This window comes from Geodermatophilus marinus (assembly GCF_003428645.1).
Lineage (GTDB): Bacteria > Actinomycetota > Actinomycetes > Mycobacteriales > Geodermatophilaceae > Geodermatophilus.
Map to the genome: position 1 here is coordinate 1 of NZ_QVQH01000019.1, position 86783 is coordinate 86783.

The 86783-nt window shown below is 75.5% G+C and carries 81 protein-coding genes, 3 tRNA genes and 2 pseudogenes; 28 read left to right on the forward strand and 58 right to left on the reverse strand.

Annotated features, from left to right (window positions below; genetic code table 11):
* Positions 1-452: 452 nt before the first annotated feature.
* Genes D0Z06_RS18000 through hrcA form a run of 3 tightly spaced genes read right to left on the reverse strand, consistent with a single transcriptional unit; the run spans position 453 to position 3388 of the window.
* Positions 453-1208, reverse strand: coding sequence for a 16S rRNA (uracil(1498)-N(3))-methyltransferase (locus D0Z06_RS18000; protein WP_199522396.1), 756 nt, complete (start codon positions 1206-1208; stop codon positions 453-455).
* 5 nt (positions 1209-1213) lie between these two features.
* Entirely contained in the window at positions 1214-2350 is a 1137-nt protein-coding gene (dnaJ, locus tag D0Z06_RS18005) for a molecular chaperone DnaJ (RefSeq protein WP_117378935.1), read from the reverse strand.
* 15 nt (positions 2351-2365) lie between these two features.
* Positions 2366-3388 (reverse strand): heat-inducible transcriptional repressor HrcA, encoded by a 1023-nt coding sequence (gene hrcA / locus D0Z06_RS18010; protein ID WP_117378936.1) that lies wholly within the window; start codon positions 3386-3388, stop codon positions 2366-2368.
* A gap of 252 nt (positions 3389-3640) precedes the next feature.
* Here hrcA and D0Z06_RS18015 point away from each other — a divergent pair, with 252 nt between their 5' ends.
* Entirely contained in the window at positions 3641-3958 is a 318-nt protein-coding gene (locus D0Z06_RS18015) for a type II toxin-antitoxin system VapB family antitoxin (protein WP_458339537.1), read from the forward strand.
* Positions 3959-4240: 282 nt separating this feature from the next.
* Here the strand turns inward: D0Z06_RS18015 and D0Z06_RS18020 are convergent, their stop codons facing one another.
* From D0Z06_RS18020 to hemW, 6 genes are all read right to left on the reverse strand, one after another.
* Entirely contained in the window at positions 4241-4846 is a 606-nt protein-coding gene (locus tag D0Z06_RS18020; protein ID WP_117378938.1) for a response regulator transcription factor, read from the reverse strand.
* Complete coding sequence (locus D0Z06_RS18025; protein WP_117378997.1) at positions 4843-5949, reverse strand: sensor histidine kinase; 1107 nt, start codon at positions 5947-5949, stop codon at positions 4843-4845. The genes D0Z06_RS18020 and D0Z06_RS18025 overlap by 4 nt, the downstream gene beginning before the upstream one ends.
* A 21-nt stretch (positions 5950-5970) precedes the next feature.
* The gene (locus tag D0Z06_RS18030; RefSeq protein WP_117378939.1) at positions 5971-6717 is read right to left on the reverse strand and encodes an ABC transporter permease; all 747 of its coding nucleotides are present in this window, start codon (positions 6715-6717) and stop codon (positions 5971-5973) included.
* Positions 6714-7631, reverse strand: a complete 918-nt coding sequence (locus D0Z06_RS18035) for an ABC transporter ATP-binding protein (protein ID WP_117378940.1) — start codon at positions 7629-7631, stop codon at positions 6714-6716. Before D0Z06_RS18035 ends, D0Z06_RS18030 begins: the two co-directional genes overlap by 4 nt.
* A 100-nt stretch (positions 7632-7731) precedes the next feature.
* On the reverse strand, positions 7732-9474 hold the full coding sequence (locus D0Z06_RS18040) for a SulP family inorganic anion transporter (RefSeq protein ID WP_199522397.1): 1743 nt from the start codon (positions 9472-9474) through the stop codon (positions 7732-7734).
* A gap of 100 nt (positions 9475-9574) precedes the next feature.
* Complete coding sequence (gene hemW, locus D0Z06_RS18045) at positions 9575-10795, reverse strand: radical SAM family heme chaperone HemW (protein ID WP_117378942.1); 1221 nt, start codon at positions 10793-10795, stop codon at positions 9575-9577.
* Positions 10796-10842: 47 nt separating this feature from the next.
* On the opposite strand from hemW, the gene D0Z06_RS18050 reads away from it, so the two are divergent.
* Both D0Z06_RS18050 and D0Z06_RS18055 read left to right on the forward strand, forming a co-directional pair.
* A complete protein-coding gene (locus D0Z06_RS18050) occupies positions 10843-11604 on the forward strand; it encodes an enoyl-CoA hydratase-related protein (RefSeq protein ID WP_117378943.1) in 762 nt (253 codons plus the stop codon).
* A 61-nt stretch (positions 11605-11665) separates the two neighbouring features.
* On the forward strand, positions 11666-12595 hold the full coding sequence (locus tag D0Z06_RS18055) for an NADP-dependent oxidoreductase (protein WP_158580026.1): 930 nt from the start codon (positions 11666-11668) through the stop codon (positions 12593-12595).
* A gap of 112 nt (positions 12596-12707) precedes the next feature.
* Here D0Z06_RS18055 and selB read toward each other — a convergent pair whose 3' ends face one another.
* The 3 genes from selB to D0Z06_RS25470 form a co-directional block, all read right to left on the reverse strand.
* Complete coding sequence (selB, locus tag D0Z06_RS18060; RefSeq protein WP_233517786.1) at positions 12708-14483, reverse strand: selenocysteine-specific translation elongation factor; 1776 nt, start codon at positions 14481-14483, stop codon at positions 12708-12710.
* Complete coding sequence (selA, locus tag D0Z06_RS18065) at positions 14480-15781, reverse strand: L-seryl-tRNA(Sec) selenium transferase (RefSeq protein WP_117378945.1); 1302 nt, start codon at positions 15779-15781, stop codon at positions 14480-14482. Before selA ends, selB begins: the two co-directional genes overlap by 4 nt.
* A gap of 50 nt (positions 15782-15831) precedes the next feature.
* A tRNA-OTHER gene (locus D0Z06_RS25470) sits at positions 15832-15927 on the reverse strand.
* A gap of 23 nt (positions 15928-15950) precedes the next feature.
* Here D0Z06_RS25470 and selD point away from each other — a divergent pair.
* Entirely contained in the window at positions 15951-16961 is a 1011-nt protein-coding gene (gene selD, locus D0Z06_RS18070; RefSeq protein WP_117378946.1) for a selenide, water dikinase SelD, read from the forward strand.
* Here selD and D0Z06_RS18075 read toward each other — a convergent pair.
* Positions 16942-17814 carry a class I SAM-dependent methyltransferase gene (locus D0Z06_RS18075; protein WP_117378947.1) on the reverse strand — a complete coding sequence of 291 codons (873 nt, stop codon included), beginning with the start codon at positions 17812-17814 and terminating at the stop codon, positions 16942-16944. The genes selD and D0Z06_RS18075 overlap by 20 nt on opposite strands.
* Positions 17815-17931: 117 nt before the next feature.
* On the opposite strand from D0Z06_RS18075, the gene D0Z06_RS18080 reads away from it, so the two are divergent.
* Genes D0Z06_RS18080 through D0Z06_RS18095 form a run of 4 tightly spaced genes read left to right on the forward strand, consistent with a single transcriptional unit; the run spans position 17932 to position 20196 of the window.
* The gene (locus D0Z06_RS18080; RefSeq protein ID WP_117378948.1) at positions 17932-18897 is read left to right on the forward strand and encodes a zinc-binding dehydrogenase; all 966 of its coding nucleotides are present in this window, start codon (positions 17932-17934) and stop codon (positions 18895-18897) included.
* Positions 18894-19361, forward strand: coding sequence for a YbaK/EbsC family protein (locus tag D0Z06_RS18085; RefSeq protein ID WP_199522398.1), 468 nt, complete (start codon positions 18894-18896; stop codon positions 19359-19361). Before D0Z06_RS18080 ends, D0Z06_RS18085 begins: the two co-directional genes overlap by 4 nt.
* A 58-nt stretch (positions 19362-19419) precedes the next feature.
* Positions 19420-19653, forward strand: coding sequence for an HTH domain-containing protein (locus D0Z06_RS18090; RefSeq protein ID WP_117378949.1), 234 nt, complete (start codon positions 19420-19422; stop codon positions 19651-19653).
* A gap of 3 nt (positions 19654-19656) precedes the next feature.
* Positions 19657-20196, forward strand: a complete 540-nt coding sequence (locus tag D0Z06_RS18095; RefSeq protein ID WP_117378950.1) for a Clp protease N-terminal domain-containing protein — start codon at positions 19657-19659, stop codon at positions 20194-20196.
* On the opposite strand, the gene D0Z06_RS18100 is transcribed toward D0Z06_RS18095, so the two are convergent.
* The 3 genes from D0Z06_RS18100 to lepA all read right to left on the reverse strand — a co-directional run bounded on the left by D0Z06_RS18100 (position 20174) and on the right by lepA (position 24575).
* The gene (locus D0Z06_RS18100) at positions 20174-21916 is read right to left on the reverse strand and encodes an MFS transporter (protein WP_117378951.1); all 1743 of its coding nucleotides are present in this window, start codon (positions 21914-21916) and stop codon (positions 20174-20176) included. The two genes, D0Z06_RS18095 and D0Z06_RS18100, sit on opposite strands and share 23 nt — an antisense overlap.
* A complete protein-coding gene (locus tag D0Z06_RS18105; protein WP_117378952.1) occupies positions 21885-22586 on the reverse strand; it encodes an LppX_LprAFG lipoprotein in 702 nt (233 codons plus the stop codon). Before D0Z06_RS18105 ends, D0Z06_RS18100 begins: the two co-directional genes overlap by 32 nt.
* A gap of 144 nt (positions 22587-22730) precedes the next feature.
* Entirely contained in the window at positions 22731-24575 is a 1845-nt protein-coding gene (lepA, locus tag D0Z06_RS18110; RefSeq protein ID WP_117378953.1) for a translation elongation factor 4, read from the reverse strand.
* Positions 24576-24776: 201 nt separating this feature from the next.
* Here lepA and rpsT point away from each other — a divergent pair, with 201 nt between their 5' ends.
* Complete coding sequence (gene rpsT / locus D0Z06_RS18115; RefSeq protein ID WP_117378954.1) at positions 24777-25037, forward strand: 30S ribosomal protein S20; 261 nt, start codon at positions 24777-24779, stop codon at positions 25035-25037.
* Positions 25038-25154: 117 nt separating this feature from the next.
* Here the strand turns inward: rpsT and holA are convergent, their stop codons facing one another.
* From holA to D0Z06_RS18160, 10 genes and pseudogenes are all read right to left on the reverse strand, one after another.
* On the reverse strand, positions 25155-26144 hold the full coding sequence (gene holA / locus D0Z06_RS26450) for a DNA polymerase III subunit delta (protein ID WP_233517787.1): 990 nt from the start codon (positions 26142-26144) through the stop codon (positions 25155-25157).
* Between the two features lie 268 nt (positions 26145-26412).
* Positions 26413-28587: pseudogene (locus D0Z06_RS26455) on the reverse strand (ComEC/Rec2 family competence protein); the annotation flags it as partial.
* The gene (locus D0Z06_RS18125; protein ID WP_117378955.1) at positions 28584-29483 is read right to left on the reverse strand and encodes a ComEA family DNA-binding protein; all 900 of its coding nucleotides are present in this window, start codon (positions 29481-29483) and stop codon (positions 28584-28586) included. The pseudogene D0Z06_RS26455 and the gene D0Z06_RS18125, both read right to left, overlap by 4 nt.
* A 123-nt stretch (positions 29484-29606) precedes the next feature.
* Positions 29607-30593 carry a DegV family protein gene (locus D0Z06_RS18130; protein ID WP_117378956.1) on the reverse strand — a complete coding sequence of 329 codons (987 nt, stop codon included), beginning with the start codon at positions 30591-30593 and terminating at the stop codon, positions 29607-29609.
* An 87-nt stretch (positions 30594-30680) separates the two neighbouring features.
* A complete protein-coding gene (locus tag D0Z06_RS18135; protein ID WP_117378957.1) occupies positions 30681-31409 on the reverse strand; it encodes a histidine phosphatase family protein in 729 nt (242 codons plus the stop codon).
* Positions 31406-31987, reverse strand: a complete 582-nt coding sequence (gene rsfS / locus D0Z06_RS26460; RefSeq protein WP_233517788.1) for a ribosome silencing factor — start codon at positions 31985-31987, stop codon at positions 31406-31408. Before rsfS ends, D0Z06_RS18135 begins: the two co-directional genes overlap by 4 nt.
* Entirely contained in the window at positions 31984-32718 is a 735-nt protein-coding gene (gene nadD / locus D0Z06_RS18145; protein ID WP_233517789.1) for a nicotinate-nucleotide adenylyltransferase, read from the reverse strand. Before nadD ends, rsfS begins: the two co-directional genes overlap by 4 nt.
* An 80-nt stretch (positions 32719-32798) precedes the next feature.
* Entirely contained in the window at positions 32799-34238 is a 1440-nt protein-coding gene (locus D0Z06_RS18150) for a vWA domain-containing protein (RefSeq protein ID WP_199522399.1), read from the reverse strand.
* Entirely contained in the window at positions 34238-35125 is an 888-nt protein-coding gene (locus D0Z06_RS18155; RefSeq protein WP_117378959.1) for an AAA family ATPase, read from the reverse strand. The genes D0Z06_RS18150 and D0Z06_RS18155 overlap by 1 nt, the downstream gene beginning before the upstream one ends.
* Positions 35126-35192: 67 nt before the next feature.
* The gene (locus tag D0Z06_RS18160) at positions 35193-36446 is read right to left on the reverse strand and encodes a glutamate-5-semialdehyde dehydrogenase (RefSeq protein ID WP_117379002.1); all 1254 of its coding nucleotides are present in this window, start codon (positions 36444-36446) and stop codon (positions 35193-35195) included.
* A 73-nt stretch (positions 36447-36519) separates the two neighbouring features.
* On the opposite strand from D0Z06_RS18160, the gene D0Z06_RS18165 reads away from it, so the two are divergent.
* From D0Z06_RS18165 to D0Z06_RS18180, 4 genes are read left to right on the forward strand one after another with little or no spacing between them, the layout of a single operon-like run.
* The gene (locus tag D0Z06_RS18165) at positions 36520-37473 is read left to right on the forward strand and encodes a metal ABC transporter substrate-binding protein (RefSeq protein ID WP_117378960.1); all 954 of its coding nucleotides are present in this window, start codon (positions 36520-36522) and stop codon (positions 37471-37473) included.
* A complete protein-coding gene (locus D0Z06_RS18170) occupies positions 37470-38276 on the forward strand; it encodes a metal ABC transporter ATP-binding protein (protein WP_199522400.1) in 807 nt (268 codons plus the stop codon). Before D0Z06_RS18165 ends, D0Z06_RS18170 begins: the two co-directional genes overlap by 4 nt.
* Position 38277: 1 nt before the next feature.
* Positions 38278-39288: a metal ABC transporter permease gene (locus D0Z06_RS18175; RefSeq protein ID WP_117378961.1), complete on the forward strand. Its 1011-nt coding sequence runs from the start codon at positions 38278-38280 to the stop codon at positions 39286-39288.
* Positions 39285-39692: a Fur family transcriptional regulator gene (locus D0Z06_RS18180; RefSeq protein ID WP_117378962.1), complete on the forward strand. Its 408-nt coding sequence runs from the start codon at positions 39285-39287 to the stop codon at positions 39690-39692. The genes D0Z06_RS18175 and D0Z06_RS18180 overlap by 4 nt, the downstream gene beginning before the upstream one ends.
* 7 nt (positions 39693-39699) lie before the next feature.
* Here D0Z06_RS18180 and D0Z06_RS18185 read toward each other — a convergent pair whose 3' ends face one another.
* Positions 39700-40137: a MarR family winged helix-turn-helix transcriptional regulator gene (locus D0Z06_RS18185; protein ID WP_233517790.1), complete on the reverse strand. Its 438-nt coding sequence runs from the start codon at positions 40135-40137 to the stop codon at positions 39700-39702.
* A gap of 66 nt (positions 40138-40203) precedes the next feature.
* Here D0Z06_RS18185 and D0Z06_RS18190 point away from each other — a divergent pair, with 66 nt between their 5' ends.
* Positions 40204-40740, forward strand: coding sequence for a maleylpyruvate isomerase family mycothiol-dependent enzyme (locus D0Z06_RS18190; RefSeq protein WP_199522401.1), 537 nt, complete (start codon positions 40204-40206; stop codon positions 40738-40740).
* A 112-nt stretch (positions 40741-40852) separates the two neighbouring features.
* Positions 40853-41158, forward strand: a complete 306-nt coding sequence (locus tag D0Z06_RS18195; RefSeq protein WP_117378963.1) for a hypothetical protein — start codon at positions 40853-40855, stop codon at positions 41156-41158.
* Positions 41159-41183: 25 nt separating this feature from the next.
* Here the strand turns inward: D0Z06_RS18195 and D0Z06_RS18200 are convergent, their stop codons facing one another.
* The 15 genes from D0Z06_RS18200 to D0Z06_RS18270 all read right to left on the reverse strand — a co-directional run bounded on the left by D0Z06_RS18200 (position 41184) and on the right by D0Z06_RS18270 (position 56552).
* Positions 41184-42359, reverse strand: a complete 1176-nt coding sequence (locus tag D0Z06_RS18200; protein WP_117378964.1) for an acyl-CoA dehydrogenase family protein — start codon at positions 42357-42359, stop codon at positions 41184-41186.
* A gap of 103 nt (positions 42360-42462) precedes the next feature.
* Positions 42463-42855, reverse strand: a complete 393-nt coding sequence (locus D0Z06_RS18205) for a type II toxin-antitoxin system VapC family toxin (protein WP_117378965.1) — start codon at positions 42853-42855, stop codon at positions 42463-42465.
* Positions 42852-43073 carry a type II toxin-antitoxin system Phd/YefM family antitoxin gene (locus tag D0Z06_RS18210; protein WP_117378966.1) on the reverse strand — a complete coding sequence of 74 codons (222 nt, stop codon included), beginning with the start codon at positions 43071-43073 and terminating at the stop codon, positions 42852-42854. Before D0Z06_RS18210 ends, D0Z06_RS18205 begins: the two co-directional genes overlap by 4 nt.
* 62 nt (positions 43074-43135) lie before the next feature.
* Positions 43136-43912: an isocitrate lyase/PEP mutase family protein gene (locus D0Z06_RS18215; RefSeq protein ID WP_117378967.1), complete on the reverse strand. Its 777-nt coding sequence runs from the start codon at positions 43910-43912 to the stop codon at positions 43136-43138.
* Positions 43913-43943: 31 nt separating this feature from the next.
* On the reverse strand, positions 43944-44429 hold the full coding sequence (def, locus tag D0Z06_RS18220; RefSeq protein WP_117378968.1) for a peptide deformylase: 486 nt from the start codon (positions 44427-44429) through the stop codon (positions 43944-43946).
* Between the two features lie 13 nt (positions 44430-44442).
* Positions 44443-45564, reverse strand: a complete 1122-nt coding sequence (proB, locus tag D0Z06_RS18225; RefSeq protein WP_117378969.1) for a glutamate 5-kinase — start codon at positions 45562-45564, stop codon at positions 44443-44445.
* Entirely contained in the window at positions 45561-47051 is a 1491-nt protein-coding gene (gene obgE / locus D0Z06_RS18230; RefSeq protein ID WP_117378970.1) for a GTPase ObgE, read from the reverse strand. The genes proB and obgE overlap by 4 nt, the downstream gene beginning before the upstream one ends.
* A gap of 93 nt (positions 47052-47144) precedes the next feature.
* Positions 47145-47402: a 50S ribosomal protein L27 gene (gene rpmA, locus D0Z06_RS18235; protein ID WP_117378971.1), complete on the reverse strand. Its 258-nt coding sequence runs from the start codon at positions 47400-47402 to the stop codon at positions 47145-47147.
* Between the two features lie 7 nt (positions 47403-47409).
* Positions 47410-47721: a 50S ribosomal protein L21 gene (rplU, locus tag D0Z06_RS18240; protein ID WP_089405053.1), complete on the reverse strand. Its 312-nt coding sequence runs from the start codon at positions 47719-47721 to the stop codon at positions 47410-47412.
* A 180-nt stretch (positions 47722-47901) separates the two neighbouring features.
* Positions 47902-51240, reverse strand: a complete 3339-nt coding sequence (locus D0Z06_RS18245) for a ribonuclease E/G (protein WP_304999764.1) — start codon at positions 51238-51240, stop codon at positions 47902-47904.
* A 303-nt stretch (positions 51241-51543) separates the two neighbouring features.
* Positions 51544-52311, reverse strand: coding sequence for a TIGR03936 family radical SAM-associated protein (locus D0Z06_RS18250; RefSeq protein ID WP_117378973.1), 768 nt, complete (start codon positions 52309-52311; stop codon positions 51544-51546).
* Positions 52311-54239: a TIGR03960 family B12-binding radical SAM protein gene (locus D0Z06_RS18255; protein WP_117378974.1), complete on the reverse strand. Its 1929-nt coding sequence runs from the start codon at positions 54237-54239 to the stop codon at positions 52311-52313. The genes D0Z06_RS18250 and D0Z06_RS18255 overlap by 1 nt, the downstream gene beginning before the upstream one ends.
* 104 nt (positions 54240-54343) lie before the next feature.
* A complete protein-coding gene (gene ndk / locus D0Z06_RS18260; protein ID WP_117378975.1) occupies positions 54344-54754 on the reverse strand; it encodes a nucleoside-diphosphate kinase in 411 nt (136 codons plus the stop codon).
* Positions 54755-54765: 11 nt separating this feature from the next.
* Entirely contained in the window at positions 54766-55176 is a 411-nt protein-coding gene (locus tag D0Z06_RS18265; RefSeq protein ID WP_117378976.1) for a DUF4233 domain-containing protein, read from the reverse strand.
* A complete protein-coding gene (locus D0Z06_RS18270) occupies positions 55173-56552 on the reverse strand; it encodes a bifunctional folylpolyglutamate synthase/dihydrofolate synthase (RefSeq protein ID WP_117378977.1) in 1380 nt (459 codons plus the stop codon). The genes D0Z06_RS18265 and D0Z06_RS18270 overlap by 4 nt, the downstream gene beginning before the upstream one ends.
* 42 nt (positions 56553-56594) lie before the next feature.
* On the opposite strand from D0Z06_RS18270, the gene valS reads away from it, so the two are divergent.
* The 3 genes from valS to D0Z06_RS18280 all read left to right on the forward strand — a co-directional run bounded on the left by valS (position 56595) and on the right by D0Z06_RS18280 (position 60278).
* Positions 56595-59180, forward strand: a complete 2586-nt coding sequence (gene valS / locus D0Z06_RS18275) for a valine--tRNA ligase (RefSeq protein WP_117378978.1) — start codon at positions 56595-56597, stop codon at positions 59178-59180.
* 187 nt (positions 59181-59367) lie between these two features.
* The gene (locus D0Z06_RS25475) at positions 59368-59574 is read left to right on the forward strand and encodes a hypothetical protein (protein ID WP_158580027.1); all 207 of its coding nucleotides are present in this window, start codon (positions 59368-59370) and stop codon (positions 59572-59574) included.
* A complete protein-coding gene (locus D0Z06_RS18280) occupies positions 59514-60278 on the forward strand; it encodes a DUF559 domain-containing protein (RefSeq protein ID WP_158580028.1) in 765 nt (254 codons plus the stop codon). The genes D0Z06_RS25475 and D0Z06_RS18280 overlap by 61 nt, the downstream gene beginning before the upstream one ends.
* A gap of 129 nt (positions 60279-60407) precedes the next feature.
* On the opposite strand, the gene clpX is transcribed toward D0Z06_RS18280, so the two are convergent.
* The 6 genes from clpX to D0Z06_RS18310 all read right to left on the reverse strand — a co-directional run bounded on the left by clpX (position 60408) and on the right by D0Z06_RS18310 (position 66941).
* On the reverse strand, positions 60408-61679 hold the full coding sequence (gene clpX, locus D0Z06_RS18285; protein ID WP_117378980.1) for an ATP-dependent Clp protease ATP-binding subunit ClpX: 1272 nt from the start codon (positions 61677-61679) through the stop codon (positions 60408-60410).
* A gap of 278 nt (positions 61680-61957) precedes the next feature.
* Positions 61958-62584 carry an ATP-dependent Clp protease proteolytic subunit gene (locus D0Z06_RS18290; protein WP_117378981.1) on the reverse strand — a complete coding sequence of 209 codons (627 nt, stop codon included), beginning with the start codon at positions 62582-62584 and terminating at the stop codon, positions 61958-61960.
* A 20-nt stretch (positions 62585-62604) separates the two neighbouring features.
* The gene (locus D0Z06_RS18295; protein WP_458339536.1) at positions 62605-63240 is read right to left on the reverse strand and encodes an ATP-dependent Clp protease proteolytic subunit; all 636 of its coding nucleotides are present in this window, start codon (positions 63238-63240) and stop codon (positions 62605-62607) included.
* Between the two features lie 303 nt (positions 63241-63543).
* On the reverse strand, positions 63544-65046 hold the full coding sequence (gene tig / locus D0Z06_RS18300) for a trigger factor (RefSeq protein ID WP_117378982.1): 1503 nt from the start codon (positions 65044-65046) through the stop codon (positions 63544-63546).
* A gap of 181 nt (positions 65047-65227) precedes the next feature.
* Positions 65228-65301: transfer RNA gene (locus D0Z06_RS18305), tRNA-Pro, on the reverse strand.
* 41 nt (positions 65302-65342) lie between these two features.
* Positions 65343-66941: an amidase gene (locus D0Z06_RS18310; protein WP_233517791.1), complete on the reverse strand. Its 1599-nt coding sequence runs from the start codon at positions 66939-66941 to the stop codon at positions 65343-65345.
* 70 nt (positions 66942-67011) lie between these two features.
* On the opposite strand from D0Z06_RS18310, the gene D0Z06_RS18315 reads away from it, so the two are divergent.
* Positions 67012-67085 (forward strand) — tRNA-Gly (locus tag D0Z06_RS18315).
* A gap of 20 nt (positions 67086-67105) precedes the next feature.
* On the opposite strand, the gene D0Z06_RS18320 is transcribed toward D0Z06_RS18315, so the two are convergent.
* Together D0Z06_RS18320 and D0Z06_RS18325 are read right to left on the reverse strand one after the other, a co-directional pair.
* A complete protein-coding gene (locus tag D0Z06_RS18320; protein WP_233517792.1) occupies positions 67106-67774 on the reverse strand; it encodes a response regulator in 669 nt (222 codons plus the stop codon).
* The gene (locus D0Z06_RS18325) at positions 67771-68928 is read right to left on the reverse strand and encodes a sensor histidine kinase (protein ID WP_199522403.1); all 1158 of its coding nucleotides are present in this window, start codon (positions 68926-68928) and stop codon (positions 67771-67773) included. Before D0Z06_RS18325 ends, D0Z06_RS18320 begins: the two co-directional genes overlap by 4 nt.
* A gap of 132 nt (positions 68929-69060) precedes the next feature.
* Between D0Z06_RS18325 and D0Z06_RS18330 the strand changes: the two genes are divergently transcribed.
* The 4 genes from D0Z06_RS18330 to bla all read left to right on the forward strand — a co-directional run bounded on the left by D0Z06_RS18330 (position 69061) and on the right by bla (position 72824).
* Entirely contained in the window at positions 69061-70005 is a 945-nt protein-coding gene (locus D0Z06_RS18330) for an ATP-binding cassette domain-containing protein (protein ID WP_117379008.1), read from the forward strand.
* Positions 70002-70793 carry an ABC transporter permease gene (locus tag D0Z06_RS18335; RefSeq protein ID WP_117378983.1) on the forward strand — a complete coding sequence of 264 codons (792 nt, stop codon included), beginning with the start codon at positions 70002-70004 and terminating at the stop codon, positions 70791-70793. The genes D0Z06_RS18330 and D0Z06_RS18335 overlap by 4 nt, the downstream gene beginning before the upstream one ends.
* Positions 70794-70822: 29 nt before the next feature.
* Positions 70823-71473: a hypothetical protein gene (locus tag D0Z06_RS18340; RefSeq protein ID WP_117378984.1), complete on the forward strand. Its 651-nt coding sequence runs from the start codon at positions 70823-70825 to the stop codon at positions 71471-71473.
* Positions 71474-71909: 436 nt separating this feature from the next.
* Positions 71910-72824 (forward strand): class A beta-lactamase, encoded by a 915-nt coding sequence (gene bla / locus D0Z06_RS18345; protein ID WP_370453373.1) that lies wholly within the window; start codon positions 71910-71912, stop codon positions 72822-72824.
* A 411-nt stretch (positions 72825-73235) separates the two neighbouring features.
* Here bla and D0Z06_RS18355 read toward each other — a convergent pair whose 3' ends face one another.
* Positions 73236-73901: a DUF6518 family protein gene (locus D0Z06_RS18355; RefSeq protein ID WP_255419356.1), complete on the reverse strand. Its 666-nt coding sequence runs from the start codon at positions 73899-73901 to the stop codon at positions 73236-73238.
* Positions 73902-74135: 234 nt separating this feature from the next.
* Here D0Z06_RS18355 and D0Z06_RS18360 point away from each other — a divergent pair, with 234 nt between their 5' ends.
* Positions 74136-75050, forward strand: coding sequence for an alpha/beta fold hydrolase (locus D0Z06_RS18360; protein WP_117378987.1), 915 nt, complete (start codon positions 74136-74138; stop codon positions 75048-75050).
* A gap of 82 nt (positions 75051-75132) precedes the next feature.
* Here D0Z06_RS18360 and D0Z06_RS18365 read toward each other — a convergent pair whose 3' ends face one another.
* Positions 75133-75585: an SRPBCC domain-containing protein gene (locus D0Z06_RS18365; protein WP_117378988.1), complete on the reverse strand. Its 453-nt coding sequence runs from the start codon at positions 75583-75585 to the stop codon at positions 75133-75135.
* Between the two features lie 270 nt (positions 75586-75855).
* Between D0Z06_RS18365 and D0Z06_RS18370 the strand changes: the two genes are divergently transcribed.
* Complete coding sequence (locus D0Z06_RS18370; RefSeq protein WP_117378989.1) at positions 75856-78591, forward strand: ATP-binding protein; 2736 nt, start codon at positions 75856-75858, stop codon at positions 78589-78591.
* Between the two features lie 5 nt (positions 78592-78596).
* Here the strand turns inward: D0Z06_RS18370 and D0Z06_RS18375 are convergent, their stop codons facing one another.
* From D0Z06_RS18375 to D0Z06_RS18395, 6 genes and pseudogenes are all read right to left on the reverse strand, one after another.
* Positions 78597-79004 (reverse strand): RidA family protein, encoded by a 408-nt coding sequence (locus D0Z06_RS18375; protein ID WP_117378990.1) that lies wholly within the window; start codon positions 79002-79004, stop codon positions 78597-78599.
* 16 nt (positions 79005-79020) lie between these two features.
* Positions 79021-79749, reverse strand: a complete 729-nt coding sequence (locus D0Z06_RS18380; protein WP_233517793.1) for an NAD(P)H-binding protein — start codon at positions 79747-79749, stop codon at positions 79021-79023.
* A gap of 616 nt (positions 79750-80365) precedes the next feature.
* Positions 80366-80515 carry a hypothetical protein gene (locus D0Z06_RS26465; protein WP_233517794.1) on the reverse strand — a complete coding sequence of 50 codons (150 nt, stop codon included), beginning with the start codon at positions 80513-80515 and terminating at the stop codon, positions 80366-80368.
* A gap of 17 nt (positions 80516-80532) precedes the next feature.
* Positions 80533-81015, reverse strand: a pseudogene (locus tag D0Z06_RS27195) (GOLPH3/VPS74 family protein); the annotation flags it as partial.
* A gap of 32 nt (positions 81016-81047) precedes the next feature.
* Complete coding sequence (locus D0Z06_RS18390; protein WP_117378991.1) at positions 81048-81767, reverse strand: ABC transporter permease; 720 nt, start codon at positions 81765-81767, stop codon at positions 81048-81050.
* A gap of 21 nt (positions 81768-81788) precedes the next feature.
* Positions 81789-82685 (reverse strand): ABC transporter ATP-binding protein, encoded by an 897-nt coding sequence (locus tag D0Z06_RS18395; RefSeq protein ID WP_117378992.1) that lies wholly within the window; start codon positions 82683-82685, stop codon positions 81789-81791.
* 158 nt (positions 82686-82843) lie between these two features.
* Between D0Z06_RS18395 and D0Z06_RS18400 the strand changes: the two genes are divergently transcribed.
* The 3 genes from D0Z06_RS18400 (at position 82844) to D0Z06_RS18410 (ending at position 86200) form a co-directional block, all read left to right on the forward strand.
* Complete coding sequence (locus tag D0Z06_RS18400) at positions 82844-84007, forward strand: sensor histidine kinase (protein ID WP_117378993.1); 1164 nt, start codon at positions 82844-82846, stop codon at positions 84005-84007.
* Positions 84004-84606 (forward strand): response regulator transcription factor, encoded by a 603-nt coding sequence (locus D0Z06_RS18405; protein ID WP_117378994.1) that lies wholly within the window; start codon positions 84004-84006, stop codon positions 84604-84606. The genes D0Z06_RS18400 and D0Z06_RS18405 overlap by 4 nt, the downstream gene beginning before the upstream one ends.
* Before the next feature lie 487 nt (positions 84607-85093).
* Positions 85094-86200, forward strand: a complete 1107-nt coding sequence (locus D0Z06_RS18410) for an ANTAR domain-containing protein (RefSeq protein ID WP_158580029.1) — start codon at positions 85094-85096, stop codon at positions 86198-86200.
* Positions 86201-86783: the final 583 nt, after the last annotated feature.

Here is an 86783-nt window from a genome sequence, read left to right on the forward strand (position 1 = left end):
TGGCGGACCAGGGCGATGGTGAGCAGCTCGGCGTCGCTGCAGGCCGGGGTCGGCCCCGGCCGGGCCGGGATGGTCACCTGCCCGGCGGCGATCGCATCGTCGATGAGCACGTAGACGTGGACGAACAAGTCCTCGGTGGGGAGCATGAGAGGCGCCTCTGCGGGCGAGGGGCTTCGACAACCACCACGCTCCGCAGAGGCGCCCTCATGTCAAGCCATCAGTTGCCGACGGCAACCCACATAACGCGCCTGAGGGATGGCCGCCCCTCCCCCCACACCTCGCACAAGGACCCCCCTGCCCCCCGCCGCTCGCGAGCTCACGGCGGGACCCTGGAGGGGAGCCGGCGGGCCCCTGAGGGATCGCCGAGCTCACCGTTGCCGGTCCTGGCTCACCACCGGTGGTGAGCCAGGACCGGCAACGACCAGGTCACCTGATCCCGGAGGGGCCCGCCGTCACCGCCAGCGCGTGCGGGCCGAGATCGCGGCCAGCGCGGCGGCACCGGCGGTCGAGGTGCGCAGCACCTCGGGGCCCAGGCGCACGGGCCGCGCGCCCGCGGCGGCCAGCGCGACGACCTCGCCGTCGGTGAGCCCGCCCTCGGGGCCGACGACGACCGCCACCGTGCCCCGGGCGGGCAGGTCGAGGCCGGCCAGCGGGTGGCGGGCCTGCTCGTGCAGGACCAGCGCGAGGTCGACGTCGGCCAGCACCCCGCACACCTCGCGGATGGTCATCGGCCCGGTGACCTCCGGGACGCGCGGGCGCCGGGCCTGCTTGCTGGCGGCGCGGGCGGCCGAGCGCCACCGCGCCAGACCCTTGTCGACGCGGTCGGCGCGCCAGCGGGTGATGCAGCGGGCCGCCGTCCAGGGCACCACGCGGTCGACGCCGAGCTCGGTGGCCAGCTCGACGGCCAGCGGGCCGCGGTCGCCTTTCGGCAGCGCCTGCACCAGGACGAGCTCCAGGGCCGGCGGGGGCACCTCGTGGCGGGCGGCGACCCCCACCCGCAGGCCGGCCGGGCCGGCGGCGGTCACCTCGCCCTCGACGAGGATGCCCCGGCCGTCCCCGACCCGGACCCGCTCGCCCGGTGTCAGCCGCAGGACGTCGACGGCGTGGCGCCCCTCGGCCCCGTCGACCAGCACCTCGGGGGCGTCGGGCAGCTCCTCGAGCAGGAACAGCGGCGCGCCGTCGAGCTCGGGCAGGGATCGGTCGGCCACGCCCGTCACTTGAACACGTCGCGGACGCGGGAGAACAGCCCGCCGTGCCCTTCCGGGTGGGCCGCGGCCGGGCGGTCCTCACCGCGCAGGGCGGCGAGCTCGCGCAGCAGCTTCTCCTGCTCGGCGTCCAGCCGGGTGGGGGTCTCGACCTCGACGTGCACCAGCAGGTTGCCCCGGCCGGTGGCGCGCAGCCGCGGCGCGCCCTGGGCCCGCAGCGTGAGCACGCTGCCGGACTGGGTGCCGGGCCGGATGTCGACCTCCTGCTCCCCGTCGAGCGTCTCGAGGGTGAGGGTGGTGCCCAGCGCGGCGGAGGTCATCGGCAGCGTGACCCGGCAGTGCAGGTCCTCGCCGTCGCGGGTGAAGACCGGGTGCGGGCGCTCGGCGATCTCCACGTACAGGTCGCCGGCCGGGCCGCCACCGGGGCCGACCTCGCCGTGGCCGGTGAGCCGGATCCGCATGCCGTCCTCGACGCCGGCGGGCACCTTGACCGGGATGGTGCGCCGGGCGCGGACCCGGCCGTCGCCCCCGCACTGCGCGCACGGCTCGGGGATGACCTGGCCGGTGCCCACGCAGGTCGGGCAGGTGCGCGAGGAGACGACCTGGCCCAGGAAGGAGCGCTGGACGCTCTGCACCTCGCCGCGGCCGGAGCACGTGGTGCAGGTGGTGGCGTGGGTGCCGGGCGCGGTGCCGGCACCGGTGCACGCGTCGCAGAGGACGGCGGTGTCGACGGTGATCTCCTTGGTGGCGCCGAAGACCGTCTCGTCGAGGTCGAGGTCGAGACGGATCAGCGCGTCGCCGCCGGCGCGGACCCTGCTGCGCGGGCCGCGGGCGGTGGCGGCGCCGCCGAAGAAGGCGTCCATGATGTCGCCGAGGCCGCCGAACCCGGCCCCGCCGAACGGGCTGCCCGCCCCGGCACCCGGCCCGTTGTCGAACGGGTCGCCGCCGAGGTCGACGATGCGCCGCTTCTCCGGGTCGGTCAGGGCCTGGTAGGCGCGGCTGACCTCCTGGAAGCGCTCCTTGGCGCCCGGGTCGGGGTTGACGTCCGGGTGCAGGTCACGCGCCAGCCGCCGGTAGGCCTTCTTGATCTCGGCGTCGGAGGCCCCGCGGGCCAGGCCCAGCACGCCGTAGTAGTCGGTTGCCATCGAGAAGTCTCAGCCTCAGCTCCCGGCCAGGATCTGGCCGACGTAGCGGGCCACGGCGCGCACCGCGGCCATGTTGCCTGGGTAGTCCATGCGGGTGGGACCGACGATGCCCAGCCCCCCGAGTGCCCGGTCCTCCGTGCCGTAACCCACGGAGACCACCGAGGCGCCCGTGAGGGCCTCGTGGGCGTTCTCCTCGCCGATGCGGACGAGGACCGCCCCGCCGGTGTCCACCTCCGAGATCAACCGCAGGACCACCACCTGTTCTTCCAACGCCTCCAGCAGCGGCCGCAGGCTGCCCGGGAAGTCGGTGAGCCCGCGGGCGAGGTTCGCGGTGCCGCCGATGACCAGCCGGTCCTCGCCCGGCTCGACGAGCGTCTCCACCAGCGCGGCGCTGACCGCGGCGACCAGGGGCCGCAGGTGCGGGGGCGCGGTGTCGAGCAGGTCGGGGACCTTGCCGGCCGCGTCGGTCAGCCTGGCCCCGGCGAAGGCGGTGTTCAGCAGGCTGCGCAGCTCGGCGACGTCGTCCCGGTCCAGCTCGGCCGAGCACTCGACCACCCGCTGCTCGACCCGCCCGGTGTCGGTGATGAGCACCACCAGCAGGCGGGTGGTGGCCACCTGCACCACCTCGAGGTGCCGGACGGCGCTGCGCGAGAGCGTCGGGTACTGGACGACGGCCACCTGGTGGGTCAGCTGCGCGAGCAGGCGGACGGTGCGGCCGAGGACGTCGTGCAGGTCGAGCGCGCCGTCGAGGAAGCGCTCGATGGCCCGCCGCTCGGCCGCCGACAGCGGTTTGACCGCCGACAGCCGGTCGACGAAGAGCCGGTAGCCCTTGTCGGTGGGCACCCGCCCGGCGCTGGTGTGCGGCTGGGTGATGTACCCCTGCTCCTCCAGCACGGCCATGTCGTTGCGGATGGTCGCCGGCGAGACCCCCAGGTCGTGCCGCTCGGCCAGGGCCTTGCTGCCCACCGGGTCGTTGGTCGAGACGAAGTCCTGGACGATGGCCCGCAGCACCTGCAGACGGCGGTCCTCGTGGGCCACGGTGACACCTCCCCGTACCGGTCGACGCGTCGGACGGCACCCCGCGGCGGTCGCCCCCGCCCGGCCCGCCTCCCGGCGACCGCACGGCGAGCTGGCACTCGCACGGACAGAGTGCCAGGACAGCATACGTCCCGGGAGCCCGCCGGTCCCGCGGCTCGCGGCACCGGCCCGGGCCGGCCCGGGGGCGGCCGCTAGGGTTGGCCGCGGTCGCGCCAGCCCGGGCGAGCAGCAGGACGGAGGTCGGTCCCCCTGATCTTCAAAGCGGTCCGGGACGGCCGCCCGTACCCCGAGCACGGGCTGTCGACGAAGGACTGGGCGATGATCCCGCCGCGGCAGATCCGGCTGGACGCGCTGGTCACGACCAAGCGCGAGCTGGCCCTCGACACGCTGCTGGCCGACGACTCGACGTTCTACGGCGACCTGTTCCCGCACGCGGTGCAGTGGCAGGGCGACCTCTACCTCGAGGACGGCCTGCACCGGGCGCTGCGGGCGGCGCTGCAGCAGCGCAACGTCATCCACGTCCGGGTGCTCGACCTCGACGCGCTGATCCCCGCCGACCCCGCCCGCTGAGACCCCGTGCCGGGTCCCGCTGGGGCCCCGTCCAGAGGCTCGCCCCGAGCCTGCGAGCGGTCGCACGGTCCCGCCCCGAGCCTGCGAGCGGTCGCACGGCCCCGTCCAGGGTCCCGCCCCGAGCCTGCGAGGGGTGGCACGGCCCCGTCCAGGGTCCCGCCCCGAGCCTGCGAGCGGTCGCACGGCCCCGTCCAGGGTCCCGCCCCGAGCCTGCGAGCGGTCGCACGGCCCCGTCCAGGGTCCCGCCCCGAGCCTGCGAGGGGTGGGGAGGACGGGGTCCTTCTAGAGCCAGCCCTTCTCCTCGGCCACGCGCGCGGCCTCGACGCGGGTCCGCGCGCCGGTCTTGCCGATCGCGGAGGACAGGTAGTTGCGGACCGTGCCCTCGGAGAGGAACAGCCGGCGGGCGATGTCGGCGACGGTGGCGCCGTCCGCGGCCTCCCGCAGCACGTCGGCCTCCCGCGCCGACAGCGGGGTGGCGCCGAGCGCCAGCGCGGCCGCGGCGAGCTCCCGGTCGATGACCCGCTCCCCCGCCACGACCGCCCGGATCGCGCGGGCCAGCTCGGCGACCGGCGCGTCCTTGACCAGGAAGCCGGCCGCGCCGACCTCCATGGCCCGGCGCAGGAAACCCGGCCGGCCGAAGGTGGTGAGGACGACGGCACGGCAGCCCGGCACCGCGGTCGCCAGCTCGCGGGCCGCCTCGATGCCGTCCCGGCCGGGCATCTCGATGTCGAGCAGCGCCACGTCGGGCCGGTGGGCGCGGGCGGCGTCGACGACCTCGTCGCCCCGGCCGACCTCGGCGACCACCTCGATGTCCTCCTCGAGCTCCAGGAGGGCCCGCAGCGCGCCGCGCACCATCCCCTGGTCCTCGGCGACGAGCACCCGGATCACGGCGTGCCCACGCGGTCGGCGGCCGCCAGCGGCACCCGCGCGGCGAGCCGGAACCCGCCGCCGGCCGCGGGGCCGTGCTGCAGCTCGCCGTCCAGCGCGGTCACCCGCTCGGCGAGCCCCGACAGCCCGGTGCCCGGCGTCCCGCCGGGGCCCCGCCCGTCGTCGGTGACGGTCAGCGCCGCCTCGCGGTCGCCGACCGCGACGTCGACGACGACGGCGCGGGCGCCGCTGTGCCGCAGCACGTTGGTCGTGGCCTCGCGCACCACCCAGCCCAGCACCGCGTCGACCGGGCCGGGCAGCACCGGCAGCGGGGACGGCGCCCGCAGCGCGACCCCGGCGGCCGACAGGGCGGCGCGGGCTTCGGCCAGGGCGACCGCGACGCCGATCTGCCGGTAGCCGCTGACCGCCTCGCGGACCTCGGCCAGCGCGCGCCGGGCGGCGGCCTCGACGTCGGCCATCTCGGCGCGGGCCCGGGCGGGGTCCCGCTCGGCCAGCCGGCCGGCGAGCTCGCTCTTGAGGGCGATCATCGACAGCGAGTGCCCGAGCAGGTCGTGCAGGTCCCGGGCGAAGCGCAGCCGCTCCTCGGCGACCGCCGAGCGGGCCAGCTCGTCGCGCGCCTCGGCCAGCTCGGCGTTGACCGAGATGAGGTAGCGGGTGCCGCGGAGGGCGAAGGCGCTCAGCACGCACAGGACCGGGAGGAAGAACAGCTCCCCGAGCATCCCGTCCGCGGCGAGGACGCCGGTGCAGACCGCCGTCGCCAGGGCGACCACCGGCCACACCCACCGCTCCGGGAGGCCGGCGGCCGCGGCCGTCGCCACGTAGATGAGCAACCCGACCCAGGAGGCCCCCAGCCCGACGGCGAGAGCGGCACCGAGCACCCCGACCGCCACCAGGGGGCGCCAGGGCACCGGGCGGCAGGGGGAGGTCATCCGGTCGAAGACCATGAGGTACGCGGCGGTGAACGCGACCAGCCCGAGGAGCGCGACCACCCGGACCCCGGCCGGCCGCGGGGTGCTGACCAGGTCGGACAGCGGGAAGGCCAGGAACAGCAGCCAGGGCAGCGTCCAGCCCAGCCGGTGCCGCCAGCGCGGGCGCGGTTCCACGGGCACCGACGCTAGTCCCGCTCAGCCGGCGACGGCGTGCAGCGCCCGCCGCTGCGCCACCGCCGCGGCCAGCAGCGCGAAGGCCGCGGCGAACCCGGCCAGCGCCAGCACGGCCAGGGGCGCCGGCGCGCCACCGGCCGCCACGTCGCGGCCGAGCTCGGCGTACCAGTAGGAGGGCAGGGTGTGCGCCACCGCCCGCAGGGCCTCCGGGAAGAGCTGCACCGGTACCCACAGCCCGCCGAGCGCGGCCAGGATCGTGCCGAGGATGCCGATCGCACCGCCGGCGGCCTTCTCGTCGAGGGCGTGGCCGACCAGCAGGCCCAGCGCGACGAACGCGCCGGAGCCCAGCCAGAGCACCGCGACGAGCGCCGCCCAGGTGAGCGGGGGCAGGTCCACGCCGTTGACGAACCGGCCGACCGCGGCGACGACGACCAGGCCGGGCAGGGTGAGCAGCATGCCGACGGCGACGTCCACGGCGACCACGGAGGACGTCGGCACCGGGGTGATCCGCAGCTGGCGCAGCCACCCCGAGGCGCGGTCGAAGGAGACCCGGATGGTCGCACCGAGGGCGGCCCCGAGGGCGCCGTAGGCCATCATCGAGACCATGTAGGTGGTCGCGTACGCCTGCCGGTCGGCCGCGTCGCCGGCGAACCCGCCGAAGACCTTCGTGAAGAAGACCGTGAACAGCGCCGGCATGAGCACGGTGAAGAAGAGGAACTGCCGGTTGCGCCCGACCCGGCGCAGCTGGAAGGCGAACAAGGGGTTCATCGCGTGGCTCCGGTCGTGGTGCGGGTGGCGGTCAGGGAGAGGACGGCGTCCTCGAGGCTGGCCCCGTGGACCTCGAGGTCGGCCAGCCGGGTGCCGCGGGCGAGCAGGGCCTGCAGGGTGGCCTCGACGTCGTCGGTGGAGAGCACGACCCGGTCGCCCGCGCGGTCGAGCGCGGTGGTGCCGGGCAGGTCGTGCAGCGGAGTGCCGGGCGCGGCGGTGAAGGCCACGGTCCGGCCGCCGATGCCGGCCTTCACCGCGGCGGCCGGGCCGTCGGCGACCACCCGGCCGCCGGCCACGACCACCACCCGGTCGGCCACGGCGTCGGCCTCCTCCAGGTGGTGGGTGGCGAAGACGACCGTGGTGCCGCGGTCGGCCAGCGCGCGCATCGTCGTCCAGAAGGCGCGGCGTCCGGCGACGTCCATGGCCGAGGTGGGCTCGTCGAGCAGGAGCAGCGGCGGCTCCCCGGCCAGGGCGACGGCGAGCAGCACCCGCTGCCGCTGACCGCCCGAGAGGGCCTCCACCGGCCGGTCGAGCAGGCCGTCGATGCCGGCGGTGGCGACCAGGTCGTCCAGCGGCCAGGCGATGGCCCGCCCGGCCCGCCCGAAGCTGCGGCGGACCAGCGCGAGCACCTCGCCGACGCGCGCCTCCCCGGGCAGCCCGCCGTGCTGCAGCATCGCGCCGACGCACCCGGCCCGGACCGCCTCGCGCGGGTCGCGGCCGAGCACGCTGATCCGGCCCGACGAGGGCACCAGGCCGAGGACGGCGTTGACGACGGTCGACTTGCCGGCGCCGTTGGGGCCCAGCAGGGCCACGGTCTCGCCGCGGCGCAGCCGCAGGTCCAGGCCGTCGACGGCCACCGTGCCGCCGTAGCGGACGGTGAGGGACTCCAGCTCGAGTGCGGTCTCGCGGGGCATGCGCCCAGCCTGTCCGCGCACCTCCGGCCGGGGTAGTGCGGGACGTCGGGACCCCGACCTGACGGATGTCAGGCCGGGCCTCCGGCCGGCGCGGGCACTGTCAGTCGGGCGGCCGGCCGTGCCGCGCGGCGTACCAGTCCCGGTACGCCGCCACCGCCGTCGGCAGGGTCGGGAAGACCCGGTCCTCGCCGACGCGGTCGAGCAGCCCGGCGGCGCCGAGGGCGTCGCGCAGGTCCTGCTTCACGCGCGCCATGGCGAACACCACGCCCCGGTCGGTGAGGGCGGCGCGCAGCTCGTCGAGGGCGTCCAGCCCGGTGAGGTCCACCTCGACGTTGGACTCGGCGTTGAGCAGGAACCACTCCGGGGGCGTCGGCGCCGCGTCGGCCGCGGCCAGGGCGCGGGTGCGGAAGTCCTCGGCGTTGGCGAACACCAGCGGGGAGTCGTAGCGGTAGACCACCAGGCCGGGGACCAGCCGCGCGTGCGGGTGGTCGTCGACGTCGTGCATCCCGGCGATGCCGTCCACGTACCCGAGGATGCCGTCGTGCGGGCGGGCGACCCGTCGCATGAGGTCGGCGATCGACAGCGCGACCGCCACGCCGACGCCGGGGAGCACGCCGAGGGCGACGACGGCCGCGGTGGTGGCGAGGGCCAGCAGCAGCTCGCTGCGGCGGAAGGCGGCGAACCGGCGGAACTCGCCGACGTCGACCAGGCCGAGCGCGGCCCACACCACGACCGCCCCGAGCGCGGCGGTGGGGAACGCGGCGAGCAGGGGTCCCAGGGCGAGCACGGCGGCCCCGACGGCGCCGAGGGCGGCCAGCGAGTACAGCTGGCTGCGGCTGCCGAGCGCGTCGCCGACCACCGTGCGGCTGCCGCTGCTGCTCACCGGGAAGCCCTGGGTCAGCCCGACCGCGATGTTCGCGGCCCCGAGCGCGAGCAGCTCCTGGTCGGCGTCCACCCGCTCGTGCCGGCGCCCGGCGAATGCCCGGGCGGTGAGCACGTTGTCCGTGAAGCCGACGACGGCCACCCCGACCGCGGGCAGCAGCAGGGTGGTGAGGTCGTCGAGGGAGACGCCCGGCCACGCCGGCAGCGGCAGGCCGACCGGCACCTCGCCGACGACGCCGACGCCGCTCTCCTGCAGGTCCCCCAGCGTGACCGCCGCCGCGGCGAGGACCATGGCGATCAGCGGGGCCGGCGTCCGCGGGGACCACCGGTGCAGCGCCAGGAGCAGGACCAGCACGGCGGCGGCCAGGAGGGCCGTGGGCGGGTGCACCCGGTCGAGGTTCTGCAGGAACGACCACACCTCCGCAGGGACGCCGGAGCCCTCCACGGGTACGCCGGTGACCCGCTCGAGCTGGCTGACCACCATGAGCACCGCGATGCCGGCCAGGTAGCCGACCAGCACCGGCTTGGAGAGCAGGTCGGCGAGGAACCCGACCCGCAGCAGGCGCGCCACCAGGCACACCGCGCCGACGAGGAGGGCGAGCGCCGCGGCGAGCACCGCGTAGCGGGCGGGGTCGCCGGCCGCCAGCGGGCCGACGACGACCGCGGTCATGAGCGCGGTCGTCGACTCCGGGCCGACCGACAGCTGCCGGGAGGACCCGAGCACGGCGTAGACCAGCAGCGCCACCGAGACGGCCCAGAGGCCGGTGACCGGCGGCAGCCCGGCCACCGTGGCGTAGGCCATGACCTGGGGCACCAGGTACGCGGCCACGCCCACCCCGGCGACCAGGTCACCCCGCAGCCAGGAACGGCGGTAGTGCACGAGCACGTGCAGGTTCGGGGCCAGCCGCCAGGCACCCGGCGACCCCACCGGCCGCGCACCTGCGCCGTCCGCCCTGCTCACGCCGGGCATCCTGCCGCGCCCGGGCGGCCACCTCACCGACCGACAGCAGCTCCACGGGGCGCATCGTCACATGCCGGAGAGCCCGCCCGTCCCACCGCGGTCAGTCGGTGAGCTCCCGGACGACGGCGTCGGCGAGCAGCCGGCCCCGGTCGGTGAGCACCGCCCGGCCGCCCTCGTGCGCGACCGGGTCGAGCAGCCCGCGGGCCACCGCTACCGCCGCGCGCAGCCGACCGGCCGCCGACAGCGCGGTCAGCGGCAGCCCCGCGCGCAGGCGCAGCCCGAGCATCACCGTCTCCAGCGCGCGGTCGGCCTCGTCGAGCAGCTCGCTGTCCTGGACGGGGCTCTCCCCGCGCAGCAGCCGGCCGGCGTAGGCGGCCGGGTGCTTGACGTTCCACCAGCGCAGCCCCCCGACGTGGCTGTGCGCGCCCGGGCCGATGCCCCACCAGTTGGCGTTGGCCCAGTACAGCTCGTTGTGCCGGCAGCGGGCGGCCTCCGAGCGGGCCCAGTTGGAGACCTCGTACCAGTCGAAGCCCGCGGCCCGGAGGGTGGCGTCGGCCTGCTCGTAGCGGTCGGCGAGGACGTCGTCGTCGGGCATCGGCAGCTCCCCCCGGGCGACGCGCCGGGCCAGCCGGGTGCCCGGCTCGACGATGAGCGAGTAGGCGCTGACGTGGTCGACCGGGGCGGCGAGGACGGCGTCGAGCGAGGCCGCCCAGTCGGCGTCGGTCTCCCCCGGCGTGCCGTAGATCAGGTCGAGGTTAACGTGCTCGAAGCCGGCCGCGCGGGCTTCCCGGGCGGCCTCGGCGGCGCGGCCGGGGGTGTGCCGCCGGTCGAGCACGGCGAGCACGTGCTCGGCGGCCGACTGCATGCCGAGGCTGATCCGGGTGAACCCGGCCGCGCGCAGCCGGGCCAGGCCGGCGGGGGTGACCGTCTCGGGGTTGGCCTCGGTGGTGACCTCGACGTCGTCGGCGACGGGGAACAGCGCGCGGATGCCGTCGAGGACGGCGGCCAGGTCGTCGGCCGGCAGCAGTGTCGGGGTGCCCCCGCCGACGAACACGGTCGAGACCGGAGGCCGGTCGGGCCCCAGCAGGTCGGCGGCCTGGCGCAGCTCGGCCAGCGCCGTGCCCGCGTACTCGGCGCGGGCGGCACCGGACCCGAGCTCCTCGGCGGTGTAGGTGTTGAAGTCGCAGTAGCCGCAGCGGGTGGCGCAGAACGGCACGTGCACGTAGAGCCCGAACGGGGTGCCGGCCAGGCCGGCGCGGGCGGTGTCGGGAAGCCCGAAGGCCCGCGCGGGCGGGTCCGTGAGGGGCAGGGTGGTGCTCATCTGCTCCCAGTGTGCCGCGCCGCGGGACGCCGGGCAGGATCCCTCCCGTGGCCGACGACCGGGTGCTGCAGGTGACCGTCTCGCACGGGGTGGCGACGCTGACGCTGGACTCCCCCGCCAACCGCAACGCCCTCTCGCGGGCGATGCGGGCCCAGCTGCGCGCGGCGCTGGCCGACGCGCTGGCCGACGACGCGGTGCGGGTGGTGGTCCTCGACCACACCGGCCGGGTCTTCTGCTCCGGGATGGACCTCTCCGAGGCCGCCGGGGGCGCCGCCGAGGACCAGGGCGTGCACGAGTTCCCGGAGATCCTGGAAACGGTGTGGCGGGCGCCCAAGCCGGTGGTCGGCGCCGTCCGGGGCCCGGCCCGCGCCGGCGGGGTCGGGCTGCTGGCCGCCTGCGACGTGGTGGTCGCGGCCGAGTCGGCGACGTTCGCGTTCTCCGAGGTCCGCCTCGGCATCGTGCCGGCGGTCATCTCCGCGGTCGTCCTGCCGCGGATGGTGCCGCACGTGGCGCACCGGCTGATGCTGACCGGGGAGGTCTTCGAGGCCGCGGAGGCGCTGGCCGGCGGGCTGGTCGACCGGGTCGTCGCCGGGGACGCGGTGGACGAGGCCGTCGAGGTCCAGACCCGAGCGCTGGCCGCGGGCGCGCCGGCCGCGCTGGCCGAGACCAAGCGGCTGCTGCGGGCCGGCGGGCTGCGCGGGTCCTTCGACGAGCTGCTGGCGACCTCGGCGCGGTTCTTCGCCTCCGAGGAGGGGCAGGAGGGCATCGCCGCCTTCCGCGAGAAGCGCCCGGCCCGGTGGGTGCCCTGACGCGGCGGGGCGGCCCGGTGGCACCGGGACCGGCAGCGCCGGGGGCCGTGGCGTGAGGGCGGTGCGCCTGCACGGCGTGCGCTCCCGCCGGGTGTGCGTCGACGAGGTCCTCCCGCCCCGGGCCCCGCGCGCCGACCAGCTGCTGGTCCGGGTCGCCGCCTCCAGCGTCAACGGCACCGACCTCCGCCTCCTGCGGGGCGCCGTCCCCGTCACCGCGCTGCGCGGGCCGTTCCCCCTCGGCTTCGACGTCGCCGGGGAGGTCGTCGCCCGCGGCCCGGCCGTGACCTCGTACGAGGCCGGCGACCGGGTGCTCGGGCTGCTCGACCACGGCGGCGGCGGCCAGGCCGACCGGGTGCTCGTCCCGCAGTCGCGGGTCGCGCTGCTGCCCGCGGCCGTCGACCCGGCCGAGGCCGGCGCCCTCCCGCTGGCCGGGCTCACGGCGCTGCAGGCCCTGCACGGCGCGGCCGCCCTGCACGCCCGCCGCTCCCCGCGGGTCCTCGTCGTCGGGGCGGCCGGCGGCATCGGGTCCTACGCGGTCCAGCTGGCGAAGCTGGCGGGGGCGCACGTGACCGCGGTCGCCCGCCGCGAGCAGGCGGGGTGGCTGCGCGACCTGGGCGCCGACGAGGTGGCCGACCGGGACGACGGCCCGCTACCGGGCGGCGGGGAGCGGTGGGACGTCGTCCTGGACACACCCGCCGTCCTGCGCCTCGCCGAGGTCGGCCCGCAGCTGGCCGACGGCGGGGCCCTGGTGAGCACCGTCCCGCTGTCGGCGGACGTGCTGCGGGCCGGAGCCGGCCGGTTGCGGCGGCGCCGGGTGCGCTTCGCCGCGGTGCGCACCCGGGCCCGGCCCGCCGACCTCGCCCGGCTCGTCCGTCTGGTGGCCGCGGGCCGGCTGCGCGTCCCGGTGACCGGGCGGGTCCCGCTGGCCGGTGCCGCCGCGGCCTACGCCGACGGGGGCGCAGGGCGGGGCAAGCTCGTCGTCGTCATCTGAGCCCGGACCGGCCGCACCGGTGCCCCCTCCCGGGGTCCTCCGTCTGTGAGTGCCATGGCACTCACAGACGGAGGACCCCGGACGGCACACGAGGGCGGCCCGGGTCCGCGGGCTACCGCAGCCGGCGCGTGCTGTCGGGCAGCCGCTGGGTGACGCCGCGGGCGTCGAGCCACTCCATGAGCGGGACGGCGACCCGCCGCGTGGTGCCCCAGGCCGCCCGGGCCTGGCTGAGGGTGAACGGTGCGGGGAGGGCGACCAGCCGCTCCCGGGCGACCGCCTCGACCCCCGGCGCCAGGTAGACGCCCTCGGCGATGCGCACCAGCTGCCGCTCGCGGACGGCGGCGGCCAGCTCCCGCGGGCCCAGCGCGGCGGCGGCCAGGTCCCCGGCCTCGGGGGCGGCGAACGGGTCGGCGGCCAGCCGGGCCCGGATGCCGTCGACCGCGGCCTGCACCCGAGGCGGCAGCCCGGCGGCGGCCGCGACGACGCGGCCCTCCTGCAGGGCCAGCGGGGGCCGGACCGCGACCGGGACCAGCTCGGGGGCGGGCAGCTCGAGCGCGCGCTGGACCACGGCGACCGGCGGGCCGGGCTCCAGGGGGCGCAGCCGCCGGTAGCGGGTCACCACGTCCGGCAGGGCGGCCGCGAGCTCGTCGGGCAGGCCCGGGGCGAGCAGCCACGGCCCGACCTGCGCGGCGCCCTCCGGGACCGGCCAGCCCATCGCGGTGAAGTCGGCGGTGCGGACGACGCGGCGCCGGGCCAGGTCGGCCGCCGCCCCCGCCGCCCCGCCCGGCCGCGCGGAGAGCTCCGCGGCGCGCGCCCGCGCGGCCCCGCGGCGGCGCAGCTCGGGCGGGTCGACGTCGCGCACGTCGGCGCCGAGCACCCGGCGGGCGCCGGGGTCGCGGAGCAGCAGCCGGTCCCCCACGCGCAGCGGCAGCGGGCCGGCCAGCCGCAGCCGCACCGCCGCGCCGTCCAGCGGGCGGGTCCGGGCCGCCACCGCGGCCGAGCCCACGTGCACCACCACCTCGGCCGGCAGCCGCGGGGCGTCCGCCGACCCCCACCCGCCCCCGGCCAGCAGGACGTCGACGTCGGAGGTGGCGCGGAAGGCCCCCGGGGTGAGCAGGGCGCTGCCGCGGGCGAGGTCCTCGACCGCCACGCCGCGCAGGTTCAGCGCCACGCGCGCGGTCGCCTCGGCCCGGCCGACCGGCTCCCCCAGCGACTGGACCCCGCGGACGGCCACCTCCCGGCCCCCGAGCAGCAGCCGGTCCCCGGCGGCGACCCGGCCGGCGGACAGCGTCCCGGTGACCACCGTGCCGGCGCCGCGGATCGGGAAGGCCCGGTCCACCCACAGCCGGACCGGTGCGGCGCGGTCGGGAGCGGGCAGGCCGGCCAGGAGGGCCTCCAGCGCCGCCGCGACCTCGGGGACGCCCCGGCCGGTGACCGCGCTGACCGCCACCCCGGGGACCTCGCCCATCGAGGTCGCGGCCAGCCGCTCCCGCGCGTCGGCCAGCACCGGCGCGGTCGCGGCCAGGTCGGCCTTGGTGACCGCCAGCAGCGCGTGCCGCACGCCCAGGGCGTCGAGGACGGCGACGTGCTCGGCGGTCTGCGCCGACCAGCCGTCGTCCGCGGCGACCACGACCAGCGCCGCCGGGACCGGGCCGACGCCGGCGAGCATGTTGCCGACGAACCGCTCGTGCCCGGGGACGTCGACCACCGCCAGCCGGCGGCCCGAGGGCAGCGTCGTCCAGGCGAAGCCGAGGTCGATGGTCAGACCCCGGCGGCGCTCCTCCTCCCACCGGTCGGGCTCCATGCCGGTGAGCGCCCGGACCAGCGTGGACTTGCCGTGGTCGACGTGCCCGGCGGTGGCGACGACGTCCATGCCGGGCGGGCTCACCGGGCCGCCGCCAGCACGGCGGCGGCCAGGCAGTCGTCGGCGGTGGGCGGCAGGCTGCGCAGGTCGAGCAGCGTGCGGTCGCCGGCGACGTGGCCGACGACCGGGGGCGTGCCCCGGCGCAGCGGCTCGGCGAACCCTGCCGGCAGCGAGACCGCGGCGCTGGGCAGCGGCTGCTCGGGCGCCCCGCCCCCGCCGACCCGCGCCCGGGAGCCCACCGCCACCGCGTCCACCCCGGCCGCGGACAGCCGGGCGGCCAGCGCCTCGGCCCGGCGGTGCAGCCCGGCGGCGTCCGCGGCGAGCATCTCCCCCACCGGCGGCAGCGGCCCGCGCAGGGTGGCCTCCAGCGCGGCCAGGGTCGTCTTGTCCACCCGCAGCGCCCGGTAGAGCGGGTGCCGGCGCAGCCGCTGCACCAGGTCGGCGCGGCCGAGCACCAGGCCGGCCTGCGGGCCGCCGAGGAGCTTGTCCCCGCTGGCCAGCACGAGGTCCGCGCCGTCGGCCAGCGTGCTCTGCAGGTCGGGCTCGTCGGGCAGCACCGGGTGCGGCCGCAGCAGGCCGGAGCCGACGTCGGCGACCAGCGGGACGCCGCGGCCGGCCAGCGCCCGGGCCAGCTCGGCGACCGGCACAGCGCGGGTGAAGCCCCGGACGACGAAGTTCGACGGGTGCACCTTGAGCACCGCGCCGGTGCTGCCGGTGAGGGCGCCGAGGTAGTCGTCGAGGGCCACACGGTTCGTCGTCCCCACCTCGCGCAGGCGAGCGCCGGTGGCCTCGAGCAGCTCGGGGATGCGGAAGCCGTCGCCGATCTCGACCAGCTCGCCGCGGGCGATGACCAGCTCACCGCCCAGCGCCGTGGCGACCAGCGCCAGCGCGGCGGCGCAGTTGTTGACCACCAGGGCGGCCCCGGCCGCGGGCACCGCCTCGAGCAGCGCGGCCAGAGCGCCCACGCCGCGGGGGCCGCGGCGGCCGGTGCCCAGGTCCAGCTCGACGTCGGTGGTGCCGGCGGCGGCCGCCACCGCCTCCACCGCCGCGGCCGACAGCGGGGCGCGGCCGAGGTTGGTGTGCACGAGGACCCCGGTGGCGTTGAGGACCGGCCGCAGGGACGACGCGGTGCCGGGCAGCGCGGCCACGACCGCGGCGACGGCGTCCCCGGGCACGACCTCGCCCTGCCGGACCCGCTGCTGCACCTCCCGGACGGCGACCTTCACCAGGTCCCGCCCCAGCCGGTCGGCGGCGGCCACCAGCCGCGGGTCGGCGAGCAGCGAGTCGGTGCGGGGCACCTGCCGCCGCGGGTCGGCGCTCATCGACCGGAGCGTAGGCGCCGGGTGGGCGGGCGAGGGTGCGGGCGGGTGGTTGGCGGAGGCGGACGGGAATCGAACCCGCCTGACCGAGCTGCTCGGCCACGTCGGCTTTAGAGGCCGCGGGGGCCACCAGGCGCCCTGACGCCTCCGGGGCCCAGCCTACGGTGGGGCGGTGACCAGCGCACCCGCCAGGATCCGGCTCACGCAGTACGCGCACGGCGGGGGGTGCGCGTGCAAGATCCCGCCCGGCGAGCTGGAGGACGTCGTCGCCGGGCTCACCACCGCCGGCCCGCGGGACCCGGCCGCCGAGCTCGTCGTGGGCCTCGACGACGGGGACGACGCCGCGGTGGTGCGCACCGCCGGTGGCCAGGGGCTGGTGCTCACCACCGACTTCTTCACCCCGGTCGTCGACGACGCGCGCACCTTCGGCCGGATCGCCGCGGCCAACGCGCTCTCCGACGTCTACGCGATGGGCGGCACCCCCGTCGTGGCGGTCAACCTGCTCGGGTGGCCGCGCGGCGTGCTGCCGGCCGAGCTCGCGGCCGAGGTGCTGCGCGGCGGGCTGGAGATCGCGCAGGAGGCCGGCTGCCACGTCGGCGGCGGCCACTCGATCGACGACCCCGAGCCCAAGTACGGCATGGCGGTGACCGGGGTCGTCGACGTCGACCGGGTGATCACGAACTCCGCGGCCGCCGCCGGGACGGCGCTGTCGCTGACCAAGCCCCTCGGGGTCGGCGTCCTCAACAGCCGGATGAAGGCCACCGGCGAGGTGAGCGAGGAGGCGGTGGCCTCGATGACGGCGCTCAACCGCGACGCCTCGCTGGCCGCGGTGGCCGCCGGGATCCGCGCGGGCACCGACGTCACCGGCTTCGGCCTGCTCGGCCACCTGCACAAGATGGCGCGGGCCAGCGGGGTGACCGCGGTGGTCGACGCGGCCGCCGTCCCCTACCTCGACGGGGCGCGGCGGGCGCTGGCCGGCGGCCACGTCTCCGGCGGCACCCGGCGCAACCTCGACTGGGTGCGCCCGCACGTGGACCTCACCGCGGTGGACGGGGACGAGGCGCTGCTGCTGGCCGACGCGCAGACCTCCGGCGGGCTGCTGCTGGCCGGCGAGGTGCCGGGCGCTCCGGTGATCGGCGAGTTCGTGCCGCGGCGCGGGGACCTCACCGTCGTCGTGCGGTGATCGCCCACGCGGCCGCTCCGAGCAGGACGCCGTCGGGTGTCTCGTGGTCGGCGAGCGCCGCCCGCAGCTCCTCCAGGGCCGCCCGGCGGGTGCCGGCGTCGAGGCCGCCCAGCAGACCCCGCGCCGGGCCCAGCCCGGTGACGAACCCGAACGCGTCGTCGGTGTCGGCGCCCAGCCGCACCGCCCCCGGCAGGGCGGTGAGGTCGACCGCCGAGAACCCGGCGGCGGCGAGGACGCGGCGCACGTGGTCCGGGTCGGCCAGGCCGAACGGCCCGGGGGCGTCGCTCGGCGGCTCCGGCAGCGGGCGGCCGGCGGACAGCGTCCGGCGGATGACGAGCAGCCACTCGTTGCGGGCGAGCGGCTGCCAGGTCAGCAGCGCCAGCCGCCCGCCCGGCCGCAGGGCCCGCGCGACGTTGGCGAAGCCGGCCACCGGGTCGCCGAAGAACATGGCGCCGAAGCGGCTGATCGCGACGTCGTACGCCGCGGGGTCGAAGGGGTGGACCTGGGCGTCGGCCCAGACGAACGTCGTGTTCGCCAGCCCCGCCGCCGCGCTGCGCCGACGGGCCTCGGCCAGCAGCGGGGCCGACACGTCGACGCCGGTCGCGTGCCCGGCCGGCGCCGCGCGCGCCGCGGCGCGGGTCGAGGTGCCGGCGCCGCAGCCGACGTCGAGCACCCGGTCGGCCGCGGCGATGCCGGCGGCCCCGGCCAGGGCCGGGTCGAACGCCGCCGAGGCCGCGTCGAAGCGGTCGGCCCGCGCCGCCCAGTCCTCGCCCTCCGCGCCGTTCCAGGCCGCGGCCATGTCGGCGTTGCGGGCGTCGACGAGCGGGGCCTGCTGAGGTGTCGGCGCGGTCATCGCCGTCTCCCGTCGGGGCGGTTGCCGGTGTCCCCCGGATCGTCCCGCGCGCGAGGGTGCCCGCCCATCCCCCCGGTCGCGGTGCGACCCCGAGGGGGGCAGTGACATAGTCCCGGCATGCTCGCTGCCTTCGTCTCGACGCCCGCCCCGGAGGACCCCCTCTCCGTCCTGGAGGTGGGCGAGCGCCCGGACCCCGAGGTCCCCGACGGCTGGACGACGGTCCGGGTGCGGGCGGTCTCGCTCAACCACCACGACCTGTTCAGCCTGCGCGGGGTCGGCCTGCCGGCGGAGCGGATGCCGATGGTCCTCGGCACCGACGCCGCCGGCCTCGACGAGGACGGCAACGAGGTCATCGTGCACGGGGTGGTCGCCAGCCCCGGGTGGACCGGCGACGAGACGCTGGACCCCCGGCGGAGCCTGTTCTCCGAGCTGCACCAGGGGACGATGGCCCAGCGGGTCGCCGTCCCCCGGCGCAACCTGGTGCCCAAGCCCGCCGAGCTGAGCTTCGCCGAGGCCGCCTGCCTGCCCACCGCCTGGCTGACCGCCTACCGGATGCTGTTCGTGAAGTCGGGGCTGCGGCCGGGCGCCACGGTGCTGGTGCAGGGCGCCAGCGGCGGCGTGGCCACCGCGCTGATCGCGCTCGGCCGGGCGGCCGGCTACCGGGTCTGGGTCACCGGCCGCAGCGAGGAGAAGCGCGCCGCGGCCCTCCGGCTGGGCGCCGAGCAGGCCTTCGAGACCGGCGCCCGGCTGCCCGAGCGGGTGGACGGCGTCATGGAGACCGTCGGCGAGGCGACCTGGGGCCACAGCGTCAAGTCGCTCAGGCCCGGCGGCGTCATCGTCACCTCCGGCGCGACGACGGGCTTCAACCCGGGTGCCGAGCTCAACCGGGTCTTCTTCACCCAGCTGTCGGTGATCGGCTCCACCATGGGCACCCGCGAGGAGCTCGAGTCGCTGGTCCGGATGTGCCTGGTCACCGGCGTCCGCCCGCTCATCGACGTCGAGCTGCCGCTCGCCGAGGCGCGGGAGGGCTTCGCGCGCATGCTCGAGGGGCGGACGGCGGGCAAGATCGTCTTCACCCCGTGAGCGAGGGCCCGGTCGACCGGGTGCTGGCCGCGCTGCGGGAGGCCGGGGTGCCGGTCGAGGTCCGGCGCCTGACCGACCCGGTGCCCACGGCCGCGACGGCCGCGGCGGCGCTCGGCTGCCCGGTGGCCGCCATCGCCAACAGTCTCGTGTTCGACGCCGACGGCGAGCCGCTGCTGGTGCTCACCAGCGGCGCCCACCGGGTGGACACCGGCAAGGTCGCCGCCCTGGTCGGTGCCCGCCGGGTCCGCCGGGCGACGCCGGGGTTCGTGCTCGCCGCCACCGGCCAGGAGGTCGGCGGCGTGGCGCCCGTGGGCCACCCGGCACCGCTGCGCACCGTCGTCGACGCCGACCTCGCCGGCCACCCGCTGCTGTGGGCCGGCGGCGGCGACCACTGGACGATGCTCGGGCTCTCCTACGCCGACCTGCTCCGGGCCACCGGCGGCACGGGGGCCGCCGTCGCCTGACCGCGCTCCTGTCAACACGAGTTGACAGGATCCGCGCTGTCAACGTATGTTGACAGCCATGGCGGACACGGCAGCGGTGGCAGCAGCCGCCGGCAGCACGGACCCGTCGGTCGGCCTCGCGGCCGTCCGGTCGCTGCGCGTCCTCGTCGAGCGCCTGGAGGCCCTCCAGGTGGAGAACGCCCGCGGCCAGGGCTGGAGCTGGGAGCTGATCGCCCAGCACCTCGGCGTGAGCCGGCAGGCGGTGCACAAGAAGCACGCGGGCGGCCGCGGGCCGCTCCGGCGGGAGGAGTGAGCGGTGTTCGAGCGGTTCACCACCGAGGCCCGGCAGGTCGTCGTCGGCGCCCAGCAGGAGGCGCGCCGGCTGCGCGCCGACCGCGTCGGCACCGAGCACCTGCTGCTCGGCCTGCTGGCGTCGGAGGGCGGCGTCTCCGCCGGCGTCCTCACCCGGCACGGCCTGACGCGGGACGCGGTCGCCGGCGCGATCCGGGCGGCCACCGGCGAGGAGCTGGACGCCGACGCCCTCAGCGCGGTGGGCATCGACCTGGACGCCGTCCGGGACACCGTCGAGGCGGCGTTCGGCCCGGGCGCCCTCGACGCCGGGCGGCCGCGCGGACCGGCACGGGGCGGGCACGTCCCGTTCACCCCGCGGGCGAAGAAGGTCCTCGAGCTCGCGCTGCGCGAGGCGATCGCCCTCCGGCACCGGCGGATCACCGACGGGCACGTCCTGCTCGGGCTGCTCCGCGAGGGCCAGGGCCTGGCGATGAAGGTGCTGCACGACCGCGGGGTGGACCCGGTGGCGCTGCGGCAGGACGTCAGGTCCGCGCTCGGCTCCTGAGCTGCGGCGCCCGCAGCAGCAGCACGGAGGCCAGCGCGGCCAGGGCCGCGGCGACCGCCGCACCCGCGAAGACGGTGTGCAGCTGGGTGAGGACGGCGGCCGCCAGCGCGGCGTCGTACGCCGGGCAGGCGGCCGGGGTCCGCGGGCACAGCGCCACCGGCGAGCCGATGGCGGCGACCTCGGCGGTGAACCGGCGCAGCGCGATCGCCGTGAGCAGCGAGAGGCCGACCAGCATGCCGACGGTGCGCGCCACGACGGCCAGCGCGCTGGCGCTGCCGTGCACCTCGGGGCCGGTGACCGCGAGCAGCACCGCGGTCACCGGGGCGATGGCCAGGCCGAACCCCAGCCCCGCGGCCAGGAGCACGACGGTCGACCAGCCGCCGTCCAGGGACCGCTCGTCCCAGCGCGTCATCGCGGCCAGTGCCAGCGCGGTGAGCGCCGTCCCGGCCGCCGCGACCGCGCGGGGCGGCGCGTGCCGGCAGAGCCAGCCGCCGGCGACCGCGCCCACGGGGACGGCCACGAGCAGCCGCAGCAGCACCAGGGCGGCGCCGAGCTGGTCCCCGGGGGTCGTGGTGGCCCGCGCGAACAGCGGCACGTCGACGAGCGCGGCCACCAGCGCCGCGCCGACCAGCAGGTTGACCAGCAGCGCGCCCCAGGCCCCGGCCGGCCGTAGTGCCCGCAGCGGGAGCACCGGCGCCGGGGTGCGCCGCTCGTGCAGCACGAACAGGACGGCGGCGGCCGCCGCGACCGGCAGCAGCACCGCGCCGTGCGCCACCACCTCGGTGGCCGGGTCGGCCGCGGCGAAGGCCCAGACCAGGCTGCCGAGCGCGACGACCACCAGCGCCGAGCCCAGCAGGTCGACCCCGGCGGCCAGCCGCGGCAGCCCCCGCAGCGGCAGCAGCGCCCCCTCGGGCACGGCGAGGCTGCGCGCGACGAGGGCTCCGCCGGCCAGGACGGCGACCAGCTGCAGCGGCGTCCCCACCCCGCCGACGGGCACCCACAGCAGCCCCACCGTGACGTCACCGGCCAGCGCCTCCGGCTCGGCCAGCTGCAGACCCAGCGCGGCGGCGGCGAGCGCGGCGAGGGCGAGCCCGACGGGGTCCGGCCGGCGGCCGCGGCCGGTGAGGACGACGCCGGCCGCCAGCCCCACGCCGAGCAGCAGGTTGAGCCAGAAGATCGCCCGCCAGTCGGCCAGGGCGAGCACCGCGGCGCCGGCGAGCGGGCCGAGCACGGCGCCGGCCTCCTGGACCGCGCCGACGACCCCGAGCGGCACGGCTCGCCGCTCGGGTGGCCAGCGGTCCGCGACCAGCGCCAGGGTGGCCGGCACCAGGCCGCCCGCCCCCACACCCTGCAGCCCGCGCCCGGCGACCGCGGTGCCCAGGCCGTCGGCGCCCGCGGTGAGCAGCGAGCCGAGCGCGAACAGCAGCAGGCAGCCCACGAGCACCGGCGTCCGACCGCGCAGGTCGGCCAGCCGGCCCAGCAGCGGGAGGGTGGCGGTGTAGCCGAGCAGGAAGCCGCCGATGATCGGCGTCGCGCGCTGCAGCTCGTCGACGCCGACGCCGACCCCGGTCAGGATGTCGGGCAGCGCGAGGACGACGACGTAGGTGTCGGCGGCGGTGACGAGCACCGCGAGCGTGGCCAGGACGACGAGGGGCAGCCCGGGGGCGGCGGCCCGCTCGCGCGCCGGGTCAGCCGGTCGGCGGCGCGGTGATGTCGACATCGGTCCCGTAACCGCTGAGCTCGAGGGTGTAGACGCCGTCCTCGCCCTCGGCGCTGAAGAACGGGCCGACCAGCTCGGCGCTGCGCAGCTCCCCGGTCTCCGGGTCGATGGACAGCCGCGCGTCGACCGGGCGCTGCGGGTCCTGGGTGGCGAGGACCTGCTCGACCAGGTCGCCGGGCAGGGTGGCGGTCACCTCGCGCACCACGGCGCCCTCCACCCGCCGCTCCTCGCCCAGCTCGGCGTCCTCCGCGCCCGCGAGCAGCCGGGTGATGCCGGTGTCGGGGTCGAGGAGGGCGCCGGGGTCGCCGACGCCGAACTCGGCGGGGTCGACCTCGGTGAAACCGCTGGTGAACGGCAGCTCGGCCCAGACGGTGCCGTCGACGCTGACGACCGGCAGGTCCACGGTCGTCCCGGCCGTGCGCACCTGGAGCGTGCCGGAGAACGACGCCGGCCGGGCGATGTCCCCCTCCCCGCCGACCAGCGCGGTGCCCGCCCCGGACGCGCCCTCGCTGGTGAGCACGAAGTGCACGCTGTCGGCCCCGTCGAGCGTCGCGCGGGCCTGCTCCAGCAGGCCCTCGGCCGTCACGGCGGGCTCGTCGCTCCCGCAGCCGGCCGGGGCCGCGAGCAGCAGCCCGGCGACCAGGACGGCCACGGCGCGGTTCCTCGGCATGCTCCCCCTCACGTCGGGCCGACCGTAGCGCGAGCCCGCCGGGTCGCACCGGGGCCGCGGCCCGGGCCGCGTGGCGGGCGGCACCCTCTCCCGCCCGGGGCCGGGGACCCCGTCAGCGGACGGTGGGCAGCTGCCCGGCCGGGCTCACTTGCCGGTCTTGGCGGAGTCGGCGTTGGACAGCGCGGCGACGAAGGCCTCCTGCGGCACCTCGACCCGGCCGACCATCTTCATCCGCTTCTTGCCCTCCTTCTGCTTCTCCAGCAGCTTGCGCTTGCGGCTGATGTCACCGCCGTAGCACTTGGCGAGCACGTCCTTGCGGATGGCGCGGATGGTCTCGCGGGCGATGACCCGGGAGCCGACGGCGGCCTGGATGGGCACCTCGAACTGCTGCCGCGGGATCAGCTCGCGCAGCTTGCCGGCCATCATCACGCCGTAGGAGTAGGCCTTGTCCTTGTGCACGATCGCGCTGAACGCGTCGACGGCCTCGCCCTGCAGCAGGATGTCGACCTTGACCAGTTGCGACTCCTGCTCGCCGGCCTCGGCGTAGTCGAGGCTGGCGTAGCCGCGGGTGCGCGACTTCAGCGCGTCGAAGAAGTCGAAGATGATCTCCCCGAGCGGGAGGGTGTAGCGCAGCTCGACCCGCGACTCGGACAGGTAGTCCATGCCCGTGAGCGACCCGCGGCGGCTCTGGCAGAGCTCCATGATCGTGCCGGTGTAGTCGCTGGGCGCGATGATCGTGGCGTTCACGATCGGCTCGAAGACCTTGTCGATCTTGCCCGCCGGCCAGTCGCTCGGGTTGGTGACGGTGTGCTCGGTGCCGTCCTCCATGATCACCCGGTAGACGACGTTGGGAGCGGTGGAGATCAGGCTGATGCCGGCCTCGCGCTCGAGCCGCTCCCGGACGATCTCCAGGTGCAGCAGGCCCAGGAAGCCGACGCGGAAGCCGAACCCCAGGGCCGCGGAGGTCTCCGGCTCGTAGACCAGGGCGGCGTCGTTGAGCAGCAGCTTGTCCAGCGCCTCCCGCAGCAGCGGGTACTCGCTGCCGTCGATCGGGTACAGGCCGGAGTAGACCATCGGCTTGGGGTCGCTGTAGCCGCCGATCGGCTCGGCGGCCGGCCTGTGCTGCAGCGTGACGGTGTCGCCGACGCGGGACTGGCGGACGTCCTTCACCCCGGTGATGAAGTAGCCCACCTCGCCGACGCCGAGGCCCTCGACCGGCTTGGGCTCCGGTGAGATGACGCCGATCTCGAGCAGCTCGTGCGTGGCGCCGGTGGACATCATCTTGATCCGCTCGCGGCTGGCGATCCGCCCGTCGACGACCCGGACGTAGGTGATCACCCCGCGGTAGATGTCGTAGACGCTGTCGAAGATCATCGCGCGGGCGGGGGCGTCGGCATCGCCCTCCGGCGGCGGGATCTGGGCGACGATCGCGTCGAGCAGCTCGGGCACGCCCTCGCCGGTCTTGCCGCTGACCCGCAGCACGTCGTGGGGGTCGCAGCCGATGATGTGCGCGATCTCGGCGGCGTACTTCTCCGGCTGCGCGGCCGGCAGGTCGATCTTGTTGAGCACCGGGATGATCGTGAGGTCGTTCTCCAGCGCCAGGTACAGGTTGGCCAGCGTCTGGGCCTCGATGCCCTGGGCGGCGTCGACCAGCAGCACGGCGCCCTCGCAGGCCGCGAGCGAGCGGGACACCTCGTAGGTGAAGTCGACGTGCCCCGGGGTGTCGATCATGTCGAGCACGTACTCGGTGCCGGCGTGCTCACCGGTGCGCGGGCTCCAGGGCAGCCGCACGTTCTGCGCCTTGATGGTGATGCCGCGTTCGCGCTCGATGTCCATCCGGTCGAGGTACTGCGCCCGCATCTGCCGCGCCTCGATGATCCCGGTGACCTCGAGCATCCGGTCGGCCAGCGTCGACTTGCCGTGGTCGATGTGGGCGATGATGCAGAAGTTCCGGATGCGGGCCGGGTCGGTGAAGGCGGGAGTCGTCACAGTGCCCCCATCGTCCCACGGGTCCGGGTGCCGTCCAGTCGGACGCCGGTCGCGTGCCGTCCCGCGGGGGCGGGTCCGCGCTCGGGGCTGGGCTTGGGGTGCCTCTCGCGACGCTGGTATCTTGGCAGACCGGTCCGCTGGCGCTCGCCGTCCGGACGCACTGTCAGACTTCCCCTCCTTCGAGACACCCGAGGCTCACGCGTGGCGAACATCAAGTCCCAGATGAAGCGGATCAAGACGAACGAGAAGCGCCGTCAGCGCAACGTCGCCGTCAAGTCCGCCCTGAAGACGCACGTCCGGCGCTTCCGCACGGCCGCCGACGCCGGGGACGCCGCCGCCGCCGAGGAGGCCATGAAGCAGGCCGTCAAGGCACTCGACAAGGCCGCCAGCAAGGGCATCATCCACAAGAACCAGGCCGCCAACCGCAAGTCGGGCATGGCGCACCGCATCGCCGGTCTCTGAGCCGCGCCGCCGCGCCCCCCGGCGCGGCCGGACGAACGGAGCCCCTCCCCTCGCGGGACGGGGCTCCGTTCGCGTTCCGGGGTCCGGGCGCGGCCGGGTCGCGCCGCCGGCGGCGGGTCAGCCGCGGCCGGAGCGGGTGGCCGCCCGGATGGCGACGATGCGCCGGACGGCGCTCTCCAGCGCGTAGTCGGCGCTGGCGGCGGCGCCCTTGACGCCGGCGTTGAGCTCGGCGGCCACGCCGATGGCCTGCTGCAGGCCCTCGATGCTCCACCCCCGCGCCTGCTGCTGGGCCTTGCGCACCTTCCAGGGCGGCATCTTGAGGGTGCGCGCGAGATCGGCCGCGTTCGTGGTGCGCAGCGAGGTGACCCGCGCGGCGGTGCGCACCCCGTCGGCGATGGCGTCGGCGATCAGCACGTGCGCCACCCCCCGCTGCAACGCCCAGCGCAGCACCTCCAGCGACCCCTGGCGGTCGCCGACGAGCACCTTCTCGGCCACGGTGAAGCCGCTGACCTCGGCCTGACCGCGGTGGAAGCGGGCCACGGCGTCGGCGTCGACGGTGCCCCCGAAGTCGGAGACCAGCTGGCCGGCCGCCGAGGAGAGCTGGCGCAGGTCGGCGCCGACCGCCTCGACGAGCGCGGCCGCGGCATCGGGGGTGATCCGGCCGCCGGCCGTCCGCACGTCGTTGCGCACGAACGCGATGCGGTCCCCGACCGAGCTGACCCTGGGGCACTCGTCGACGGCGGCACCCGCGGCGACGAATGCCTTGACCAGGGCCTCGTTGCGCTTGCCGCCGTGGTGCACGACGACGAGGGTCAGCTCCGGGTCGGGATCGGCGAGGTAGGAGGTCAGCGCGTCGACGAGCGCGGTCGCGGCCTCGTGCACGCCGGTGACGACCACGAGGCGGTGCGCGCCGAACAGCGAGGGCGCCAGCACGTCGGCCAGCTGCCCGACCGGCAGCCCCTGGGCGGGCAGCTCGTGCAGCTCGGCGTCGGGGTGGCGGTCGAGCACGGCGGCGCGGACGGCGGAGACAGCCCGGGCGCGCAGCAGCTCCTCCTCCCCCACGACCGCGCGGAGCCGGGAGGTCGGGGCGGGAGGTGCGGCGGCCACCCCGGCATGGTGCCACGCGGCGCCGACGGTCCCCGGGCGTCGGCCGGGCCGCGTCGGCCGCCGCCGGGTCCGCTCCTCCGGGGTCCGCGCTGCCGACCGCGGCCGGCCCCCCGCGGGCGGCCACGCCCCACCGGTCGGCGGTCCCGGCCACGGCCAGGTCCCCCTGCAGGTCGGTGCGGTGGACGACCATGCCGAGCTGCGCCAGCCAGGTGAGCAGCCGCGGGGCGGGGTGGCCGTAGGTGTTGCCCGCTCCCACCGAGACCAGCGCGGCGCGGGCGCCCGTGGCGGCGAGGAACGCCCGGTCGGCGTCCGCGCTGCCGTGGTGGGGCACCTTGAGCACGTCGGCGCGCAGGTCCACGCCGCGGGCGTGGAGGCGGGCCTCCGCCTGCGCGCTCAGGTCACCGGTGAGCAGGACGCGCACCCCGTGCTGGGTCACCCGGACCACGAGGGACAGGTCGTTGGCCGTCGCCGTCGCCGTCGCGATCCCCGGCGGCGGGGCCAGCACCTCGACCAGCGCGGTCCCGACCGTGCGCCGCTGCCCGGGCACGAGCTCCGCGCGGGCACCCACCCCGGCCCGGCGCAGGACCGCCGTGAGCTGCGCCGCCCGGTCCTCCGCCGGGGAGAGCGTCCCGGTGGCCACCTCGCCGACCTGCCGACCCGACAGCGCGCCGGCCAGCCCGCCCACGTGGTCGGCGTCCAGGTGGGTCAGCAGCACGAGCGGCAGCCGGTCGATCCCGAGCCGGTGCAGGCACCCGTCCACGGCGGCGACCTCGGCCCCGGTGTCGACCAGGATCCCCTCGCCCGGGCCGGTGGGCACGACCAGCGCGTCGCCCTGGCCGACGTCGCAGGCCACGAGCACCGTCTCCGCGGGGGGCCACCCGCCGGTGACCTGGCGCAGCGGCCAGCCGAGGACGACGACGCCGAGCAGCACGGCCACGGCGAGCGCCCGGGTGCGGGGGAAGCGCCACAGCAGCACCCCGGCGGCGAGCAGCAGCACGGTGAGCAGGACCGCGCCGCGGGTGCCGGCCGGCCACGCGGCGGCGCCGTCGGGCACGGCGGCGGCCTGCTCGGCGACGAGGACCAGCCAGCGGACCGGCCACCCGGCCAGCCAGGTGAGGGCGTCCCCCGCCGGCGTCCAGACCGCGCCCGCCACCGCGGCCCCCAGGCCCAGCACGGTCGCCGGTGGCACCGCCGGCGCGGCCAGCAGGTTGGCCGGCAGCGAGACCGGGCTGACCAGACCCGACAGCCCGGCGACCAGGGGCGCCGTGGCCAGGCCGGCCGCCGCGGCGACGGAGAGCGCGTCGGCCACGGGCCGGGGCACCCCGCGTCGGTGCAGGCGCCGGGACCACCCGGGTGCCAGCAGGACGATGGCCCCGGTCGCCACCACGGACAGCGCGAACCCGGCGTCCCGCGCCAGGGCGGGGTCGGCCAGCAGCAGCACGACCACCGAGCCGGCCAGCGCCGGCACCGCGGCCCGGGACCGGCCGGTCGCCAGCGCCAGCAGGGACACCGCGCCCATGGCGGCCGCCCGGACCACGCTGGCGGTCGGGCGGGCCAGCAGCACGAAGCCGACCAGCCCGGCCACCGCGACGAGGGCCTGCACCCTGCGGTCGACCGCCCGGCGGCGCAGCGGCGCCAGCAGCCCGGCCAGGACGATCGCGACGTTCGCGCCGGAGACGGCGGTGAGGTGCGCCAGCCCGGCGCGCCGGAAGTCCTCGCGCAGGACCGGGTCCATCGCCCGCGTGTCGCCCACGACCAGCCCCGGCAGCAGCCCGCCGGCCCGGTCGTCGAGCACGCGGGCCGCCGAGCCGGCCAGGCCGTCGCGCAGCCCGCCGGCGACCCGCTGGGCCGTCGGCGGCGGACCGAGGAGGGCCGGCGGGTCCCGGGCCGAGACCCGGGCCACCACGGCGTCGGCCGGGTCGGCCGGGGTGACCCACGCCCGCACCCGGAGCCGCTGCCCCGGCAGCAGGCCCAGCCACCCCTCGGCCGGGGCGAACAGCACGACGCCGTCCCCCGTCCGCGTGCGCCCCCCGGCGTGCTCGACGGCGGTGACCGTCGCGTCGGCGACCACGCGGCCCGGCCCGGGCCCACGCACCGGGCGCGGGTCCCCGTCGAGCGCGAGCTCCACGGTCACCGCACGCCCGGCACCGGCCACGGCCGTCAGCGGGGAGGCCTCCCGCGAGCCGGCCCGCACCGCGGCCGTGGCCGCCGTGACCGCCAGTGCGGCGAGCACCCCCAGCGCGACGACGGCCCCCGGGCCACGGCGCCGGGAGACCAGCACCCCCGCGGCGACGGCCCCGGCCGCGACCGCCCACGTCACGGGCGGGGACGACACCGGCGCGAGGAGGGAGCCGGCCCAGACGGTGACCGCCGCCGGGACCAGGCGCAGGTCGACCCAGCTCCAGCGCTCGGGGGTGGACGCGGCGGGACGCCCCGGACTCACACCCGCACCAGCGGGGCCAGCTCGGCGTAGGTGGTCGGCCCGATGCCCGGGACGTCGTCGAGCTGCTCGACCGAGGTGAAGCGGCCGTGCTGGGCCCGGTGGTCGACGATGCGCCCGGCCAGCACGGGGCCGATGCCCGGCAGGGCGTCGAGGTCGGCCGCGGTCGCCGCGTTGAGGTCCACCGGGGAGGCGCCGCCGGCCCCCGCTCCCGCCCCCGCCGCGGCCGGGTCGGTGCCCGCACCGGCCCCCGGCACGCCGACGGCGATCTGCTGCCCGTCGGACACCACGGCCGCGTGGTTGACCGACGCCGGGTCGGCCTCCGGGAGGAGCCCGCCGGCGGCCGCCACCGCGTCGGCGACGCGGGCACCGGCCGGCAGGGTGACCAGGCCCGGCCGGACGACCTGGCCGACCACCGACACCACCACCGCGCCGTCCGTGCCGGCGGCCTCGTCGACGGCGGGGGTGGCGGGTCCGGGGCTCGGCGCGGCCGCGGGTGGGGCCGACGGGGCCGGGCTCACGGCGGCGGGGGCCCCGGTGACCGGCTCCACCCGCGGGCGGTCCAGCCAGGTCCAGCCCGCGACCGCCAGGGCCGCCAGCAGGCCGGCCACCCACAGCGCCCGCGCCCCCCGCCGGCCGGGGTCCAGCCGGACGGCCGTCCCCGGCGCCCGGTGCCGGCCGAGCCCGCCGGGCAGCGCCGGGTTCTCGTCGTCCTCCCGTCCGGACCACGGGGGGCCGCCCCCGCCACCGGCCCCGTGGCGGTCCTCGCCGCCGTCCGCGTCCCCGGCCGGCGCCTCCTGCGGGACCCAGCCGGGCGGGGGTGGTTCCTGCGCGAGCAGGGCACGCAGCCGGGCGCGGATGACGTCGGCGTCCTCGTCGCGGCGGGTGGTCAGGCGCACGCAGCGGACGCTAGGCAGCCCCGCGTGGACCGGCGCCGGTCGGCGCGGGTTGTGGACGGGACCCCTGGCTGTGGACGACGGGCCGGGTGCGCCGGCCGCACCGGGCAGGGTGGCCCGGTGCCCTCAGGACCGGTCCGCGCCCGGAGCGCCGCCCGCCGTGCCGTCGCCGCCCGTGCCCCCGCCGGCTGGGCCGTCGCTCGGGGCGCCCTGCTCCTCCTCGCCCGGCTGCTCCCCGTGCGGCGGGCCCGTCTCCCCGACCGGCTCGGTCGCCGGGGCCACCACCACCCCCACGGCGCCCGGGCCGACGTGGGCGCCGATGGCGGCGCCCAGCTCGCTGAGGTGGCAGGCCCGCAGCTGCGGCAGCCGGGCCCGCAGGTCACCGGTCAGCCGGGCGGCCCGTTCGGGGGCGGCCAGGTGGTGCACGGCCACCGCCACCGGCTCCTCCCCGGCCTCCGCCCCCGCCAGCTGCACCAGCCGGGCCAGCGCGCGGGCCGACGTCCGCACCTTCTCCAGCGGCAGCACCCGCCCGTCGACGACGTGCAGGAGCGGCTTCATGGCGAGCGCCGTGCCGATCATGGACGCCGCGGAGCCGATCCGCCCGCCGCGGCGCAGGTGCTCGAGGGTGTCGACGACGAAGAACGTGCGGGTGCGGGCGGCGGTGTCCCGGGCCGCGGTGGCGGCCTCGTCGGCCGTGCCGCCGGAGGCGGCCGCCCGGGCCGCGGCGAGCACGGCGAACCCGTTGCCCATCGCGGCCGAGCGGGAGTCGACGACGGTGACCACGTGCTCACCCACCTGGGACGCGGCCAGCCGCGCCGCGTCGACGGTCCCGGAGAGCTCGGCCGACAGGTGCACCGAGACGATGCGGTCGGCGCCGGCGGCCAGCCGGCGCCGGTAGGCGGCGACGAAGTCCCCCGGCGTCGGGCGGGAGGTCGAGACCTGCTGCCCGCGGGTGGCCAGGGCGCGCGCCACGTCGGCGGGCCCGATGTCCTCCCCCTCGCGGCCGGACCGCCCGGTGGTCACGACGTACAGCGGCACGACCTCGATGCCGTGCGCGGCGACCAGCTCGGCGGGCAGGTAGGCCGTGGAGTCGGTGACCACGGCGACAGACACCGGCCGAGGCTAGCCCGCACGGGAGTCCCCGGGGTCCGGCCGGTCCGCAGGAGCACCCGGGCGGGTGGCCGGCCCGCCGGTAGAGGCTCAGGTGACCGCGTCGGCGTCCTGGACGGCGCCTGCGGCGCCCTCCTCCGGGCTCGCGCCGGCCCGCAGCGGCCCGAGGCCGGGTGCTCCCCCCGAGGCCGGGTCGGGCAGCCGCGGGGCGGCCGTGTTGTGCCGCAGCAGCCGCCACCGCCGGCCCTGGAAGGCCAGCTCGCTCCAGGCGCAGTTGGCCAGCGGCCCGAACAGCCTGCGGTGCTCGGGTCCCAGCCCCAGCAGCGCCTCCATCAGCCGGGCGGCCGTCCCCCCGTGGGTCACGACCACCGCCACCTCGGTCTCGGGCAGGTCGCGGAGCGCGGCGAGCGCCCGGCGCGGGACCTCGGCTACGTCCTCCCCGCCGCGCCCGCGCACCGGGCGCCCGGCGAGCCAGTCGGCGTACTGCTCGGGGTACCGGTCGGCGACCTCCTGCCGGGTGAGGCCCTCCCACGCGCCCATCCCGTGCTCCCGCAGCCGGGCGTCGAGCCGCAACGGCACGCCGAGCGCCTCGGTGAGGGCGGCGGCGGTCGACCGGGCCCGGTCCAGGTCGCTGGACACCACCACGGTCGCGTCCGCGGCGAGCCCGTCGGCGGCCAGGTGCGCGGCCGCGGCGGCGGCCTGGCGGCGGCCCTCGGGGTCCAGCGGCGGGTCGAGCTGGCCCTGGAACCGGCCGGTCGCGTTCCACTCGGTGCGCCCGTGCCGCCAGACCAGCAGCCGCGGGACGGGCAGCGGGGTCACCGGCCGGCCGCCTCCGGGCCCGGGTCGTCCCCGGGCTCGCCGCCGTCCCCGGGCTCGTCGCCGTCCCCGGGCTCGCCGCCGTCCCCGGGCTCGCCGCCGTCCCCGGGTGCGGTGGGCTCCGGCGCCAGGGGGGTCGGGTCGGCGCTGCCGGGGTCGACGTCGTCGGCGGACAGCGTGCCCCCGGCCGGGGCGGTGGCGCGCGCACCGCCGTCCGGGGCGGCTGCGTCCACGAAGGGGATCGTCGGGCAGTCCTTCCACAGCCGCTCGAGCGCGTAGTAGGCCCGCTCCTCGGCGTGCTGCACGTGCACCACCACGTCGACGAAGTCCAGCAGCACCCAGCGGGCCTCGGCGACGCCCTCGCGCCGCACCGGCTTGACGCCGTGGGCGCGCAGCCGCTCCTCCACCTCGTCGACGATGGCCTGCACCTGCCGCTCGTTGGGGGCCGAGGCCAGGACGAAGGCGTCGGTGATGGCCAGCCGGTCGCTGACGTCGACGATCGACACGTCCGTGGCCAGCTTGTCGCTGGCGGCCTGCGCGGCCAGCAGGGCGGTCTCGCGCGCCTCGGCCGAGGCGGTCATCGGGGTACCTCCTGGAGATGGGGGGACGGCGGGTCGGCGGCCGGGCCGTTGCCGGCCGGCGGCCGGTCGTAGGGCCGGGCACCGGCGCGCGCCCCGTCGGCCGATGCCCCGGGCCGGCCCCCGGGCGGCGTGCGCGGGCCGGCAGCCCTGCGGTAGAGCCCGCGCTTCTCGATGTACTGGACGACGCCGTCGGGGACCAGGTACCAGACCGGCATGCCGCGTCCGACCCGGTTCCGGCAGTCGCTGGAGCTGATCGACAGCGCAGGGACCTCCACCAGGCTCACCGTGCCCTCCGGCAGGTGGGCGTCGCCGAGGTCGAAGCCCGGCCGGGTGACGCCGATGAAGTGGGCCAGCGAGAAGCACCGGTCGCTGTCCCGCCAGCTGAGGATCTGGGAGAGCGCGTCCGCGCCGGTGATGAAGAACAGCTCGTCGTCCGGCCGCTGCCGCTGCAGGTCGGTGAGGGTGTCGATGGTGTAGGTCGGGCCGCCGCGGTCGATGTCGACCCGGCTCACCGAGAACCGCGGGTTGGAGGCCGTGGCGATCACCGTCATGAGGTAGCGGTCCTCCGCCGGGCTGACCTCCCGGTCGCTCTTCTGCCACGGCTGACCCGTGGGCACGAAGACGACCTCGTCCAGCCCGAACAGGCTGGCGACCTCGCTGGCCGCCACCAGGTGCCCGTGGTGGACCGGGTCGAACGTCCCGCCCATCACCCCGACCCGCCGTCCTGTCACCGATCGAGCGTATCCGCCGGTCGCCGCGGGGGCGGCCGGGCCCGGCCGACCCCCACGAGGAGGACCGGCCCGTCGGCCGGCTACAGCGTCGTGACGAAGTCGGCGAGCTGGGCGGCGTTGCGGCACTCGACCATGTCGACGACCTCGCCGTACCGGTCGGCCGCCGAGTCGCCGCTGCCCCACAGCCGGCGGGGCTCGGGGTTGAGCCAGTGCGCCGTGCGGGCCCGCCGGACCAGGTCGCCGAGCACCGGCAGGCCGGGCTGGCGGTAGTTGGTCCGGCCGTCGCCGAGCACCAGCAGCGAGGTCTTGGGGCCGACGGCGGTGGGCCACCGGTCGGCGAAGACCTCGAACGCGGTCCCGTAGTCGCTGTGCCCGTCGAACCCGACGACGGCGGCCTCCCGGCCGATCCGCTGCACCGCGTCGGCCACGTCGGCCCCGGGGCGGAAGAACCGGGTGACCTCGTCGGTGGTGTCGACGAAGGCGAAGGCCCGCACCCCGGAGAAGTGCTCGCGCAACGCCTGCGTGAGCATCAGCGTGAAGTGGCTGAACCCGGCCACCGAGCCGCTGACGTCGCACAGCACCACGAGCTCGGGCTTGTGCACCTTCCGCGGCCGGTGGTGTGTCACGACCGGGACGCCGCCGGTGCCCAGCGAGGCACGCACGGTGCGCCGGAAGTCCAGCCGGCCCTCGCGGCCCATCCGCCGGCGCGCCGAGAGCCGCACCGCCAGCCGCCGGGCCAGCGGGGCCACGGTGCGGCGCAGCTCGGCGAGGTCGGCGGCCTGGGCGCGCAGGAAGTCGACCTGGTCGGCCAGCGGGCGCACCGCGTGCCTCGCCACCCGGTCCCGCCCGCGCTCGGCCGCCGTCCGCCGCCGGACCTCGGCCTCCACCGCGGCGCGGAAGGCCGCCAGCCGCTCGCGCACCGTCTGGCGGGCCACCTGCTCGGCCAGCCCGCCGCGCCCGCCGTCGCCGAGCAGGCCGGCCAGCAGCTGCGCGACCAGGGTGTCCGGCGACAGCGCCCGCATCACCCGGTAGCTGAAGAAGGACTGGCCCGACGGCGACGGCGTGGCCCGCCCCAGCTGGTCGACGGCCAGCCGGGCGAACCGGCGCAGCGCCTCGTCGTCCCCGTCGAGCAGCAGCCGGGCCAGCTCGGCGCGCATCAGCTCGGCGAGGTCGGCGCCGTCCGGGACGTCGAGCGTCGACTCCCCCGCCTCGCCGGGCTCCGCGTCCTCCTCACCGGGCGGCACGTCGGGCCGGTCGCCCAGCGGCCACCACAGGTCGAACAGGACGTCGTAGGCCGGTCGCTGGGCGGCCCGCTGCAGCAGGACCGCGGCCAGCCCGTGCCGCAGCTGCTCGCGGTCGAGCAGGTCGACGGCGGTGAGGATCTCCGCGGCGTCGACGGCCTGGCTGATCCCGACCGGGATCCCGGCCTCGCGCACCGCGCGGACGAACCCGTCGAGGTGACCGGCGAGCCCACCGGGCTCCGGCGCCGGCGGCACGGCTGCGGACGCGGCGGCGGGCATCAGTTCAGCCGCAGCTCGGCCGCGGCCCGCTCCTGGTCGCTGGCGTGCTTGAGCACCACGCCCAGCGTCGAGCGGACCGCCGCCTCGTCGAGGGTGTCCAGGCCCAGCTCCAGCAGCGTCTGCGCCCAGTCGAGGGTCTCCGAGATCGACGGCGATTTCTTCAGCTCCAGGGCCCGCAGCGCCCGGATGGTGCGCACCAGCTGCTCGGCCAGGCCCGCGGCGAGGTCGGGCACCCGGGAGAGCACGATCTCGCGCTCCCGCTCGGCCGAGGGGTAGTCCAGGGCCAGGTAGAGGCAGCGCCGCTTGAGCGCCTCGGACAGCTCGCGGGTGGCGTTCGAGGTGAGCACCACCATGGGCCGCCGGGTCGCCGTCACCGTGCCCAGCTCGGGGATGGTGACCTGGAAGTCGCTGAGCACCTCCAGCAGCAGCCCCTCGACCTCGACGTCGGCCTTGTCGGTCTCGTCGACCAGCAGCACGGTCGGCTCGGTGCGCCGGATCGCGGTGAGCAGCGGCCGGGAGAGCAGGAACTCCTCGCCGAAGATGTCGTCGTGGACGGTGCCCCAGTCGGCGCCGTCGGTGCCCTGCGCGGCCTGGATGCGCAGCAGCTGCTTCTTGTAGTTCCACTCGTACAGCGCCCGGGCCTCGTCGAGGCCCTCGTAGCACTGCAGCCGGATCAGCTCCGAGCCGGTCGCCGCGGCCAGCGCCTTGGCCAGCTCGGTCTTGCCGGTGCCGGCCGGGCCCTCGACCAGCAGCGGCTTGCCGAGCCGGTCGGCGAGGAAGACCGTGGTGGCGATCTGCCCGTCGGGCAGGTACCCGGCGGTGGACAGCCGCTTGCCGACGTCGGCGACCGAGGAGAACTGCGGGGACTGCGACGGGGGGCGGGGCATGCGGCTCCGATCGGGACGGCGGGGTGCGTCAGCGGCGGGTGCGCGCGGTGGCCGGGGCCGGCCGCGGTCAGCGCACGTGGCCGCTCCCCGTGACGACGTAGGTGGTGGAGGTCAGCTCCGGCAGGCCGAGCGGACCGCGGGCGTGCAGCTTCTGGGTGGAGATGCCGATCTCGGCGCCGAAACCGAACTCGCCGCCGTCGGTGAACCGGGTGGAGGCGTTCACCAGGACCGCGGCGGCGTCGACCCCGGCGGTGAACTCGGCGATCGCGCGGGCCGAGTCGGCCACGATCGCCTCGGAGTGCCCGCTCCCCCACCGCGCGATGTGGTCCAGCGCCTGCGGGAGGTCGTCGACGACCCGCACCGCCATGTCCATCGACAGGTACTCGGTGGCCCAGTCCTCGTCGGTCGCGGGGACGACGGCGTCGTGGGCGGCCCGCGCGGCGGCGTCCCCGTGCAGCGTGACCCCGGCGTCGACCAGGGCCGACAGCAGCCGCGGCAGGAACGGCGCGTCGCGGTGGACGAGCAGCGTCTCGGCGGAGTTGCAGACGCTCACCCGGTGCGTCTTGGCGTTGAGCACGATCGCCTCGGCCATCGCGGGGTCGGCCGAGGCGTCGACGTAGACGTGGCAGTTGCCCTCGCCGGTCTCGATCACCGGGACCCGCGCCTCGCGCACCACCCGCTGGATGAGCGAGGCACCGCCGCGCGGGATGACCACGTCGACGAAGCCGCGGGCGCCGAGCAGCTCCCCGACCGAGGCGCGGTCGGCGGGCAGCAGCTCGATCGACCCGGCCGGCAGGCCGGCCTTCTCGGCCGCCTCGGTGAGGACGGCGACCAGCGCGCTGTTGGTGCGGAACGCCGACGCCGACCCGCGCAGCAGCGCCGCGTTGCCGCTCTTGAGGCACAGCCCGGCGGCGTCGACGGTGACGTTGGGCCGGGCCTCGTAGACGATGCCGACCACGCCGAGCGGCACCCGCACCTGGCGCAGCTGCAGGCCGTTGGGCAGCGTCGAGCCGCGGACGACGTCGCCGACCGGGTCGGGCAGCGCGACCAGCTGGCGCAGCGCGTCGGCCACCCCGGCGACGCGTCCGGCGTCCAGCCGGAGCCGGTCGAGGATCGCCGCCGGCGTGCCGTCGGCGGCCGCGGCCTCGACGTCCGCGGCGTTGGCGGCCAGCACCTCGTCGGCGCGCTCGACCAGCGCGTCGGCCATCGCCCGCAGCGCGGCGTCCTTGGTGTCGGTGGGCAGGGCGCGCAGCACCCGGGCGGCGGCGCGGGCACGCAGCGCGGCGGCCCCGATCAGCGGCAGGCCGGAGACGTCGGACACACCGTGAGGGTACGCGCGGGCGCCCCCGGCGCCGGCCTCCACCCGCATCGCCAGCCGTGCGAGAATGATTCTCATGAATGCGAGGACCAGGGCGATCGCGGTGGTGGCGGCGGCCGCCGCGCTGGCGGCGAGCGGGTGCGGGGCCTCCGACGGCGACACCGCGTCCGCCGGGGACGGCGGCCTGGACGTGGTGGCCGGCTTCTATCCCCTGGAGTGGGCGGCGGAGCGGGTCGGGGGCGACCGGGTCGAGGTCACCTCCCTGACGCCGCCGGGAGCCGAGGCGCACGACCTGGAGCTCACCCCGCAGGACGTCGGCGCGGTCAGCGACGCCGACCTCGTCGTCCACCTCGAGGGGTTCCAGGCCGCGGTGGACGAGGCGGCGCGGTCGGAGGCCTCCGGCACCGCGTGGGACGCCGGCCGGGCCGCCGACCTCTCGCTGACCGCCGCGGCCCACGAGCACGAGGGCGAGGAGGAGCACGCCGAGGGCGAGCACGCCGGTGAGGAGGTCGCCGACCCGCACTTCTGGCTGGACCCGACCCGGCTGGCCGACGTCGGCGACGCCCTGGCCGACCGGCTCGCCGAGCTCGACCCCGACGGCGCCGAGGCCTACGAGGAGAACGCCGCCGCGCTGCGCGCCGACCTGGAGGCGCTGGACGCCGACATGCAGGAGGGCCTCGGCGGCTGCACGGTGGACACCCTGGTCACCTCCCACGAGGCCTTCGGCTACCTCGCGGACCGCTACGGTCTCGAGGTGGTCGGCATCAGCGGGCTGAGCCCGAGCCAGGAGCCGAGCCCGGCCCAGCTGGCCGAGATCACCGAGCTGGTGCAGGAGCGCGGGGTGACCACCGTGTACACCGAGACCCTCGTCGACCCGGCGGTCGCCGAGACGGTCGCGGCGGAGGCCGGCGCCCGGACCGCCGTCCTGGACCCGCTGGAGGGGCTGACCGACGAGTCGGCCGGGGAGGACTACCTCGAGGTCATGCGCGCCAACCTCGCCACGCTGCAGGAGGGCCAGTCCTGCTCGTGAGCACCGCTCCCCGCCCGGAGCCGGGCCGCGACGGCGTCGCGGTCCGGCTCCGCGACGCGACCATCGGGTACGGCGACGTGCCGATCGTGTGCGGTGCCGACCTGACCGTGCGGCACGGCGAGGCCGTGGCCGTCCTGGGCTCCAACGGCTCGGGCAAGACGACGCTGGCCCGCGGGCTGCTCGGCCTGGCCACCGTGCTGGACGGGGCGGTGGAGGTGCTCGGCGCGCCGGTCGGCCGGCTGCGCGAGCGCGACCGGGTGGGCTACGTGCCGCAGCGGCACACCGTCAGCGGCGCGGTGCCGGCGACGGTGCGCGAGGTGGTCAGCGTGGGCCGCCTGCCCCGACTGGGGCTGGTCCGGCGGCTGGGCCGGGCCGACCGGGCCGCGGTGGCCGAGGCGGTCGCCGCCGTCGGCCTGGCCGACCGGATCTCCGACCCGGTGGCCTCCCTCTCGGGCGGGCAGCAGCGCCGGGTGCTCGTGGCCCGCGCCCTGGCCGCGCAGCCGGACCTGCTGATCATGGACGAGCCCACCGCCGGGGTGGACGCCGCCAGCCAGGAGGCGCTGGCCGGGGTGCTCGCCGGCGTGTCCGCCGCGGGGACGACGCTGCTCGTCGTCACCCACGAGAGCGGCCCGCTCGCCGGGGTGCTCACCCGCGCCGTGGTCGTCGACCACGGGCGGATCGACTACGACGGCCCCCTGGCAGAGGCGGGACCGCCCGGTGGCGACTGCCACCACCCCGCGGAGGACGCCCCCACCGGGTACCGGGTCGACCAGCTGCGGGTGACGACGGACGGGGGGCTGTGACATGGAGCTGCTCGAGTACGGCTTCATGCAGCGGGCGCTGCTCGCCTCGCTGATGGTGGGCCTGGTGGCCCCGGCGGTCGGCGTCTTCCTGGTGCAGCGCCGGCTCTCGCTGCTCGGCGACGGCCTGGGCCACGTCGCCCTCACCGGCGTCGCGGTGGGCGTGCTCACCGCCACGGCGCCGGTCGGGACCGCGCTGGTGGCCGCCGTCCTCGGCGCGGTCCTCATCGAGCTGATCCGCGCCCGCGGCCGCACCAGCGGGGACGTCGCCCTCGCCGTCCTCTTCTACGGCGGGATCGCCGGCGGCGTCGTCCTGCTCAGCCTCGCGCCCGAGGGGCGGGCGACCAACCTCGACGCCTACCTCTTCGGCGCGATCACCACCACCAGCACCGCCGACGTCGCCGTCTTCGCCGTCATCGCCGCCGTCGTGGTCACGGTCGTCTGGCTGCTCGGGCAGCGGCTGTACGCGGTCAGCGACGACGAGGAGTACGCCCGCGCCGTCGGGCTGCCGGTGCTCCCGCTCAACGTCGTGCTGGCCGCGCTCGTCGCCTCCACCGTGGTGCTCTCCATGCGGGTGGTCGGCCTGCTGCTCATCAGCGCCCTGATGATCCTGCCGAGCGCGGTGGCCCAGCTGCTCGGCCGCAGCTTCCGGCAGACGCTCCTGCTCGCCTGCGGCATCGGCCTCGTCGTGAGCGTCTCGGGCACCAGCGCCTCGTACTACGCCGGCACCCCGTCGGGCGGCACCATCGTGCTGCTGGCCATCGCCGTCTTCCTGGTGGTCTCCGCGACCGTGGCCGCGCGGGAGACGACGGCCCGCCGCCGGCACCGGCGTAGGGTCGAGGTCCACGCGGCCCACCCGCACGAGCACGGTGCCGGGTGCGGGCACCCGGCGGTCCCGCACGGCGACCACGTGGACTACGACCACGACGGGCACCTGCACGCCCCGCACCGGACCGGCGCGGGGGTGCACTACGACGAGCACGGCGCGCACGCCGGGCAGGGAGGACGACCGTGAGCACGCCGGCACCGGAGACCCCCCGCCGGCAGACGCGCCAGCGCAGCGCGGTGCTCGCCCTCCTGGACGACCTCGACGACTTCCGCACCGCCCAGGAGCTGCACACCCTGCTGCGCGAGCGCGGGGACGCCGTCGGCCTCGCGACGGTGTACCGGTCGTTGCAGGCGCTGGTCGACGACGGGCTCGTCGACGTCCTGCGCACCGACGGGGAGGCGGCCTACCGGCGCTGCTCGGCCGCCCACCACCACCACCTGGTCTGCCGCGGGTGCGGGCGCACCGTCGAGGTCGCCGATCCCCCCGTCGAGCGCTGGGCCGCCCGGGTCGCCGCCGAGCACGGCTTCGCCGACGTGCAGCACCAGCTCGAGGTCTTCGGCACCTGCGCCGACTGCGTCGCCGCGCGCTGAGCCGCCGTCAGCGCCAGGGGTCGGTGACCTCCCGCAGCCGGGTCAGGATCGCCCGCAACCGGGCGGCGTCCTCCTCGCCGAGGTGGGCGGTCCACTCCGCCTCCACCGCGACCTCCACCCGGCGGGCCACCGCGAGGGCGGCCTCCCCCCGCTCGGCCAACCGCACCAGCCGGGCGCGGGCGTCGGTGGGGTCGGGCACCCGCCGCACGTACCCGGTCCGCTCCAGCTGGTCGACCAGGTGCCCGGCGGTCTGCTTGGTGACCAGCGCCTGGGCGGCGAGGTCGGTCAGGCGGGTGCCGTCGGGGCCGACGCGCGCAGCGATCCGGCCCTGGGCGGGCGTGAGGTCGTCGAACCCGGCCGCGGCGAGGCCGGCCAGGACCCGGGCCTCCATCGCCCGGTGCGGGTAGAAGCACAGCAGGCCGAGGTTCTGGTGCGTGTCGGCCACGATCCCCCTTGACGGTCAGACGATCTGACGAGATGGTACGAGCATCGTACCAATCGAGGAGATGCCATGGACGTCGACGAGGTCTGGCGGGCCATCGACACCGAGCGGGCAGCCCTGGCCGAGCTGTTCTGCGACCTGTCCCCCGAGGAGTGGGCGACCCCGTCCCTGTGCGCGGGGTGGCGGGTGGGCGACGTCGCCGTCCACCTCACCCAGGCGCACATGGGCCTCGGGAAGGCCCTCGTCGCCGCCGTCCGCGCGCGAGGGGACTTCGACCGGATGATCCGGGACTCGGCGCTGCGCGCCGGCCCGCTGCCACCCGCGGAGTGCGCCCGGCGGCTGCGGGCCATGGTCGGCTCCCGGCGCACCGCGCCCTTCATCACCCCGATGGAGCCGCTCACCGACGTCCTGGTGCACGGCCAGGACGTCGCCGTCCCGCTGGGCCGGGACCACCCCGTGCCGGCGGCGGCCGCGGCCGCGGCCGCGACGCGGGTGTGGGGGACGGACTTCCCGTTCCACGCGCGGCGCCGGCTGGCCGGGCTGCGGCTGGTCGCCACCGACGCCGACTGGGCCGTCGGCTCGGGCGCCCCGGTGGAGGGCCGGTGACCGCGCTCCTGCTGCTCCTCACCGGCCGGGACGCCGTGCTCGACCGGCTCTCCGGCGAGGGGGCGGCCCGCCTGTCCGCGCGCCGGCACGGCGACGCGCTCGGGAGCTCCCGGTGACCTGGGGCCTCGTCGTCGACGTCCCGGCACCGGTGGAGGTCTACGACGCCGTGCACGCCGAACTGCTCCGTCGGACCGGCGGGGCGGTCGACGGCCTGCTCGTGCACCTCGCCCGCGCGATCGACGGGGGCTTCCAGGTGGTCGAGGTGTGGGAGTCGCGGCAGGCCCACGACCGCTACGAGGCCGAGGTGGTCGGCCCGGTGCTCGCCGAGGTCGGGGCGCAGGCCCCGACCGGCCCCCCGCCGGGGACGGAGTTCCAGGTCCGCGGCCTGGTGCTGCCCGGCTCGGGGCTGGCCCGCTGACCGCGCCGGTGCCGGCCCGCCCGGATCAGACGAAGGCGCCGTGCCCGGTGATCGACCGGCCGACGATCAGCGTGTTGATCTCCCGGGTGCCCTCGTAGGAGTAGAGCGCCTCGGCGTCGGCGAAGTACCGGATCACGTCGTTGTCCAGGACGATGCCGTTGCCGCCGAGGACCTCCCGGGCCATGGCGACGGTCTCCCGGCCGCGGGTGGTCACGTAGCTCTTGGCCAGCGCCGCCTGGTCGTCGCGCAGGTCACCGGCCTCCTGCAGCTGGGCGACGCGGACCACCATGCCCAGCGACGCGGTGACGTTGCCGAGCATGCGCGCCAGCAGGTCCTGGACGAGCTGGAAGGACGCGATCGGCCGGCCGAACTGCTCGCGCTCGCCGGCGTACCGCAGCGCCGCCTCGTAGGCCCCCATCTGGCAGCCCACCCCGGACCACGCGACCCCCCCGCGGGTCACCTTGAGCACCTTGTTGACGTCCCGGAAGGTGTTGCCGCCCTCGAGCTTGTTCTCCGCCGGGATCCGGCAGCCGGTGAACGTCAGGTCGGCGTTCTGCACGGTGCGCAGCGAGAACTTGTCCTCGATCTTGGTGGCGGTGAAGCCGGGCGAGCCCTTGTCGACGACGAAGGTCTTGACCTGGTCGTCGGCGACGTCGCGGGCGAACACGACGACGTGGTCGGCGAAGGTGCCGTTGCCGATCCACCGCTTGGCCCCGTCGAGCACCCACTCGTCACCCTCGCGCCGCGCGGTGGTGCGCAGGCCTCGGGCGACGTCGGAGCCCCCCTCGGGCTCGGTGAGCGCGAACGCGCCGACGGCTTCCAGGCGCATCATCGCCGGGATCCAGCGCTGCCGCTGCTCCGCCGAGCCCAGGATCATGATCGAGCCCATCGCCAGGCCGTTGTGCACCCCCAGGAAGGTCGCCATCGACGGGTCGACCCGGGAGAGCTCGAGGGCCTGGAAGCCGTTGTAGAGCCGGGAGGTCGCCGGCCGGCCGTCCCACTCGTAGCCCCGGCCGACCGCGCCCACCTCGGCGAACCGCGGGATCAGGTCCATGGGGAACTCGGCGGCCGCCCAGGCCGCGTTCACCCGGGGACGGACCTCGGTCTCCAGGAAGTCCCGCAGCGCCCGCAGTTCCTTGCACTCGTGCTCGGGCAGCAGCGACTCGTAGCCGAAGAAGTCCCCGGTCAGCAGATCGGACATGCGTCCACCCCTCGTGACGTCGTCGTCCCGGAGTGGCTACCCGCCGGTAGCCGGATCACGCGCCCGGGCTGCGCGCAACCGGTCACCCCTGCCCGCAGCGGGCTCACCACACCGTGCGGATCGCCGGGAACCCCAGGAGCGCAGCGTCGCTGGTCACGACGGGCAGGGACTCCAGCACCGCCTGGGCGACGATCACCCGGTCGAACGGGTCACGGTGGGCCCACTGCAGGCTGCCGGCGGTGAGCGCGTGGGCCCCGGTGATGGGGAGCTCCTCCGCGCGGAGCCTGGCGAGGTGCTCCCGGTACCCGTCCACCACGGCGGCCGCGCCCTGCAGCTTGCCGAGCCGGTGCTTCGTGGCGAGCTCCCAGGCACTGGCCGCGGACACGTACACGGTGGTCCCCGGCGCCCGGAGGGAGTCGAGGGTCGCCGCCGGGATGCGTCGTGGCTCCAGCAGGACCCACAGCAGGGCGTGGGTGTCGAGGAGGAGCGAGCTCACTCCCACCGGGCCAGTTCGTCCTCCGGCAGCGGCTCGAAGAAGGACTCGGGGACGGAGCCCACCACGAAGCCGACCGGCCGGGGTGCGGGTTCGTCGACCGGCACGAGCCGCACCACCGGGCGGCCGCCGCGCGCGATGACGACCTCCTCGCCGCGCTCGGCGGCCGCGAGCAGCTGGGACAGCCGCGTCTTGGCCTCCTGCACGTTGACGTACGTCACGGGTCGACGGTAGGGCAGGTCAGCCAACCTGGCCAGCCCAGCTTGGCCAACCTGCTCCGGAGTCAGTTGAGCACGCGGGTGCCGGCCGGGAGGGTGCCGCCCGCGACGATGCCGGCGGTGGCGTCCTGCAGGGCGGTGAGGGCGACCCGCTGGGTGAACGGGCCGGTCGAGACGCGGGCGACGCCGAGGTCCTGCAGCTCGCGGGCCGGCAGCGAGGCGCCCGGGACGCTGATCAGGCTCAGCGTCCCGCGGCCCAGCCCCTCGACGAGGGTCTCGACCTCCTCCCGGGCGACCACGCCGGGGACGAAGACGACCGGGGCCCCGGCCGCCAGGAAGGCCCGGCCGCGGCGCACCGCCTCGGCCAGCGCGCGGTCCCGGTCGCCGTCGGCGTGGAGGACGGCGTCGGTGCGGGCGTTGAGCACGAAGTCGATCCCGGCGTCCCGGCCGGCGCCCAGCACCGCCTCGACGGCGGCCACCGCGTCGTCGAGGGGCCGCATCCCGTCCTCGAGGTTGCCGCCCACGACACCGGCCTCGACGGCCCGGCGGGTGGTCTCCCCCGCGTCGCCGTAGCCGGCCTCCATGTCCATGCTCACCGGCAGGTCCACGGCGGCGGTGATCCGCCGGACCATGTCCAGGTGCAGGTCGAGCGGGATGTTCTCGCCGTCCTCGTAGCCGAAGGTCGCGGCGATGCCGTGGCTGGCGGTGGCCAGGGCGCGGACGCCCTCGGTGGCGGCGACGACCCGGGCGGAGACGACGTCCCACACGTTGGCGAGCACCAGGATCTGCGGCGCGGCGTGCAGGTCGGCGAGGGCGCGGGCGCGGGCGGCGAGGTCGGTCACGGGCCCACCGTAGGGGCCCCGGCCCGCCGGGTCAGGCGCGCTCGCGCAGCGCGCGCAGGGCTGCCTTCCGGGCGTCGCCGGTCAGCCGGTCCAGGAAGACCCTGCCGTCGAGGTGGTCGACCTCGTGCTGCAGCGCCCGGGCCATGAGGCCGCTGCCCTCGAGCCGGACCGGCTCGCCGTGGACGTCGAAGCCCTCGACCACCGCGTGCATCGCCCGCACTGTCGGCGCCCAGATGCCGGGGATGGACAGGCAGCCCTCGTCGCCGTCCTGGGTCTCCTCGGACAGCTCGACGACCCGCGGGTTGACGACGTGGCCGATGCGCCCGTCCACGTTGTACGAGAACGCGCGCAGCCCGACCCCGATCTGCGGGGCGGCGACGCCGGCCCGCCCGGGGTGGTCGACCGTCTCCTCGAGGTCGCGGACCAGGGCGGCGAGCTCCTTGTCGAACGAGCGCACCTCGTCGGCGGGGGTGCGCAGGACCGGGTCGCCGAGCTCGCGGATGGGGCGGACTGTCACGCCGCGCAGTCTCTCAGCCGCGGGTGCGCCGACCGACGAGGACCATCTCGTCGCGGTGCACCACCTCGCGGCGGTACTCGGGGTCGAGCTCGCCGGTCTTGCGGCCGAAGAGCGCGGGCATCTCCCGGGCGTCGTAGGCGACCAGCCCGCGGGCCACGACCGCCCCGTCCGGCCCGACCAGCTCCACCGGGTCGTCGGCGAGGAAGTCACCGGTCGCACCGGTGATGCCGGCGGCCAGCAGCGAGGCGCCGCGCTCGCGCAGCGCGCGCACCGCCCCCTCGTCGAGCAGCAGCCGGCCCCGGGGGCGGCTGGCGTAGCGCAGCCAGAACTGCCGGGCGCCGGGACGGCGGCCGGCCACGGCGAACATCGTGCCGACCCGCTCCCCCGCCAGCGCGGCCGCCGCCTGCGCGGTGGAGGTGACGACGACGGGCACCCCGGCGTGCGCGGCGATGAGCGCGGCCTCGACCTTGGTGGCCATCCCCCCGGTGCCCACCCCGTTGCGGCGCGCCGACCCCAGGGTGACCGCGGCGAGGTCGTCGGGGTCGCGGACGGTGTCGAGCAGCCGCGCCGGGCCGGTCCGCGGGTCGCCGTCGTAGACGCCGTCGACGTCGGAGAGCAGCAGCAGCGCGTCGGCCTGCGCCACGTGCGCCACGAGCGCGGCCAGGCGGTCGTTGTCGCCGAAGCGGATCTCCTCGGTGGCGACCGTGTCGTTCTCGTTGACGATCGGCAGCACGCCCAGGGTGAGCAGCCGCTCCACGGTGCGGTGCGCGTTGCGGTAGTGGCTGCGGCGGGTCAGGTCGTCGGCGGTCAGCAGCACCTGGCCGACGGTGACCCCGTGCCGGGCGAACGCGTCGGCGTAGGTCTGCACCAGCCGCAGCTGCCCGACGCTGGCGGCGGCCTGTGCGGTGGCCAGGTCGCGGGGCCGCCCGACGACGCCCAGCGGGGCCAGCCCGGCGGCGATGGCGCCGGAGGAGACGAGGACGACCTCGCGCCCGGCGACCCGCTGGGCCCCGAGGACGTCGACCAGCGCCGCCAGCCGGGCCCGGTCGAGGCCGCCGGGCAGCGTGGTCAGCGACGACGAGCCGACCTTGACGACGACCCGGCGGGCGCCGGCGATCTCCTGGCGGACGCTCACGCCTCGCCGTCCCCCTGGTCGTCCCCCGCGTCCGGCAGGTCCTCGTCCGACCACGTGTCGGTCAGCTCGTAGGGCACCCGGCGGGCGCGCTTGGCGGCCAGCCGCTCCTCGGCCCGCACCCGGTGCGAGGACTCCAGGCGGGTGTCGGTGCCGCGGCCGCCGAGCCCGGCGACCTCCTCGGCCGACAGGGTGCCCGCCGGCAGGGTCGGCACGAAGTCGAAGGTGACCTCGCCGATGGTGACCGCGTCCCCCTCCACCGCCCCGGCCCCGGCCAGGGCCTCCTCGACCCCGAGCCGGTTGAGCCGGTCGGCGAGGAAGCCGACCGCCTCGTCGTTGCTGAAGTCGGTCTGCCGCACCCAGCGCTCGGGCTTCACGCCGCGGACGAGGTAGCCGCCGTCCGCGTCCCGGGTGACGGTGAAACCGGTGTCGTCGACCGCGCGCGGCCGCAGGGTGATCCGCTCCGGCTCCGGCTCGGGCAGCGCGGCGCGGTGCTCCTCGACCGCGGCGGCGAGGGCGAAGCCGAGCTCGCGCAGCCCCTCCCCCGTCGCGGCGCTGACCGGGAAGACCGCGAGCCCGCGCTCCTCGATCGAGCCGCGGACCAGGTCGACCAGCTCCCGGCCGTCGGGCACGTCCACCTTGTTGAGGACGGCGACCCGCAGCCGCTCCACCAGGTCGGCCCGGTACTGGGCCAGCTCGTGCTGCAGCGCCTCGATGTCGCTCTCCGGGTCGCGCCCGGGCTCCAGGGTGGCCATGTCGACGACGTGCACCAGCACGGCGCAGCGCTCGATGTGGCGGAGGAACTCCAGGCCCAGCCCCCGCCCCTGGGACGCCCCGGGGATGAGACCGGGCACGTCGGCCATGGTGAACGTCGTGTCGCCGGCGCGGACCACGCCGAGGTTGGGGGCCAGCGTGGTGAACGGGTAGTCGGCGATCTTCGGGCGCGCTGCGGACATGGCCGCGATCAGCGAGGACTTGCCGGCCGAGGGGAACCCGACGAGGCCGACGTCGGCGATGCTCTTGAGCTCGATGACGGCGTCGAGGGCCTCGCCGGGCTCGCCGAGCAGCGCGAAGCCGGGCGCCTTGCGGCGGGTGTTGGCCAGCGCGGCGTTGCCGAGGCCACCGCGGCCGCCGTGCGCCAGCACGACGCGGGTGCCGGCGCCGACGAGGTCGGCGATCACCTCGCCGTCGGGGGTGCTGACCACGCTCCCGGCGGGGACGCGCAGCACCCGGTCCTCGCCGCGGGCGCCGTTGCGGTGGCTGCCCTCGCCGGGCCGGCCGTTGCCGGCCTTCTGGTGCGGCCGGTGGTGGAAGTCCAGCAGGGTGTGCACGTTCGGGTCGACCTCGAGGACGACGTCGCCCCCGTTTCCGCCGTTGCCACCGTCGGGGCCGCCGAGCGGCTTGAACTTCTCCCGGTGGATCGACGCGACGCCGTGGCCGCCGTTGCCGGCGGCGACGTGGACGACGACCCGGTCGACGAACGCGGCCATCTCTGCTCTACCTGCTCACTCGCTCGTGAACGCCGACGAGCGCACGGGCCGGCCGGCCCGTGCGCTCGTCGCGTGCTGCCTGGAGGTGCCTGCTCAGGCCTCGACGGCGGTGACCGAGACGGTCTTGCGGCCGCGCCGCGTACCGAAGGTCACCGCGCCCGGCTGCAGGGCGAACAGCGTGTCGTCGCCACCGCGGCCGACACCGAGACCCGGGTGGAAGTGGGTGCCGCGCTGCCGGACGATGATCTCGCCTGCCTTGACGACCTGGCCGCCGAAGCGCTTGACGCCGAGCCGCTGGGCGTTGGAGTCGCGGCCGTTGCGGGAGGACGAGGCGCCCTTCTTGTGTGCCATGTCGACGTCAGCCCTTCGTGATGTCGCGGACGACCACGTCGGTCAGGGGCTGACGGTGCCCCTGGCGCTTGTGGTACCCGGTCTTGTTCTTGAACTTGTGGATGCGGATCTTCGGGCCCTTGCCGTGGCCGACGATCTCGCCGGTCACGGTCACGCCCGCCAGGGCCTGCGCGTCGCTGGTGACGGTGTCCCCGTCGACCAGGAGCAGGGCCGGGAGCGTGACGGTGTCGCCCGCCTCGCCGGCGAGGCGGTTGACCGTGAACCGGTCGCCCACGGCCACCTTGTGCTGACGGCCACCGGCCTTGACGACTGCGTACACCACAACTCCTCGATCGCTTCTGGCGTGTCCTGCGCGCACCCCGGCACGGGGCGCCGGGTGCGGGACGGGCTGCGCTCGCCTCCCGGGCGGCACCGGTCGGTGCCCGCACCGGGGCGGTGCAACCCGACCAGCGTACCCGAGCCCCGACGGCCCCGCCGCGGGGTCCCGCCGGGTCCTGCCTCAGGAGGCGGGCGGTCCGGCCGGTCGGCTGGCCGCCCGGCGGCGGCGCGGCCGGGTCCCGGTCGGGGCGGTCTCCGCCCCGGCCGGCGCGGTCCGGGCCGCCTGGTCCTCCCCGGCCTGCTCGGTCGGCTCGTCGGCCGGCCCCGGGTCGTCGGGCCCGGCGCCGGGCGGGACGGCCTCCTCCTCGGCCTCCCCGTCGGTGCCGGCCGCGGCCGGCGCCGGGGGCAGCGGGGCGACCACCCGCACGACAGCCGTCGCCGCCGCGTCGGCCCCCGGGGCGGGGGCGGCCCCGTGCTCGGGGGCGGTGTCGGGCCGGTCGGCCGGTGCCGCGGTCCCGGCCGGGACGTCCCCGCCCGGCACCGGGAGATCGCCGCCCGGCGTCGCGACGTCGGCCGTGACCGCGTCGGCCGGCTGGGCACGCCCCGGCTCGGCGGCCACCGGCTCGGTGCTCACCGGCTCGGTGCTCACCGGCTCGGCGGCCGGCGCCTCGCCGGTGTCGTCCCCGGCCGCGCCGGAGACGATCGCGGCGTCCTCGGCCGCCCGTTCCTCGCCGGCCTGGCTGCGGTTGCGCCGCCCGCGGCTGCGCCGGCCGCCCGAGCGCTGCCCCTCGCCCTCGCCCTCGGCATCCTGGGCGCCCCGGCCGCCGGGCTCCGCGGCCCCGGCGTCCTTGCCGGCGGGCTCCTTGCCGGCGGGCTCCCTGCCGGCGGGCTCCTTGCCGGCGGGCTCCTTGCCGGCGGGCTCCTTGCCGGCCGGCTCCTTGGCCGAGCCGCCGCGGCCCGGCTCCCGGCGGCCGTTGCCGCCGCCGTTGCCGCCCCGGCGCCGCTCGTCGACGGGGTCGGTGTGCACCAGCACGCCGCGGCCCCGGCAGTGCTCGCACGGCTCGGAGAAGACCTCGAGCAGGCCCTGGCCGACCCGCTTGCGGGTCATCTGCACCAGGCCCAGCGAGGTGACCTCGGCGACCTGGTGCTTGGTGCGGTCCCGGCCCAGGCACTCGGTCAGCCGCCGCAGCACCAGGTCCCGGTTGCTCTCCAGCACCATGTCGATGAAGTCGATGACGATGATGCCGCCGATGTCGCGCAGCCGGAGCTGGCGGACGATCTCCTCGGCCGCCTCCATGTTGTTCCGCGTGACGGTCTGCTCGAGGTTGCCGCCGGAACCGGTGAACTTCCCGGTGTTGACGTCCACCACGGTCATCGCCTCGGTGCGGTCGATGACCAGCGAGCCGCCCGAGGGCAGCCACACCTTCCGGTCGAGGGCCTTGGCCAGCTGCTCGTCGATCCGCAGGGCGGAGAAGACGTCCCCCTCGCCGGTGTGGCGGGTCAGCCGGCCCGACAGCTCCGGGGAGACGTGCGCGACGTAGGCCTCGACGGTGTCCCAGGCGTCGTCACCCTGGACGACGAGCTCCTTGAAGTCCTCGTTGAAGACGTCGCGGATGACGCGGATCGCGAGGTCCGGCTCGCCGTACAGCAGCGACGGCGCCCCGCCGGACCCGTTCTGCGCGGCCTCGGCCTTCGTCTCGATGACCTCCCACTGCGCCTTGAGCCGGTTGACGTCGCGGGTCAGCTCCTCCTCCGAGGCCCCCTCGGCGGCGGTGCGGATGATCACGCCGGCGTCCTCGGGGACGATCTTCTTGAGGATGTCCTTGAGCCGCTGCCGCTCGGTGTCGGGCAGCTTGCGGCTGATGCCGGTCATCGAGCCGCCGGGCACGTAGACCAGGAATCTGCCGGGGAGGTTGACCTGCTGGGTCAGCCGGGCGCCCTTGTGGCCGATCGGGTCCTTGGTGACCTGCACGAGGACCTTGTCCCCGGACTTGAGCGCCTGCTCGATGGAGCGCTGCTTGCCGGACAGGCCCGCGGCGTCCCAGTTCACCTCACCGGCGTAGAGGACGGCGTTGCGGCCCTTGCCGATGTCGATGAAGGCCGCCTCCATGGAGGGCAGCACGTTCTGCACCCGGCCGAGGTACACGTTCCCGGCGAAGGACGTCGCCTGCGCCTGGGTGACGTAGTGCTCGACGAGCACGTCGTCCTCGAGGACGGCGATCTGGGTGCGCTCGCCGCGCTGGCGGATGACCATCGTGCGGTCCACGGCCTCGCGACGGGCGAGGAACTCGGCCTCGGTCAGGATCGGCGCGCGCCGGCGCCCGCTGTCCCGGCCGTCCCGCCGGCGCTGCCGCTTGGCCTCGAGCCGGGTGGAGCCGGTGACGCCCCGGACGTCGTCGTCGCTGGTGGTCCGCCCGTCCCGGCCGGCGCGCTCGGGGCGCTCCTCCTCGCCGTTCTCGGCCCGCTCCTCGGCGCTCCCCCGGCGCCGGCGGCGACGGCGGCGCCGGGTGCTCGTGCCGCCCTCGTCGCCCTCGGCGGTGTCGGTGTCGGTGTCGTCCTCGTCGTCGGCCCCGGCGGCCTGCTCCTCGTCGGCGTCCTCGGCCTCGTCGGTGTCCTCGCCGTCGGCGCTGTCGGCGGTGTCGTCCCCGCTGCGCCCGCGGCCCCGGCCGCGGCGGCCCCGGCGCCGGCGCCGGCTGCCGCCCGCGGCGCCCTCGTCGCGGTCCTCCGCCTCGTCGGTGTCGGTGTCGTCCTCGTCGGCGGCGGCCGGCTCCGCGTCCGCGCCGGCGTCCTGGGCCCCGGTGCCGGCCTCGTCGCCGCCGGAGCGCCGGCGGGAACGGCTGCGCCGCGACCGCGGGGCGCGGGTCTCCTCGTCGGCGCCCGGGGTCTCGGCGTCCCCGGTGTCCGGGGTGTCGTCGCGGTCCTCGTCCTCGACCGCGGGGGACTCGGCCTGGGTGCGGCGGCTGCGCCGGCGCGGCGGCGGGGGCTCGTCGGCCTCGGCCGGTGCGACGAAGCTGACGAACGCCGGCACGGTCGGGGACACCGGCGGCGGCGCGGGGTGGTCACCCGGCTCGGCCGCCCCCGCCGGGCGGGTCGCCCGCCGGCGGGGCCGGGCCACGACCGCGGTCGGCTCCGGCGAGCTGAAGTGCGCACCGAACCGGCTGAACGGGGTCTCCTCCGGCTCGGCGGGCTCGGCGGCCTCGGCCGTGGCGGCGGGCTGCTCGGTCGCCTCCGGGGTGCCCCGGTCGCCGTCGACCCCGGCCGCGGGGTCGGCCTCGTCCTCGGCCCCCTCCTCGGGTTCCTCCTCCGCCGGGCCCCCGGCGGGGACCTCCGCCGCCGGGTCGTCGGGCAGCGCCGCCGGGTCGTCGGGCAGCGCCGCCGGGTCGTCGGGCAGCGCCGCCGGGTCGTCGGGCAGCGCCGCCGGGTCGAGGCCCTCGTCGGCGGGCGCCGGCCCGGCCGGGAGGGCCTCCGGAGCGCTCCCCTCGGCGGCGGTGCGGGTGCTGTCGTCGTCCTGGTCGGCCACGAGTGGCTCGCCTCCTGTGTGGTGCCCCCGGGCGCCGGTCGGTACTGCGACAGGCGGCCGCGCAGGAGCACGGGTTGGGCGGGTCGGGCGGCGGGCGCCGGGGTGCGGCGGCTGCGTCCGGCCCACGAAGTCTGTGGGTGGCGCCCGGGTGCGAGGTCGTCGCGCCCGGGTGCCGGTGCTGCGGTGGTGCTGGTCTGCGGTGGTGCTGGTCTGCGGTGGTGCTGGTCTGCGGGGTGCGAGATCCGGGGTGCGTCACGCCTGGCAGCCGTGCCGCGCGACGGCGTGCGGCCCGGGGACCCCCGGTCAGACCGTCGCACGCTCCCCCTGGCAGCGGGCGCGCGCGGCGCGGTCCGGACCGAGCGGGTCGGCCACCGTCCCACTGTCGTCGAGCCGGCCCTGCGCCTCACGCACGGCCCGAGGGGGCAACGGCGGGCGCAGGTCGGCGACGGCAGTCAGAGCGGCCAACACGTCGTCGGGTCGAACGGCGGGCGTCACCTGCCGGACGACCAGGCTCAGTATGGCACAACCTGCTGTCCCGCCCGCCGAAGCGGCGGCCACGGCGGCCCGCGCGTCGACGTCCCGCAGGCCGTTCTTGGTGCGCTTGGCGACCGTCACCTCCTCACGGGCCAGGAACGCCGCGACCGCCGCGGCCAGGTCCTCCGGCTCGACGCCGGGCAGCTCGACCCGCCAGGCGGCGGCGTCGATCCGGTCGGCCAGCGACCCGCCGCCCTCGGCGGCCTCCACGCACTCGAGGACGTCGACGCCCGGCGGCAGCGACGCGTCGAGGGCCGCGCGCACCTCGTCGGGGTCACGGACCTCGGCCAGGCCGATCTCCACGTACTCGGCCTCGCTGGCCGCACCGGTCGGCGCGGCACCCACGTAGGAGATCTTCGGGTGCGGGCTGAAGCCGGCCGAGAAGGCCATGGGCACCCGCGCCCGGCGCAGCGCCCGCTCCAGCGCCCGCGCGAGGTCGCGGTGGGAGGCGAAGCGCAGCGGGCCGCGCTTGGTGTAGCGCAGCCGCAGCCGCTGGACCGTGGGCGGCGGGGGCGGCCCGGTGGGCTGGCGGGCCACTACCGGCCGACGACCGTGAGCGGGAGCAGGCTGCGCCCGGTCGGCCCGATCTGGATCTCGGTGCCGTTGGTCGGGCAGACCCCGCAGTCGTAGCAGGGGGTCCACCGGCAGTCGGCGACCTCTTCCTCGGAGAGCGCGTCCTGCCAGTCGTCCCAGAGCCACTCCTTGTCCAGCCCGGAGTCCAGGTGGTCCCAGGGCAGCACCTCGTGCTCGATCCGCTCGCGGGTGGTGTACCAGTCGAGGTCGACACCGAGCGGGGGCAGCTCGGCGGCGGCCGCGGCGGTCCAGCGCTCGTAGGAGAAGTGCTCGCTCCAGCCGTCGAACCGGCCGCCCTCGCGCCAGACCCGCTCGACGACCCGGCCGACCCGCCGGTCGCCCCGGGAGAGCAGCCCCTCGACGATGCCGGGCTCGCCGTCGTGGTAGCGCAGCCCGATGGAGCGGCCGATGCGGCGGTCGGCGTTGATGGCCTGCCGCAGCAGCCTCAACCGGGAGTCGATGGTCTCCGCGCTCGCCTGCCCGGCCCACTGGAACGGGGTGTGCGGCTTGGGCACGAACCCGCCGATGGAGACCGTGCAGCGGATGTCCTTGCGGCCGCTGGCCGCCCGGCCGGCGCGGATCACCTCGACCGCCAGGTCGGCGATCTCCAGCACGTCCTCGTCGGTCTCGGTCGGCAGGCCGCACATGAAGTAGAGCTTCACCTGCTGCCAGCCGTTGGCGTAGGCGGTCGTGACGGTGCGGACCAGGTCGTCCTTGGACACCGTCTTGTTGATCACCCGGCGGATCCGCTCGCTGCCGCCCTCGGGGGCGAAGGTGAGCCCCGAGCGACGGCCGTTGCGGGAGAGCTCGTTGGCGAGGGTGACGTTGAAGGCGTCGACGCGGGTCGAGGGCAGCGACAGCCCGGTGTTGGTGCCCTCGTAGCGGTCGGCCAGCTCCTTGGCGAGCTGCCCGATCTCGGAGTGGTCGGCGCTGGAGAGGGAGAGCAGCCCCACCTCCTCGTAGCCGGTCGCGCGCAGGCCCTGGTCGACCATCGAGCCGATCCCGGTGATGGTCCGCTCCCGCACCGGGCGGGTGATCATGCCGGCCTGGCAGAACCGGCAGCCGCGGGTGCAGCCGCGGAAGATCTCCACGCTCATCCGCTCGTGCACGCTCTCGGCCATCGGCACCAGCGGCTGCTTGGGGTAGGGCCACTCGTCGAGGTCCATGACGGTGCGCTTGCCGACCCGCGCGGGGACGTCGTCCCGGGTGCGGGTGACGGCGGCGATCGCGCCGTCCGGGCCGTAGGAGACCGCGTAGAAGCGGGGCACGTAGACGCCCTCGACGCGCGCGAGGCGGGCGAGCAGCTCCTCGCGGCCGCCGGGCCGGCCCTGCTCCTTCCAGGCCCGCACCACGTCGGTGATGTCGCCGACGACCTGCTCGCCGTCGCCGAGGACCGCGCAGTCGACGAAGTCGGCGATCGGCTCGGGGTTGAACGCCGCGTGCCCGCCGGCCACCACGACCGGGTGGCTCGCGTCGCGGTCGACCGCGTGCAGCGGGACGCCGGCCAGGTCGAGCGCCTCGAGCAGGTTGGTGTAGCCCAGCTCGGTGGCGAAGCTGACGCCGAGCAGATCGAAGTCGGCGACCGGGCGGTGGGCGTCGACGGTGAACTGGCCGACGCCGTGCTCCCGCATGAGCGCGGCGAGGTCGGGCCAGACGGCGTAGGTGCGCTCGGCGAGGGCGTCGTCGCGCTCGTTGAGCACCTCGTAGAGGATCATGAGGCCCTGGTTGGGCAGCCCGACCTCGTAGGCGTCCGGGTACATCAGCGCCCAGTGGACGGCGACGTCGTCCCACGCCTTGACCTGCGCGTTCAGCTCGCCGCCGACGTACTGGATCGGCTTCTGCACCTGCGCGAGCAGGGGCTCCAGTCGGGGGTACAGGGTCTCACCGCTCATGACCCGTCCAGGGTAGCCGGGTCATCCCGGGCCCCGGCCGGCGGCGGCCCCCTCGCAGGGGCCCGCCGCGAGCGTGCGAGTGGCGGGGGCGAGGGGGTCCTCGTTCAGCCCAGCTGCGGGAAGAACAGGCCGATCTCGCGGGCGGCCGACTCGCCGGAGTCCGAGCCGTGCACGATGTTGCTCTGCACCTCCAGGGCGAAATCGCCGCGGATGGTGCCGGGGGTGGCCTTGACCGGGTCGGTGGCGCCGGCCAGCGCGCGGAACGCCTCGACCGCCCGGGGGCCCTCGACCACCAGGGCCAGCAGCGGGCCGCCGGTGATGAACTCGACGAGGGAGCCGAAGAACGGCTTCTCCCGGTGCTCGCCGTAGTGCTGCTCGGCGACCTCGCGGGTCAGCGTGCGCAGCTCGGCGGCCACCAGGCGCAGGCCCTTGGCCTCCAGGCGCGAGATCACCTCGCCGACGAGACCGCGGGCGACGCCGTCGGGCTTGACCAGGACCAGGGTGCGTTCCGTCACGGGGCGGCAGCCTACGGGGCGCCGTCACCGGCGGCGTCGCCGTCCTCCCGGGGGCCCGGCGCCGCGGGATCGCGGAAGGGGTGGCCGAGCAGCTCCCTGCGGACCTGCAGCAGGTAGGCCCAGATGAGCACGAACGCCCAGCCGACGAACCACATCACGCCGTTGAGCAGGCCGGTGAGCAGCAGCGGGACCTGCAGCACGGTGCCGACGACCAGCCCGGCGGGACGGCGCTGCACCCCCGCGGCGAGCACCAGGACCGCCGCCAGCACCAGCAGCACCGTGAGCCGGCCGCCGGTCAGCCCCGGGCCGCTCTGCGCGATGCCCCGCGGCACGAAGAGGACGGCGATGCCCTCGAGCACCAGGATCGCGGCCGCCACCCCGCGCAGCGCCCGGGCCGCGCGGGCGGGGTCGGGTGCGGTCACGGGGCCTGCCCGCCGAGCAGGGTGCGGGCCTCCCCCGCCGTGATCACGCTGCCGGTGACCAGCACGCCCGAGCCGCCGAGGGCGTCGTCCGGGCCGGCCTCGGCCAGCTCGATCGCCTCGGTGAGCGCGTCGGGCAGCCGCGGGGTGACGCTGACCCGGTCGGCGCCGAAGACGTCGACGGCCAGCGCCCCGAGCTCGTCGGCGGGCATCGCCCGCGGCGAGCTGTTCCGGGTGACGACGAGCTCGGCGCAGAGGTCCTCGAGCTCGCCCAGCATGCCGCCGACGTCCTTGCCCCGGACCACGCCGACGACCCCGATCAGCCGGGTGAAGTCGAAGGACTCCCGGATCGCGTCGACGGTGGCGGCCATGCCGGCCGGGTTGTGCGCGGCGTCGACCAGCACGGTCGGGCTGGTGCGCACCCGCTCGAGCCGGCCGGGCGAGCGCACGGCGGCGAACGCGGCCCGCACCGTGCCGGGGTCGATCGGGCCGGTCGTCGACCCGGCGCCGAGGAACGCCTCGACGGCGGCCAGGGCGGTGGCCGCGTTCTGCGCCTGGTGGGCGCCGAACAGCGGCAGGAAGACGTCCTCGTACTCCCCGCCGAGGCCCTGCAGGCGCAGCTGCTGGCCGCCGACGGCGACCCGGCGCTCCAGCACGCCGAACTCGGTGCCCTCCCGGGCGACGACCGCCTCGACCTCCACCGCGCGGCGGACCAGGGTGTCGAGCGCGGCCGGCTGCTGGCGGGCGAGGACGGCGACCGCGTCGGCCTTGATGATCCCGGCCTTCTCGCCGGCGATCGTGCCGACGTCCGGCCCCAGGTACTCCGCGTGGTCCAGCGCCACCGGGGTGACGACGGCGACCCGCCCGTCGGCGACGTTGGTGGCGTCCCAGGTGCCGCCCATGCCGACCTCGACGACCGCGACGTCGACCGGCGCCTCGGCGAAGGTGGCGAAGGCCAGGCCGACCATGACCTCGAAGAAGCTCATCGGGTGCTCGCCGGCGGCGTCGACCATCGCCACGTAGGGGGCGATGTCGTCGTAGGTCTCGACGAAGCGCTCGGCGCCGACCGGCTCCCCGTCGAGCACGACCCGCTCCCGCACCGACTGCAGGTGGGGGCTGGTGAACCGGCCCACCCGCAGGCCGAAGCCGCGCAGCAGCTCGTCGACCATGCGGGCGGTCGTCGTCTTCCCGTTCGTGCCGGCGACGTGCACGACCGGCATCGCGCGGTGCGGCGAGCCGAGCAGGTCGACCAGCGCGGAGATCCGGGTCAGCGAGGGTTCCAGGCGGCTCTCGGGCCAGCGGGCGAGCAGCTCCGCCTCGACGCGGGCCAGCTCGGCGTCCCCGCCGTCCACCCGCCCGGTCCCCAACCCTGCGCTCATCCTGCTCAGGATGCCAGCCGCCGGGTTCCTAGGATGAGGGGCATGACCACCGACATCCAGATCCCGGAGACCACCGTCCCCGGAGCGGGCGCCGGTGTACCCGACAAGCCCTCGCTCGACGGCCTCGAGGAGAGGTGGGTGGCGCGCTGGGCCGACACCGACACCTACGCCTTCGACCGCCCGGCCGCCCTGGCCGCGCCGCGCGAGCAGGTCTACTCGATCGACACCCCGCCGCCGACCGCCAGCGGGTCGCTGCACGTGGGCCACGTGTTCAGCTACACGCACACCGACATCGTCGCCCGCTACCAGCGCATGCGGGGCAAGCACGTCTTCTACCCGATGGGCTGGGACGACAACGGCCTGCCCACCGAGCGCCGGGTGCAGAACTACTACGGCGTGCGCTGCGACCCCTCGCTGCACTACGACCCGTCGTTCGAGCCGCCGGCCAAGCCGGACAAGGACCAGCAGCCGGTCTCCCGGCAGAACTTCGTCGAGCTCTGCGAGAAGCTGACCGAGGACGACGAGCGCGCCTTCGAGCAGCTGTGGCGCCGGGTCGGCCTGTCGGTGGACTGGTCGAACGTCTACCGGACGATCTCGGCGTCCTCCCGCGCCACGGCGCAGAAGATGTTCCTGCACAACCTGGCCCGCGGCGAGGCCTACGCGCAGGAGGCCCCGACCCTCTGGGACGTCAGCTTCCGGACGGCGGTCGCCCAGGCCGAGCTCGAGGACCGCGAGCGCCCCGGCGCCTACCACCGGATCTCCTTCGCCGGCCCGTCCGGCCCGGTGTTCATCGAGACCACCCGCCCCGAGCTGCTGCCCGCCTGCGTCGCGCTGGTCGCCCACCCCGACGACGAGCGCTACCGGCCGCTGTTCGGGCAGACGGTCCGGACGCCGGTCTTCGGGGTGGAGGTGCCCGTGGTGGCGCACCGCCTCGCCGAGCCGGACAAGGGCTCGGGCATCGCGATGATCTGCACCTTCGGCGACCTCAACGACGTCACCTGGTGGCGGGAGCTGCAGCTGCCGACCCGCGCGGTCGTGGGCCGGGACGGCCGGATGGTCGCCGACGCCCCGGCCGGGGTGCCCGCGGAGCCGTACGCGGAGCTGGCCGGCAGGACCGTGTTCAGCGCCCAGCAGCGCATGGTCGAGCTGCTGCGCGGGTCCGGCGACCTGCACGGCGAGCCGACGGCGATCACCCACCCGGTCAAGTTCTACGAGAAGGGCGACCGGCCGCTGGAGATCGTGACGACCCGCCAGTGGTACATCCGCAACGGCGGGCGCTCGTCCGAGCTGCGGGAGGCGCTGGTCGCCCGGGGCCGGGAGATCCAGTGGGTGCCCGAGCACATGCGCTACCGCTACGAGAACTGGGTCGAGGGCCTCAACGGCGACTGGCTGATCAGCCGGCAGCGGTTCTTCGGCGTCCCGTTCCCGGTCTGGTACCGGCTGGACGACGCGGGCGAGCCGATCCACGACGACCCGATCGTGGCGGCCGAGGAGACGCTGCCGGTCGACCCGTCCTCCGACGTCCCGCCGGGGTTCAGCGAGGAGCAGCGCGGCGAGCCGGGCGGGTTCGTCGGCGACCCCGACGTCATGGACACGTGGGCGACGTCGTCCCTCTCGCCGCAGGTCGCCTCGGGCTGGGAGACCGACCCGGAGCTGTTCGCGCACGTCTTCCCGATGGACCTGCGCCCCCAGGCGCACGACATCATCCGGACCTGGCTGTTCTCCACCGTGGTGCGCTCGCACTACGAGCACGGGACGGTGCCGTGGTCGCACGCGGCGATCTCCGGGTTCGTGGTCGACCCCGACCGCAAGAAGATGTCGAAGTCCAAGGGCAACGTGGTCACCCCGATCGACGTGCTGGAGCGCTACGGCACCGACGCGGTGCGCTGGCGGGCCGCCGGTGCCCGGCCGGGGGCGGACTCGCCGTTCGACGAGGCGCAGATGAAGGTCGGCCGCCGGCTGGCCATCAAGATCCTCAACGTCGGCAAGTTCGTGCTGGGCCTGGGGGCGTCCGCCGGCCTGTCCGCCTCGGCCGCGACCGAGCCGGTCGACCGCAGCATGCTGGCCGGGCTGGCCGCGGTCGTGGACGAGGCGACCGCGGCGATGGACGCCTACAACTACACCCGCGCACTCGAGGTCACCGAGGCGTTCTTCTGGTCGTTCTGCGACGACTACGTGGAGCTGGTGAAGTCCCGCGCCTACGGGTCCGGGCCCGCCGCCGAGTCGGCCCGGGCGGCGCTGGCGACCGCGCTGTCGGTGCAGCTGCGGCTGTTCGCCCCGGTGCTGCCGTTCGTCACCGAGGAGGTCTGGTCGTGGTGGCAGCCCGGCTCGGTGCACCGGGCGCTCTGGCCGACGGCGAGCGAGCTGCCGACCGGCGGCGACCCGGCGCTGGTCGGGGTGGTCGCCACGGCGCTGGCCGGGGTGCGCAAGGCCAAGTCCGACGCCAAGCAGTCGATGCGGGCCGACGTCGCCTCGGCGACCGTGACCGCGCCGGCGGTGCAGGTGCCCCTGGTGGAGGCCGCGCGCGGTGACCTGGCCGAGGCCGGCCGGATCGCCGAGCTGACCGTCGTCGCCGGCGAGGGCCCGCTCGCCGTGGACGTCGTCCTGGCCGCCCCGACGGAGGCCTGACCGCCGGGTCTCGGCGGGCGCCGCCCGCCACCCGCCGCCCGCCGCCCGCCGCCCGCCTTGGGATCGTCGTCCCCCTGCCGGACATCTCGTCGCACCGGGTGTCCGGCAGGGGGACGACGTCGCGGTCGCCGTCCACAGATCTGTCCGCAGCGGACCGGGCGGACCGTCCGCCGACGAGGCTGCGCGGGTGCACGACATCGCCGCGCTGCTCGGCCCCGCCCGGACGGCCTCCCTCGCCGCCCTGTCGGCCGAGGTCAGCCCCCGCACCCTGACCCGGTGGCTCGGCGCCGGCCGGCTGGTGCGGCTGCACCCCGGCTGGGTGACGCTGCCCGAGTGCGTCGACGACTGGTCCGTCCGGCGCATGCGGCGACCGGCTACGCGGGCGGGCCACTGAGCCACCTCAGCGCGCTCGCCGTCCACGGGCTGGCGCACGAGGCGACCCGGCTGCACGTCACGGTGCGGGAGACCGACCGGCTGCGCTCGTCCCGGCTGCTGCGCGTCCACCGGACCTCCCGTCCCCCGGTGCTCGCCGGAGCGCGCGGTCTGCCCACGACGACGGTCCCCCGCGCGCTGGTGGAGACGTGGGGCGACGCCCACCGGACGGGGGCCGTGCGCGGATACGCCGACGTGGCCGGGAACGCGGTCCTCCAGGCGGTCCGGGAGCGGCTGGTGACCGCGGACGAGGTGGCCGCCGAGCTCGCCGCCCTCCCCCGCCTGCCCGGTCGCGCCGCACTGCGCGACCTGGTCTCCCTCGTGCGCGGCGGCGCGCGCAGCTGGCTGGAGGTCTCGGCCGCCAGGGGCCTCCTCGACGTCCCCGGGCTGCCGCCGTGCACCAAGCAGTTCCGCGTGCTGCTCCCGGACGGGCCGGTCCTGCTCGACGCGGCCTGGCCCGAGGTGCGGCTGGCCGTCGAACTGGACGGGGCGGCGTTCCACGCCGGCCCGCGGGAGCGCGAACGGGACCTGCGGCGGGACGCCGCCCTGGCCGCGCTGGGCTGGCTGACGCTGCGGTTCAGCTACCTCCGGGCGACCGGGGACGCCGACGCCTGCCGGGCGCAGATCGCCGCCGTCTACCGCGCCCGGCTGATCGGTGTCCCGTGACCGGACACGACCCGGCCGCCGATGTCCGGCCGGCGGACGACGATTCCTCGGCGGCTGGCGGAGCGCTGAACGCGAGAGGCCCGGGACCTCGCCGGTCCCGGGCCTCTCGCGTGCAGTGCTGGGGTCGTTTCAGGCGCTCTTCTCGCGGGGGGCACGGGATGGCTTGCGGGGCACGATGGTCGGGTTGACGTGCTCCAGCACGACCTCCTTGGTGATCACCACGGAGGCGACGTCGTCCCGGCTGGGGACGTCGTACATCACCGACTGCAGCACCTCCTCCATGATCGCGCGCAGGCCGCGGGCGCCGGTGCCGCGGAGGATCGCCTGATCCGCGATCGCCTCGAGGGCGTCGTCGCTGAACTCCAGCTCCACCCCGTCGAGCTCGAACAGCCGCCGGTACTGCCGCACCAGGGCGTTCTTCGGCTCGGTGAGGATGTTGATCAGCGCCTCGCGGTCCAGCTTCTGCACGCTGGTGATCACCGGGAGCCGGCCGATGAACTCGGGGATCATGCCGAACTTCAGCAGGTCCTCGGGCATGACCTCGGCGAAGGCGTTGGCCTCCTCGATCTCGGCCTTGCTGCGGACCTCGGCGCCGAAGCCGATGCCCTGCTTGCCGATGCGCTGCTCGATGACCTTCTCCAGGCCGGCGAACGCGCCACCCACGATGAACAGGACGTTCGTCGTGTCGATCTGGATGAACTCCTGGTGCGGGTGCTTGCGGCCGCCCTGCGGGGGCACCGACGCCGTCGTCCCCTCGAGGATCTTCAGCAGCGCCTGCTGCACGCCTTCGCCGGAGACGTCGCGGGTGATCGACGGGTTCTCGCTCTTGCGGGCGATCTTGTCGACCTCGTCGATGTAGATGATGCCGGTCTCGGCCCGCTTGACGTCGTAGTCGGCGGCCTGGATCAGCTTGAGCAGGATGTTCTCGACGTCCTCACCGACGTAGCCGGCCTCGGTCAGCGCCGTGGCGTCGGCGATGGCGAAGGGGACGTTGAGCATCCGGGCCAGGGTCTGCGCCAGGTGGGTCTTGCCGCACCCGGTGGGGCCCATCAGCAGGATGTTGGACTTGGCCAGCTCGACCGAGTCGTCGCGGTTGCCGGCGTTGCCGGCCTGCACCCGCTTGTAGTGGTTGTACACCGCGACGGAGAGCGTGCGCTTGGCCTTCTCCTGGCCGATGACGTACTGCTCGAGGAAGTCGTGGATCTCCTTGGGCTTCGGCAGCTCGTCGAACTTGAGGTCCGACGACTCCGAGAGCTCCTCCTCGATGATCTCGTTGCAGAGGTCGATGCACTCGTCGCAGATGTAGACCCCGGGGCCCGCGATGAGCTTCTTGACCTGCTTCTGGCTCTTCCCGCAGAACGAGCACTTGAGCAGGTCACCGCTCTCACCGATTCGTGCCACCTGCTGACCTCCACCTCGGGGGAACCAGGCGCCGGGAACCGGTGCCTGCGTGTGAACTCTGCCGATGTCGCGTCTGTCGGCCCCGCCTGGTCATCTCACTCCGCGAGGCTCTCGCCCCGGCTCGGTCGGCCGGGGGTCGGGCGCTCGCCGACGGTACCTGCCGTGACCTGCCCGCCGGGGCGATGACTCGCCCGGTGTGCGGTCCCGACCACATCCGTCCCGTCCCTCCCGACGGTACGGGTCGGAGGCGCGACACGCGCGCCCCCGGCCCGGATCCGTCAGGACGGGAGGGCGTTCAGCTTCCGGCTCTGGATCACCTGGTCGACCAGGCCGTACTCCTTGGCCTCCTCCGCGGTAAGGATCTTGTCACGGTCGATGTCGGTGCGGACCTGCTCGATGGACCGCCCGCTGTGCCGGGCCAGGATCTCCTCCATCTGGGTCCGCACCCGCTGGATCTCCGCGGCGTGGATCTCCAGGTCGGACACCTGCCCGCCGGCCTCACCGGAGGGCTGGTGGATGAGCACCCGGGAGTAGGGCAGCGCCAGCCGCTTGCCGGGGGTGCCGGCGGCGAGCAGGACGGCGGCGGCCGAGGCGGCCTGGCCCATGCACACGGTCTGGATGTCGGGCCGGACGAACATCATCGTGTCGTAGATGGCCATCAGCGAGGTGAAGGAGCCACCGGGCGAGTTGATGTAGATGGTGATGTCGCGGTCCGGGTCGGCCGACTCGAGCGTGATGAGCTGGGCCATCACGTCGTTGGCCGACGCGTCGTCGATCTGCACCCCGAGGAAGATGATGCGCTCCTCGAAGAGCTTGTTGTACGGGTTGGACTCCTTCATGCCGTAGCTCGTGCGCTCCACGAAGGAGGGCAGGATGTAGCGGCTGGAGGGCATCTGGAAGCTCATGGTCGGTCTCCTCCGAGCCGTCAGTTGTCGGTGACCGGGTTGGACTGGTCGGTCATGGTGGCGCGGGTGACCACGTGGTCGACGAAGCCGTACTCGAGGGCCTCCTGCGCGGTGAACCAGCGGTCGCGGTCGGAGTCGCGTTCGATCTGCTCGATGGGCTGCCCGGTGTGGAAGGACTGCAGCTCGTTGAGCTCGCGCTTGGTCCGCCGGAACAGGTCGGCCTGGATGGCGATGTCGGCCGCGGTGCCGCCGACGCCGGCCGAGGGCTGGTGCATCATGATCCGCGCGTGCGGCAGGGCGTAGCGCTTGCCCTTGGTGCCGGCGGTGAGCAGGAACTGGCCCATGGAGGCGGCCAGACCCATGCCGTAGGTGGCCACGTCGCAGTCGATGAACTGCATCGTGTCGTAGATGGCCATGCCGGCGCTGACCGAGCCGCCGGGCGAGTTGATGTACAGGTGGATGTCCTGCTTCGGGTCCTCGGCCGACAGCAGCAGCATCTGGGCGGCCAGCTGGTTGGCGATGGTGTCGTCGACCTGGGTGCCGAGGAAGATGATGCGCTCGCGCAGCAGGCGCTCGTAGACCGAGTCGTTGAGGTTCATCCCCCCGGCGGCGCCGCGCAGCAGGGGCGCGCTCGCCGGGTTCGGGTTGGTGCTCACGGGTGTGGTGACCTCCGTAGGACTGTGGGGCCGGTCGGTCTCGTCGGGTCTGGGGTGGTGCGGACCGGGGGCGCTCTCCGCCGGTCGCGGTAGCCGGTGCCCGCCGAGGTCTGCGTCGACCCTAACGCGCACCGCGGGGGCGGCAGTCCCGGTGCGGGCGGTGTTCGCCGTGGGCGCAGCCCGAGCCCGGGACGACGGACGCCGCCCACCCCCGGGAACGGGGGCGGGCGGCGTCCGGGCGTTCGGCCCCGTCCAGAGGCTCACCCCGGAGCTCGCTCGGGGTGGGGAGGACGGGGTCCTCGCTCAGCCCTTGGTGACGTCCTCGGTGTCCTCGGTGGCGCCCTCGGCGGCCTCGACGGCGACGGCGTCGACGACCTCGGCCTCGGGGCCCTCGTCGGCGGCGTCGTCCGCAACGGCGTCGTCCGCAACGGCCTCGTCCGCAGCGGCGTCGTCCTCGGCGGCCGGCGCCGCCGGGGCCTGCGCGGTCTTCGGCCGGAGGGCCTCGAGGTCGACGGGGTTGCCCGACGCGTCGGTGATCGTCGTCTGCTCCAGCAGCTGGGCCAGCGTCTTGGTGCGGCGGACGTCGGCGACGAACTCGGCGATGTTGCCGCCCTGCTGCAGCTGCTGCGCGTACTGCTCCGGGCTCATCCGGTTGCGCTGCGCCTGGGCGACGACCTGCGCGGAGAGGTCGTCATTGTCGACGGTGACCTCGCGGGCGTCGGCGATCGCGTCCAGGACGAACTGGGTCTTGACCGCCTCCTCGATGTTCTTGCGCTGGTCGGCGTCGTAGTCCTCGCGGCTGGCGACGTCGGACATCTTGAGGAAGGTGTCCCAGTCCATGCCGGCCTGGGCCAGCTGCTGCTCGAAGGCGTTGTTGCGCCACTCGACCTCGCGCTCGACCAGGGTCTCCGGCACGGGGACCTCGATCGTGGTGATCAGGTGCTCGACCAGCTTGTCGCGGGCCTGGGCGCCCTGCTGCAGCACCTTGGTGCGGCCGAGCCGGGTGCGCACGTCGTCGCGCAGCTCCTCCAGCGTGTCGAACTCGCTGGCGGTGGAGGCGAAGTCGTCGTCGAGCTCGGGCAGCTCCTTGGTCTTCACCGAGCGCACGGTGACGGTGACCTCGGCGGTCTCCCCCGCGTTGGGGCCCTGGAGCAGCGCGGTCTGGAAGGTCTTCGACTCCTCGGCCGACAGCCCGCGGACGGCGTCGTCCAGACCCTCCATGAGGGAGCCGGACCCGACCTCGTAGGACATGCCGGTGGTGGAGCCGTCCTCGAGCACCTCGCCGTCCAGCTTCGCCTCGAGGTCGATGGAGACGAAGTCGCCGTCCTCGACGGGGCGCTCGACGGCGGTGAGCATGGCGAACCGCTCCCGCATGACCGTGACCTGCTGGTCGATCTCCTCGTCGGTGACCTCGACGTCGTCGACGGTGACCGCGAGGGAGTCCAGGTCGGGCAGCTCCAGCTTGGGGGCGACGTCGACCTCGGCGGTGAAGGCCAGGGTGTCGTTGTCGTCGAGCCGGGTCACCTCGATGTCGGGCTGGCCCAGGACGCGCACCTGGTTCTCCCGCACGACCTCGGAGTAGACCTCCGGGATGGCGTGCTGGACGACCTGCTCGAGCACCAGCGGCCGGCCGATGCGGGTGTCGAGGACCCGGTTGGGCACCTTGCCGGGGCGGAAGCCGGGCACGCGCACCTGGCGGCCGAGCTCCTTGTAGACCTCACCGAAGGCGTGGTCCAGGTCCCCCCACGGCACCTCGATCGCCATCCGGACCCGCGTGGGGCCCAGTTCCTCGATGGTGCTCTTCACAGCGGCAGTGCTCCTCGGTCGGCGGTCAGACAGGGGAAGGAGGCGCCGCCGGGCAGGGCGGACGACGCCGGTCGACCCCCGAGTCTAGGCACCGCGGGGAGCGCCGGGGGGCGGCGGGAGGGGACGGACGGCTGGGCCTCCGGTCGGGGCCCCGATCGGGGCCGCGGTCGGGGTGGCGGTGTCGGGGTGGCGGGATTCGAACCCACGGCCCCCCGCTCCCAAAGCGGGTGCGCTACCAAGCTGCGCCACACCCCGTGGCGGTCCGAGTCTAGGCCCGCCGGTGGGGTGCCCCCTGGTCAGGCGCGGACGGCGGGCCGGCGATCGGCCCAGGGGGCGGCCTGCTCCAGCGCCGCGGCCACCCGCACCAGGACGTCCTCGCGGCCGGCCGCGGCGACCAGCTGCACGCCCACGGGCAGGCCGTCGTCGGTCCAGTGCAGCGGCAGGCTGATCGCCGGCTGCCCGGTGACGTTGAACTGCGCGGTGTACGGGATGAAGCTGTTGATCCGGCGACCCTCGTGCTCGGGCCCGTCGGCGGTGAACCAGCCCAGCTCGGGCGGCGGGGCGCCGACCGTCGGCGTCACCAGCAGGTCGAACCCCTGACCGCCGAGCTCCGGCGGCGCCCACCAGGTGGCCACCCGGCGCGTCCAGGAGCCCAGCCACATGCGGGCACCCAGGTACTCCTCCGCGGTCAGCTTGCGGCCGACGGCGCGGTACATGACGTTGCGGGGCTCGAGCTCCTCGTCGGCGACCTCCCGACCCAGGGTGAACCGCTCGAAGGCGCTGATGGTCAGCGCGGTGTCGGCGGCGATCGTGGTGGTGAAGAACCGCGGGAAGAGGGGGTCGAACATCGCGTCGGGGGTCCCCGGCTCGACGGCGCAGCCGAGCTCCTCGAGCAGCCGGCCGGTGCGCCCGACGGCAACCCGGCAGCTCGGGTGGTCGAGGTACTGCTCCCCCGGGTCGGCGTCGAGCAGGCCGACCCGCAGGCGGCCGACGGGCGCCCCGAGCTCCTCGACCAGCGGGCGCGGCAGCGGCGGGGCGACGTAGGGGTCGCCCGGCATCGGCCGGCCGATCACGTCCAGGACGGCGGCGGTGTCGCGCACCGTCCGCGTGACGACGCCGTCGATCGTGGCGCCGGCCCAGCTCTCGCCGACCTCGGGGCCCTGGCTGACCCGCGCCCGGGTGGGCTTGAGCCCGACCAGGCCGCACTCGCTGGCCGGGATGCGGATGGAGCCGCCGCCGTCGTTGGCGTGCGCCACCGGCACCAGCCCGGCCGCCACCGCCGCGGCCGAGCCACCGCTGGAGCCGCCGGTCGACCGGTCCAGGTCGTACGGGTTGCGGGCCGGACCCGTCGCCGGCGCCTCGGTGGTGACCGTCGTGCCGAACTCCGGGACGTTGGTGCGGCCCAGGGCCACCAGGCCGGCCGCCCGGAACAGCCGCGCCAGGTGGCTCCCGGTCGGCCACCGGACCCCGGCGTCGCGCAGGAAGGAGGTGCCGTAGTGGGTCTCCTCCCCCGCCACGTGGCAGCCGAGGTCCTTGAGCAGCATCGGCACGCCGCGGAACGGGCCGTCGGGCAGGTCGCCGTCGGCCTCGGCGCGGGCGGCGTCGAAGCGCTCGCGGATCACCGCGTTGAGCTGCGGGTTCAGCCGCTCGATGCGGGCGATCGCCGCCTCGACCAGCTCGCGCGGGCTGGCCTCCCCCGTGCGGACGAGCTCGGCCTGGGCGGTGGCGTCCAGCCAGGCGGTGTCGTCCGTCGATGCGGCGTCCTGCCCGGCGTCGGCCTGCTTCGTGGCGTCGGTCACGCGGCGGACCGTAGCAACGCCGTCCGACACCCGGCCGGTGCTCACCTCGACGACGGCCTTGTTGGCCGCAGCCTTCAGCGCCTGACCGGGGTCCACGTGCTGGCAGGCGCTACCCTCGACGCGGACGGTGGGCCCGGCGACCCCGGTCGACGACGCGCGCTGCTCCGCGGGTGTAGCTCAATGGCAGAGCCCCAGCCTTCCAAGCTGGCCATGCCGGTTCGATCCCGGTCACCCGCTCCACATCTGGACCAGCGGACCAGTCACTGCAGACGGGCGTCGTGGACGCGGAGTGCGACCTGGACCCGGTTGACCGCCTCGAGCTTGTGGAACAGCTGGACGACGTGACCTTTCACCGTGGCGACGGACAGGTGGAGCTCCCGGGCGATCTCGCCGTTGCTCAGCCCTCGTCCCACGGCCAGGGCGACGTCGCGCTCGCGGTCGGTGAGGGTCGCGAGGCGGCGCCGAGCGTCACGCATGTGCACGCGGTCGTCGTCGTCGTTCCGGAGCCGCGCGAGAACCGTGCGCGTCGCCGACGGGGAGAGCATCGGCTCCCCGTCGGCCACGCGGCGGATGGCGGACACGATGTCGGTCGGGGGCGTGTCCTTGAGCAGGAACCCGTCGGCACCCGCGCCCAGTGCCTCCAGGACGAGCGCGTCGGCATCGAAGGTGGTCAGGACGATGACCCGCGGTGGCTCCGGTCCGACCATCAGCGCGCGAGTGGCCTTCAGCCCGTCCATCCGCGGCATCCGGATGTCCATGAGCACGACGTGCGGTCGCAGGCGATCGGCCTCCACCAGCGCCTGCTGCCCGTCGCCGGCCTCCCCGACGACCCGCAGGCCGTCGTTCCCGTCGAGCATCAAGCGCAGCCCCGCACGAACCACACCGTCGTCGTCCACGACGAGGACCCGCGTCGGCGCCGGACCGCTCACGGCGACCACGGGACCCAGGCACGCACCACGAAGTCCGCTCCTTCACGACCGTGCTCGAGCCGGCCGCCCTGGAGCTGCACCCGCTCGGTCAGGCCGATGAGCCCGAGCCCCGCGCCGGGCGTGGAGGATCGACCGAAGCCCAGCGCGTTGCGCATGACGACCTCGACTCCGGTGGCCCGCGTCCCGGACAGCTCGATGTCCACGGCGGCCCCGGCAGCGTGCTTGCGGGCGTTCGTCAGACCCTCCTGGACGACCCGGTAGACGGTGCGGCCGACCCCCTCCGGGAGGTCCTCGCGCGCGAGGTCGTCGGTGCAGGCGATGCGTGTCCCCCCGCGGCGCTCCTCCTCGATCAGGTCGGCAAGGTCGAGGTACCGGGGCTGCGGCACGTGCCGCACCTCACCGGACCCGTCGCGCAGGACGCCGAGGACGCTGCGGAGATCGATAAGGGCCAGGTGCGCCGACTCGCGGATGAGCCCCGCGCTGTCGCGCATCTGCTCGCGGCTGAGGTCCGACCGGTAGGCCATCGCGCCGGCGTTCACCGAGATCTGCGAGATCCGATGAGCCAGGACGTCGTGCATCTCGCGCGCGATCCGGCTGCGCTCCTCCAGGCGCGCCCGCTCGGCGCGCAGGTCCCGCTCCTCCTCCGCGGCCTCGGCCCGACGGCGGAGGCTCCACAGCAGTTCACGTCGCGAGCCGATGTACATGCCCCAGCCCAGCGCGGCGAGGGTGAACACGGTGTTGAGGGCGGCACCCAGCCAGGGGGGATCGGTGCGCACCGAGGGGTTCAACGCCGTGTAGACCTCACCTCCGGCGACGGCCAGCACTCCGACGGCGGCGATCGGTGCCCACCGCCGGCCGGTGGCGAGCGACACGGTCGCCAGGATCGCGGGACCTGCCGCGAGCAAGCTGAGCGCAGCCAGCGCCGTCGTCCCGACCGCGACGGGCAGCGGCCACCGGCGCCGGACGAGCACCAGGGCGAACGCCACAGCGCCGAGCGCCACGTCGACGGCGCGGCCGGTTACCGACCGCTCGTCGACGACCTGCCACCACGATGCCAGGCTGAACGCGAGGGCGACGGCCAGCCGCCAGGCCTGGTCCCGGCGGCGCAGCGGCGGCCGCTCGACATCGGCGTAGCCGCTGCTCTGGCCCTGCACGGGCCCACCGTAGCCACGCGAGGTGGCGTGCCGGGACGGCCGGAGGGCGGTCCCCACCCCCTACCGAAGAACCCCCTCAGCGCCGACTCCCGTCCGATGTCAGCGGACGGGCGCACGCGGACGCTGGACACCATGATCGAAGTGAAGGGCCTGACCCGCACCTACGGCGGGTACACCGCCGTGGACGACATCAGCTTTCGCACCCGGCCCGGGAGCGTGACCGGGTTCCTGGGGCCGAACGGGGCCGGCAAGACCACCGCGATGCGCATCATGGTGGGCCTCACCGCCGCCACCCGTGGGGAAGCCACCATCGGCGGCCACCGCTACCACGACATCGTCAACCCCGGCCGCCACGTCGGTGTGCTGCTGGACGCCGGCGCGCAGCACGCCGGGCGCACCGGCCGCGAGATCCTCTCCCTCGGTGCGCGGATCATGGGCCTCCCGGTGTCCCGGGTCGACGAGATGCTCGACCTGGTGTCGCTCGACGACGACGAGGCGAAGCGGAAACTGCGCAACTACTCCCTCGGCATGAAGCAGCGGCTGGGCATCGCGCACGCCCTGCTCGGCGACCCCGAGGTCCTCGTCCTCGACGAGCCGGCCAACGGTCTCGACCCGGCGGGCATCCGGTGGATGCGGGACCTGCTCCGCGGCTACGCCCGTCGTGGGGGCACGGTGCTGCTGTCCAGCCACCTCCTGCACGAGGTCGAGCTCGTCGCCGACGACCTCGTCCTCATCGGACGCGGCAGGATCGTCGCCTCCGGCGACAGGGAGAGTCTCGCCTCCACCGATGCCGCCAGCACCCTCGCGCGCGCGCGAGACAACGACGAACTGGCCGCGGCCCTCGCCCGGGAGGGAATCACCGCGGTCCCCGAAGGCGCCGGACTGCGGGTCTCGGCCAGCACCGCCGACGTGAGCCGGGTCTCGGTCCAGCACTCGGTGATCCTCACCGACCTGCGCAGCGGCGCCAAGGGCCTCGAAGACCTCTTCCTCGACCTCACCTCCTCGGCCCAGCGGGAAGGCGCGGCCGCGCCCGGCTCCCTGGCAGCCCTCTCCACCTCGAACGGAAGCCCACGATGACCAGCACCCGTACCGACCACCAGCTCCTGCCCCGCCTCGACGTCGCCTCCACCCCTCGGATCCGCTTCTCGCGCCTGGTGTCCGTGGAGCTCCGGAAGGCCGTCGACACCCGCGCAGGACGGTGGCTCGTCGCTGCGATCCTCGCGATCACCGCAGCGAGCATGCTGCTCTTCTACGCGATCGGCGACGACGCCGACAGAACCTTCCCCGACTTCATCGGCTTCGCCGCGCAACCGCAGATGTTCCTCCTGCCCGTGCTGGGCATCCTGCTCATCACCAGCGAGTGGAGCCAGCGGACGGCCCTGGTCACCTTCACGCTCGCGCCGTCCCGCTCCACGGTGATCGGCGCCAAGGTCGTCGCGGCGATGCTGCTGGCGCTCCTGGCCTTCGCCGGAGCCCTCCTGCTCGCCGGCCTCGCCACCCTGGTCGCCGGGCGGGACGACGGCTTCGACGGCGTGAGCGTCGCGGTGCTCCTGCTCTTCCTCGCCGTGCAACTCCTGGGCGTCCTGCAGGGAGTCGCCTTCGGACTCCTGTGGCTCAGCACACCAGCGGCGATCGTCACCTTCTTCGTGCTGCCGACCGCATCGACGCTGGTCTTCACCACCGTCCCGGCGCTGGGCGACCTCGCCCCGTGGCTGGACCTCCAGACCGCCCAGAGCCCGCTGGTCAACGGCGACTTCACCCTCACCTGGGAGCAGCTCGCCCGGATCGGTGTCACCGCGCTCGTCTGGGTGGTGCTCCCCTTCGTCGCCGGGTGGCTGCGGGTAATGCGCGCGGAGATCAAGTAGGTGGCGACCGGGCGACGAAGGGTCGGGCCGTGATCGACGAGTGGCGGCAGCGCCGCGCGATGAAGCGGATCAGGCCCGGGGACGGGCGACCGCTGCCGCGCTTCCGGTGGTGGCAGCAGGTCAGCCGCTCCCTGTTCTCCCTCGAACTGCGCGGCGCCGACGGCCGTCGGATCGTCTACGCGGTCGACGTCCGGCACATGGGCGACCAGGACGGGCGGGTGCTGGCGCAGCTCTACCTCGACGGTCGGCACCACGCGACGTCGAAGGTCCCCGCCGCCTTCCCCGTCGAAGGCGGCGTGATCGAGGTGGCCGCGAGCATGTTCGGGCTCAAGCGCTGCCACTACGTCACGCAGGACGGCGGGGAGGCGCAGCTCGTCCCCGACCGGGCATCTGCCGCCGGGCGCCGCGCTCGACTCGGCCGCGACCACCCGGCCCTGAGCCGGCTCGTCGGCTCGGTCTCCGTGCTGCTGCTCGTCCTCGGCGTGGTCGTCGTCGCTCTCGAGCTTCTGGACGTCGTCGGCCGGATCCCGCCGGTGGTCGACCGCTACGGCGGCTTCCGCGCCCCGGTGCAGCCGCCGCTGTGGGTCACGGTCGCCGCCGGCCTCGGGGCGGTGTCGGCCAGCATCGAGCGGGGACTCCGGCTCCGCTACCACTGGCTGCTCGACGGCGCGGCGAGCTGAGGGCGCGACGTGAGCAACGGTTCCCAGCAGCCTGACGAACGGGCGCGGACGGACGGCGAGCCTGCGTCGGTGACGGCGGCCCGGCAGCTAGCGGCCGAGTCCCGTGCCGACCCGCCGCCTCGGCGTCGCATGTGGGAGCGCCACCGTCGGGAGGTCCGCCCCCCACGGGCAGTCCGGGCGTCGAGACGACTTCTCATCCCCCCACTCGGACGACCCGGGCCCGACCGCCCCTCCGTCCGGGCTCCGGGCCAGGGACCGGCGGTCGCCCGGCGGCAGCCGGGTCGACCCCGCTCGGCCGGTACCGGGCCGGACGAGCGTCCAGGAGAGAATGTCCAGCCACCCGCGGAGGACCACCCGTGAGGCCGCGGCGTCGGTCCAGGACCCCTCATGTCCCCGACGCGGCTCTCGGGCCCGTCGCCCTTCGATCGGAGGCACCCTGTTCACCCGTACGCGCCGCCGGCTTGCCGCGGCAATCATCCCGCTGGCCTTCGTCGCCTGCTCGACAGCGGCGGAGCCGGTCGCGCTGCCGACGGCATCCACCGCTCCGCCGTCTTCCGCACCGGCGGAGGCCCTGGCCGAGCATGCTCTCGCTGGGCTGGAGGCCCGGTTCGACGCGCGCTTGGGGGTGTACGCCGTCGACACCCGCTCCGGTCGCAGCATCGCCCACCGCGCCTACGAGAGGTTCGCCTACGCCTCGACGGTCAAGGTGCTCGCTGCGGCCGTCGTCCTGGACCGCACGACCCCCGCTGAACTGGCGCAGGCGGTGCCCTACGACTCCTCGGAGCTGGTCGCCCACTCCCCCGTGACCGAGGAGCGGCTCGCCGCGGGCATGACCCTGGGCGAGCTGGCAGAGGCGGCCCTCCGGCACAGCGACAACACCGCCGCCAACCTGCTGCTCGACCGGATCGGTGGACCTCAGGCCCTGGACGCCGCGCTGGCGGCGTTCGGCGACGACGTCACGACCGTCGTCCGGGACGAGCCGGAGCTCAACGACACCGCTCCCGGTGACGACCGCGACACCAGCACCCCGCGCGCGCTGGCCGCCGACCTGCGGGCGTTCGCGGTGGGCGACGCACTGGCCGAAGAGGACCGAGCTCAGCTCGTCGACTGGATGACCGGCAACGCCACCGGACGCGCCCTGGTGCGGGCCGGTGTGCCTGCGGACTGGCACGTCGCAGACAAGTCCGGCACTGCTGCTTACGGCACCCGCAACGACATTGCGGTCGTGTACCCGCCCGAGGGCGAGCCGATCGTCGTTGCGGTCATGTCCGACCGCGACCTCCCCGACGACGAGCACGATGACGCGCTCGTCGCCGAGCCCGCCCGGATCGTGGTCGAAGCACTGCGCTGACACTGCCTTCCCCCGGGCAGCGTCGACACGATCCGGACGCCGTCCGGGCGCCGGTCGTGCATGCGTCGGTAGACCTGCTGCGGACTTGCGTAGCTCTCACCGACGCGTACGTGCCGCCCTCGACGCGAGTCTGACGGCATGGCAGTGATCAGCCGTGTCGAGCAGTCGCCGAGGCGGACCAACTCTGGGAAGTCACCTCGCGCGCCCAGGAATCCGACGGGCTCAGCTCCCCGCTGCCTCCGGTCACCGTGATCGGCGTCCAAGCCCTGTGGACACCCGCCCCGCTCGTCGAGATCGAAGCCACAGCCGTCCTGGACTGATTCGCCGGGTCGTCAGCCTCGTACTCCGCGTACCGGAACCGGACGCGAGCACAGCGCTGGCGCATGCGTACCCCTCGTTCCGGGTCGTCCGTCACAGCGCGTGGAGGGCCAGCATCCCGACGACGCCGAGCCCCACGGCGGGCAGCAGCCAGCGGAGGACGGCGGCACCTTGACGCCTGAACCGTCCCAGCAGGACGAGCAGCAGGACAGCCACCGCGCCGAAGACGATCGCGTGACCGGCGTACCCCAGGATCACGCCGTAGGTCACCACGGCCTCGCACGCCCACACCGCCACCAGCAGGGCGGCTCCGAGGCCACGTTCACGACCGGCCGCCGTCCGCCACGAGTGACCGGCCGCGCCGAAGGCGATCCCGGCCACGAGCCCGGCCACCACCCACAGCAGGAGGGGAGGCCAGCCGACGCCGAAGCCTCGGAGCGCGGCGGTGAGGTTGTACCCGGCGACCTCTGCCTCGCACGTCAGGACGCCGAGGGCAGCTGCCGACCGACGTCCCCGGCCGGTCGCCCCGATCAGGAACGGGGCGACGACCCACGGACTCACCGCATTGGCCAGGCCGGCTAACGCCGATCCACCGAGCAGGGTCTGCGCCACGGAGGTGACCGACCCGATGACGAGGCCCACCCCGACGGCCAAGGCCACCCGCCGGTGTGCCGGCCACCGACTCGTGGACCGGCTCACCGTCCGTCCAGTCACCTGAGGTGTCCCACCCACCGTCGCGCTCCTCCACTCTTCCGGCATCCGCGGCAGCGTCGGCCGTCGCCGTGGCCCCACGCTCGCACCGGTGGCAGCACCTCCGCGTCGGTGGAAGCCACGTAGGTGCTCACGCCCGCATGGCGAGCATCCGCGCGACCGGGTCGACCTACGTAGCTTCTGCCGACGCGAAGCCGCCGCCGCCGTTGCGACCGTGGTGGCCCGACCACCCGATCGGCCGAGAGCCGGCCGCCGACGCGGCGTCGGAGACGGAGATCCACCATGGGACACATCACCGTCGGGGACGAGAACAGCACCCCGATCGAGCTCTACTACGAGGACCAGGGCGCCGGGCAGCCCGTCGTCCTGATCCACGGGTACCCGCTCGACGGCCACAGCTGGGAGCACCAGACCGGGCCGCTGCTCGCCGCCGGTCACCGCGTCATCACCTACGACCGCCGGGGCTTCGGCCGGTCGACGAAGGCGGGCTCCGGCTACGACTACGACACCTTCGCCGCCGACCTGGACACGCTGCTGGAGACCCTCGACCTGCACGACGTCGTCCTGGTCGGCTTCTCCATGGGCACCGGGGAGCTCGCCCGCTACGTCGCGCGGTACGGCTCCGCACGGGTCGCGAAGCTCGCCTTCCTCGCCTCGCTCGAGCCCTACCTGCCCGTCCGCGACGACAACGCCGACGGCGTGCCGCAGAAGGTGTTCGACGACATCGAGGCCACCGCGAAGCGAGACCGCTACGCCTGGTTCACCTCGTTCTTCGCCGACTTCTACAACCTCGACGAGAACCTGGGCAGCCGGATCAGCCACGACGCGGTCACCGCCAGCTGGAACGTCGCCGTCTCCAGCGCCCCCGTCGCGGCGCACGCCGTCGTCCCCGCCTGGCTCGAGGACTTCCGTGCCGACGTCGAGGCAGTCCGCGACAGCGGGAAGCCGGTCCTCGTCCTGCACGGCACCGCCGACCGCATCCTCCCCATCGACGCCACTGCGCGGCGCTTCCGGCAGGTTCTGCCCGACGCCCGCTACGTCGAGATCGACGGTGCCCCGCACGGGCTCCTCTGGACCCACGCCGACGACGTCAACGCCGCCCTGCGCTCCTTCCTCGACCTGCCCGCACCCGTGGGTCGGCGACTGATCCGCTCGACGAGGGGCCACGTCGCCAGAGGCGTGACCGGGACGCACTGAGGGGTCCGAGGAACGGTCGGCGCCCCGCCCGCCTGGGCGGGTGCCGGTTCCCCAAGCGCGCCGGTCGCCGCAGGTGCTGCGGTCAGGGCTGAGCAGGGCCGTGCGCGTGGGCGACCGCGCGGTCGCGGAGGGCGGCGTTCATCGCGGCGAACCCGGCCTCGGTGTCGTCGAGAACCCGACGCAGCACCGGGACGAGCAGCCCGCTGAACACCTCCTGCTGGACGAAGCGGGTACCGCCGTCCGCGCCGGGTTCCACGCGGAGTTCGTGCTCGCCGTCGAAGATCCCGCGCACTCCCGCAGTGCCGCGCCAGCGGATCAGCGCGCCGTCCTCGACCGCGAGCACGGTGGGCCGGAAGGTCATCGTCCGACGTCCGGGCCGGATGGTCACCGTCAGCCGCTCGCCGGCCGCCAGCCGTCCCGAGACGGTCATGAACGGGTTCCACTCGGGATAGCGGTCGGTCTGCGCGAGCACCTGCCAGACGGCGGCCGGGGACGCCGGGATGTCCACGGCGTGCGCGAGGGTGCGGTGCCCCATGGTCGGTCTCCTCTCCGCGTCCCGCGGTCGAGGTCCGGTCGCCCGGTTGGGCCGACCGAGCTGTCGTGCCACCACTCTCGCCTCGGGAGTGGCCCGGTCGCGTCGGTGGAATTCACGTAGATTCGCTCCCGGCAGGCCGGCACGAGTCGGCCGACCCCTCGGGGGGCGACCGCGGGCGGACTCGGCCCGGCATCCCCCCGTTGCACATCCCCTACCCTGGGCGCCAGGAGCACAGCCGGACCCGGCCGAGGAGCGACGCTGGCGGAACTCGTGGGCCGGGACGCCGAGTGCAGAGCGGTCGCTCAGCTCCTCGCCGGGGCTCGCGCCGGGCGCAGCGGCGTGCTCGTCGTCCGCGGCGAGGCGGGCATCGGGAAGAGCGCGCTGCTGGAGCACGCCGAGGGCACCGCCACGGCATCGGGTGTCCGGGTGGAGCGCGTCGTCGGCGTCGAGGCGGAGATGTATTTCGCCTTCTCCGGGTTGCACCAGCTCTGCGCGGCACTGGGGGACGGCGCGGGGGCGCTGCCCGAACCGCAGCAGGTTGCGCTGGGCGTGGCCTTCGGGCTGCGCGGCGGCCCGCCGCCGGACCGGTTCCTGGTCGGGCTGGCCACCTTGAACCTGCTGGCCGAGGCGGCCGAGGAGGGCCCGGTGCTGTGGCTCGTCGACGATGCCCAGTGGCTCGACCAGGCGTCCGCACAGGTCCTGGCATTCGTGGCCCGGCGGGTGGCGGCCGAGCGGGTGGCGCTGGTGTTCGCGCTGCGCGAACCCACCGATGGCGACGTGCGACCCTTCGCCGGACTGCCCGAGCTGCCCCTGGGCGGGCTCGCGGAGTCCGACGCGCGGACCCTTTTGGCGGCCCGGGTGCACGCACCGCTGGACGACCAGGTGCGCGACCGGATCATCGCCGAGGCGCGCGGAAATCCCCTGGCTCTGCTGGAGCTGCCCGGCGGCGCCCAGCCGGCCCGGCTGGCCGGCGGGTTCGAGACGCCGGACGTCGTCAGCGTCCCGCGGCGCATCGAGGAGTTCTACGGGCGCCGCTCGGGCAGCCTGCCCGCCGAGACGCAGCTGCTGCTGCTGGTCGCCGCGGCCGAGCCGACGGGTGATCTGGCGCTGCTGCAGCGCGCCACCGAGCACCTGGGCATCGCCCACGACGCCGCGCCCGCGGAGGCCGCCGGTCTGTTCGAGATCGACACCCGGGTGCGGTTCCGTCATCCCTTGGTGCGCTCGGCGGTGTACCGGGCGGCCGCACCGCCGGATCGCCGTCGCGCGCACGGCGCCCTCGCTGTCGCCACCGACCCGAGCGTCGAGCCCGATCGGCGGGCCTGGCACCGCGCGCAGTCCGTGTCGGGCACCGACGAGGAGGTGGCCGCGGAGCTAGAGCGTTCAGCCGAGCGGGCGCGCGCCCGCGGCGGATCTGCCGCCGCCGGCGCCTTCCTGCAGCGGGCAGCCGAGCTGACCCCCGAGCCCGCCCGCCGTGCCGGGCGCGCGTTGGAGGCCGCGCAGGTCAAGCACCAGGCCGGGGCGCAGGATGCCGCCCTCAAGCTGCTGACCGTGGCCGCGATCGGACCGCTGGACGCGCGGCAACGCGCCCGCGCGCAGCTGCTGCGCGCTCGGATCGACTTCCAGCTGACGCGCGGCGACGGCGTGGCCGGGATGCTCCTCGACGCCGCCCGGGCGCTCGCGCCGCTGGACGCAGCGCTGTCCCGGGAGACCTACCTGCACGCGCTCGACGCCGCGCTCGTCATCGGCAGCTCCGGTCGCGGTCACGGTGTGGTCGAGGTCGCCGAGTCCGCGCGCGCCGCGCCCGCGCCGCCGCCTTCGGCCGGAGCGGTCGACCTCCTGCTCGACGGGCTGGTCGCGACGTACACGCAGGGGTACGGCTCGGGCGTATCCGTTCTGCGCGGGGCGCTCGAGAGGTTGCGCGACCAGGGGACCGATGGGCTCGGCCGTTACGGGGACGACAGCTGGCTCTGGTTGGCCGGCCGGATCGCCGTGGCGTTGTACGACGACGAGCTGGCCCTCGTCCTGCTCGACCGTCACGTCCGGCTGGCCCGGGAGGCGGGCGCACTGGCGTCCCTACCAGCCGCACTCGACGCTCGGTCGGTCACCCTGCTGCTCAGCGGCGAGTTCGCCCACGCTGCCGAGCTGGCTGCCGAGGGCGCCGCACTCTCCCGCTCCACCGGGGCGCGTCCGCACCGCAACGCGCAGCTCGCCATCGCCGCGTGGCGCGGCCTGGAGGTCGAGACCCTGGAGCTGCACGCGTCGGCCGTCGACCGGGCCGACGGCAACCGGGACAGCGCCGAGGCCATGCTGGCGCACTACGGGTCGGCGGTGCTCCACAACGCCCTCGGCCGGTACCCGGCAGCCGAGAGAGCAGCGACCCACGCGTCGCTGTCCTCCAGGTTCACCATCAGCAACCTGGCCCTCCCCGAAGTCGTCGAGGCGGCGGTCCGGGCCGGCCGGCCCGAGCGCGCAACCGCCGCACTCGAAGAGCTCGGCGCTCGGGCGCGTGCCGCAGGCACCGCGTGGGCGCTGGGCCTGGCGGCGCGCTCTCGCGCCCTGGCGGGCACCGGTACGGCCGCCGACGACGACTACCGCGAGGCCGTCGAGCGACTCGGCAACTGCCGCATCGCCACCCACCTCGCCCGCACCCACCTCGTCTACGGCGAGTGGCTGCGTCGAGAAGGCCGCCGTCAGGACGCCCGTGAGCAGCTGAGGACCGCCCACCAGATGCTCTCGGACATGGGCGCTGAGGCGTTTGCCGGCCGCGCCGCCCGCGAGTTGCGCGCCACCGGAGAACACCCTCGCGCACGGAACACCCTGCTCACCGATGCGCTGACCGCCCAGGAACTGCACATCGCCCGGCTGGTGGCCACCGGCGCGACCTCGCGAGAGGTCGCGGCGCAACTGTTCCTCAGCCCGCGCACCATCGAGGCGCACCTGAGAAACATCTTCCGCAAGCTGGGCATCACCTCGCGCCGACAGCTCAGGAAGGTGCAGCTCCCCTGACGGGGTCAATCGAGGACGCCGATGGCCTCGATCTCGACGAGGATCCCAGGGCTCCACAGGGCCTGGATGCCGATGACGGTGAGGGGTGGCATCGGGGAGCCGAAACCGTCGGACCCCTGGGCGCGCGAGATGCCGGCCATGAGCGCGTCCGCCATCTCGGGTGCCCAGTCGACGACGTAGCAGGTCAGTCGTGCGATGTCCGCGACGTCGCCCCCTGCGCCTCTGACTCCGGTTGCGACGTTGTGAAGCGCTGAGTGGACCTGCCCCGCGAGGTCTGTCGCGGTCAGCTCGCCGGCCGGCGTCACCGCTACCTGTCCGGCGAGGAGCAGGATGCGGGACCCCGTCGCCAGGGCCACCGGCGCGTAGTCGCTCTGCTGGAGCAGGCCCTCGGGATGGCTGAGATGCACGGTCATCGTCGTCTCCTCTGCATCAACGGACTTGGGCACGTACGGCAGAGACGATCGGCGTCTCTCCTTCGTTCAGTTCCAGGATCTGCCGGCCGATCCGGGGCTCGTGCAGGAGTTCGGCCAGGGTCGCGGCAACGTCCTCGCGCGGGATCTCGCCGTGCAGTTGGGCCGGGCCGAGGGCGACCCTCCCGCTCCCTGGGCGATCGACGAGCAGCGAGGGTCGGAGGATCAGCCAGTCGAGGGCGCTCTCGCTGACCGCGACCTCCGTCAGCTTCTTCACCGCGAAGTAGTGCTCCTCGTGGTCGTCGAGTGCGCGCTCGCGCCAGGCCTCGGGGAGCACCGAGACCAGCGCGAAGCGCGGCACGCCGGCGAGGCGGGCGGCATCCAGCGCCGTGCGGACGCCCTCGCCGTCGACGGCGTCGGTGACCTCGCGTCGTCCCCCGTTCGAGCCGGCGGTGTACACCAGTGCCTCGATCCCCTCGAGCAGGGACGCCAGCGAATCTGCGGTCATGCCGCCGATGTCCCCGATGCGCACGTCGACGTGCCGCGACGCGAGCTCGGCTCGCTGGTCCTCCCGACGCACCAGTCCGGTGACGGCGTCTCCCCGGGCGGTCAGCTCCCCCGCCAGCAGACTCCCGACCGAACCACTGATACCGATGACGAACACCTTCATCACGCGCTCCTCGTCCTCGGACGTCAGCTCGCTGAGCCCACGGCCGGGCAGGCCGGGCAGGCCGGGCAGGCCGGGCACGGACGCTCGTAGGTCACGGCCCGATCCAGACGTCCGCGGCGATCACGACGGGGACGGAGACGAAGCTGGCGTAGAAGGCGAACGCCGACCTGAGCGATGCCACGGATGGCCCGGTGGCGGCGCGAGGCAGAGGAGTCCTCCGCGGTTGCGACATCGCCGCCGCTCGGAGTTCCTCCAGCGGACGGTGGGACAGCCAGCGTCCTCGGCCGGAATCGACGAGCACGGCCTGGGTCGCGGTGCAGCCCTTCGGACTCCCGTGGGCTCGCCGCTCCGGCGACCGCTCGAGCGGGCGTCTCGTGTCCATGCCGCCAGGTTCGACGAGGATGCACACGATTCGCGTCGGTAGGACCTCCGCAGGTCCCGGCTCGGACCTACCGACCTGTTGGCCGTGACCATCGGCGCGATCACGTCTCGGAGCCCCGGCCAGGCCACCACCTCGGCGGCAGGACGTCGGCCGAGCGGGTCGGGTCCAGGTGCTCGGTTACGGGCCGTCCGAGGGGACGGATCGTGGGTGGCCCCGTCGTCCGGGTCGTTCGTGGGGCGCGACGGGCCGGCGGTCCGGCCCGTGCTTCCTCCGCGAGCTGCCGGGCCGCCGTGACCGAGGCCGGCTCGTCGTTCATCTGCTGGTCGTCGACACGCTGACGGCGACCGCGGCGCTGGCCGCGGCGATCCCCGCCGAGGTCCGCGACACCGCCGAGCCGACCGCCGCGGGACCCCACGCGCCGCGTTCCAGCTCCTTGGCCGCGCCGCCGTCCGGCCCGTCCACGGCAGCGGCGGCCGTATCGAGGGCAACGATCCGCTCGCGGAGTGCAGCGCGATGATGGCCGCGGTCCGGGGATCGGGCTCTTGGCCGTCTTCCAGCGTCCGGCGTATGCGGGACCGGAGCAGCGCCTCCCGCTGGACGTCGGCGGCCGGCCACCTCGTGGTGCGGAAGACGCCGAGCCAGCGCGAGTCCTCCCGCCGCAGCAACCCGCGATCGACGAGCCGGTCGCGGACCACCTGCCACAAGTCGAGCCCCAGCGCGAGGAGAAGGGGCTGCACCCGCTGTGTCTCCTCCGCCACCGTGTCGAAGGCGGACTGCAGCAGCGGGTCCGGGAGCGGCCCCTCGCCGACGGCGGTGACACGCGGGCCGTTGACGATGCCGGTGTCGTCGACCTCCACCCGGCCGAGGAGGGCGAGCTCGGTGAGCAGCGCACCGCCGAGCGTGTAGTGCAGGGTCCCGGCGCCATGCACGGAGGCGCCGTCGTCGTCCATCAGCAGCAGCATCAGGTCGTCGACGATCAACGGTCCGGGCGCGGTCACCGGCGCGGCTCCCAGCGGAAGAACCTCGCGGCGAGCCAGACCGCCACGACGACCCAGCCCACGGTGGGCAGCAGCAGGCGCAGGGACTCGGTGACCGCCAGGCCGCCGTCCCAGGTCCCGACGACCAGTTCGGTGGCCGATCCGCCGGGCAGCGCGCGCTTGAGCCAGGTCAGGCTCTCGGTCCCGGCGATGCCGACCCAGCTGGCCACCCCGATGGTGCCGAGGGCGATCGGCAGGGTGGTGACCTGCGCCTTCTCGGGCGAGCCGGTCACGCCAGCCGTGGCCACCCCGAGGGCGAGCATCATCGCGAACGTCGCGACGACGGCAAGCGCGAGCACCAGGACGTCGGCCGGCGCCTGGCTGACCGCGGCGAACACCCCGAGGATCAGCGCGACCTGGACCACGGCGATCACGGTGACCGGGAGGACCAGACCGGAGAGGATCTCCCGGTCCGAGGCCGCGGTGGACCGCAGGCGCTTGAGGAACAAGGTCTGTCGGCGGGCGGCCAGCGTCGTCACGATCGTCGAGTAGAGGCTGAAGGCGCCGATCGTGAAGACGACGACCGCGGCGATGTAGCCGAGGCCGTACAGCTCGGCGAAGGTGTCGCGGCTGTAGACGAAGAAGGCACCGACCGCCAGCGGCATCAGCAGGCTGGTGATCAGGACGGCCCGGTTGCGCAGGATCTGGACCAGTTCGCTGCGGGCGAGGGTGAGCACAGTCGTGTCCCTTCGGGAGGATCAGGAGGTGGACGGCTCGGAGCCGACGGCACGGAAGACGTCGTCGAGCCGCGTGGGCGCCGCGGACAGCCCGAGCAGCTCGACGGCGTGGACGTCGGCCCAGTCGAGCAGTTTCTTGAGGTCGGCCTGCATGGTGAAGGTCTCGATCACATAGGTGCTCCCGGAGACCGGAGCCGAGTGCATCGGCGGCGTCGTCGCCCCCGGCGGGAGGGAGAACTGGATGGAGGCCGGCAAGGCCCGGGTCAGCTCGGACACCGTGCCCTGCTGGCGGAGGACGCCGCGGTGCATCAGCCCGATCCGGTCGGCCCGCTGCTGCGCCTCCTCCAGGTAGTGCGTGGTCAGCACGACCGTGGACCCGTCCTCCCGCAGCTGCTGCACGGCGTCCCAGAGGGCGTCGCGGGACTGGATGTCCAGCCCGGTGGTCGGCTCGTCGAGGAAGATCAGCTCCGGCCGGCCGTAGACCGCGGTGGCGAAGTCCAGCCGACGCTTCTCCCCGCCGGAGAGCTGGGATACCCGGGTGTCGGTCTTATGGGAGAGGTCGACGACCTTCAGCAGCCGGTCGACGTCGTCCGCCCGCCCGGAGAGCCGGCCGACGAGGCGCACGGACTCCGCGACGCTCAGGTCGTCGGAGAAGCCACTCTCCTGCAGCATGATGCCGGTCCTGGGGCGCACTGCGCGCCGGTCCGTCGGGCGCCGGCCGAAGACGCGCACCGTGCCCGACGACGCCGTCCGGTGCCCCTCGACCACCTCCAGGGCGGAGGTCTTGCCCGCTCCGTTCGTGCCGAGGAGGGCGTACAGCTCCCCCGGCTCGACCTGAAACGACAGGTCCTTGACGGCGTGGAAGTCGCCGTAGCGGACGTTCAGCTCGGCGACGTCGATGACGGGTGTGTCGGACATGCATCCATGGGACGACGCCGGGGCGGGGCCGCCCAGTGCCGTCCCGTCACTGTTCGGCGTGACGCAGCCGGGGCAGAGCGCATGACGCGGCGTCACTACCGACCGGACGTGCCGACGGGAAGGATGGTGCTATCTCCGCCCCCGTCAGGAAGCCGCCCGTGGACGCACGCAGCCAGCGATGGGCGACCGCCGAGTCGTCGCGACGTCGGTTCCGGACGCTCAACCTCACCCTGTTCCTGCCCCTGCTGTCCGCTGTCGGGGCGGTCCTGGTTGCCCGGCAGGCGCAGACGTGGCAGCAGGCCGGCGTGCTGGGGCTGGGGCTGGTCGCCGCGCTGGTCGCGTTCGAGCGGTGGACGGCGGGTGACATCGCCCGCGTTGCCGTCCCGTGCCTCGCCGTCGCGGGGGCGGTCTGGCCCTACGGGGTGCTGGCGTTGGACGGCGGGTGGGCAGCCGCGTACTACCCGGTCGCGCTCGCGGGCTCCCTCGTGGTGTCCCACCTTCCCCGGCACCGCGCTGCCGCGGCGGGCGGCCTGGTCGCCTACGTGGCGGCGGTGGGCGTGCTCGGGTTCCTGACCGGCTCCGCCGGCGGTGCCGACGACCTGATCGACCTCGTGCTCTTCCCGGCCGGCTTCACGGCGGTCGTCACCGGGCTGATGTTCCCCAACAAGCGCTTCTACGACGTCGTGGCCGACATGGAGGCCGAGCACGACCGCGAGGCCGAGCTCGCGGTGACGCGCGAGCGGATGCGGTTCGCCGGCGATCTGCACGACATCCAGGGCCACACCCTGCACGTGGTGAAGCTGAAGGTCGCGCTGGCCCAGCGGCTGCTGCGCAGCGAGCCCGAGCGCGCGGAGCAGGAGCTGCGCGAGATCCACGCGCTGGTCGGCGACACGATCGAGCAGACCAGAGAACTGGCCTACGGCCGCCGGAAGCTCAACATCACCGCGGAGCTGGAGAACGCGAAGAACCTGCTGGAGGCGGCGGGCATCCGAGTCCGCGTGACGTGCGACGCCGCGGCCGCCCGGGCGGACGAGCTCCTCGCGCAAGTGCTCCGGGAGACCACGACCAACATCCTCCGGCACTCGCGGGCCACCCTCGTCCGCATCTCGCTCTCGGCGGACAGCCTCACCGTCCTGAACGACGGGGTCGACGGGCAGGGCCCGCCGGAGGAGCGCGGGCTGGCCGACCTCGGGCGCCGGCTCGCGGCCGGCGGGGGCGCGCTCACCGTCGAGCGCGCGGACGGCTGGTTCCGGACGGCGGCGACCTCCCCCGCAGCGCCGGCCCCCGGTGATCGGGTGGCGGCGGGCGAGGCAGGCCGGTGATCACGGTCGTCCTGGCCGACGACGAGGTGCTGCTCCGGAGCGCGCTCGCCTCGCTTCTCCCCCTCGAGGGCGACATTACGGTGCTGGCCGAGGCGTCCGACGGCGCCGAGGCGGTGCAGGCCACGCTGGCGCACCGGCCCGACGTGCTGGTCGTCGACCTCGAGATGCCCGGCGTCGACGGCCTGGCGGCTGTCGCCGACATCCGGCGAGTGCTGCCCGGGCAGGTCGTCCTCATGCTCACCAGGCACGCCCGGCCAGGCGTGCTCCGCAGCGCGCTGCGACTCGGCGTCCAGGGGTTCGCCAGCAAGGCGGCCGAACCCGCGCACATCGCCTCGGTCATCGCGGCACTGCACGACGGCCGGAGGTGGATCGACCAGGACGTCTCGGCCGCTGCGATCGTCGACGACAGCCCGTTGACCGACCGGGAGGTCGACGTGCTGCGGGTGACCCGCGAGGGCTACTCGGTCGCCGAGATCGCGACCCGTCTGCACCTCGCGCCTGGGACGGTACGCAACTACCTGTCCAGCGCCATGCAGAAGACCCAGACCCGCACCCGCCACGAGGCGGCTCGCTACGCCCGTGAGCACGACTGGCTGTAAATGCCCTCCCCACGGAGGAAGCGCGACCTCGTGCAGGCAACTGCCCCCACCACCTGTGGCGCTCAGGCACGTTGAAGGCACGGCCTACGCTCGGCTGGGCACTGACCAGCCATGACGTCGCGTCGAGACCCAGGCTTCCAAGCTGACTACGCGGGTTCGATTCCCGTCACCCGCTCCATTGCGATGTCGCGGGGCACCGTTCAGGTGTCCCGCGACACCGTTGCTTCTGCACGGTTCGCATTGTCGGCGCGGCTCTCGTCCCTCCGGCGACTGAGAGTCTCCGTCAGACTCGGGCGGTTCATTCACGACTACGCCGGCCGCCTCGCGCTTCCACAGAACCGGCTCCACGGCAACCGGCGCTCGCGCTGTGGCAGGCACCGCTGTCGTGAAGACAGCTACGGCCGGTCGCGTTCCATTCTCAACAGCGATGTTCCAGCACACTGGGGCTGGTGTGTGCTCGACCGACATGGGCAGGAGCTGTGTCGCCATGACCCATGATCCGCTGGATGACGAACGCAGGTGGGCCGCGGACAAGCGCGATTTCGTCGCCGATCGCCGTGATGACATCGCTGCGGAGCGGGACAGTGTCGCGGACGCCAGGGATGCTGCGGCCGATGAACGCGACCGGCTTGCCGACGTGCGGGCGGCCTTGCTGGACGAACGTGAGCGACGCGGCGACGCTCGCGCCGCCGTCCAGGGTATTCCTCTGGACGGCCCCGCTGCCGAGCCTGGTGAGCCCGTATGGCAGCGAGATGATGGCCGACGTTCGCGCCGCCGGGCGGCTCGGGAACGGGAGGACCGTCGTGCCGAACGGGACGCCGCGGCGGCAGCGCGGGGCGAGGCGGCGACGCGACGGGAGGCCGCCCAGCCGACCACTCTGCTCGCGATGGTCTTTGCCGAGATCGCCGAGCATCTCTACGCGGCCGACAACGTCGCCGACGTCCTTCTCAAGGTCGCAGAAGCTGCCGTGTCCACCGTGGCGGGCTGTCGGATGGCCAGCATCACCCTCAGCGAAGGTGGTGCGTTGCGCACCGTGGCGTCGACCGACCCTGCCGCCAGCGCCACCGACGACGCCCAGTACCAGGCCGGCCAAGGGCCCTGCCTGACCGCCATCGACGAACCGGTTGTCTACGCGCCGTCGTTTCCCGATGGGCGCTGGCCCGAGCTCGCGTCCCGCCCACTCGACTTCGGCGTGCAGTCCACAGTTTCCTACCGCCTGGCCGGGGCGCACGCCACCGCGCCCAGTCCCCTCGCCGGATCCATGAATCTCTACGCCGTCACGGCGGACGCGTTCGGCGACGACGCGCGCACGATCGGACTCGTTCTGGCCGCCCACGCCTCCGTGGCCGCCCGGGCGGTCCACGACCGCGTCACCCTCGAAGAACTGGGACAGCACCTGCAGGTGGCTCTGTCCTCCCGAGACGTGATCGGGCAAGCCAAGGGCATCATGATGGAACGGCTCAAGATCACGCCGGAAGCCGCGTTCGACCAGCTGCGGCGCTCCTCCCAGCGGCTCAACCAGAAGCTGCGCGACGTGGCCGCACGACTCACGGAGACCGGCGAGATCGACGACGCGGGCACCACGAGACGCTGACCGGCCGCGTCGTGCCGGCCAGGGGATGACCCTGGACAGGGACCACCGTCACGAGAATCACGACTGGCCCCACCGCGGACCCCCCCGGTGTAGCCATGCTCCCCGCCAGAATCGTCGCCTAGCGCGTGGGCGAGCTCGACGCACCGTTCGCGTGTGCATGTGCACCTGCGCACGTGGATCCGACGCGGTTGCTGCATCCGCCGGCGCGACAGCTTTCCTCGGGGGTAGCGCACCGTCGCCGCTGTCGAGCGCGGTGGTCCGTCCGTCGGCTGTTCGACCGAACACCTGGCCTGGGATCACGGAGATCACGGATGACGCGTCCGCCAGCCTGGTTCGGAGGGCGGTCGTCCATCGACGGCGAGCGAGCCGGTCCCCTGCCGGTCCCGCGTCATGCCGCGCCCCGTGGCCGCGAGTCGGGCAGGGTGCCCCACAACTACGCAGGGGGCCAGGGTCGGGCGGGACTGCTGCACGAGTAGGTGACATCTGATCTGTGGTGCCGAGAGGCGCCGCTGGAAGGATGCTCACCGTGCCCAAGCCCTACCCCAAGGAGTTCCGCGACGACGTCGTGAACGTCGCTCGCAAC

What these genes read in the sequence shown, in the direction of transcription:
- dnaJ (WP_117378935.1), bottom strand. Translation starts at nt 2,350, where the DNA reads ATGGCAACCGACTACTACGGCGTGCTGGGCCTGGCCCGCGGGGCCTCC.
- D0Z06_RS18030 (WP_117378939.1), bottom strand. Translation starts at nt 6,717, where the DNA reads ATGAACCCCTTGTTCGCCTTCCAGCTGCGCCGGGTCGGGCGCAACCGG.
- D0Z06_RS18035 (WP_117378940.1), bottom strand. Translation starts at nt 7,631, where the DNA reads ATGCCCCGCGAGACCGCACTCGAGCTGGAGTCCCTCACCGTCCGCTAC.
- hemW (WP_117378942.1), bottom strand. Translation starts at nt 10,795, where the DNA reads ATGAGCACCACCCTGCCCCTCACGGACCCGCCCGCGCGGGCCTTCGGG.
- selA (WP_117378945.1), bottom strand. Translation starts at nt 15,781, where the DNA reads ATGAGCGCCGACCCGCGGCGGCAGGTGCCCCGCACCGACTCGCTGCTC.
- D0Z06_RS18075 (WP_117378947.1), bottom strand. Translation starts at nt 17,814, where the DNA reads ATGACCGCGCCGACACCTCAGCAGGCCCCGCTCGTCGACGCCCGCAAC.
- D0Z06_RS18080 (WP_117378948.1), top strand. Translation starts at nt 17,932, where the DNA reads ATGCTCGCTGCCTTCGTCTCGACGCCCGCCCCGGAGGACCCCCTCTCC.
- D0Z06_RS18090 (WP_117378949.1), top strand. Translation starts at nt 19,420, where the DNA reads ATGGCGGACACGGCAGCGGTGGCAGCAGCCGCCGGCAGCACGGACCCG.
- D0Z06_RS18100 (WP_117378951.1), bottom strand. Translation starts at nt 21,916, where the DNA reads ATGTCGACATCACCGCGCCGCCGACCGGCTGACCCGGCGCGCGAGCGG.
- D0Z06_RS18105 (WP_117378952.1), bottom strand. Translation starts at nt 22,586, where the DNA reads ATGCCGAGGAACCGCGCCGTGGCCGTCCTGGTCGCCGGGCTGCTGCTC.
- rsfS (WP_233517788.1), bottom strand. Translation starts at nt 31,987, where the DNA reads ATGACCGCCTCGGCCGAGGCGCGCGAGACCGCCCTGCTGGCCGCGCAG.
- D0Z06_RS18150 (WP_199522399.1), bottom strand. Translation starts at nt 34,238, where the DNA reads ATGCCCGCCGCCGCGTCCGCAGCCGTGCCGCCGGCGCCGGAGCCCGGT.
- D0Z06_RS18155 (WP_117378959.1), bottom strand. Translation starts at nt 35,125, where the DNA reads ATGCCCCGCCCCCCGTCGCAGTCCCCGCAGTTCTCCTCGGTCGCCGAC.
- D0Z06_RS18165 (WP_117378960.1), top strand. Translation starts at nt 36,520, where the DNA reads ATGAATGCGAGGACCAGGGCGATCGCGGTGGTGGCGGCGGCCGCCGCG.
- D0Z06_RS18175 (WP_117378961.1), top strand. Translation starts at nt 38,278, where the DNA reads ATGGAGCTGCTCGAGTACGGCTTCATGCAGCGGGCGCTGCTCGCCTCG.
- D0Z06_RS18190 (WP_199522401.1), top strand. Translation starts at nt 40,204, where the DNA reads ATGGACGTCGACGAGGTCTGGCGGGCCATCGACACCGAGCGGGCAGCC.
- D0Z06_RS18200 (WP_117378964.1), bottom strand. Translation starts at nt 42,359, where the DNA reads ATGTCCGATCTGCTGACCGGGGACTTCTTCGGCTACGAGTCGCTGCTG.
- obgE (WP_117378970.1), bottom strand. Translation starts at nt 47,051, where the DNA reads ATGGCCGCGTTCGTCGACCGGGTCGTCGTCCACGTCGCCGCCGGCAAC.
- rpmA (WP_117378971.1), bottom strand. Translation starts at nt 47,402, where the DNA reads ATGGCACACAAGAAGGGCGCCTCGTCCTCCCGCAACGGCCGCGACTCC.
- D0Z06_RS18255 (WP_117378974.1), bottom strand. Translation starts at nt 54,239, where the DNA reads ATGAGCGGTGAGACCCTGTACCCCCGACTGGAGCCCCTGCTCGCGCAG.
- D0Z06_RS18270 (WP_117378977.1), bottom strand. Translation starts at nt 56,552, where the DNA reads ATGAGCGCAGGGTTGGGGACCGGGCGGGTGGACGGCGGGGACGCCGAG.
- valS (WP_117378978.1), top strand. Translation starts at nt 56,595, where the DNA reads ATGACCACCGACATCCAGATCCCGGAGACCACCGTCCCCGGAGCGGGC.
- D0Z06_RS18290 (WP_117378981.1), bottom strand. Translation starts at nt 62,584, where the DNA reads ATGAGCTTCCAGATGCCCTCCAGCCGCTACATCCTGCCCTCCTTCGTG.
- D0Z06_RS18330 (WP_117379008.1), top strand. Translation starts at nt 69,061, where the DNA reads ATGATCGAAGTGAAGGGCCTGACCCGCACCTACGGCGGGTACACCGCC.
- D0Z06_RS18335 (WP_117378983.1), top strand. Translation starts at nt 70,002, where the DNA reads ATGACCAGCACCCGTACCGACCACCAGCTCCTGCCCCGCCTCGACGTC.
- D0Z06_RS18355 (WP_255419356.1), bottom strand. Translation starts at nt 73,901, where the DNA reads ATGCCGGAAGAGTGGAGGAGCGCGACGGTGGGTGGGACACCTCAGGTG.
- D0Z06_RS18360 (WP_117378987.1), top strand. Translation starts at nt 74,136, where the DNA reads ATGGGACACATCACCGTCGGGGACGAGAACAGCACCCCGATCGAGCTC.
- D0Z06_RS18365 (WP_117378988.1), bottom strand. Translation starts at nt 75,585, where the DNA reads ATGGGGCACCGCACCCTCGCGCACGCCGTGGACATCCCGGCGTCCCCG.
- D0Z06_RS18375 (WP_117378990.1), bottom strand. Translation starts at nt 79,004, where the DNA reads ATGACCGTGCATCTCAGCCATCCCGAGGGCCTGCTCCAGCAGAGCGAC.
- D0Z06_RS18395 (WP_117378992.1), bottom strand. Translation starts at nt 82,685, where the DNA reads ATGTCCGACACACCCGTCATCGACGTCGCCGAGCTGAACGTCCGCTAC.
- D0Z06_RS18410 (WP_158580029.1), top strand. Translation starts at nt 85,094, where the DNA reads ATGACCCATGATCCGCTGGATGACGAACGCAGGTGGGCCGCGGACAAG.